Consider the following 98948-nt stretch of genomic DNA (forward strand, 5'->3'; position numbering starts at 1 on the left):
ACCAGAACCTAAACCAGAACCTAAACCAGAACCTAAACCAGAACCTAAACCAGAACCTAAACCAGAACCTAAACCAGAACCTAAACCAGAACCTAAACCTAAACCTCGTATTCAAAAGGAAGCGATAGCAGAAGCACAGCCGGTTAAGCCGTTACCAAGATCACAGCCTGTATCTAAGCAGCCCCCTCAGGCTGTCGATCAGGATCAAATGCGGAATCTTTATGTGACGCAATTGCTGAAACATATTGAGCAGTTTAAAAATTATCCCTTGCCGGCAAGAAAGCGAAATATTGAGGGGCAAGTAAAGGTCAGTTTTAGTTTGTCAGCGAGTGGCATTCTTAGTGGCCTCCAGGTTACGGGTGGTCATGCGCTTCTCAACAAGGCGACACAACGAGCCCTAGAGCGGGCACTGCCATTGCCGCCATCACAAGTACCAGTAGAGTGGCCGATTCAGGTTAGCTTCTATTTGAAATATTCACTCTCGATGTAAGTTGGATACGAAAGAAATTGATGTGGCAGTTTAATGGTCAGCGTTTATCAAGGATCTACTGTATATGAGAAACCTGCGGAAAGTACTGGTGGTGATTATTATCTCCTGTTTTCTGTTCTCAGTTGGATGGGTTTATGCAAATGACCCCAGGCACTATGACCTCTTGGGTACCGAAAGGTCTTTCGATGAGTTTCGTGGCAAGTGGTTGTTGGTGAATTATTGGGCAACGTGGTGTGTTCCCTGCTTGGAGGAGATCCCGGAACTCAATAAATTGCATACTGAGCATTTTGATACTGATGCCGTGGTTGTCGGTATCAATATGGAGGGTTTTGATTCAGCTGCATTGCAGCTCTTCATTGAAGAACAGAAGATCATTTACCCTGTCTGGACTGCCATGCCCTCCGATCAAACCGCCTTTGGTTCCTTGTCTGGAATGCCCACCTCTTATCTAGTTTCGCCAGAGGGTGAGGTGGTTGCAAAACATGTTGGTGTGCTCACTGCTCAGATGGTCGAGCGGTTTATTGCACGGTAAATGATCTGATTGAGTTTGGCTGGGGGTATCTGTTGCTGAGCGAGTGAAGAGGCGTCATCTAGACTTGTATTAGCGTTAAGGGTATTCCAACGAGGTGATTGGTACGCCTTGGATTCCCTTTTCTGACCGAAGTGTTACCTATCTTTCCGGTATAAAGTGTGACCTATGTGCTCGGTACACACCATTGAAAAGTGGCGCGCCCGACAGGATTCGAACCTGTGACCCCTGCCTTCGGAGGGCAGTACTCTATCCATCTGAGCTACGGGCGCTGAGGGCGTGATTATATAAGAAGAGTTGTCTGAAAGGCCACCTCCGCTTGCATCTTGGGGTATATTTTTCAGGCCTGCCGATATAGCCTTTGTGTTTGTCGTTAGTATTCCCTTCACACGATGGTAGGGATGAATCTGGTGCTTTCGAATACTCAATGAGGAAATTACGCGTGAAACTTAATGACAGCCTGCTGTTACGACAGGAGAATTATATTAATGGCGAGTGGGTCGCTTCCTCTGATGGTGCGACGCTCTGTGTGACCAACCCCGCGACGGGGGAGCAGATTGCCACTGTTCCATCATTGAACGTGGAGGATGTGCGAAACGCCATCGCTTTGGCAGAAGAGGCCTGGGTTCTCTGGCGGGAGTATTCGGCAAAAGAGCGCTCTGTACTGTTACGTCAGTGGTTCGATCTGATTATTGATCATCAAGATGACCTGGCAATGCTGATTACCACCGAACAGGGCAAGCCACTGGCTGAGGCACGAGGTGAGGTGCTGTACGCCGCCTCGTTTATCGAGTGGTTTGCTGAGGAAGCCAAGCGCGTCTACGGTGATGTGATTCCCCATTCTGCCCGTGGTAAACGGATCATGGTGCTGCGCCAGCCGATCGGTGTAACGGCGGCGATTACCCCTTGGAATTTCCCCGCAGCGATGATCACGCGCAAGTGCGCGCCTGCCCTGGCTGCCGGCTGTCCAATGATCGTTAAGCCGGCCGATCAAACGCCCTTGACAGCATTGGCGTTGGCGGAACTTGCCTCACGCGCAGGTATTCCTAAAGGTGTGTTCAATGTCGTTACGGGTGAGGCCTCTGTTATTGGGCCTGAGCTCACTTCCAACCCGATTATACGCAAGCTCAGTTTTACCGGCTCAACACCGGTCGGGAAATTGTTGATGGCACAGTGTGCCTCCACCGTAAAAAAGCTGTCGCTGGAGCTTGGCGGTAATGCGCCCTTTATCGTATTTGATGATGCGGATCTGGATGCGGCCGTTCAGGGGGCCATGCTGAGCAAGTATCGGAACTCAGGGCAGACTTGTGTCTGTGCCAACCGGTTTTTGGTCCAAGCGGGGATTTACGATCGATTCGCAGAGCGGTTGGCGCAGGAGGCGACCAAGCTGAAGGTTGGACAGGGTACGGAGGCGGATGTTCAGCAGGGACCTCTGATTGATGAACGGGCTCTGGCCAAGGTTGAATCGCATATCTCGGATGCCCTTGGTAAGGGGGCTTCGGTGGTGGTTGGTGGGGCACGCCATGCCCTGGGGGGGACTTTTTACCAGCCGACGGTCCTGACGGGTGTGACTGAAGATATGTTTGTTGCGGCAGAAGAGACCTTTGGGCCGGTTGCGCCACTGATTCGTTTTGATACGGAAGCGGAGGCGCTGGCCATTGCCAACAATACCCGCTCCGGGTTGGCTGCCTATCTCTATAGTCGGGACATGGCGCGAATATGGCGTGTCTCGGAGGGCCTGGAGTACGGCATCGTGGGTGTTAATGAAGGGATTATCTCCACGGAAGTGGCCCCGTTTGGCGGAGTGAAGGAGTCTGGCCTTGGCCGGGAAGGCTCACGCTATGGTATTGATGAGTACTTGGAGATGAAATACATCTGTCTGGGTGGAATCGATAATTGATGGAATGGCGTGTGATGCCTGGCTTATCCAGCAGGCCATTTGGCCCATTCGTATAGTGGTATAAAGGGGTTTCAGTCGATCTTTAGAGCGGTTGTCGTTATACTGCGGCCAATATTGACCATTGGGGGCAAATGTCGACACGTTATCCCCCCTTTTGACCCAGATGTATGAGGAGTTTGACAGTGAGCCATAAAGTTGTTTCTCAGATCAAGCAGATGGCGGTTGCCGGAATGGCCGCTCTCGTAATCAGCGGCCCCGTTTTGGCAAATGAGCGTGCCGAGGTGATCGAGCGAATCAAACCTGTAGGGCAAGTGGCCGTTGAAGGCCAGGCCCAGTCTGCGGCACCGGCTACAGCGGTAGCGGCGGCAGCACCGGCGGCTGCGCCTGCTGCACCCGCAGATCCAGGCGCTGCGCTTTACGCGGCCAAAGGGTGTAACGCCTGTCATGGTGCTGAGGGACGTACTCCGATCATGCCCAGTTATCCCAAGGTCGCTTCCTTGCCAGAACCTTACATCGTCAATCAGCTGAAGGACATCAAGAGTGGTGCTCGCAGCAATGGTCAAAGTGCTGCTATGAAAGGGATTATGGCGGCAGTATCTGATGAAGATATGAAAGTCATTGCTGCTTGGTTGAGTGCCTTGCCGCGTGCAGCGGCTGCAACGCCAGCCGCCCCAGTCGCTGCGGCCCCTGCGGCTGCGCCAGCCCCGGCAGCAGCACCCGCTGCTCCAGCCGCGGATCCAGGCGCTGCACTTTATACCTCCAAGGGGTGCTCTGCCTGTCACGGTGCAGAAGGCAAGGCGCCGATTATGACGACCTATCCGAAGGTGGCTGCCCTGTCGGAGCCTTACCTTATTAATCAGATGAAAGATATCAAGAGTGGGGCGCGTAATAACGGTCAGACCGCCGCTATGAAGGGTTTGATGGCCACGGTATCTGAAGAGGATATGAAGGCGATTGCTGGCTGGTTGAGTAAACTGCCCCGCTAACGCGTTACTGTGTAATGAGACAAAAAGGGCATGCTGCGGCATGCCCTTTTTTATGCGAAACCAACCGCTTATTTACCCAGCATGGCACGCATGTTGGCCAGATGGGCATTGCCTCTGTCCTGTTTCTCCTCTTTGGATAAGACATCGCTTTGGCGTCCTTCCCATTTCAGATCCTCTTCTGGTAGCTCGGCAAGAAAGCGGCTGGGCTCACAGGCAATGATCTCTCCAAAGCGCTTGCGCTTCTGCGCGAAGCTGATGGTCAGTGTTCGTTGTGCTCGGGTAATGCCAACATAGGCGAGTCGGCGCTCCTCTTCAATATTGTCTTCCTCAATACTGCTCTTGTGGGGCAGCAGCTCCTCTTCAACACCGACCAGAAAAACATGGGGGAACTCCAATCCCTTGGAGGCATGCAGGGTCATCAGGTGTACCTGGTCATTACCACTCTCGTCGTCTTGGCGTTCTAAGATATCCTGCAGGGCGAGGTGGCTGACCATCTCGCTCAGGCTCTCGCCGACGCGATCTCCTTTGTGCAGTTGCTCCAGCCACTGAACCAGCTCCAGGACGTTCTCCCAACGTCGTTCGGCCACCTTGTCGCTGGAGGCCTTCTCGTAAAGCCAATCTTCATATTGCAGCTCTTTTAGCATGTCCCGCACCGTCTGAACCGGGTGGTCCTCTTCTGCGCGGCGTTGGAAATGATCTATCCAGCGGGCAAACTCCTGGAGTCGTTCCAGGGGGCGCTTGGCGAGTTGCTGTTCCAGTCCCAATTCGTTACAGGCCGTGAGCAGGCTGATGTCGCGTTCAGTGGCGTAGGTTCCGAGCTTTTCCATGGTGGTGGCACCCACTTCGCGACGTGGGGTGTTGACGATCCTAAGGAAGGCCGCATCATCATCCGGGTTGGCCAGCAGCCTGAGATAGGCCATGACATCTTTGATTTCTGCGCGACTGAAGAATGAGGTACCGCCACTCAGGAAATAGGGGATGTTGTGCTGTCGCAGGGCCGATTCAAACAGCTTGGCCTGATGGTTGCCGCGATAGAGAATGGCATAGTCGCCATGGGCTGCACCGGATGTAAATTTATGGTGAATGATCTCTGAAACCACCTTTTCCGCTTCATGAAGCTCATTTTTACAGCTCATGATACGAATCATCTCCCCCGGTCCAAGATCACACCAGAGTCGCTTTTCAAACACATGGGGATTGTTGGCAATCAGGGTATTGGCGGCCTTGAGTATGCGTCCTGATGAGCGGTAGTTTTGTTCCAGCTTGACGACTTTAAGGCGCGGGAAGTCCTCTTTTAATCGAATCAGGTTTTCCGGTCTGGCGCCGCGCCAGGCATAAATCGACTGATCGTCATCACCCACAACGGTCAAGGCTTCCCGGACGCCGACTAATTGTCTGACCAGTTCGTACTGACTGAGATTGGTATCCTGGTACTCATCCACCAGCAGATGGCGTATCCGGTTCTGCCAGTTTTCCAGGGTTTCTGGCGAATCACGAAACAGCCTCACGGGCAGCAGTATGAGGTCATCAAAATCGACCGCATTAAATGCCCGCAGTGAACGTTGATAGTGGGCGTAAAGCAGTGCGGTGCGCTGATCCAGATCACTCTCGGCAGAAGCGAGTGCCTGCTCGGGTGAAAGCATGTCATTTTTCCATTCGGAAATTCGCCATTGATAGCTGGAAGCGACTTCATCATCCCCTTTGCCCTTGCGTAACAACTCCTTCATAAGTCCCTCTGCATCTTGGGCATCGAAAATACTGAAGCCCGCTTTTAACCCCAGCAGTTTATGCTCCCGGCGAATGATGTTGAGGCCCAGGGTATGGAAAGTAGAGATGCTGAGGCCTTTGCTTTTTTTCCCCTTCAGCAACTCTGCAACGCGCTCTTTCATCTCTCTGGCCGCCTTGTTGGTGAAGGTGACAGCTGTGATATGGCGTGGGTCGAGGCCGATTGTCTCAATCAGGTAAGCGATCTTGCGGGTAATGACGCGCGTCTTTCCAGACCCTGCGCCGGCTAACACCAGTAGCGGGGAGTTTGTATGTCGTGCAGCCTCTTGCTGACTACTATTCAGGTCAGACATATCAATGAATCAAAAACAGGATAGAATCTAGTTAAGGGTGTGGTGAGCCGAGCAGGTCTCTCTACCACCATTATGCGGAAAAGATGAGGGATAGACCAGATGTCGAAGCATAAAGATTACAGTGAGCGTCCTCGGCAGAGCCAGCTTTCCAGGGAGTCTTGGAAGGTGTTTCAGATCATGGCTGAATTTGTCGAGGGTTTTGAGCAGCTTTCGGGTATCTGGCCGGCGGTGAGTATCTTTGGGTCGGCGCGGGAAAAGGCGGGTACTGTTGACTATATCAAGGCCGAGCAGATTGCCTATTTGCTCTCAGAGAGTGGCTTTGCCGTGGTGAGTGGTGGAGGCCCGGGTATTATGGAAGCGGCCAATAAGGGAGGGCACCGGGGACGGGCGCCCAGTATCGGCCTTAATATTGAACTACCCAGAGAGCAGACGCCGAATAGCTATCAGGATATATCACTCAATTTCAGGCACTTTTTTTCCCGCAAGGTCATGTTCGTCAAATACGCCTCAGCCTATGTGGTGATGCCGGGTGGTTTCGGCACACTGGATGAGTTGGCAGAGATACTAACGCTGATCCAGACCGGCAAAACCCGCCGTATCCCGGTTATTTTGGTGAATGGTGAATTTTGGGGTGGTTTATTGGGTTGGATGCGGGAGACGATGTGCAAGGCGGGGACTATTTCTGCCCATGATCTTGACCTCATAGAGGTGTGTGAGGAGCCTCAAGAGGTGGTAGATGCGATTTTTGCACACTACGAATCGCGCAGTTTTGAGCCTTCACTCTCGGAGCGGGAAATTCTATTGGAACTGTAATATGATTCCAGTTCCGACCGGTCTGATAGTTTATAGTGTCGTGGCGCAAACACTTTTGCCCCCGGGACGCTACTATTAAGTAAAGGGAATCGCATGTTGTAGGTTGGGCGTCGGTTTATCCTCCATGGATGTGCTCCTCAGGATTGAATCTTGATCTCGGAATAGTCCGGCCTCATCTGGTATCTAATAAGTCTTATATGTCCAGAGTTAAGGAATAGAAACAATGAAAAGAACATTACTCGCCACCCTGCTTTTGCTGGTGCTACCATTTGGTGCGGTCGCAGAAGAGCCTGCCCCTCTGCCTGCGCCGCCGGAGTTGCCGCCTCAGGTAGAGAGTGGTGAAGTGCTGGAACCTGAAGTGACCATTATCGAGAGCGATAAGGGTACTGTTCAGGAGTATCGTATCAACGGTCGCCTCTATATGGTCAAGATCACGCCTGTGGCGGGCCCTCCCTACTATCTACTTGATAATGATGGTGACGGTACATTGGATGTACGCCAGGAAGCTCATCCGGGAAAAATAGCTATACCCCAGTGGGTGTTGTTTAGCTGGTGAGGTGACCTATTTTTCAGCAGGGTCTTTGGCATGTGAGTTGCCGTGGTAAGAAAGGTTGTCATCAAACTGTAATGAAGCAACGGTGTAATATTCACTTCACACACTAAAGCTGATTAATTACAGAAGGCAGAGTAATTTACCATGGCGACAAAAATTCTGGTCGTTGAAGATGAGTCCGCGGTTCGCGAGATGATCCACTTTGTACTGGAGCAATCCGGGTATGATGTGCTCTGCGCCGAGAGCGTTGAAGAGGCAAAATCTGCGCTTGCTGATGCACCACCCGATCTTATCCTGATGGACTGGATGCTACCCGGTATCAGTGGTGTTGAGTATACCCGCGAATTGAAACAGGATTCGGTCACCCGTGACATTCCTGTCATCATGCTCACCGCCAGAGGTGAGGAGGATGATAAGGTGCGGGGGTTGGAGTGTGGCGCGGAAGATTACGTCACAAAGCCCTTTTCTCCGAAGGAGTTGGTGGCACGTATTAAGGTGATACTGCGGCGTGTGGCGCCACATGCCACTGAAGAAGCGGTGCAGGCGGGGGAGATGCGGCTGGATCCCGTCTCCTACCGTGTCACCATGAGCGATCAACCGATCGAGTTGGGGCCTACCGAGTTTAAACTGCTGCATTTTTTCATGACCCATCGGGAGAAAGTCTATAGCCGCTCCCGTCTGCTTGATAAAGTCTGGGGCACGAATGTCTATATTGAGGAGCGTACGGTAGATGTGCATATACGCCGCCTGCGCCAGGCATTGGAGCCGTTTGAAATGGATGGTCTGATTCAGACTGTTCGTGGTGCTGGCTACAGATTTTCGGAGCAGGTCTCTGCTCGATGAATCTCCCGGAGGCCTGGAGGAGTGAGTTGGTTGGTGTTGGGTTTGTTACCCTTCTGCTCATTCCTCTCGGCTTGGGAACCGGCCATCTGATCCCATTTCTTTGGGGTGGATTGACCCTCTATCTTGTCTGGCACTTCTATCAGTTGATTCGATTTACCCGCTGGCTGACTAAGCCCAAAGTTCATCCCCGGCCTCATGCAGTGGGTGTTTGGCGTCCACTTTTGCAGCGCATTGATCAATTGTCCGGTAGAGGCCAGAAACGCAAGCGTAAACTTAATCGCATGCTAACGGGCTTTTTGGAGTCTACGGGGGCGCTGCCAGACGCTACCGTAGTGTTGAATGATCAAGGCTGTCTGGACTGGTGGAATAGTGCCGCGTCGGAGTTTCTTGGGCTGGATAGAAAACAGCACAAGGGTGTCTTGATTGATGATCTGATTACTGATTCGGTGTTTCTCAGCTATCTGCATGCGGGCCACTACAGTCGTCCACTGCATATGCCTGCACCGGTCAATGACAACATCAGTCTTGAGGTACGGATTGTCCCCTACGGCAAAGGTAAGCGCCTGCTTCAGGCGCGCGACATTACCCGCCTGCATCAGTTGGAAATTGTTCGACGGGACTTTGTGGCCAATGTATCCCATGAAATACGTACCCCGCTAACAGTGGTGCATGGTTATGTCGAGACCATGCAGGAGAGTGACACCTTTCAAGGACCCTGGAAGCGAATCATTGAGCAAATGCGAACCCAAACTTTGCGTATGCAGCGCATCGTGGAAGACCTGCTACTACTCTCTCGTTTGGAGACGCGTAGCAGTAATGAAGGACAGGGTATTGTGGGTGTCTACCCCATGCTGCGGGGCGTGCTGGAAGGGGCTCGGCAGCTCAGCGGGGACAGAGGGCACGAGATCCTTTTGGATGCGGATGAGCGCCTTCGTTTAGTGGGAAATAGCCATGAGTTGGAGAGTGCTTTTACTAACCTCGTCTATAACGCGGTTCGTTACACACCGGAACAGGGCCGGATTGAGATGCGCTGGTGGCTCTCGGGGAGTGGTCCCTGTTTTTCGGTGACCGACAGTGGTATCGGCATTTCACCCGAGCACCTCCCCCGGTTGACGGAGCGCTTCTATCGTGTGGATGTGGGTCGATCGCGGGAGAGTGGCGGTACCGGGCTCGGCTTGGCGATCGTCAAACATGTGCTCACCCGCCATGATGCCCGTTTGGTGGTCGAGAGCGAGCCGGGTAAGGGCAGTATATTCACTTGCCGGTTTCCCCACTCCCGTGTGGCCTCTTGATTTCTCCGCTGGCCTCGATTAACTGTCATAAATATGTAACATAAATCCAAGATTCCTGTAACAAAGCAAACCGATAATTTCCTCCAGGTTAACAACGCCAATTTATTTAATGACCTGGAGGTCAAAGTGATCAAAAATCGTATCGTCCTGGCTGCTGCGCTGACTGCCGCGGCAGTCTCTACCGTAAATGCCGCTTCGCGCGACTACATCTCAGTCGTGGGATCCTCCACTGTTTATCCTTTTGCAACGGTTGTTGCTGAAAACTTTGGTAAAACAACGGCTTTTAAGACGCCAAAGATTGAATCTACCGGTTCGGGTGGTGGTCTCAAACTGTTTTGCGCCGGAGTTGGTGTTGAGCATCCTGATATCACCAACGCTTCACGTCGTATCAAAAGTTCCGAAGTTGAGAAGTGTGCCAGCAATGGTGTAATGGATATCGTTGAAGTGAAAGTCGGTTATGACGGTATCGTTATGGCCAATGCCAAATCCGCAGAACAGATCAAGCTGACTCGTCGTGATGTGTTCCTGGCACTGGCCAAGCAGGTTCCGAACCCCAAGGGCGGTGAGGATCTGGTCGAAAACCCCTATAAAACCTGGAAGCAGGTGAATGCAGCACTGCCTGATATGGACATTGAAGTCTTGGGTCCACCGCCGACCTCTGGCACCCGTGATGCCTTTGTTGAGCTGGCTATGGAAGGGGGTTGTAAGACGTTTGATTTCATCAAGGCGATGAAAAAGAAAGATAAAAAGGCCTACAAAGGCATCTGTCACACGATTCGTGAAGACGGTGCCTTCATCGAAGCAGGTGAAAATGACAACCTGATCGTGCAGAAACTGGAGAGCAACCCCAAGGCAATAGGGATCTTCGGCTTCAGCTTCCTGGATCAGAACTCGGATAAGGTACAGGGCTCTTCGGTTGACGGTATAGCCCCAACCTTCGAAGCGATCGCTGATGGCTCCTATCCTGTATCGCGCCCCCTCTACTTCTATGTGAAGAAGGCCCATGTCGGCAAGATCCCGGGCATTCAGGAGTACTTGGCTGAGTTCACCAGTGACAAAGCGTGGGGCGATGAGGGTTACCTGGTTGATAAAGGCATGATTCCAATGCCGAATCAGGAGCGCAATCAGTTTGCGGCCGATGTGAAAGGTTTGAATGTTCTTAAGCTGACTAAATAAGCTTTCACACTAACTGTCCCTGCTCAGGTTATGGTTCAAGTGAGCAGGGAGGCAAAGCCCTCTCCCGGTCTGCCGATGAGGGCGTTGCCGTTCTTAAGTCTGGAAGATTAGTTGCTGACGTATTATGACTAACACACTCCTGATCCTCATACTGTTAGGCCTGATGGCACTTGCCTACCATCTGGGTGTTCGCCGATCCCAGAAGTTGGTGGGTGGGCCTGGCGGGGTGCGTGGATTACACTCTTTGCCCTCCTACTATGGCTTCTTTACCGCGCTGTGGTGCGGCCTGCCCGCGTTGATCATGCTGCTGTTGTGGGTTTCATTGCAGGGTAGTGTGATTCGGGACTTGATCGTTTCTGATCTGCCTGAGGCTGTTCGTAACTTGCCAGAGGCGCGGTTAGGTTTGGTGATCAATGACATCCAGAATCTGGCGCAAGGAAATATTGTCTCGGGTGAAGTAAGTCCTGAGATGGCGCAGGCCGCGGAACATTACAAAAGCCTGCTGCGGACCAGCTATGCTGCATCATTTGTTGTTATTCTGAGTCTTGCCATCGCCGGACTCTCACTTGGCTGGCGATTGATCTCCCCCCAGTTTCGCGCTCGCAACCGGGTTGAATCGGTACTCAAGTGGTTGCTGATTGGATGCTCTACTATCGCCATATTCACCACACTGGGTATTGTACTTTCTGTGCTCTTTGAATCGATCCGTTTCTTTGGACAGATTCCTATTACAGAGTTTCTGTTTGGGCTTGAGTGGAGTCCACAGATGGCGATCCGAGAGGATCAGGTCGGCTCCTCGGGTGCCTTTGGCGTCATTCCGCTATTTGTGGGTACGCTGCTGATCGCGCTGATTGCCATGTTGGTTGCAGTACCCATCGGTCTCATGTCGGCTATCTATCTGTCGGAATATGCCGGCAGTCATTTTCGTGCCTACGCCAAACCGCTGTTGGAAATCCTCGCGGGTATCCCCACGGTTGTTTACGGTTTTTTTGCCGCGCTGACCGTGGCGCCTTTCATTCGGGACAACGGTGAACTTCTGGGTCTGGATGTTTCATCCGAGAGCGCCCTGGCCGCGGGATTGGTGATGGGGATCATGATTATCCCATTCATCTCATCACTGTCAGATGATGTGATCAATGCAGTACCTCAGACCATGCGTGATGCCTCGCTCGGCATCGGTGCTACCCATTCTGAGACCGTTAAAAAAGTGATTCTCCCTGCTGCCCTGCCGGGGATTGTTGGTGGCATATTGCTGGCGGTTTCCCGCGCAATTGGTGAGACCATGATCGTGGTAATGGCGGCAGGGCTCTCAGCCAATCTCACCGTCAATCCATTGCAGAGTGTCACCACAGTCACCGTTCAGATCGTTACGCTGCTGGTGGGTGACCAAGAGTTTGACAGTCCCAAGACACTGGCGGCCTTCGCGCTCGGACTGTTGCTGTTTTTAGTGACATTGATTCTTAACGTCGTTGCCCTGCGTGTGGTCAGGAAGTATCGAGAAGCCTATGAGTAAGTCGGAACAACAGCAGGCACGCACGATTGACCGTGTGAATACCACACTTGCCCAACGCTATGGCCGGGAGAGACGTTTCCGTCGATTTGGATTTTTTGCTGTCGTGTTGGGATTGGCATTTGTTGGCGTCATGTTCTTGAGCATTATTGGCAAAGGTTACAGCGCCTTTCAGCAGACCCGAATCCTGTTGGATATCGAGTTCACCGAATCAGTGATTGATCCATCGGGTGAACGTGACCCTGCGGTACTCTCGTCGGCAAACTATTCTGCGCTGATAAAAAATTCACTGCGGGCGTTATACCCTGAGGTGAAAGATCGCAAAGAGAAGCGTGAGCTATACGGAATTGTTAGCAACGGTGCGGCATTGATACTGCGTGCAAAAGTAATGGCAGATCCCACTCTGCTGGGCAGTCAGGCACAATTATGGTTGCCCGCTGATGATGATATCGACATGTTGGTCAAGGGCTATATAGATCGTACCGTTGTTCAATCGGAGCGTCGCGTAAAAGACAATGTGATTGCATGGATCGAGAAGCTGGAATCAGAGCAAAAAATCGGTAAATTTTTTAATACCACCTTCCTGACCGGTGGCGATTCCCGTGAGCCTGAATTGGCCGGTATCGGTGGTGCGGTGATGGGGTCGCTCTATACCTTGATCGTTACCCTGCTATTGTCATTTCCCATTGGTGTGGCGGCGGCGGTTTATCTTGAAGAGTTTGCCCCGCGTAATCGCTGGACCGATCTGGTTGAAGTGAATATCAATAACCTTGCTGCCGTACCGTCGATTGTGTTCGGTCTGCTGGGTTTGGCTGTTTTTATTAACTTCTTTGGATTGCCTCGTTCTGCACCCTTGGTGGGCGGTATGGTGCTGACCCTGATGACATTGCCCACCATCATTATTGCCAGTCGTGCTGCACTCAAAGCCGTACCGCCTTCCATACGTGAGGCCGCATTAGGTGTCGGCGCTTCAAAGATGCAGACGGTGTTCCATCATGTATTGCCGCTCTCCATGCCGGGTATGCTTACTGGAACCATCATTGGTATGGCGCAGGCCTTGGGCGAGACAGCACCTCTGCTGATGATCGGTATGGTGGCCTTTATCGTGGATATTCCGGGGAGTGCCATGGACCCGGCTACCGTATTGCCCGTACAGATTTTTCTCTGGGCAGATAGCCCAGAGCGCGCCTTTTTGGAAAAGACCTCTGCGGCCATCATGGTGCTTTTGGGTTTCCTTATTGTGATGAATGTGCTTGCCGTCATTTTACGTAAACGCTTTGAACGGCGTTGGTGATCATAACCTGATCTGAGTGGTTGGCAGAATTTTTACTGTATGACAAATAAAAGAATAGAGTCGATACCTGAATGCAAAACAGGAGTAATGAAATGTTAAGTGTAACGCCCAATACAGCTGGTGTTGTGACCCTTCCCAAAGGTTTAGTAGGGGCGGGCTTCGCGCCGGTTGCTGATGAGTCCCGTGCTATCAATGGAACCGTCGGCGATATCACTGCGGTAGATCCACGTATGACTGCCCGTAACGTCAATGTCTATTACGGTGACAAACTGGCGATCAATGATGTCAGCCTGGATATTGGCAAGAATGAAGTGATCGCCATGATCGGACCATCCGGCTGTGGTAAGTCGACTTTTTTGCGTTGCCTGAATCGCATGAACGATACGATCGATATCTGCCGTGTCGAAGGTGAGATCAAACTGGACGAGCAGAATATCTATGACAGCTCACTGGATGTTGTGCCTTTACGTGCCCAGGTTGGCATGGTCTTCCAGAAACCTAATCCGTTTCCAAAGTCTATCTACGATAACGTGGCCTATGGCCCACGCATTCATGGGCTGACCAGCAGCAAATCTGAGCTTGACGATATTGTTGAAGAGTCACTGTTGAAGGCCGGGCTCTGGGATGAGGTGAAAGATCGACTGGCCGAAACAGGAACAGGCCTCTCTGGTGGTCAGCAACAGCGCCTCTGTATTGCCCGCACTATAGCGGTTGCTCCGGAAGTGATCTTGATGGATGAGCCCTGTTCGGCGCTTGATCCCATTGCGACAGCGCGCGTTGAAGAGTTGATTGATGAACTGCGTGAACAGTTCACTATCGCGATTGTAACTCACTCTATGCAGCAGGCCGCTCGCGTGTCACAACGTACCGCCTATTTCCACTTGGGACAGCTGGTTGAAGTGGGCAAGACGGATGATATTTTTACCAACCCTCGTCATGGATTGACGGAGGATTACATCACCGGACGTTTTGGATAAGGTATGAATAAAATGACCGACGGCCACATCGTCAGTAGCTACAACAAAGATCTGAATCATCTTCACCAGTTGGTTATTGAAATCAAGGATCTGGCTTGCAAGCAGATTCTTGAAGCCGCCCAATCACTGATTGAAGAAGATGTAGAGACTGCCAACAAGGTAATTCTGGGTGATCGGGCTATCGATGAGCTGGACATTAAGGCCGATGAAGAGATTATTCGGCTGATTGCAAAACGCCAGCCCGTTGCTCGCGATCTGCGTGAAATCATGACCATCGCCAAGGTGGTGAGTGATCTGGAACGGATTGGTGATCAGGCGCGTCGACTTGCCCACCTCACGATTCGTTTCTACGATGGAGATGCTAACCCACCTAATCATCATCTATTGGATGACCTGATCAAGATGACTGGCTTTGTCAACCTGATGGTTGAAGATGCCGTTAGTGCATTCGATGAACTGGATCTGACAATGGCGCTGGATGTGATCCGCCGTGATGGCGCCGTGAGTGATGATTTCCGCTCAGCCCTGAGGCGCCTGTCCACTTATATTATGGAAGATTCACGCAGTGTCGGGCACATGGTTGATGTGGTGCTGGGATTACGCGCCCTGGAGCGTATTGGTGGTCATGCCAAGAACATCAGCCGGCATGTGGTGTTTCTTGTAAAGGGCAAGGATGTCCGGCACGAAACGCTGGAACAGGTAGAAGCGGAGATTGCTTCAAGGCACTAATTATCGCCAATATCCTTTGTCCTCTCGGAAAGGTTCTGCTAGCTTTGTTGTAATTGCGATTCAGCTTGGCTGCTGAACTTTGCATTTTTACTGCGACGAGAGGAGAGTGCCTGTGACACATGCTATTCGCATCCATCAGTATGGTGGGCCCGAAGTACTCAGCTGGGATGAAGTGGACGTGGGTGAGCCTGCTTCTGGTGAAGTGAAGCTACGGCATACTGCCATTGGGCTCAACTTTATCGATGTCTATCAGCGCACGGGGCTTTATCCGGTAGGTGATTTTCCTCAGGCCCTGGGTATGGAGGCGGCCGGGATTGTTGTGGCGGTCGGCGAGGGTGTTCCTGACCTCTCTCCAGGCGACCGGGTTGCGTATGCGATGGTGTTGGGGGCTTACACTACCGAGCGGCTGATTGATGCGGATAAACTCGTCAAGCTGCCCGACAGCATTGATGATGAAACCGCTGCTGCCATGATGCTTCAGGGTATGACCGCCCGCTATCTTCTAAAAAATTCCTATCCGGTAAGATCTGGCGACGTAGTGCTGTTGATGGCCGCTGCAGGTGGTGTCGGGACGCTCCTGAGTCAATGGGCGCGTCATCTGGGTGTTACCGTGATTGGTTGTGTTGGATCAGAAGAGAAGGCGAAGCTGGCACAAGCTCAAGGCTGTCATCATACGATTCTCTACCAGGAAGAAGATGTGGCCGCCAGGGTGCGAGACATCACCGGTGGTGAAGGTGTGGCGGCCGTTTATGATTCAGTCGGCCAGGCAACCTTAATGGCATCGCTCGATTCATTACGTCCCACGGGTACATTGGTCAGCTTTGGCAGTGCGTCCGGACCGATTACGGACTTCAATATTGGCTTGTTGGCGCAAAAAGGATCGCTTTATATACAGCGGCCGACCTTAGGAACCTATATTCGCAATAGGGCCTTATTGATTGAGTCCGCCAAGGATCTGATGGGCGTGGTTGCCCAAGGCGCAGTCAAGGTACAGATTGGTCAACGTTATTCACTTGCTGATACAGCCCAGGCGCATCAGGATCTAGAGGCGCGACAGACCACGGGTGCAACGGTGTTGTTACCCTGATTGATGATCCCCGTTTCGTAAACTACTGCGGAGTACAAGATAGCCGACAATGCCCGAAGCGAGTGAGCCGATGATAATTCCAAGGCGCTCGTCAAAAATCAGGTTGACGTCGGTTTCTTCAAAGGCCAATGAGCCGATAAACAGACTCATGGTGAAGCCAATGCCACAGAGGGCGGCAGTACCATAGAGGGATTGCCAAGAGATTCCTTTTGGTAGACGCGTCAGGTTGAGTTTGATAGCGAGCCAACAAAATCCAAATACGCCAATCTGTTTCCCCAGGAACAGACCGAGTGCGATGCCCAGTGGCACGCTGTGGAGCATCTGCTCCAGCCCCACACCGGTAAAATTGATCCCGGCATTGGCAAATGCAAAAACCGGTAATATCCAGAATGCCACCACCGAATGCAGGTCATGCTCAATCTCTTTTAATGGCGAGTGATCTGGGTTGTTCTTCGAGTGCATGGGAATGAATAAGGCCAGGATAACGCCGGCCAATGTCGCATGGACGCCTGACTTAAGCATGGCGGTCCACATGATGATACCAACAAAGATATACAGGCTTTTCGATTCGACTTTTCGATAGTTTAAAAAGCCCAGCAGCGGTATGCAAATCGCCACGACGATTAATGATGAAAATGAGATCTTTGCAGTGTAGAAAATGGCGATGATCAGTATGGCGCCGATATCATCAAAGATCGCCAGCGATGTCAGGAAAATCTTAATAGTGGTCGGTACTCTGGAGCCAAGCAGCATCAACACACCCAGGGCGAAGGCAATATCGGTCGCTGCCGGGATGGCCCAACCTGCCATCGCCCTGCTGTTGTCAAAATTGAAGATGGCATAGACCAGAGCAGGTATAGCCATGCCCCCTAACGCACCAAATCCGGGTAGTACAATATTTCTTTTGTCCGCGAGCTCGCCTTCAACCAGTTCGCGTTTTAGTTCCAGCCCAACAAGAAAAAAGAATACCGCCATAAGGCCGTCGTTGATCCACAGCAACAAGGGTTTTGCAATCTGTAGTGCGCCTATGCGGACCTCAACCGGTGTATCTAGGATCAGGGAATAGTAGGGCTGCAGCGGCGTATTGGCGCAGGCAATGGCTAGCAGGGCCGCTAGCATCAGGATAATGCCGCTGGAAGATTCCAGTTTAAAAAATGTAGTAATAAAAGAGGGTTGTTCTTGATTCATGCTTGTTCTTTATGGCGTGTTTGGTATAACAGTATACGACATACATCACCGCCTGGCGTTTCCTTTATGTTGCCCAGTGAATTATGTCATAGTGAATTCAACTGTCGTAGTGGTTTTGTGAGGCCCAGAGATTAGCTTTTCTTTGGGCGTTTCTTATCCTTTCGCTGTGCCCGCTTTATCGCCTTTTCCGCTTGTATGCGCAAGGTTTCTTCCTGCTCTTTGCTCATCATGGCGGGAGTTTCAAGTGTGATTCGCCCAAGGTTGCCAGAGCGCAGTTCGGTCAGCAACAACTTGCTTACCTTATCCATGTCGACACCACCGCCACCGCGTAGACAGCCCCGTTTTTTTCCAACAGCCTCTAACAGCTCATAATCTGTAGCGGGAAGTGTGTTCAGTTGATAGCGCTTCAAGAGTGCTTCGGGATAGGCTTTGAGAAGATACTCGGCCGTGAAGAGGGCAACGTCATCATTTTGCATGGCTGTCTCTTTAATCGCCCCGGTGGCTGCCAACCGGTAACCGCTGTTACGATTTTCGATGTTCGGCCATAACACGCCAGGTGTGTCAGAGAGTACAATGCCATCGCCGAGGTTGATGCGCTGTTGGTGTTTGGTTATGGCCGGCTCATTACCTGTTTTTGCAATGACACGCTTTGCCAGGATATTGATCAAAGTGGATTTGCCCACATTAGGTATGCCCACGATCAGGGCATGAATGCCTTTCAGGCTTTTTGCCTTGGCCGGGAACATGCTGCGGCAGAGTTCAGTCAATTGCTTGAGTGAGGCGGGTTGTTCGCTTGAGATGGCCAGACTTCTAACGCTCTGTTCCTGTTCCAGGTAGGCCTGCCACTGCGCTGTCAGAGTGGGGTCGGCGAGGTCACTTTTGCTCAGCACTTTAATGCAGGGCTTATCACCGCGTAGTGTGGCGAGCATCGGATTAGTGCTGCTATAGGGGATGCGCGCATCCAATACCTCAATGATGACATCGACCTGCGGCAGGGTCTCTTTAATCTGCTTACTGGCCTTGTGCATGTGGCCTGGATACCACTGGATTTGCATGGATTCCCCTGGTGAAGAGCGTTTGGGCGATCAGTAAAAGTGCTATGGTGGGGATTATACCGGAGATTAGGTTGCTATTGGGACAGCATCTGATGCTGTCCCGTTTACATGGCGTTTACTCGTCTTAATTAACCGCGCTCCAGGAGTTGTTCTGGCTTGAAGCCCAGAATCAGGGCACCCCAGTGTTTACCGTTGATATAGAGCGGGAAGGAGAGGTCATTCAGCACCTCACCGGTATCCCTGATGTAGGTCTGCAGCAGGAAAGGCTCGGTATTGGCCGCGCGGCGTATTTCTGCACGGTTAGTATTGTAAATCTTCAGATGGCGGCTGTTAACGTTGTCGGTCTCAAAGTCGCCGGTCATCGGCTTTGACAGGTGACTATGGTGTGCGGGAAGGTAACCGTTTTTGTCTACTGGTACAGCATAGATAAAGTCAGGCCGTTCTTTAACGAAGGTATCGATAAGTGGCTGGATGACCGGCTCATAGGCACTGCCGTATGAGATGGTGTACTTCTGTGGATTGGTATTGGGCACGGCCTTGTAGTTAGTATCAAACAGGTTTACACCACGACCGGCCATCTCATTGAGTACCTGTTGTATTTGTCCAGCCCACCCGCGTGCGGTTTGGATCATATTTTCAAATCCGCCGTGCCCAATGATAAATCGAGAGAGCAGTTCTTGGGTTTGCTCTGTGGCCACTTCAAGCTCTTCTGAATATTGTTGGGAATCATCCATGTCGGCTTTGATGCTTTTACTCAAATCGGCAATGGCGCTGACATTACGATGGGACTCTTTGTTGGTAATCGACAACTCTTCGATAGCCGCGCTGATTTCGATCAGCTGGGCATTCACTGTGTCGAAATCATTCACCATCTTCTGGAATTGCATAGAGGTATCATTGATCGCCTCTTGGGTTTGCTCAGTGTACTGCTGGATCTCTAAGGTACCCTTTTTGGTATTTTCTACCAGGTTGGACATCTCACTGATGTTTTTACTGATCTCGCCGGTGGCGCTGTTCACTTTATGGGAGAGATTGCGTACTTCATCGGCCACTACGGCAAATCCCCGGCCATTTTCCCCGGCGCGTGCGGCTTCAATGGCGGCGTTTAATGCAAGCAGATTGGTCTGATCAGAGAACTCCTGAACCATGGTGAGGATGGTGCGGATATTTTCGGAGTTTTTGCTCAGCAGGTTAACTGTTTCATTGAACCCGCTGAGTAGTTTGCTGACAGCTGATACCTGCTCAGTAACCTTGGTCAGGCGTGATGAGGAGGCGTTGGCCTCCTCCAGGTTGGCGCTGTTTTGCTCAGAAATCGTGTTGGTATGCCGGGCGATCTCATCAATCGCACGGGTAGCTTCACTACTGGATTGGAATACCTGCTTGGCATTCATCTCCTGTTGATCGACGCGGTCGTGGGCGCTGTGAATCATTTTGTCAAGCTTGGTTGATCCGAGGGCTACGCTGACGGTACGGCGCCGTGTCTTATCAATGATATTGCGCAGGTTGTCCGCGAAGGCATTGTAGCTGCGTGCCATATCGGCAATTTCATCTTGTGTCGTGATAGGAAGAGTGGCTGAGATGTCGCCGTCCTTCTCGGTAATGCTGCGTAATATCCGGGTGATATCCTTGATCGGCCGCAGAAAAAGGTGACGCATGTAGAGCATGATCCCTATAGCTGCGATGAGGCTGATCAGTGTCAGGGCAACAATCAATGTTAGATGATCATCCAGCTTTAGGCTGAGCTGTTCAATCAATCCGGCGTCAGGTGAACGGGTTTTCAGTAGCGCTCGTGTGTCTTGAATGTGGCTGAAGACTAACCACAGGGAGAGCAACTGAAACAACACCAGGAAACCAATATTCCCCACAATTTTGCGCGTTAGGGTGAAGAAGAAGTGTTTCTCGATCTGCGTATAAAGGCTCATCGTTTGTCTCTGACTTAACATGATTGCAAAAAGGGATCAAAACCCCCGGTTCTCTTGTGCTAATCGTTCCTTCGTCATTGATCACTGATGCTGCTCGATCGTTTCATACTCCCTTTTATTCTGGCAGTTACCGCTTCAGGCTACTCTGGTTGTCGGGTAGATGGGACAATACTTTAGTAATTTAATGTAATTAATCGGTCGATTGCCGCATATAGGCGTTATTGTCCTCGTTACAATCCTATACGGACGATGTGGGTTGTCTATACTCTGAGAGGTAGGCTAGCACTATGGCATAACTCAATGGAGCGAGTTTATTTTTCGTGCATACACCCTGCGGGCGTATGGTCAAGTCCTGATCATGGTAGGCGATTAGGGGCTGTTGAGAGAGTGAGTAGATGAAGACTTCATCCGATGGTTGTGTACTGGATGCTGGTTCAAAGGCACTGGTTGCAGCGTTGGGCGAACGCGATAGGTATACCCAGTTTCACTCCAAGCGGGTCGCAGAATTTGCTCACCAGATTGGGGTGGCCTGTAATCTTGCTTCTGATGACCTGATCATACTCAATATCAGTGCCTACTTTCACGACATAGGAAAGATCGGCATTCCTGATAAGGTCCTGTTGAAGCCGGTACGTTTTACCCTGGATGACATGCAGGTCATGAAAAGCCACCCGGAAAAAGGTGAACGGATTGTTAAGGAGTTGGGCCTAAGATCGGGTGATTGTATTGCCTTGGCGGTCAGGCATCACCACGAACATTTTGATGGTGCGGGTTATCCTGATGGGCTACAAGGAGAGGCGATTCCCTTTATTTCTCGAATTATCTCGGTGGCTGATAGTTATGATGCCATGAGCAAGGCGCGACCCTATCATGCTGCGAGACCGGTCTTCGAGGTTATGGACATCATGCAGCGCGAATCTGGGACGAAGCTGGATGCTTATGTGGTGTCAAAGTTGTGTGCTTTGATCGAGGCCAGAGAGGGCTTCTTAAATTGATCAACGATACAGGTCACTCATGGCCCATTTAACCGACATCATGGGTGAAACAGGTTTAGGCGTTATTTTCATTGAATGTTATGTTAATCTTTTAATCGGCAGGAGGCTCAAAACCCAACACAATCAACAAGACCATTAAATACTACGACCATGATTGATGCACATATTCTTGAACAGATTCCCCTTTTCTCTGGTATGACCGGCGAAGATCTGGGGCAGGTAGCCCGACATGCAACGGAGGTGGCATGTGACAAAGGAAACTATCTGTTTCGCGAGGGGGACAAGGCCGACCATCTCTATGTCTTGCTGAGTGGCCTGGTGCAAATGACTGCTCAAGGACCCGAGGGGCAGCGGACTGTCATTGAAATCCTCTATCCGGGCGACTCTTTTATTCTGGCCGCAGTCATTACGCATAAGCGCTTTCTGATGTCTGCCGAAGTGGTCAAGTCAGCCCGAGTACTCAAAGTACCTGGGGATGAGCTGGTTGAACTGATTCGTCATGGAGGGGATTTTGGCCTTACTATGATGGCAACCCTCTCCACACAGTTTCGGTCGATGGTCCGTCAGGTAAAGAATCAGCGCCTCAGGACAACGGCTCAGCGCGTTGCTGCTTTTTTACTGGATTTGGCTTATGAGCAAGGTCGCGGTGAGAATCGGATTACCCTCCCTCATAGTAAAAAAATGCTAGCCGCTCTGCTGGGTATGTCCCAGGAGGGCTTGTCGCGTACCTTCACCGCATTAAAGGAGCAGGGTGTGGATATTGATCATAATCAGGTCCACATTGATTCCATCGTAAAACTGCGTAGATTCTGTGGTTTTAGTAACATGCTGGATGCAAGCGACCGTTTAAGTCGTAAGGATTGATCGCTTCTATATAAGGGGTCCAGTGGCCTGCCCTTATTTCCCCGTACTAGGCTAAAGAACCTTTGCATTGAGCCGATAGTTGGGTAATGACCTGATCGGTTCAGATTGTCGTGGTCGAAGATACCCCTGTTCCATGCTGTTAAGAGGTTGCTGTATGAATGTTTGCTCCAGGCGAACAGGGATGTTTAGCAAAGTTACCCGCTCTTTTTTCGTGCTCTTTCTATTCGGCTTGCTCTGGACAAATCTGTCTGCGTGGGCGGGTGCCCAATCAAAAATTCAGTTAACCGATGCAGAGCAAGCCTGGATGGCCACACATCCAGTTATTCGTGTTGGTCCCGATCCTGAATTCAGGCCAGTAGAGTTTTTTGATCAGGAGGGAGCTTATCAGGGGCTGGCGGCCGACTATATTTCCGCTGTTGCCGATCACTTGGGTCTGCATTTTGAGATTGTTCGTCTAGACAGCTGGGATGAAGTTGTTAGGCAGGCGAAGCGCCGTGATATTGATATGTGGAGTGCGGCCAGCGCTACACCACAGCGACTCGAGTATATGAGTTTTACCCAGCCGATGATTGAAGTGCCCGCCGTAATATTGGTCCGTAATCAGGTCAAGGAAGATCTGGAAATGAAAGATTTAAAGGGCATGAAAATAGCGGTTGTTTCTGGCTATGCGGCCCATGATTTTATTCTGGATCGCTATCCAGAGCTGATCCTTGATCCTGTCCCCGATTTGGAAACCGCCCTGCGAAAACTATCCTTTGGGATGGTCGATGCGATGGTGGGAAATCTTGCAACGGCCACCTACTACATGGAGCAGCAAGGTATAACCAATCTTCGGGTGGCAGGAAACTCAGGCTATTTCTATCGTTTGGCATTTGCTGTAAGAAATGACTGGCCTGAGTTACGCAGCATTCTCGATAAGGGTTTAAACAGTCTGAGCGCCGAAGATCGTAAGATAATATTCAGTCGGTGGATTCATTTGCAGTCTCAGGAGTGGAAGCCAACACTGCGGTTTTATCTGCTGTTATTTCTCCTCTTGCTATCGTTGAGTTTGATAGGCGGGTACTTGTGGAATCGCACCCTCAAGCGAGTTGTTGTGCAACGTACTCATCAATTAAAAAAGGAATTAGAGGGGCGTGAACGTACCGAGGTTGCACTCGCCATCAGAGACCGGGCTATCACTGCCGCAAGTAATGGGATAGCGATCTTGGATTCTCGGTGGCAGGGTAACGCCATTATCAACGTCAATCCGGCCTTTGAAGCGATGACAGGTTATACTGCCGATGAGTTATTAGGGCGCGCACTCCCTTTTTTCGATGGCAAGGATGAAGATGAAAATCAGGAGGCGATATCCCAATCGATCAGGGCAATTAAACAAGGTCATTCCTGCCAGGTTCAACTGCATTGCACGCGCAAAGATGGCAAGCGGTTTTGGTGTGAGTTATTTCTTTCTCCTGTGCACGATGCCGACGGCACACTGACCCACACGATTGCCACCATCAATGACATCACTCAACGTATTCGCAATGAATCGATGCTGCGACAAATCGCCATGGGTGTTTCGGCGGCTACGGGCAATAGTTTTTTTGATCAACTGGTAGCCCATTTGGCCGAGACATTGGATGTTAGCTATGTGCTGATAGGTCAGATAGCCTCAGAAGATGTTGATCAAATCAAGACGCTTTCTGTTTGGGCAAAAGGGCTGCCAGGTGAGAACTTTACCTATGATTTAGTCAACACCCCTTGCAGTGATGTGATACATGCCGGGGCCTGTGCTTTTCCTGGGAATATCCAGACACTGTTCCCGGATGATCATCTTTTGCAGGTGATGGAGGCCGAGAGTTATGTGGGATTGCCTCTTCACTCAACTCAGGGCCAGGTGTTGGGTGTCTTGGTGGTATTAGATATACGGCCACTGGCTAATCCGGATTTTATTCTCTCTATGCTGACGATATTTGCCTCAAGGGCTGCAGCAGAGCTTGAACGTCAGCATGCCGATATGGCACTGCGCAGTAGCGAAGAACACTACAGAGTACTGTTTGATTCATCCAATGATGGCATCCTCACTTTTGATAATAACCGTTTTATCAGTTGCAATGCCCGGATTGAAGAGATCTTTGGTTGTCCAAAAGATGAAATAATTGGCTATGGCCCGGAGAAGTTTTCCCCGCCAGTTCAACCGGATGGGTCTCTCTCCAATGAAAAGGCACATAACCATATCAGGGCGGCTTTGGCTGGGACTCCGCAAGTGTTTGAATGGTTGCATTTACAGTTGGATGGTACGCCTGTGTATACCGAAGTGAGTTTGAACCGAGTCTACAGTGAAGGCTCTTCTGCCTTAACTGCACGTATCCAAGATATTTCAGATCGCAAACGGCGCGATGAAGAGACACGGCTTGCGGCCAGTGTATTTAATGGAACTACAGAAGGCATTGTGATCACGGATGCGCGAGGTGTCATACTGCAAGTGAACAGTGCGTTTAGTGATATCACCGGATTTCAAGCCGACGAAGTGTTGGGTAAGACACCCAGGATTTTAAGATCTGACTACCACGATGATGATTTCTATACGGGTTTCTGGTCTGAGCTAACCACCACTGGATTCTGGCAAGGAGAGCTATGGAATCGCCGTAAGGATGGCGAGGCTCATCCCGTCTGGCAGAACATTTCTGCCATCAGGGATGATACGGGTGATATCGTTCAGTACATCAGCATTTTTTCAGATATTACGGATAAAAAACTCTCCGAACAACGTATAGAACACTTGGCGCATTATGATGTACTGACCGATCTTCCGAATCGCGTGCTGTTTAATGAACGCTGTGAGCATGCATTGATTAGGGCGCGACGTGAAGGGAAAGAGCTGGTTGTTATGTTCCTTGATCTGGATCGTTTTAAACATATCAATGACAGTCTTGGGCATCCGGTTGGGGATCGTTTGCTGCAACAAGTAGCGAAGCGATTAAACGCCTTGATTCGGGAAGAGGATACCGTTGCTCGGTTAGGGGGGGATGAATTTGTACTGATTCTGGAAGATGTGGTGGATACTAATATCATTGTCCCTGTTGCTGAAAAAATACTGGCCGCCTTCAATGAGCCCTTTGACCTGGAGGGTAGCCAGTTGCATGTCTCATCCAGTGTGGGTATCTCGATCTATCCGGCGGATGGGCAGGATGTGACGACACTGGTACGTAATGCCGATGCTGCGATGTACCGCGCCAAGGAGAGTGGTCGAAATAACTATCAGTTCTATACCCGTGAGATGACTGCTTCGGCTCGTGCACGGGTCTCCCTTGAGAGCCGTCTTCGCCAGGCAGTTGAGCAGCAGCAATTAGTGCTTCACTATCATCCGCAGTTTGACCTGAAGAGTGGCAAGCTGACGGGTGCAGAGGCCTTGGTACGATGGCAACATCCTGAGATGGGTCTGGTTCCTCCAGATAGCTTCATACCCTTGGCAGAGGAGACAGGATTGATTCTGCCGATCGGTGAATGGGTATTGCGAACAGCCTGTAATCAAGCGAGAAAGTGGCTGGATTCTGGCAGGCAATTTGGTGTCGTTGCAGTCAATATTTCAGGTAATCAGATTGAACGCGGCGATATTGTTGAGCTGGTCAGGCAAGTGCTTTGGGAGACCCATTTGCCCGCCCATCTACTTGAACTTGAAATCACTGAGAGCTTCATCATGAAGCATGCGAATGAGGCGCTCGATACCCTTTTGGCATTGCGAAATTTGGGCGTTTCTTTGGCAATTGATGATTTTGGTACAGGGTATTCGTCACTGAGTTATCTGAAGCAGATGCCCATCAACAAGCTGAAGATTGACCGGTCATTTGTCAGTGATGTTCCCAGTGGTAAGGCGGATACAGCCATTACACGTGCGGTAATTGCGTTAGGCAAGGGGCTCTCGCTGCGTGTCATTGCTGAGGGTGTTGAGAGTGAAGCGCAACGACAATTCCTTGAGGAAGAGGGTTGTCATGAGGCACAGGGTTTTCTCTATACCCAACCCATTCCTGCTGAAGCGTTTCAGGCGATGATGGATCAGTTGCAGATTAGTTCAGCTCAATTCAACAGACAATGATATTGCTTAGGCTGGCTCTTTGATCTCATGGATAGGCAGCTCTATGGTGAACAGCGTCCCTTTATTCGGTTCAGAGGTGAAGTAGATTTCGCCGCCATGCTTTTTCGTCACAATATTGCGGGCTATTGAGAGTCCCTGGCCGGTGCCTTTCCCTACTTCTTTCGTAGTGAAGAAGGGTTCAAATATTTTGTCCTGCAAGTCGCCGGGGATTCCAGCACCATTGTCGCTGATCTGTATTTGTATTTTGTCCTCCCGCTGAGTCGTTTTGATGGTGATTTTACCGCCGTCATGTGGCTTTGCCTCTTCGATCGCGTGACTGGCATTCACCAAAAGATTGAGAAACACTTGATTCATCTCTCCTGGCTGACAGCTGACATGCGGCAGTGTCGGGTCAAACGCTGTGTTTACTGTGGCAACATCTTTCCATTGACTGCGCGAGATGGTCAGGGTGTTCTCCAGCATGTGATTAATATCGATGATCGATTTACTGCCTTCACCAGGATGGGAGAACTCTTTCATGGCAAGCACGATGCGTGAAATATCCGAAATGCCGGTGATAGACTGATTGATGGCGGCAGGGACTTCACTCAAGAGGTAGTCGAGGTCAATGGACTCACTTTTTTCTCGGATCTGGTCACATGCCGATTTCAGTGCGCTGTCTGGGTTTACCCGTTCCACCAGCGACAGGCAATCTCCCAGTAAGTCACGCAGATCTCTTTGTGCTTCATGCAGGAATTTCAGATTGTCCCAGACGTATTGTGAGGGTGTGTTGATTTCATGTGCAATACCACCTGCCAGCTGGCCTATCGCTTCCAGTTTCTGGGCCTGATTCAGTTCGCGCTCGAGTTCAGCCTGAATCGATTGAGCTTCTTTGAGATTGGAAATGTCATATATCCAGGAGAAGAACGAGGGCTCATTCTGGTACGTAGTGGGATAAAGTGATATCAGCGCGGCAAACTCGTCTCCATTTTTACGCTTGAACATGATCTCACTGTTGCTGACTTTTTTATGCGCCTGAACCTCTTTCAATATCTTGTCCCGATCTTCCTGGTTGGCGTAGAGGTTGCGGGCACTGAAACCAATCATTTCCCGTACTGGCATACCATACATCTCGGCCAAACGGGTATTCAAAAAGGATATCTTTCCATCGCTGTGTCGTGATATGCCAAAACCGGCTGGACTGGCTTCGATGATGCTCTTGAGGAAGGCCTCATAGCGCACTTTTTCCGTAATGTCGGTGTAGGTGGTGACAAAGCCGCCGCTGGACATGGGGCTACCATCAATCTGAATGACGGTGCCATCCGGACGTTCGCGCTGAAAACTATGGGGGGTAAACTGTTTTGCCAGGGCAACCCGTTCACTCACCTGCTGCTCTATATCACCTTCCCCGTACTCACCGCGCTTGGCATTGTAGCGAAACAGCTCGGCCACATTGGTGCCGACATGTACCAGCTCGGTTGGAAAATCGAGCAACGCTCTGAATCGATCATTGAAGAACACGAGGTCAAGATTTTCATCACAGACGCTGAGCCCTTGTACTAAATGCCCAAAGGCATCCCTTGCTACGTTGACTAGATAGGTCACATCATCTTGCTCATCTTCAGGTATGGCGTTATCCACTGTGCTGCTCCGTAATAGCTCAGGCTTTTTTGTGGCGCGTCCCTATCTGACATGCCTCCATATGCATGCGCCAATAACCATGCTTGGCATTTTATTTCTAGTGTAGATGGTTATTGTTTATGATGACGGCCGCTGAGCGTGGATCTTTAATCGCTGTTAACAGGAGGATGAATGGCTGAGTGTTTTGTCATGACCAACGGTATTCGCCTGCACTATCTTGATTATCAAGGGACGGGGCCGACCCTCCTGTTAATGCCGGGGCTGACGGCCAATGCCCACTCCTTCGACGGATTGGTTGCCGAGGGTGTCGCTGCTGCCGTTAGGTTGCTGGCAGTTGATCTGCGTGGGAGAGGCTTAAGTGATAAGCCGGCGATTGGATACACTCTGGCGGAACATGCCGCTGATATCCTCGGGCTTCTTGATCAGCTTGGTCTTGATCAGGTGATTCTGGGTGGTCATTCGTACGGTGGCCTACTGGGCATGTATATGGCGCACCGCTATCCAGAGCGGGTGGAGAAGCTAGTGGTCATTGATGCTGCGGCAGAGATGCATCCGGATACCCGGCGACTGATCCAGCCAGCCATAGACCGGCTGGGCAAGCCGGTGTCCTCCTGGGAAACCTATCTCGCGGCAGTGAAAGTGATGCCATTCTTTTATCATTGGTGGGATCCGACTATTGAAAGCTATTTTCGTGCAGATGTGGAGACACGGCCGGATGGCACGGTGATCTCCCGCTCTAAACCCGAAGCCATTGTGGAGGCGGTAGAACATGTCCTTGCTGAAGCGTGGCAGGATAAGCTTTCGCAGATTACTCAGCCAACGTTGCTGCTCAATGCTACGGGTGCCTATGGCTTGCCTGGGGCGCCACCCCTGTTGCCTCGGGAGCAGGCGATAGCCACGGTTGAAAAGTTGTCTAAGGGGCGCTATGCGGAGGTGGCGGGTAACCACATCACGATGCTCTATGGGCAAGGTGCCAAACAGATCGTCAAAGAAATAATCAAGTTCGTGGCAGATTAGACGCTAAAGTTCTCAACCGGTAGTGAATCCACCCCTAAGTGAGATCGCTTGAGTACCCAATTGTGCCGGCATGCAGCTCCTGGGTAGGGGTATTATTATTCTTTTTCATCGAAAAAATTTGTTATAACCGGCTCACTGGCCAGGTCCAGTATGAGGGGATGAGGATACTAATGAACACCAAAATAAAAGCAGTTGCACTCTTTTGGCTGGCAACGCTGATATGCCTGCCATTGGCCATGTCAAATGTGTTGGCGGCTGACATGGCTTCGCTGGTAAATACTGCAGGTATGCAACGCATGCTGACGCAGCGTATCACTAAAGATTACTTGTTTTTGGGCAGCCAGATTCGGGCGGGAAAGGCCGGTAGACAGATGAAAGGCAGTGTAGCACTGCTGCGCAGTAATCATGATGTGTTGAAGCAATCAGTCACCGACAGCAAAGTAAGCAGTCTGCTGGTTGAGGTTGATCCACTGCTGGAAAAGATGGAGAAAATTACCAAGGCCGCGTATGTAAAGTTTAGCGGTGCCACAATGCTTGAGCTGAGTGAATCGATGCTCGAACTCTATCAAGCGATTGTAGTTGAGCTTGAAGGCAAGCAGGCAGAGAAGACCGTGGCTGCGGTAAATACCGCGGGTAGGCAGCGTATGCTGTCGCAACGTATTGCCATGTTTTATGCAGCCCAGCAGGCCGGTTTTCAGAGTGATACCACCATTAATCAGATGAAGCAGTCTGTGGATGAGTTCGAGAGCGCACATAAAGCCCTTGAGGTAAACAGTCTGAATTCAGAAGAGATTAACCGAGAACTGCAGGGCGTGGAAAATGTCTGGAAGACGGTAAGGCCCTATTTTGCGGGGGATGCTGAAGAGAGCTTCCCGGTCACTATCTTTGTTACGACCGATGACATTATGAAACGGATGAATAAGGTCACCCTGCTCTATGTGAAAGCACATTGGGCAAGCAAGCCCAAGCAGTAATCTCTTAATCAAAACCTGATACACATAACACCTGCTTTGCCCTAACCGGCGGCAGGTGTTTTTATTTGTACACAATTTTAGTTCTGGCCAAATGTGGTGTGATTGGTACGTCTTGCGTTGTATTATTTTTTAATAGTCAGAAGCAAAGAGGTGTCCAGATGAAGATAGCCGTCTACGGCAGTGGAGGCGTCGGTGGTTATTTCGGCGGTCGATTGGCCAGCACAGGGCAGGATGTGGCCTTTATCGCCCGAGGCGATCATCTCAAGGCGATGCGTCAGAAGGGGCTGGCGGTTGAAAGTATCAATGGTGATTTCCATATGGCCTCGCCTACAGTGACCGATGATCCGCAAACCATTGGCCCGGTGGATGTGGTGCTGGTGGCCGTTAAGAGCTGGCAGGTGCCGGAGGTGGCTTTGGCAATGCGTCCACTGATGGGGCCGGATACTTTAGTCGTCTCTCTTTTGAACGGTGTTGAAGCAGTGGGTCAACTGAGCGCAGTGCTCGGACAGGATAGGGTGCTTGGTGGTGTGGCGAAGATTTTTAGTTTTATCGGCAAACCCGGCCTGATTCGTCACATCGGACATGAACCTACTCTGATGTTGGGAGAGCAGGGTGGCGGCTCAAGTAAGCGCCTCGATCGTCTTGCTGAATTATTAGAAATGGCGGGGGTTGTGGTGGAGTGCCCTGCCGCTATTATGGTTGAAATTTGGAAGAAATTTCTCTTCACCACGGGTTGGGGTGGGTTGGGTGCAATCAGTCGGGCCCCGATAGGCGTGTTGCGTGAAGAGCCGGCCACTCGATCAGTGATTCAGGCCTGTATGCTGGAAACGGAGGCAGTAGCTCGGGCTGCTGGTATTTCTTTACCGGCGGATATTATTGGGCGTACATGGGCTTTTATTAATGGTCTTGAACCAGCCGGAACCAGCTCTCTGCAGCGTGATATTGCGGCGGGTCGTCCATCTGAGCTTGATGCCTGGAACGGCGCGGTAGTGCGTATTGGCCAGCACTATGCTGTGGCCACGCCAACCCACGACCTGATCGTGAGTGCCTTGACGCCACTGGAGCGAAGGGCACGAGGTGAGCTAAACTTCTGATATATGATGTAAGTTGGCGTGTTTTTTAAGAATCGCCCTATAGCCAAAGCTATTATTTAAGTTAAGAATACGCGCCAGATTTATTTTTAGCCTGATATAGAGATGTAGAAATGGTATTCGCAGAATTTCGGCGCTTGTTTCAGCGCAATCGTACAACCAGTGCCCAGGATCGTAGGGTGAATAGGAGGGTTGTGCCAACAGAGGGCACTACGGTGCTCATTGTTGACGACTCTCGAACCGTTCGTCGGGTGATGGGTACGATGCTACGCCAGTCGGGCTATAAGACGCTTGAGGCTGAAGACGGCGCGCAAGGCATTGAGTTGGCACGGGCTCACAAACCCAATCTGATATTTATGGATGTCATGATGCCGGGCATGGATGGATTTCAGGCAACCCGAAAGCTGCAAACCCATGTGGATACCCAGGATATCCCGGTGATTATCATCAGCGGAAATAAGCAGGCCACTGTGCAAACCTGGGTAGAGAAGATAGGGGCCAGGGACTTTATGGCCAAACCCTTTGAGCGGGGGGAGTTCTTCCAGCGGCTGGAAAACGTTATCTACTAGTTTTAATTCCCACTTCCCATTTCTCCCAACTGGCTGTCCTGGTCTGGGGGTGAGAGAATGTTCCTCGTTCAGGGTAACCGATAAAAAAACACCATGGGGCCACTACACGGCATAAAGATTCTCGATCTCAGTCGAATACTGGCTGGTCCTTGGGCCACCCAAGTGTTAGCCGATTATGGCGCCGAAGTCTGGAAGATTGAGCGCCCCGGCGTAGGGGATGATACCCGGCATTGGGGCCCTCCCTTTCTCAAGGATGGGGAGGGGGCGGATACGGCTGAGTCGGCCTACTTTTTGTCAGCCAATCGCGGTAAGCGTTCATTAGAACTGGATATCACTACGGATTCTGGGCAGGAAGCGATCTGCAAGCTTGTTATAGAGGCTGATATTCTGGTGGAGAACTATAAGGTTGGCGGGCTGAAGAAGTATGGTCTTGATTATGATTCGTTGGCCAAGATTAACCCTCGCCTGATCTATTGCTCTATCACCGGTTTTGGCCAAACAGGGCCCGATGCGGAATTGGCCGGATATGATGCCATGATCCAGGCCCGGGGTGGTTTGATGAGTATTACGGGTGAGAAGGATGGCCTGCCCGGTGCGGGCCCGCAGAAGGTTGGGGTCGCGGTTGCCGATCTCATGGCGGGCATGTATGCCGTCAGTGCCATGCTTGCGGCCCTGCACCATAGGGAGAAGAGTGGCCAGGGTCAGCAGATCGATATCGGCTTGCTGGATACGCAAGTCGCCTGGCTGGCCAATCAGAACATGAATTATCTCGTGGGAGGAGAGGTACCCGTGCGACAGGGTACGGCCCATCCCAATATCGTACCCTATCAGGCATTACCTACCCAGGATGGCTTTCTCATGTTGGCGGTCGGGAATGATCGTCAGTTTGCCGCCTGTTGTCAGGTCCTGGGTGAGTCATCACTTGCGCAAGATTCCCGCTTTACAACCAATCGACTGCGGGTTGAGTACCGTGAGGTGCTAATCCCCTTGCTGGAAAAGGCCTTTAAGACCCGCTCAACAGCTGAGTGGTCACGGATGCTGGGTGCTGTAAAGGTGCCCTGCGGTCCTATCAATACCTTACATGAGGTGTTTCAGGATGAGCAGATTCAGTTTCGGGGTATGCGGTTGAATCTGCCTCATCCTATTGCAGGCACTGTCCCGCAAGTGGCGAATCCGGTGAAATTTTCAGCGACGCCCATCGAATATCTGCTCGCCCCTCCTCTCCTGGGAGCGGATACTGAGAGGGTGCTGGAGCGTATTCAAAAGAAAAAACATTAACGGAGAAGTGTTGCCTCAGGCTTGCGCTGTATGGGTGGCCGAAAGGCTAATGTGCAGTCATTGCGGGCGACGGAGAAGAGCTTGTGCTGTGAATGTTTGAACATCAGTCCTATTTCATGCGGTGTGGTATGCGTGATGAGGGCCTTTATCAGCCAAGGCTCGCGCGCGATGGTGACTGAAAGCTCTACTTCCATGCCGCTTGGCAGAGTCAGGCCATAGGTCTCCAGTAGCGCGCCCTCGGGGGTCAGGCTGCCCAATGTGGCTGCGAAGCTACGCCCATGATAGTTGATCTGGGCGGGATACATTGTGTTGATATGGAACGATTGTGTATGGCTCATGTTTATGCCCTTGTTTTTGTCTCTAGTCTATTTAGAGCGGCAGGCTACAGGAGCTAAATGTCAGCCAGGTTTCATTCCGATGAAAGTTTCATTGCAAATCACTGGGTGAATCGACCGTAGTAGGTCATTCTGAGAGTGCGGCCATTAACTTGCGCAGGGCTTGGCCGCGGTGACTCAGCGCATTTTTCTGCTCGGGTGTCAGTTCGGCAGAACTGCAACCATGTTCGGGGACCAGGAACAGAGGGTCATAGCCAAAGCCATTTGCACCCTGCTCCGCATGAAGGATGCGTCCCTCCCAAGTTCCCTGACAGATAATGGGTGTTGGGTCATCGGCATGGCGTAGATAGACCAGGACGCATTGGAAGCGGGCTGTTCTAGCGTCGTCTTCTACGTCCTTTAGGTCAGCCAGTAGCTTCTCGTTGTTTGCCTGGTCATCGCAGGCGGGGCCGGCAAATCGGGCAGAGTAGATGCCAGGAGCCCCCTTCAGTGCATCGACTTCGATGCCAGAGTCATCGGCAATGGCTGGAAGGCCGCTGTGTCGGGCGGCATTTCTTGCCTTCAGGATGGCATTCTCGACGAAAGTCAGTCCGGTCTCTTCTGCCTCTGGGGTATCAAACTCGCTTTGCGGTATGACTTGAATCTGCTGTTGAGCCAGCAGTTGATTGATCTCTCGAACTTTTCCGGCATTGCCGCTGGCCAGTACGATCTTTTCACCACGATGACTCTGAGACATGACACACTTTCCTGCGAGTTAATTTCAAGCCTGAATTCTACCTCGAATCACGGCTTTATGGGAAAGCGGGTTCAGGCTGTGTACAATCGGGCGGTTTTTTGTGTAAAGAAGGTGTGATCAATGCTTGAAGTCTCGGGGCTGGCCTGCGTGCGGGGCGACCGAAAACTATTTTCTGATCTCAGCTTTTCCCTTGCGGCAGGGGAGCTGCTGCATTTGCACGGTCATAATGGCAGTGGCAAGACCACCCTGATGCGTACTTTGTGTGGTCTGATCAAGGAGAGTGACGGCGAGATCCGCTGGAACGGTGAGTCGATCCACCGTTTGGGAGAGGAGTATACCCAGGATGTGGTCTATATTGGCCATAAAAATGGTATCAAGGATGACCTGACAGGCGTGGAGAATCTGCGTGTCTGCAGTGCCTTGGATGGCTATCCTATCAAAGAGCGTCAGGCGTGGGATGCCTTGGAGAAGATGGGCCTCAGAGGGCACGAGGATCTCCCCAGTCGCGTGCTTTCTCAAGGACAGAAACGGCGTGTTGCCTTGGCGCGTCTACTGGTCAATCAATCGAAACTCTGGATATTGGACGAGCCCTTTACCGCGCTTGATGTGGCGGCAGTCGATTTTTTGCAGTCGATTATCCGTACCCATATTGAAGCGGGTGGCATGGTGATCCTGACGACTCACCAGGAAGTAAATATCACCAAAGAGCAGGTGAAAGAGTTGCAACTCGGTTGGAAGGAGGCGGGTCATGTTTAACGCCTTCAGAACGCTGGTAGGTCGCGATCTATTATTGGCCATGCGGCGGCGATCAGATCTATTCACAACACTGTTTTTTTTCGTGATTGTAGTCAGTCTGTTTCCCCTGGGTATTGGGCCTGAACTGAATACACTGCGCCTGATTGCGCCAGGCGTGTTCTGGGTGGCGGCGCTGTTAGCCTCTATGCTGGCCCTTGAACGCCTGTTTGCCATTGATTATGAAGACGGCGCCCTGGAGCAGATGCTGCTGGCTCCCCAGCCGCTTTTCGTTCTGGTACTGGCCAAGGTGACAGCGCACTGGCTGGTTACTGGGCTTCCGCTGGTTTTGATGGCCCCCCTGCTGGGTTTGCAATATGACATGGCCAATGATGCCTTGTTGGCCATGGTGATATCACTGCTCTTGGGAACGCCAGCGTTGAGCTTGATCGGCGCTATTGGTGCTGCGCTAACGCTGGGACTAAGGGGAGGAGGGGTGCTGGTTTCATTGCTCGTGCTGCCGCTCTATATCCCCGTGCTGATCTTTGGTTCTGGTTCGGTTGAGGCGACAGCTTCTGGACTGGGTGGGCAAGGGCATCTCCTCATGTTGGGTGCCATTCTGATATTATCACTGCTGTTTGCGCCTTTGGCGGCCTCAGCCGCATTGCGGATTTCTGCCGAATAAATGAGAATTAAAGGCGTTGCTTTTGATCTTTGTTTTGTTTTTGGTCAATGCCGGTTAGCGCCAGAGTTCGGTATAAAGGTAGCTCGTTGTAATAATTTCACACTATCGGGAACCAAACCCTGTTTCTATCATCAAACCACGGACAAAGCAGGCCTCACTCAATCCTAATGAATGCTCGATTATTAAACTGGTTTAAATTCTCATCACCGGCCACTTTTTATCCACTGGCGGGGCGTTTGGTTCCAATCTTTACACTTATCGCAGTGGCGCTGATTGGTGTGGGGCTCTATATGAGCTTTTTCGTGGCGCCAACGGATTATAAACAAGGCGAAGGCTACCGGATTATCTTTGTCCATGTGCCGGCCGCCTGGATGTCCATGTTTATCTACCTGATCATGGCCTTCTGGGCTGGATTGGGCCTGGTGTTCAATACCCGCCTTTCCGGCATGATGACGCGCGCGTTGGCGCCAACCGGTGCAATCTTTGCCTTTCTGGCGCTCTGGACCGGGGCTTTCTGGGGTAAGCCGATGTGGGGGACCTGGTGGGTCTGGGATGCCCGACTCACTTCTGAGCTCATACTCCTGTTCCTCTACTTGGGATATCTGGCGTTGCAGGGTGCGATTGATGATACTCGCCGCGCCGATCGTGCCGGTGCGCTTCTGGTGCTGGTGGGCGTGATTAATATACCCATCATCTACTACTCGGTGCAGTGGTGGAATACGCTACATCAAGGGGCCACCATTAGCATGGATAATGGTTCCAAGATGGGTGTTACCATGCTCTGGACCATGCTGATTATGGCCTTGGGTTTCTGGGCTTATACAATAGCTGTGGCGCTGGTCCGTGTACGTTCGATTATCCTGGAGCGTGAAGCCGATACCACCTGGGTCAGCGAGTTGGCGGAGGTGCGGAGATGAGCGTGGCAGAGTTCTTTGATATGGGAGGCTACGCCCTCTACGTGTGGGGCTCGTTTGGCGTCACCGCACTGTTTATGGTAATTGAACCGATCATGTTACGAGGTCATCGTCGAGCAGTATTGCAGCGAATCTCGCGCATTGTTCGGATGAAGGCCGAGGAGAAGGTATGAAGGCAAGACACAAACGACTTGGGTTTCTCGCGGCAGGGCTGGTTGGCCTTGGTGTGGCTGCTACATTGGTATTCAATGCATTGGATAGCAATCTCTCCTATTTTTTCTCGCCAACGGATGTCGTACAAAATAAGGCCCCTGCAGATCACGTCTATCGACTGGGTGGTATGGTTCAGCAAGGGAGTCTGGAGCGAGGCCAAGAGCTAACAGTGAAATTTTTAGTGACGGATACGGCGAACACCGTCAAGGTGGCCTATACCGGCATTCTGCCGGATCTGTTTGCTGAAGGCCAAGGCGTTATTGCCCAAGGTCGGATGGGGCCTGAAGGTGTTTTCGTTGCCGATGAAGTATTGGCAAAGCATGACGAGAACTATATGCCACCAGAGGTGGCCGATGCCTTGGATAAGGCCCACAAGGGGGCGCCCACAGGGGTGGCTAACAAATGATTCCTGAACTCGGGCATGTGGCTTTAATTCTGGCTTTATCGCTGGCCCTTATCCAGGCAACCCTGCCGATTATCGGTGCGCATAAAGGTATAGCCAGCTGGGTCGCGGTGGCTCGGCCGGCGGCTATGGGGCAGCTCTTTTTTATGCTGGTCTCTTATGGTTGCTTGACCTATGCGTTTTTGGTCCACGATTTCTCCGTCAGTTATGTGGCGCAGAACTCCAACACTCAATTGCCTACCCTCTATTTGATATCGGGTGTATGGGGTGCCCATGAAGGCTCGCTCTTGCTGTGGGCCTTGATGTTGTCCCTTTGGACAGGGGCTGTGGTGCTATTCAGTCGCAGTATGCCTGAGACGATGATCGCACGCGTGGTCGGGGTGATGGGTTTCATCAGTGTGGGTTTTTTGTTATTCATGCTGTTTACGTCCAATCCCTTCGACCGGTTGATCAATGCGCCTATTGAGGGTCGGGACCTTAATCCACTGTTGCAAGATCCTGGTTTGGCGATTCATCCCCCGATGCTTTACATGGGATACGTTGGCTTTTCGGTGGCGTTTGCCTTTGCCATTGCGGCGATGTTGGGTGGCCGACTGGATGCCGCATGGGCGCGTTGGTCGCGTCCCTGGACCAATGTCGCCTGGTCGTTTTTGACGCTGGGGATTGTATTAGGGAGCTGGTGGGCCTATTACGAACTGGGCTGGGGCGGCTGGTGGTTCTGGGATCCAGTGGAAAATGCCTCCTTTATGCCGTGGTTAGTAGGTACTGCACTGATTCACTCTTTAGCCGTGACGGAAAAGCGGGGAGCCTTCAAGGCGTGGACCGTATTGTTGGCGATCTTTGCCTTCTCCCTCAGTCTCCTGGGTACGTTCCTGGTACGCTCAGGCGTTCTAACCTCGGTACATGCCTTCGCTTCTGATCCATCGCGCGGTATCTTTATTCTGATCTTCCTGATCGTGGTCATCGGTGGCTCACTCTTGCTCTACTCCTGGCGCGCTTCGCAGATCCGCAGTAGCGTCAGTTTTAATCTGGTCTCCCGTGAAACGGGTTTGTTGCTGAATAATGTTATTTTGGTGGTGGCTGCCAGCAGCGTCCTGCTCGGGACACTCTATCCACTGGCTATTGATGCCTTGGGATTGGGCAAGATTTCCGTTGGACCTCCCTACTTCAACAGCGTATTTATTCCGCTGACGGCACCGCTTGCGGCATTGGTCGGTGTTGGTGCGCTGACGCGTTGGCGTCAGGATAGCGGGAAACGGCTGTTTGCCCGGCTGCAACTCTCGTTGCTGGTCAGTGTGGTGGCTGGTTTTGCACTGATGCTGTTTGCCCCCTTCTTTGCGTGGGGTGCAGTCATCGCCTTGATTTTGGCAATCTGGGTACTCATGAGCACGCTGCAGTGGCTGTTGGATAGAAAGACAGCGGGCCGCTCGCTGTTGCAGGCCATGGAGAATACGCCTCGTTCAGGCTGGGGCATGGTCTGTGGTCATTTGGGCATTGCGGTCTTTGTTGTGGGCGTTACCCTGACCTCAATCTATAGTGAGGAGAAGGATGTTCGTCTTGAGCCTGGACAGTCTTATTCCTTGGGTGGATATGACTTTATCTTCCATGGCGCCAAGAGGTCGCAGGGTCCGAATTATCAAGCGTTCCGTGCTGAAGTGGATATTGAGTTCCAGGGCAAACACATTGCCCATCTCAACCCAGAGAAGCGAAATTACAAGACCGGTATGCCAATGACTGAAGCGGGTATTGATGACGGGCTGTTCAGAGATCTTTTCGTTGCCCTGGGTGAGCCATTGGGCACGGATGGTGCCTGGAGCGTCCGGCTTTATCACAAGCCCTTTGTACGTTGGGTATGGCTTGGTGGGCTCTTTATGGCCCTTGGCGGTCTTTTGGCCGCCAGTGATCGTCGTTATTACCGGCTGAAAAAGAAGGCTAGTGAGACTGTTGGTGAAGCCGGGGTGAGTGCAGCATGAAGGCGCGATTTCTGATGCCGCTTGTGATCTTCCTGGGTTTGGCGGCGTTACTGGGCGTGGGGCTAACCCTTAATCCACGTGATGTTCCCTCTGTGCTGATTAATGAAAAGGCCCCGGCATTTGATCTGCCTGATCTGTTTGATCCGCAAAAACGGGTCAGTACGGAATCGATGAAGGGAAAGGTCTGGCTCCTGAATGTGTGGGGAACCTGGTGCCCGGAATGCTGGAAGGAACATGCGTTTCTTAATCAGCTATCAAAAAAAGAGGGTGTAACCCTTGTTGGCATCGATTGGCGCGATGAGCGGGAAGAGGCTAAGGCGTTCCTGGCTAAAAAAGGTAATCCCTTTGTGGCTGTTGGCTTCGATCCTGAGAGTGAGGCCATTATGGATTGGGGTGTCTATGGTGCACCGGAGACCTTTGTGATCGATAAACAGGGGATGATCCGCAAGAAGCATACAGGGCCCCTCTATCCGCAGATATGGGAGAGTGAATTCAAACCACTGCTTAAACAGCTAGAGGCTGAATCATGATCCGTGGATGGCTATTTGCGCTGCTGTTATTGCCGTTTTTCGCTCAGGCCGCTATTGAGACGGCCCAGTTTGATGACCCGGATAAAGAGGCGCGCTATAAGCAACTGATAGCCGAGCTGCGCTGCCTGGTCTGCCAGAACCAAAACTTGGCAGACTCCAATGCTGAGTTGGCTCAGGATATGCGTCGCAAGACCTATGACCTTGTTCAGGGCGGGGCGTCCAGTGAGGATGTGGTCGATTACATGGTGAAGCGCTATGGTGATTTTGTGCTTTACCGCCCACCCTTGCGAAGCGCCACACTGCTGCTCTGGGTAGGGCCTTTTGTCATCCTTGGCGGCGGCATTGTGATTCTGGTTGTTATAATACGGCGCAGATCGCAGCAGAAATCTAAAGCTACATTGAGTGACAGTGACCTTAAACGCGCCCGAACACTACTCGGCGAAGAAGACAATACCTGATGATACTTTTCTGGATACTTTTGGCGGCCATGGTTTTGGTCGGGCTTGCTTTTCTTGCGCCAGCACTGCTGCGTTCTACAGATCTTAAAGCATCTGATCGTGATCAGCAGAATGTGATGATCGGCCGGGAGCGTTTGGCAGAGTTGCAAGCCGACCATGCGGCGGGGATTTTATCTGAGGCTGAATATGAGCAGACCAAGGGTGAACTGGAACAGGCCCTTCTAATCGACCTGGAGGGGGGGGATGAGCCAGATTCGCCTCGTGAGTCAAGTCGTGGTGGCCGAGCCACTCTTTTGTTGTCAGCACTGTTTGTGGTGATAGCCACAGTAACAGTTTACCTCTATCTCGGATCGCCACAAATGGTTGACCCGGAGGCGATGCTGGCGCAACAACAATCCTCGGAGGAATTACCATCCGTTGAAGAGATGATGACTGCTCTGGTCGAACGGCTGAAGGAAAACCCTGAAGATGCCGAAGGGTGGTATCTGCTTGGCCGTACCTATATGGCGATGCAGGATTATCAGAAGGCGGCCTTTGCATTTGATAAGCTGAATCAGCTGGTGAGTGATCAGCCATCCATTATGCTGGCTTTGGCCGATGCCTTGGCCATGTCATCGGGAGGGGATATGCAGGGGCGCCCTGCTGATCTTATCCGTAAGGCGATTAAACTGGCCCCTGAAGATCAGACAGCCCTCTGGCTGGCGGGTATGGTTGAAGATCAATCAGGCAATTATCCTGTGGCCCTTAACCATTGGCGTCATTTGAAGACGCTCATTACCGATGATGAGGAATCACTTCAGCGGGTCGATATGTTGATCGCGGGGGCTGAACGGAAGCTATCGGCTTCGGGCCAAACGGATGCTATAGAGTCTGCCAAGGTGCCGGCATCCGTGGTTAAGGCGATTACAGCACGAATCTCTCTGGCCAGTGATTTGGCTGCCAAAGTGGATCCGGATGAGAGCCTGTTTATCTATGCGCGAGCTATGGAGGGTCCCAGAATGCCCTTGGCAGCGGTCCGCATGAAGGTACGGGATCTGCCTGCTACCGTGGAATTAAGTGACACCCAGGCGATGGTTCCAGGTATGAATCTCTCACGTTTCAAGCAGGTTGTGGTGGGGGCAAGGATTTCCAAGTCAGGCAATGCCATTGCGGCAAGCGGTGATCTGTTAGGTGAGGTCTCGCCTGTCGAAGTCGATGGTGATGCAGTGGTCGAACTGGTCATTAACTCAGTTTTACCCTGATTGTTACTGATAGCGCACAAAAAAGGCCTTGTCTGATCAGACAAGGCCTTTTTTAGCTTCAGCAGAAGGGTTGTATTTCTAGAGGCACTCGCCCTTGGAACCTGCCGCACAAACTCGACCATCGGTCCAGGTTGCGCCATCCAGCTTTGCGGCAATGAGGATGGCTCCTTCCAGATTGGCGCCGCGCAGGTTGGCACCACTTAAATCAGCATCCAGAAAATTTGCCCCTTTCAGGTTTGCCAGCATCATATTGGCGTTCTGAAGGTTTACCGCATGCAAAGTTGCATGTTCCAGATTACTCAACATCAGGTTGGCGCCTTGGAGGTTGGCCAGATGCAGCACGGCGCGGGAGAGGTTGGCGCCTTGCAAGTTGGCATTATCCAGTCGCATGGAGGCCATGGAGGCCTCGTGCATATCAACACCCGGGATCTGAGCGCCGATGCGAACGGCCCAGGAACACTGTGCTTCGGGCTCATATTTACAGGTGGTGTTCTTTATCCGCCCGGAAGTTTCGATATCACTGCGCCACGCATTCGCTTCAATGGCATAGCTGGATAGGAAAGCCACGGCTATGCCTAAAACCGGTTTTCGTAGATTGCGAGATAGCATGATCATTTCTCCGTATTCCTCTGCCTGATCTTCTCAGCGCAGCTATTAAAAATAGCTTTATTACTCACCAGTGATGTGAATAAAGTCATTAAAAATGCTAATGTTACCTAAATATTATTCTATCAGACTTGATCAAGATCTATAGCATGGAATATTTTTTGTGACGCCTGATAAGAATTTAATGAGTGTACCGTGCCTGGTATGTGATTTGACGGAAGTGAGATCGGACTAAAGTTCATTCTCATTTCGCCGATATGATTTGTATCCACACATAGAGCGGATTTATAGATTCACATGGATAAGCTAAAGAAATCATTGTTTATTAACTTGTTGGCGGCCCTGGTCGTGGGTATGGGTTTCGCCGTGATCATCAGCTTCATGACGACAGACAGCTCACTCGTGCCGTTGATGGGTGTCGCTTTCGTATCGGTTGCCGTCACCCTGTTGTTGGTTTATCTGTTGCAGATAAAGCCGATTTCGAAAGAGATTCGATTCATGCGGACTCTGGTTGATGCAAAAGGGCATTTGGACGCCGAGCAGGCTAAGCAGCTCTCCAGCCTCGAACAGGGCATGGGGGGTAAAGACTTCCAGGTGGTGGGTGATGCCGTTCATCAATACTACAGTTGCAGTGTTGGTGTAGTGGGTCGTAGCGGCAAGATCGCAATTGCGGGTGCTGAGGTTTCCTATGCCGCGGATGTGCTGAAGAAACGTATCGATGATCAGATTGAGCATATCCAGAAGATTACTGATGCAACAAGTAATATCTCCAATAATATTGAGCAGGCTGTTACCAATTCCGAAACGCTGAAAGAGCTATCACGCCAGACACGCCGCGCCAGCTATATTGGGCAGGAGGCTATTGGTGAGGCCGCCGAGCAGATGCGTAATACGGGTACGCACGCGCAACAAGCCGCCGAGTTGATTGCCAAACTCGAGGATCGGGCTGGGCAGATCTCCCAAATTACCAAGGTAATCAGTGAGATAGCGGATCAGACCAATCTTCTGGCGTTGAACGCGGCTATTGAAGCGGCGAGAGCGGGTGAGCAGGGGCGCGGTTTTGCTGTTGTCGCTGAAGAGGTGCGTAACCTGGCTACAAGAACCTCCAGTGCTACCACCGAAATTGGCCAAATGGTACAGCGGATCAATGAAGAGACCGGAAATGCCGGCAATACGATGCGCTCCTTGGTGGGCGAGGTAGAAGAGAGTCGGTCGCGCACTGAGAAAGTTGATACACAGCTGCTGGAGATTCTTGAGCACGCCAGGGAAGTTGAGCAGCGTGTTATAGCCGCAGCTGAGCGTTCAGAGCAAAATCGGGAACATCAGGGGCAGATTAATCAATCGCTAGAGGTCTTTAGCCAGAGCCTCAACAGTAGTTTTGAAAAGGTGGAGTCGGTTGCAGATCAGTCTCTGGCTCTTTCAGAGATGGCAGAATCGATCTATGAGCTGCTGGGTGATACTGGTCTTCAAGGTGAGCATGGTATTGCTTTTGATGAGGGGCGTGCAGCCGTTGAGGCTATTCAGAAGACTTTTGAGCAGGCGGTTGAAAAGGGTCAGCTGACCCTGAACCAGGTTTTTGATCGTGATTATAAGGCGATCCCAAATTCTAATCCTCCGAAATACAAAACCCAATTCGATGATTTCACCGATGCCCATTTTCCGGCAATTCAGGAACCCATTCTGTCACGGCATTCGTTTATGGCCTACGCGGGTGCTGTGGATAACAACGGATATTTTCCAACCCACAATAAACGTTTTTCGCAACCGATTACTGGAGACTATGCTAAGGATCTGCTGACTAATCGGACTAAACGGATCTTTAATGATCGTACCGGCGCCCGCTGTGGCTCCAATACGAAACCGTTCCTGCTACAAACCTACAAGCGTGATACCGGTGAGGTGATGCATGATTTGACCATACCCATCTATGTGTCGGGTCGTCATTGGGGTGGTTTCCGCATAGGCTATCAGTCCTCTGATCATTAATTTTCGGTAGGCGATAGTAATAACCATTAAACCCAGCCAAGGCTGGGTTTAATGGTTATTAATCAGATGTATTGTCCTGTTTGAGCTCATCCAGGTAGGTCTGGAGAATCAGATTGGCGGGTGCGCCACGGCGAGTGATGGCTGAGTAGTGGGTAATGTAAGACATATCACTGGCATGTAATGCGCGCATTTTTCCCTGCGAAACCCAGCGATCGGCGAAGTGCGTGGGTAAAAAACCGATGTAACAACCAGTCATGATGAGAAAAGCGATACCCTCCCTGTCAGTAGCCGTGGCACTGGCGTTGAGTATTTGATGCTGTGCCTTTATCGCGGCCGTCTGGGCATAGGCAGGAACCACGGCATCTTGCTTAGAGAGCGCGTTCATATCAGGCTGTGGCTGGTCAAACAGTGGGTGCGTCTGGCTGCAGTAGAGTTGGGATGTCTCGCCATAGAGCGGCAGGTAATCAAGTCCCGAGAGTGTACGGAGATCTGGCACTACACCTAGATGCAGGCGGCCATCCAGAACACCCAGTTCAATCTCATTGGGCGGCAGCATGCTGATATTGATGCGGACTTCAGGGCCCTTTTGCTTCAATCGGGTGAGGGCGTTGGTGATTCGCATATGATGCATGGTGACCAGATTATCGGTAATCCCGATATTAAATTCGCCCTTCAATTGGGCATGAATGGCATTCACTTGGGTCCTGAAACCCTCCAGAGAAACCAATAGTTGCAATAGCGCGTCATAGACTTGCGTCCCTTCCGGTGTCAGTGCGAATCCGGCCCGGCCCCGCTGGCAGAGCCGCAATCCTAACCGTTGTTCAAGATCTGACATGCTGATGCTAATCGCGGAGCGGCTGATATTAAGTTGAACTTCTGCGGCAGAAAACCCTCCGCACTCCACCACGGCCTTGAATATCCGCAGATGCCGGATCTCCATGTCAGTGATCTGACTACTCAGGGGGGGTGGTTGAGTCTTCATTGTTCAGGATCGCGCGCTAATTAGTTAAGTAATATTGTAACTAAAGATTAGTTAATTCAAATTTATTTAACTGAGTGAATGAGGCAGACTAAAATTTGTTGACAATCGCAGGAGCGAGGCAGGCCTTATGACCACATGTAAAACCGACCTGAGTGCAGGCCTGAGCCGAGAGGCGTTAGAGGCGCATTGGATGCCTTTTACTGGCAACAGGGAGTTCAAACAGAACCCTCGAATGGTGGTGGCTGCAGAGGGGAACTATTATCAGAGTGCTGATGGCAGGCAGATCCTGGATGGTCTTTCCGGACTCTGGTGTTGTGGCGCTGGGCATAACAGGAAAGAGATTGCCGAGGCCATTACCAAGCAGCTTGCTACTCTGGACTATTCACCGGGTTTTCAGTTTGGCCATCCCCTCTCTTTTGAGCTGGCCAATCGTCTCAAGGCGATGACACCCGAGGGGCTTGATTATGTCTTCTTCTCAAATTCGGGATCAGAGGCGGTTGAGACATCTCTGAAGATGGCTCGGGCCTACTGGCGATTAAAAGGTATGCCGACAAAGACCAAGTTGATTGGTCGGGTCAAGGGCTATCATGGCGTCAACTTTGGCGGCATCAGTCTGGGTGGCATTGGTCCCAATAGAAAACTGTTTGGTACTTTGCTCGATGCCGATCATCTGCCGCATACTTTGTTGTCAGAGAATGCCTTTAGCAAGGGGATGCCCGAGCAGGGTGCGGAGCTGGCGGATCAACTCGAAGAGTTGGTAGCGCTGCATGATGCCTCCAACATTGCGGCGGTGATTGTTGAGCCGTTCGCGGGATCTGCTGGAGTCATCGTGCCACCCAAGGGGTATCTGCAGCGTTTACGCGCTATCTGTGACAAGCATGACATCCTGCTGATCTTTGATGAGGTGATTACAGGTTTTGGGCGCACCGGTCACCTCTTCGGTTCTGATGCATTTGGTGTGATTCCCGATATCATGAATGTGGCTAAGGGGTTGACCAATGGTGTGATACCCATGGGGGCTACTATCGCCCGACATGATATCTACCAGACCTTTATGTCCCAGGGCGGCCCCGACTATATGGTGGAGTTTCCCCATGGGTATACCTACTCGGCCCATCCGGTTGCCTGTGCGGCGGGGCTTGCCGCGTTATCCCTGTTTGAGCGGGAACATCTTGCTGATAGCGCACGCGAGATGGCACCTTATTTTGAGTCAGGCCTGCATAGTCTGAAAGGGCATCCGCTGATTACTGATATCCGCAATTTTGGGCTGGCAGGTGCCTTGCAAATTGCGCCCTATCCTGGTGAGCCGGCACGACGTCCTTTTGAAATCGCCATGAAATGTTGGGAGCGCGGCGTCTATGTTCGCTATGGTGGGGATACGATTCAGTTAGGCCCTTCATTGGTTATTCAGAAGGATGAAATCGACCAGTTGGTGAATGTCTTGGGCGATGTAATGAGTGAGTCCTAGTCATGTTGGGAGCAACCCGGCTTGGCTAATTTTCTAAGCTAATAATTTGTGGCATTACCAGGAGTCTTCATGAACAGTGTTGGACACTTTATCAATGGTCGTACCATAGCGTCCGATGATCGTACAGAGTCGGTCTATAATCCGGCGACGGGAGAGGTTACCAAATCTGTTTCACTGGCATCGATCCGGACTGTTAAACAGGCTATTACTGCCGCTGAGGCTGCTTTCCCGGCTTGGCGGGATACGCCACCGCTTAAGCGGGCGCAGGTCATGTTCCGTTATAAACAGTTGCTGGAACAGCATGCTGATGAGATTTGCGGATTGATCACTGATGAACATGGCAAGGTGCTGGATGATGCCATGGGCGAACTGGTCCGTGGTATTGAAGTGGTTGAATATGCCTGTGGAGCACCCGAGTTACTAAAGGGAGAATTCTCCAAAGGAGTAGGGCCTGGAATTGACTCCTGGTCAGAATTTCAACCGCTCGGCGTGGTAGCGGGCATTACCCCGTTTAATTTCCCGGTGATGGTGCCGATGTGGATGTTTCCTCTTGCATTGGTTTGCGGAAATACCTTTATTCTTAAACCCTCTGAGCGGGACCCTTCCGCCCCCATGCGTATCGCAGAGCTGTTGCACCAAGCGGGTTTACCAGAGGGTGTATTCAATCTGGTGAATGGCGATAAGGAGGCCGTTGATTGCTTACTGACGGATCCTCGGGTCCAGGCCGTCAGCTTTGTCGGATCAACCCTGGTGGCGGAGTCCATTTACCGGACGGGCACAGCGGCAGGGAAGCGGGTGCAGGCGCTCGGTGGTGCGAAAAATCACGCCGTGGTGATGCCGGATGCCGACCTGGATAATGTTGTGAATGCTTTGATGGGGGCGGCCTACGGTTCCTGCGGTGAGCGCTGTATGGCGATCTCCGTGGTAGTTTGTATCGGCGATGAAGTGGCGGATGAGCTAGTTGCAAAACTGGCAGATCAATTGTTGCGATTAAAGATTCGCCCGGGGTGTGAGAGTGGCAGTGAAATGGGTCCCCTTGTCACCGAGCAACATCTGCAAAAGGTACGAAGTTATGTTAATCAAGGGGTAAGGGAAGGGGCTGAATTGGTCGTTGATGGGCGGAATCTGCAAGTTGACGGCCATGAAAAAGGTTTTTTCCTGGGCGGCTGTCTGTTTGATCGTGTGACACAGACGATGTCAATCTACCGGGAAGAGATCTTCGGGCCAGTGCTTTGTGTCGTCAGGGCAGAGAGCCTGCAGCAGGCGATGACGTTGATTAATGACCATGAATATGGAAATGGCACCTGCATCTTCACTCGGGATGGTGAGGCGGCGCGCTATTTTAGCGATCATATTCGTGTGGGCATGGTCGGGGTAAATGTGCCACTTCCTGTCCCTGTCGCTTACCACAGTTTTGGCGGTTGGAAGCGCTCACTGTTTGGTGATCTTTATGCCTACGGGCCGGATGCTATTCGCTTTTACACGCGGCGCAAGACCATCACCCAACGCTGGCCCTCAGCTACCCTCCGGGAGGGGAGTAAGTTCAGTTTTCCGACACACTGATTCAGCAGGTCAAAGACTCAACTAAAATTCAAAACATATCTAAATTCCCTTAAGAATTTACTAATGTGACCGCTAGAAACTGTGAACCGGCTCACATGGTCGTCGGTGCAGCACCCTGATTGTATTGGGTAGGTGAAGTTATTTCCGGGCAGGATGAACCCGATCTACAGGTAGCATAATAGGCTGCCTGAATGATTCCATATGAAAAAAATCCACTGGGATGAAGGGCTTAGTATTGGTGAGTCTGCTCTTGATGAGGAGCACCGGCAACTCATCGCACTACTGAATAGTCTTATTGATCTGATTGATGAATCGCCTGATCTTGAGCGGGTCCACCGAATTCTGGATGAGCTGGAGTCACAAGCCGCACGTCACAGTCGACATGAAGAGACATTCAGCGTCCATGCAGGTGCTGCGTTTAAGGAGGAGCAGCGTCGAGAGCACCACGAGTTCCGCAGCGCAATCATTGGGGCGCGCAGTCAGCTCAATCCCAAAGATCTTGAGAATTCACTCATTGATCTGACCGAGTCACTGGTCAGTCTGTTGATCAATCATATCATTGACCAGGACCTTGACCTTGCTCCTCTCCTGGCTGAGCGTGAGGTGAAAGAACACTCTCTCGCCGAATTCCTGGTGCGCCGATTCCAAAAGATATCCTTGGTGCGTGGACTTGAGATGCTGGTGTTTATCTCCCTGCTGCCCATGCTGGTTTTTGCCGGGATGATTATGTATGAAGCCTGGCAGGTCGCGGTACGAGCCAATGATGTGGCGCACTTGGCTTCATTCAGTGAACGCGTTGGTAATCTGGCCCACGAACTGCAAAAAGAGCGAGGCCTGAGTGCCGGCTATCTCACGAGCGATGATAAGGCTTATAGGGCGGCGCTAACGCTGCAGCGAAAATACAGTGACGATTCATTGGCCCAGCTTAGCAGGAGTGTCACTACGCAGAGACTGGAAAATAGGTTATCCACGATAGGTGATATGGCTGCTGTGGCAATGGTGCGAATGAAGCGATTGGAGGGGGTCCGTGAGAGGGTGGATCGCAACGGTTTGGCCCCGCAAGTGAGTTTTAATCTGTTTACTGAGTTGATCTCTGAATTGACGGGGCTGTCCAATCAAATCGCCAATGTTTCAAGGCATGAGGGCGCTTCTGAACTGTTTCAGGCCAATGCAATATTAATTCATCTCGGTGAAATGGCTGGCCAGGAACGCGCCGTCAATGCAGCAGCCTTCGGTCGCGGCAAGCTGACTCCCGCCGAGTATCGTCTTTTGGTAACGCTTACGTCAGAGCAGCAATCACTAAAGCGGCAGTTTAGAACCTTTGTGAATGAAGAGACCTGGCTGACATGGCAGCAATGGTTTAATTCCGACGTAATCACAGATTATCAGCGATTCAGTGACTATGCCTTGGAGCAGGGTAGCGACAGAGCGGCACTGTCGATCGACAGTTATACCTGGTTCAAGGCGGCGACCCAAAGGATAAATTTAATTAGGGATTTTCAACGAGAATTGATTAAGCAGCTGCTGAAAGAGATGAGCCGTCAACGGAGCCGGTCCACAGCTTTGTTTATGGCCACAGTTTTTGGTGGGGGGGCTATGGTGTTGTTTATCGGTTATATGGCACTTCAGCTTGCGCGCTCGATCAGACTGCCAATTGTCAGCCTTACGGAAGGTATGCGTGGACTCACTGAAGGAGATAAGACGGTGCGGATCCCCTTTTCCAGCAGACAGGATGAGTTGGGGGATATGGTGTCTGCTTATGAGACGTTTCGTCGTAAGTTGATCCGTTCTGATGTGCTGTCCATGGGGCAAGAGCTAAAGCCGCTCGCGACGAGTAGATATGCGTTGGCATTGAGACGTACAACAGAAAAGGGTGAAGAGTATAAGCGGCTTGCCAGTATTGATGCCCTAACGGGCGTTTCTAATCGAAGAGAGTTCATGGCGCTTGCCAAGAAAGAAGTGTCCCGATTGCAGCGGCACGAAGATCAGTTGTCCGTGCTGATATTGGATGTGGACTATTTCAAGCGGATTAACGACACCTATGGTCATTCAGAAGGGGACCGGGTGCTCAAGATTGTGGCGCAGTCGATAGCGGCCGCTTTACGAGAAGCAGATGTGCTCGGCCGTATCGGGGGCGAGGAGTTTGCGGTTTTGTTACCGTCGACCGATGAAACGGCGGCACAGGTCACAGCAGAGCGGATTCGCAGTGCCATTGAAGGGTTGCGTATACAGATAGGGGAGCAAGAGATTCAGATCACCATCAGTATTGGAGTGACTGAGTATCAAGTGACAGAGAGCCTTATCGATCCCGCTATGTTGAGGGCAGACAAGGCGCTTTATCAGGCAAAGCATGGAGGGCGAAACAGGATCTGTTTTGAGCGACCAGCCTAGGCCCCTTTTCTCATGAGGAGTGTCCCGGCCAAAAGCCAGGACACTCGTTTAGCGGCGGATTAACCTGTGCTAGGGATTGAGTGCCGACTGTTGTACGCTCATGATCTCCCGGATACCTTTGTCAGCCAGTGCCAGCATGTCGTTCAGCTCTTGCATATGGAAGGCATGTCCCTCGGCGGTTCCCTGGACTTCAATAAAGGCGCCCGCATCATTCATCACCACATTCATATCGGTCTCTGCCTGAGAATCCTCGGCGTAATCAAGATCGAGTACCGGAGTACCCTGGTAGATGCCGACAGAGACCGATGCCAGTTGACCGTGTATCGGGTCCTTTTTCAGGCGTCCTGACTGGGTGAGGTTGGTAATGGCGTCACAGAGTGCCACATAGGCCCCGGAGATTGAGGCGGTACGTGTGCCGCCATCGGCCTGAATGACATCGCAATCAAGTGTGATGGTGCGTTCACCCAAGGCAGTAAGGTCTGTTACAGCGCGTAGACTGCGGCCGATTAATCGTTGTATCTCCAGGGTGCGACCGCCCTGTTTTCCCCGGCTTGCCTCCCGCCCCATTCGGCTGTCTGTTGAACGGGGCAGCATGCCGTACTCGGCTGTCACCCAGCCTTTTCCGCTACCTTTCAGAAATGGGGGAACACGCTCCTCGACAGAAGCGGTGCAGATCACCTTCGTGTCTCCAAAACAGATCAGCACGGAACCCTCTGCGTGTTTGGTGAAGTTACGGGTGATCTGGATGGTGCGCATTTGATCTGGCGTTCTGCCGCTGGGTCTCATTATTTCTCCTGCTTGGTTTCGGTTTCAAAATTACTGATAGCATTCTGAAGTTCGGCAATCGCCTGGGCCAGATTGCTCTCTTCCTGGGTGGTCTTGGTATCAGATTGTTGGGGAGTGGTACGATCCTGATCGTCTTCCTGCATCTTGAGCGCGATCAGCGTGATGTTATCACTGTCTGGGAATGCCTTATGCGCCGCCTGCTCTGCCAGCGACTGGATCGCTTCTGCCAGTGGTAGATGGCTAAATAGCGCGTTCAAAATATCGGTCTCATTGATGCTGCCCCAAAGCCCATCACTGCACAGGAGCAGGATATCTCCCTTCTCAAGTATCTGCTTTCCCAGGGTGACATCGGGAGAGTTCAGTGATCCACCTAAACATCGCGTAACATAGTTGCGTTGCGGGTGGGCCTTTTGCTCTTTGGCGGTGATCACACCCTGCTGCTTTAGGCGCTCGACATAAGAGTGGTCGATGGTTTTTGAGAGTACCCTGCGTTCTCTCAACAGATAGAGCCGGCTATCTCCTGCATGTGCCCAATGCGCTACATTCTTCTGAACCAGGCAGGCCACTGCTGTAGTGCGTGGATCAATCGCGGGTTGCTGGTCGTAGCCGAAGGCAATAATATTTTCATGTGCCTTGTGCAGCAGGCGTGTCAGAAAACCGTTCGGATTGAGTATCGGGTGGGGTGTGCGATCAAAATAGTTACGGCAGGTGTCGACCAGTACCTGAGCCGCTGCTTCACCGCGTGGGTGTCCGCCCATACCGTCAGCGAGACCGAGAAGCACGGTGTCTCCATCACTGACCAGGATGCATCGATCCTGATTGATTTTTCGGTCACCTATCAGACTGCTATGAGCCGATTCTCCGGGTCTAATGCTCATTTCTGGTTATTCTCCGTGAAAAGGTTGTCCGCAGTTTCAAGTTTCGGTTGCTGATTGTTCTCAGGGCGACCCTGCTGTTGGGTAAGGGCATCCAGCATGATGCCGGCATTCTGCGGCCGCAGAAGGGGGTCAACCTCCATCGCCCAATCGATGACCTCGAGCAGAAATGCCGGATACTGTTTCTTGTAGAGACTGGCGATCGGTTTCATGGAATCTTTAGCGTGACGCTCGATCGCAGAGGGGGGTGGTTTACCCTCAATACAGGAACGCATTGTCGCGCCTATGGCATAAACATCACTCCAGGGGCCGACATAGCCAGAGGAATAGTACTGCTCAACCGGGGCAAATCCAGGTGTCACTACCTGGGAAGATTGGCGGCTGCGGGTCGTGGCAAACTGATGGACGGCGCCAAAATCGAGCAGCAGTGGATTACCGCCGGGTCTCAAATGAATGTTACTTGGCTTGATGTCCAGGTGCAGGTGGCCCTCTGAATGGATGAGATTCAGTGCATCGAGTACTGCCGGAAAGACCGTTAACAGGAAGGTGGTACTGAGTCCGCCATTGCGCTTTTTGACATAGCTGCCGAGATTTTTTCCATGTTCGTAGTCCATGACCAGGTAGGCGGTGTTATTGGCCAGAAAGAATGTGCGCACATTGACGATGTTGGGATGGCGCAGCATGGCCAGCGCCTTGGCCTCCTGGTAGAAGAGCTTGCGGCCATTATGGAATGCGTCGCGTTGAGCGTCTCCACTGATCTGCACTTCGCCTGAGCTGTCACGTACGGCGAGTTTCTTCGGCAGATACTCTTTGATCACTACGTGGTCCAGGCTATCTTCATCCTCGGCGAGGTAAATCAGGCTGAAACCGCCGCTACCGATCAGTTTAATGATCGAGTAGCAATCAATAACGACACCGGATGCTAAGCTGTCCCTGTTTTGTTCAGCGGATGAAGAAATGTTCTGCTCCAGATGCACTCTGTTTCAATGCGCATTATGATACACGTATCCCTATCAGTAGTGCCGCTTGGTTTTTTGTGAAACTGATAGATGCATATGCATTACTGCGATGTTTTTATGAATAATACGCAGTACTCTTCCAAGTATAAATAATAGGTGCGCTCATGATATGTAGTATGACCTCATTTTCAAGAAGGGAAAGCCGGGACGAGCAGGGTGAGCTGGTCTGTGAGCTGCGCTCAGTAAATCATCGTTATCTGGAGCTGTTTGTCCGTTTGCCTGAAGAGCTGCGTGCGCTGGAACCGCTGGTGAGAGAGCGGGTGGCAGCACGGCTGGGGCGCGGTAAAGTGGACTGTCTCTTTCGCTTTGTGCCATCAAAAACAGCGTCTGCCGGTGTTGCCGTTAATGAGCGCTTTGCACAACAGATCATTGATGCGGCAGGCGAGGTGGGACGATTGCTGCATGAGTCAGTACCTCCCCGTGCCATGGATATTCTCCGCTGGCCTGGTGTCCTGGAGACCGAAGAATTGGATCTGGGGCCTGTGCATAAAAGTGCGGCGGTGCTCCTTGAGCAGACCCTGGATGGGATGGTGGAGTCCAGGCAGCGCGAAGGCGGGCGATTGGCGGAGTTGATCGTTCAGCGTTGTGGCAGCATGCGGGAAGAGATCGCAAAGGTTAAAGTGCTGATGCCTCAGCTTCTAACCTCGCTGCGTGAGCGCTTGCGTAATCGTCTGGCTGAATTGACCGCTGAGTTAGATGAGGGGCGGATTGAGCAGGAGATGGTGTTGTTGACCCAGCGGCTGGATGTGGATGAGGAGATGGATCGTCTCCAGACTCATCTGGACGAGGTCGAGTCGGTCCTGACCCGTGATGAGCCGGTAGGGCGGCGGTTGGATTTCCTGATGCAGGAGTTGAATCGAGAGGCGAATACCCTGGCATCGAAATCCAATGACGTTGAGATGACTCGGGTCTCGGTCGAACTGAAAGTACTGATCGAGCAGATTCGAGAGCAAGTGCAGAATATCGAATAACAGTTTGTGTATTGATAACGCCTTCTGGCATTGGCCAGATGGCGCAGTCCAAGTTAATGGAACAAGTATGACTATAGGAACCCTGTTTATTGTGTCTGCTCCCTCGGGTGCAGGAAAGACCAGTTTGTTAAAGGCGCTCGTGGAGACTGAAGATCGGGTAAAGGTCTCGATCTCGCACACAACCCGACCAAAACGCCCGGGTGAGGTGGATGGCGTGGATTATCATTTTCTCGATACTGCAGCCTTCGAGCAGATGGTGGAAGCCGGCGCCTTTTTAGAGCACGCTGAGGTCTTTGGAAATTTTTATGGTACATCGGAAGCGGGTATCCGCGATCAGCTGGCTGCTGGGAATGATGTCATTCTGGAGATTGACTGGCAGGGAGCTCAGCAAGTGCGTAAGCGTATACCTGATACCGTATCGGTCTTTATCCTGCCACCCACCCCGGAAGCGCTTCGCCAGAGGCTTGGTAGTCGTGGTCAGGATAGTGAGGCTGTGATCAGTCGACGTTTGGCGGAGGCGCGGGAGGAGATGTCCCACTTTGCTGAGTATGATTTTATTGTCGTCAATGATCTGTTTGAACAGGCGTTGGGCGAGGTACGCTCAATCATTACCTCCAGGCGGCTGTCACAGGCCATCCAGGCAAAACGACTGCAGGGGCGTTTGCGTTCCCTTTTGGCCTAAAACGACTCGTGTCTGGGTAATATTGCTGTCGTCACCGCTGGTGCAGAATGCGCCGTTGATATATTATTAAAAGTTCCGGCTCAATATGGCTGGTTACAATTTTAATCATGCTCGTCCTGTGGCGGGTGGTTCGAACATCGGAGTGAATTGATCATGGCCCGCGTTACAGTAGAAGATTGCCTCGAACATGTGGATAACCGTTTTGACCTGGTATTGCTGGCAACCAAGCGTGCGCGTCAGTTGAGTCATGGTGTTGCGCCATTATTGGCTTGGGAAAATGATAAACCAACCGTAGTAGCGTTGCGTGAAATTGCAGCCGGGTTGGTTGATGATGATGTGGTTGCCCCAAAGGCTGATTCCGAAGTGGATATGTATGCATTGGATGACAGTTTTGGTAGTGGTGAATCGGCCGATGATCAGGCATTTGCCCGATAAAAGGACCTGTTGCAGCGAACCTTCAACGGCTATCCATAACCCGTACTTCACAGCGGCTGTGCCCGGTCAAATGGGTGCAGCCTGTCGCCCGATGATCAGATGACCCACACCAGCGGCGCACAAACCTCCGAGCAAAGTAACAAACCCCGCTTTCTTATTAGCGATCTCTGCGCCTATCTCGAATCTTATTTGAGTGTTGAGCATGTTCGTGAAGTCTATCGGTCTTACGTATTCAGTGCAGAGGCACATGAAGGGCAAAAACGCCTCAGCGGTGAGCCCTATATCTACCATCCCCTGGCGGTTGCCCGCATTCTGGCCGATATTCGGCTAGATCATCGTTGCATCATGGCCGCCATCATGCATGATGTGTTGGAGGATACCACGGTCACCAAGGCTCAATTGGCCGAGGAGTTTGGTGAAGAGGTGGCCGCGCTGGTTGATGGTGTGAGCAAGTTGAATCAGATTAACTTTCCCTCAAAGGCCGAGGCTCAAGCGGCTAGCTTCCGTAAAATGCTTCTGGCGATGACCCAGGATATCCGCATCATCCTGATCAAGTTGGCGGATCGTCTGCACAATATGCGTACCTTGGAGGTAATGCGGCCTGAGAAATGTCGCCGTATCGCCCGCGAGACGCTGGAGATCTATGCGCCAATTGCCCATCGCCTGGGTATCTATCGTCTGCGTACCGAACTGGAAGAGCTCTGTTTTGCCGCCTATTGGCCGATGCGGTATCGCGCCCTGAAGGAGGCGGTGAGTACGGCACGTGGCAATCGAAAAGAGGTGATGAGCAATATTGATGCGGCACTGGTCGGTCGGTTAGAGCAGGAAGGCATTGTCGGTGTAGTGCGTGGGCGTGAGAAGCATCTATACAGTATCTATACCAAGATGCGGGACAAGAAGCGTTCGTTCTCAGAAGTCGTTGATGTATATGCCTTTCGCATCATTGTTGATCGGCTGGATACCTGCTATCGGGTGCTGGGTGTTGTTCATAACCTCTATAAGCCTGTCCCGGGTCGATTCAAGGATTACATCGCCATTCCCAAGGCTAATGGCTATCAGTCGCTGCATACCTTGCTGTTTGGTCCTCACGGTTTGCCTATTGAGATACAGATTCGCACGGTAGAGATGGACCGGATGGCTGATTCGGGCATTGCCGCCCATTGGCTATACAAATCCAGCGAAAATCAGAGCGGAATGGCTCAGGCCGATGCCTCCAGCTGGTTGAAGAATCTACTGGAGTTGCAGAAAGATGCGGGTGACTCCATGGAATTCCTGGAACATGTCAAGGTGGACCTGTTCCCGGATGAGGTCTATGTCTTCACGCCGCGTGGGAAGATTATGGTGTTGGCCAAAGGGGCGACGGTCATCGATTTTGCCTATGCGGTGCATTCCGATGTTGGCAATCATACGGTGGCTGCGCGGGTCGATCGACACATGGTGCCGCTGCGTACCCGCCTCTATAGTGGGCAGACGGTTGAGGTGATCACATCCGAAACGGCCAATCCCAGTGCCGCCTGGCTCAATTTTGTTGTTACCGGAAAGGCGCGGGCCAATATTCGCGGCTATCTGAAGAATCTGCGGCATCAAGAAGCGATCACTTTAGGGCGCCGATTATTGAATAAAGAGCTGGCCCAGCACGAACTGAATATTGATCAAATCCCTCTTGAGAGTCTTGCTCAACTCCTCAAAGATTTTCACCTTACGACTAAGGATGCGCTGCTGGAAGAGATTGGTCTGGGCAACCGGATGCCATTTCTGGTGTCACGCCGATTGGTTGATTCTGCTATCGATCTACCAAAGGGGGAGGCGGTTGTTCCGAGTGCTGATTCAGCGCCACTGGCGATTACCGGCACTGAAGGTATGGTGGTACGTTTTGCCAAGTGTTGCCGTCCGCTGCCGGGAGATGAGATTGTGGCAATATTCAATCCCGGCAAGGGGATTGTTGTGCATCGCCATGAGTGCAGAAATCTGGGTGATTTCCGTAAGAGTGACAGTTGGTTGGATGTGAAATGGGAGGCAGAGCCGGCAGGTGACTTCACCACCGAGATCAAGGTGGATGTTGGTAACAAGCGAGGGGCATTGGCCTCGGTTGCCTCAGCAATCTCAGAGATGGGCTCCAATATCAAGAATGTGGTCATGGAGGAGCGTGATGGACTTACCTCTACGCTTCACTTTATTGTAGCGGTGGATAGCCGCAAACATCTGGCCAATATCATGCGTCGGCTGCGCTTGTTGAATACGGTATTGCGTATTTATCGGGTCGGTTAAAGGCAACTTATTCAGAGTACAGCAGATGGACCGAGAGATTATTCGCACTGACCAAGCACCCCAGGCCATAGGTACTTATTCCCAGGCCGTCAAAGTAGGGGCGACTGTCTATCTCTCAGGTCAGATTCCGCTGGTACCTGAGACCATGGAGATGGTTGAGGGGGATATTGAAGCGCAGATACGACGGGTGTTTGATAACTTGTTAGCGGTTGCCCGTGCGGCGGGTGGTGATCTGAGTAATGTGGTGAAACTGAATGTGTTCCTCACGGATCTGGCGCATTTCCCGGTTGTTAACAGCGTTATGGCAGACTATTTCAGTCAGCCCTATCCTGCCCGCGCAGCGATAGGTGTGGCGGCTCTGCCCAAGGGTGCGCAGGTGGAAATGGATGCGGTGATGGCGCTCTAACGTGCTTCTCCCTGGACAGTGACCGTCACGGATCGACGCTGTTTCCCGGTCCTGTGCTCCCATAGATAGATCCCTTGCCAGGTTCCTCTGGCGCAAAGTCCCTGAGTGACAGGCAACGTCAGATCCATATTGGTTAGGATGGCGCGGATATGTGCGGGCATATCATCCGGCCCTTCCATGCTGTGCTCATAGATAGGATCGCCATCAGGGATCAATCGACTCATGAATGTTTCCAGGTCTCGGCGTACGGCGGGGTCTGCATTTTCACATAATGTCAGTGATGCACTGGTGTGGTGTGTAAACACATGGCAGATACCAACCTCAATGCCGGAGTCCTTTACGATCTGTTCGACTTCACGCGTAATGTTATAGGTGCCGCGGCCGTTGCACTGGATCTGTAACTGAGCCTGATGAATCATTTTTATACTTCTCTGGTTAACTACGGATATCGCCAATCTTGTTGCGTACCGATTCCACCTTGCCTTTAAGTCGGTTGCTTTTACCCTTACGAATATCCAGCTTCAGTGATGAATAGACGCGATCGCAATCTGCCTGATCCAGTATGTTATAGGCTGATTCGACCAGGGTCATGGCCTGTGACAGGCTTTCAGTCTCAATGATGGTTCCCATTGGGGTGAGTTGGTAGTCAGCACCGCTCTCATGAATCATTTTGATGATTTGACTGACGTACTCACTGACACTCTCCCCTTTATCTGTTGGGAACATGGCGAACTCAAGTAGTACAGACATAGAGGTGACTCCTTAATTTGTTCTCTATACGTTTTCTATCCAGGGAATTCTGGTAATATTATCACGCCACAGCCACTCACTGATCTGAATATGGATGCGAAAGGTAATAGTCTAACGCCAACGGGCAAGCGAGCCGAGAGCCTGAGTCTGGATAAGATGCCGGTTAATGCCCTCAAAGGCGTTGGGCCACGCAATGCGGAAAAGCTGGCCAAGATCGGTATTAACAGTGTTCAGGATATCCTGTTTCATCTGCCGTTTCGGTATCAGGACCGCACCCGGGTTGTGCCAATCGGTTCGCTCCGTCCCGGTGACAGCGTGGTGATCGAGGGTGAGATTGAGTTGGCCGATATCCGTTTTGGCCGACGCCGTTCGCTGCTGGTGAGATTAGCTGATGGGACCGGTAGCCTTATTCTGCGGTTCTTTCATTTCTCCACTGTTCAAAAGGCAGCGCTGGTAAGGGGAAATCGACTGTGCTGTTATGGTGAGGTGCGTAATGGGCCGAGCTGTTATGAAATGGTGCATCCCGAGTATCAGCTCATAACCGAAGGCGCTGATACCGGTGTTGAGGATGCATTGACACCGGTTTATCCATCGACGGATGGGATGCATCAGTTAAGTTGGCGGGGTATGGCAGCGCGCGCAATGGTGCTGCTTGATGCCCACCCGGAGTCGTTACCCGAGTGGCTACCCGATGAGCTGTTACAGCGTTTTCGATTGCCTGATCTGGTGGCTGCCCTTACTTATCTGCATCGGCCACCACCTGATGCCCCCCGGGAAAACCTACTGGCAGGCACGCATCCGGCACAGCAGCGTCTCGCGTTTGAGGAGTTAATGGCTCATCAACTCAGCCTGCGTGAAACCCGTGGCCGACAAAAAAGACTCATGGCAACAGTATTGCAGCCTACGGGTGTATTGACGGAGTCGCTACTATCCCAATTGGCCTTTCGTCTGACGGCAGCCCAACAGCGGGTGCTGGGTGAGATTTCGGATGATCTCGCGCTGGATCATCCGATGTTGCGTCTGGTTCAGGGTGATGTGGGTTCGGGGAAAACAGTAGTGGCGGCACTGGCTGCGCTTCAATCTATCGAGGCGGGATATCAAGTCGCCCTCATGGCGCCGACTGAACTGCTTGCCGAGCAGCATCTGCGCGTATTCAAACAGTGGTTTGAGCCGCTTGGGCTAGAGGTTTCATGGCTCACGGGTCGGCATAAAGGTCGGGTGCGCGAACAGCTGCTGGGTGATCTTGCAGAAGGGCGGTCACCGATTGTGGTTGGTACTCATGCGCTGTTTCAGTCTGATGTGGTTTTTGAAAAACTGGGACTGATCATTATTGATGAGCAGCACCGGTTTGGTGTGCACCAGAGGATGGCGCTACGTAATAAGGGTGCCAACGAAAAAGTACCTCACCAATTGATCATGACGGCTACGCCGATCCCGCGGACACTGGCTATGACAGCGTACGCTGATCTGGATCTGTCGATTATTGATGAGTTGCCACCGGGACGTGCACCGGTGGCCACTGTGGTGATCCCGGATAGTCGTCGGGCCGATGTGGTTGAGCGGGTGCGCAGTGCCTGTCTTGATGGGCGACAAGCCTATTGGGTTTGCACCTTGATTGAAGAGTCCGAGGCATTGCAATGTCAGGCGGCTGAAGAGTCCCGAATCACCCTGCAGGAAGTCTTACCAGAACTGCGAATTGGACTGGTGCATGGGCGGTTGAAGGCGGCGGAGAAAGAGGCGGTCATGGCGGCCTTTAAACAGGGTGAGTTGGATCTTCTTGTGGCTACCACGGTCATTGAAGTGGGTGTGGATGTGCCAAAGGCGAGCCTGATGATTATTGAGAATCCTGAGCGACTGGGTTTGGCGCAGTTGCATCAACTGCGTGGTCGTGTCGGGCGTGGTGCGGTAGAGAGTCACTGTGTCCTGATGTATCACCCGCCCTTGTCCCAGAATGCCCAACAGCGCTTGGGTGTCCTGCGTGAGACTAATGACGGTTTTGTCATTGCACAGAAAGATCTGGAGTTGCGTGGACCAGGTGAGGTGCTGGGCACCCGGCAGACGGGAGAGATGCAGTTTCGGATTGCAGATCTTCTGCGTGATCAATCACTGTTGGATGAAGTCCAGGAGGCAGCTCAATTGCTGCTTGAGCATTACCCTGAGCGGGTAGAGCCTTTAGTGCGACGTTGGATTGGTGATAGGCAGCATTATATCAACGCCTGAAACGGGTGGCCCTCGGTGCCCTCCAATTGTAGGAGAAAAGCGCTGTGAAATCGGAGATAATGCTCGCTTTGCAGTAACGGGGTCGGGTTATTTTTGATGGGTTTACAGGGCAAGCGAGAGCCACACTGGGCGACATGGGGTCGGATGCGGCAACGTGATGTGCCTAGCGGGATTGAGCATTGGTTGCGTGACCGAGGATCGCTTACCGCGCGCCTTAAGTCTGTTTCTGGCAACCAATTCCGGGTTAATGTACTCAGTCAGGGGTGGGCAAGGCCACTCGATAGTGAGCGGCGGTTACTGGGGATGCGGCAGGGTAGCATTGCCATTGTTCGTGAGGTGGAGTTGGTCTGCGCTGGCGTCCCCTGGGTGTTTGCCCGTACCTTGATCCCGGTGCGAAGCTTGATCGGCCCCGCCAGGCGTCTAGCTAAGCTGGGTTCACGGCCCTTGGGTGAGGTACTGTTTGCAGACCCCTCTATGCAGCGTGGGGTGACCCAGATGGCACGATTGGTTCCTGGACATTGCCTGTTTACCTCGGCTACGCAACATCTGCCAGAGGCTAAGGTGATTTGGGGGCGGCGCACCCTGTTTCATCTGTCTAAAAAACCGTTACTGGTGAATGAGATTTTTTTACCCGATATTCCTGAGAGTCCTGCATGAATCACCCCGAATTTGAGATCAAGGAGGTCATGGCTCCCCGTACTTGGCAGCAACAGTTCGATGGCTATATTCGCTTGATACGGCTGGATAAACCGATCGGCATTTTACTGTTGCTCTGGCCGGCCCTCTGGGCGCTCTGGATGGCGGGTGCAGGACAACCGCGGTGGGGTGTGGTGCTGATCTTTATTCTGGGTGTTGCGCTGATGCGTTCGGCGGGATGTGCGATCAATGATTATGCCGATCGGCATTTTGATGGAGAGGTGGCGAGAACCTGTGGGCGGCCGCTGGCGACAGGTCTGGTTAGTCCAAAAGAGGCCCTATGGATTTTTGCCATACTCTGTTTGATCGCCTTTGGCTTGGTACTATTGCTCAATCAACAGACAGTTGTGATGTCATTTGTGGCAGTGTTACTGGCCGCGCTCTATCCCTTTATGAAGCGCTTTACCCACCTCCCACAGCTGGTGCTGGGGATGGCCTTTGGTTGGGCTGTACCCATGGCCTATATGGCACTGACAGAGGCGATACCGCTGATCGCCTGGGTATTGTATGTCGCGACAATCGTCTGGGCGCTGATCTACGATACAGAATATGCCATGGTAGATAGGGATGATGACCTGCGGATTGGGGTGAAATCGACCGCAATCCTGTTTGGCCGATATGATCGGTTGATCATTGGACTGTTGCAGTTGGTCATGATAGGACTGATGATTACAGTGGGTATACAGGTGGGGCTGGGTCTTTACTACTATCTCGGTTTAACAATCGCATCGCTGTTGTTTGTCAGGCAGCAGCAGCTGATTAGCAACAGAGAACCCGCTGCTTGCTTCACCGCTTTTCTGAACAACAATTGTGTCGGTATGATGATATTTTTTGGATTGCTGTTGGATTATTTTATCGGCTGAGGCAGATGAAGTGACCCGGTGGATTGACCACCGGGCCGTGGTATTGTCAGCTTAATGGGCCTGAGATTTTCGCTCGTTCCATTTGGCCGCTTCGTCATCCCAGTCGTCGGTACGGACGTAGGGGTTAGTGCGCGGTTGTGAGATCATCTCTGGTTCGATCTCAAGATCAAGGCCTTCAAGGAAGTTGATCAGACCGATGCGTTCAATCATCTCGCCTGTACGCTCATGTTCCAGCGCGTTCTCAGCGAAGAAGTCGAGGATTCCGGTACTCAGTTCTTCAAGCCACTCAAAATCCTCATCGGTTTCAAGCTTATGGAATGGTACGATCACTGTGCCCATCAGATCGCCGATCTTCAATGTACGCTTGCCACCCACCAGGATACTGACGCCTTTATCTTCACCAGGAGAGAGTGCCTTGGTCATGACGTTAATGCAGTGCATGCAACGCACACAGTTGTGATTGTCCACCTCTAGGGTGTCGTCGTCATTGAGTGACAGAGCCTGAGTAGGGCAGCGGGTGATGACGTTGTCGATGACATACTTCCGCCCCTTTTTGGCGACATAGTTCTGTACTTCGACCTGATCAACCTTCATCGCATCTCGCCAGGTGCCGATCATTGCCACGTCGGCGCGCTGAATGGAGTTCATGCAGTCGTTGGCACACCCTGAGGCCTTAAATTTCAGCTTGTAGGGGAGTGCGGGGCGATGCATGTCATCCAGGTTGGCATTGACGCAGGTGCGCATGGCGCGTGCTTCGTCATAGCAGGATTGTTCGCAGCGTGCAGCACCGACACAGGACATACCGGTACGAACCGCAGGGCCCGCGCCACCCATGTCAAAACCGGCCTTGTTAATCTCATCAAACGCCTTCTGTACATTCTCAGTGGTACAGCCCTGGAACATGATGTCACCGGACTGCCCATGAAAGGCGATCAGACCGGAGCCATATTTTTCCCAGATATCGCATAGGGTCCGAATGGTCTTGCTATCATAGTGCATGCCGGGTGGTGGCATGATGCGCAGCGTGTGAAACTCGGCGGCATCAGGAAACAGGGGTTTGTTGTTGGCATCTTTCAGTTCTGTGAAGCGGGGGATGACACCGCCACCATAACCAATGACACCGACTGTGCCACCCTTCCAATAGCCTTTGCGTGTCTCATATGAGGTCTCAAGCTGACCCAGCAGGTCGACCATCATGTTGTTGTCTTTTGCCAGGCGCTTGAGCCCGGTTACAAAACTTGGCCAAGGGCCGCCCTCCAGCTGATCCAGCATCGGGGTATCATGCATCGGTTTTGTCATACTTCACCTCCCAAAATCACCTACGCTACTTTATTTGTAAAGGGCAGCGCTTGCCCGTCCGGGCTGTCTGTATATTATGAGCCCCACCGTTAAATGTGGGTTCTGCTGTTAATCCAACAGCTTGACGATGATGATAGATCAAAAGAATACCAAGTAAACCACTTGGTAATTGGGGTAGGTAAAAAAATGCCCGGCGGGGAGCCGGGCGAAAATCTCTCTATGCACTGTTCAGAGAGAGGAGGATCTCTGCCTGGGCCGGTTAATGACCGTCACAGGACGTTGATAAGGTGTTGCCGCTAGCGTTACTTTTTGAAGGCTTCGCCGGCTACTGCAGACACTTTGCTGTTGAAGGTGTTGATGCCATTCTCCAGCCAGCTGCGGTACTCGTTACTGGCCTGACTGGCCAGATCGACGGCTTCACGGCCTTTAACAGCCATGTTCTCGCTCAATGCTTTACCCAGTGCGGCCTGGTTTTCCAGTACAGTCTTGATATCCTGTGGGTTGCCGTTGGCTGCGATCTGGTCTATACCTGCATCAACAAACAATCCAAATGCATCCATCTGTTTTTCAACCAATTTCTCCCAGGTGCGGAGGTTGATTTCAGCCAGCGAACGGATGTTTTCGTAACCGTTAATGCCAAAGTCTTTGATCAGTTCCAGATTTGCTTTTGGGTCGTTCATTGCGTCTTCTCTGCGAATTGTGCGTTGCAACAATATTGCGGTGCAGCATATTGCTTTTGTTGGGGGGTGTCAATAGGTCAACGAAAAAAATTGTGCGGCGCGTCATTATACAGATAAACAGACACGCCCCTCGGGAGGAGGGATTAGGAGGAGGCTGCGGGGTATCTACTCTTCTTTCTTTCTATTGCTGGCGCTTGCCATGCCAGCCGCCTTAAAGAAGCTGGTCTGCATATCTGACCAGATTTTCATGTTCTGTTCAGCCATGCTGGTCATGGCCTTCATGGGGTCCCCGCTGACGGTATTATTCAGCTGTTCCTGCTGTTGCACGAACATTGTAAGACTCTCTTCCAGGTAACGGGCCAAAATGCCTTGGACAGTACCGCCGTAGAATCGGATGATTTGTGAAAGCATCTTGGCACTGAACAGCGGTTCGCCACCGGACTCTTCGTCCAGCATGATCTGTAACAGGATGGAGCGGGTGAGGTCTTCGTTGGTATTGGTGTCTACAACCTGGAAATCACTCCCTTTCATCACCAATTCGCGTATATCACTGAGGGTAATATAACGACTCAGCTCTGTATCATAGAGGCGGCGATTGGGGTACTTTTTTATAATTCTGGTGTTGGACATGTAGCCAGATCCTCAGTATTAAATTCCATCTGCCCCTATAGTTTACCCGTGAAATTTACGAAAGGGAAAACTCTTTGGTCGTGTGGTTGTTGTCGCGTGGGGTAAATACTGTATGGATCGATAAAACTGTGAACAGTTTTGGATTGGAAAAACCAATCTGGCGGTCAATACCCACTTAGAATATTGACCGCCATGACTCGGTGTATCGGGTACTAATCGCGCTCTACGGCCAGCGCCACACCCATGCCACCCCCAATACAGAGCGTGGCGAGACCTTTTTTGGCGTCCCGCTTGGTCATTTCATGGATCAGTGAGACCAAAACACGCGCACCGGAGGCGCCAATCGGATGGCCCAGTGCAATAGCGCCACCATTAACATTGATCTTCTCAAGATCCCATCCCATCTCTTTATTGACGGACATCGCTTGTGCTGCAAAGGCCTCATTGGCCTCGACCAGATCCAGATCACCGACACTCCAGCCTGCCTTCTTGAGGCATTTGGTTGATGCAGGGATCGGGCCTGTACCCATGATGGCGGGATCGACGCCGCTGGCAGCAAAGGCCTTGAGGCGGACCATCGGTGTCAGACCCAGTTCCAGTGCCTTGCTCTCTTTCATGACGATAACAGCGGCAGCGCCGTCATTCAGGCCGGATGCGTTGCCTGCGGTAACGGTACCTTCACGATTAAAGGCGGGGCGCAAATTACCCAGCTTTTCTGCCGTGGTGCCATGGCGTGGGAATTCGTCGCTACTAAACAGGACGGGGTCACCTTTTCTCTGAGGAATCTCGACAGGAATGATCTCATCCTGGAAGCGGTTAGCCTTCTGCGCGGCTTCCGCTTTTTGTTGTGAGGCGGCGGCGAATTGATCTTGGGCTTCGCGGCTGAAGTCAAACTGGGTGGCGATATTTTCTGCAGTCACACCCATGTGGTACTGATTGAAGGCATCCCAGAGACCATCAACAATCATGCTGTCTTTCAGTTTCCAGTCACCCATCATCTGCCCTTTGCGGGAACCGGGAACGACGTGGGGAGACAGGCTCATGTTTTCCTGGCCACCCGCGATAACAATATCGGCATCGCCGCAGGCTACGGCTTGCATCGCCAGATGAACGGCCTTCAGGCCACTGCCGCATACCTTGTTGATTGTCATGGCAGGGACATCTTGAGGCAGTCCGGCACCCAGCGTGGCTTGCCGTGCAGGATTTTGACCGCAACCTGCTGTCAGGACTTGACCCAGGATCACCTCATCGATCTGATCAGGAGAAAGCTTGGTCTTTTCCAGAAGGCCTGCAATGACCTTGGCGCCCAATTCGCTGGCGGGTATGCCGGCTAGGGTGCCGGAAAAGCTGCCGATGGCAGTTCGACCTGCCGCTACGATTACGATGTTATCACTCATGCGTATCACCTTCTGCTGTCATGGATGGGTGCTCAGTAGCGGTACTATATGGCTACGGCTTGTCCCATAGAAAATACGCCGCAAGGCGTCCTCAATATTACATAATATATTTCATTCGGTGGTCAGTGTAATGCAAAATGCTGCACTGCACCACAGTAGTTTGCATGCTAGTATGCAACTCATTTTTATTAGCACAGGGCTAGGAATCGATGGGGGAGCAGGATTTCTTGGGGGCCGAATGGCTGGCGGCACAGCGCGACTTTTGGGAACACTGGTCTGCTCAGACTAAGGCGTCGAATGAGCGGCAAACGGACAATCCCTGGGAGGCTGCGTTAGATCAGTGGTGGAAAAGCGTAGCGCCCGCCGCGCCTGAACTGATGCAGGAGCTCCTGGGAAAGACTGTGGCTCAGGCGAAACAGCTGTTCCAGATGGCTGAGCTGTTTGCACGACGTTCGGATGACGACGAATCGTTTGACTGGCAAACCGCCATTCAACAGACATTTGGTGATCTGCGGAGGATTATCGCGGGTATCACCGGCACCATGAATCCAGTGCCAGAGGATATGCTCAGTGAAGCCTCAATCGAAGATTCAGTCGCCTATCTGCAGCGTCTATTTACCTTTCCTGGATTAGGTCTTGGTCATCGAAGTCAGGCCCAGCAAAGGGAGATGATCGCCCGTTTGATTGACTATCAGAAGGCCCGCATGGACTATGAGCGCTTCTTTGTTGATCTGGGTAATCTTGCGGTCACCCGTCTCCAGGAAAAAGTGGCAGAGGTTGAATCTGGAGGCGGACGTATTGAATCCGCGAGGATGCTGTATGACCTCTGGGTGGAGGCGAGTGAAGCGGTCTATGCCGAGCAAGTGATGACCCCTGATTATGTCAGGCTTTATGGTGAACTGATCAATAGTCAGATGGCCGTGAAGCTGCAGATGCGCACGATGCTGGATGATAGTTTCACTGCTTTAGGGATGCCTACTACAAGGGATTTTCGTGCGCTGGAACAACGCGCCTACGATGATCGAAAAGCGATTAAAGCGCTGCAGAAGGAAATGCGGCGCGGCAAGGTGAGCGTTAAGAAGAAGGCAGCAAAAAAGAGAGTGGCGCCTCGAAAACGCGCCGCTTCACGAGACCGCTAATATGGCCCCAATTGATATTAAGCCCGAACAACTGGCTGAAGAGGTGGAAGGTTACAGCCGCAAGCTACACGCAGGCGTTGAGCGTTTACTGGGTGTGGGAGAGATCGAGGCGGGTGTCTCTCCCAGAGAGGTGGTGTATCAGGAAGACAAGCTTACCCTTTATCGTTATCTTCCTGATCCAGAGTCTGCTGTGCAGAATAATGAAACACCCCTCTTGATTGTCTATGCGCTGGTCAATCGGCCCTATATGACAGACATTCAAGAAGACCGCTCTACCATCAAAAGTCTACTGGCGGCGGGGCAGGAAGTTTATCTAATAGATTGGGGCTATCCAGATAGTGTTGATCGCCTTCTGACACTGGATGATTATGTTAACGGCTACATTGATCGCTGTGTTGATCAGGTCTGCCAAAGAAATCAGGTTGATCAGCTGAATCTGCTGGGTATCTGCCAGGGTGGCGCCTTGAGTCTTTGCTATACCGCGTTACATCAGGCCAAGGTAAGGAATCTGATCACCATGGTGACGCCGGTCGATTTTCAGACGCAGGATAATATGCTCAGTGCCTGGGTACAGCATCTCGACGTGGATCTCTTGGTCGAGACACAGGGCAATATTCCAGGGGAGTTTCTCAATTGGACCTTTCTGGCGTTGAAGCCCTTCACCTTGGGCGGGCAAAAATACGTCCATCTTCTGGATTCACTAGATGATGACGAACGCGCCAAAAATTTTCTGCGTATGGAGAAGTGGATATTTGACAGCCCGGACCAGGCCGGCGAGGCGTTCCGCCAGTTTATTAAGCAGTTCTATCAGCAGAATGCGCTCATCAAGGGGAAGGTAGATCTAGGTGGAAGACGGGTTAATCTGAAGAAAATCACTTGTCCTGTGTTGAATATTTACGGAGAACAGGATCATCTGGTGCCTCCGCGGGCGTCAATGGCATTAAAAGGGCGTATAGGCGGGAGCGATTACACTGAAGTGGCCTTCCCCGGCGGTCATATCGGGGTCTATGTCAGTGGCAAGGCTCAGGCACTGATCCCGCCAACCATAGGTGATTGGCTGAATCAGCGCTGATTATCTAGACCATCTTTCTCAGTTCATACTCCAGGATTCCCTCGGCGCCGGCCGCCACTAGACGGGGAATGAGGTTACGCACCTCGCCGACGTTAACGACCGTCTCTATGGCCAGCCACTCTTGATCGAACAGGTGGCTGACGGTGGGTGCGTGCAGACTTGGAAGCATCCCGACAATCTGTTCCAGCTGTTCTGAAGGGACATTCATTTTCAGGGCGACTTTCTGCCGGGCCGTGAGTGCGGCTTTCAGGAGCGTGGCGATCTGCTCTATTTTTTCGCGTTTCCAGGGGTCCTGCATGGCGGCCTTGTTGGCGATCAGCCGAGTCTCGGTGTGTAGGATATCGCAAACGATACGCAGGCCATGGGCGCGAATGGTGCTGCCAGTTTCGGTAATTTCGACCACCGCATCCACCAAGCCCTCAACAACCTTGGCCTCGGTGGCGCCCCAGGAGAACTCCACTTGGGCATTAATACCGCGCTCAGCCAGATAGCGTTTGGTGAAAGAGACCAATTCAGTGGAGATCTTTTTACCTTCCAGATCTTCAATGCGTTGAATAGGTGAATCCTTTGGTACTACTAGCACCCAACGGCAGGGTTGGTCTGAACTTTTTGAGTAGACCAGTTCGCTGATCTCTTCGACCTCTGTTTCCGATTCCGTCTCAAGAATCCAGTCGTGACCGGTAAGGCCCAGGTCGATGGTGCCGTTGGCGACGTAGGGGGCCATCTCCTGTGAGCGCACCAGGGCACAACTGATATCGGCGTCATCGATTGAGGGAAAATAGTTGCGGGATCGTGGGCTGATATTCCATCCGGCCTGTTTGAACAGGGAGAGTGTAGCGCTCTCAAGGCTGCCCTTGGGTATACCGAGTTTCAGTTGTGACATAGGACTCTTTCTTGTTCAGAAATAAAATGTGGGGGGATTTTAGCTGCATACCGGGGCGAATTTCCATTTGATCTGGATTATTGCCCGGATTAGTTGCCAAAATGCATGGCTCTACTTGGCATTGCCAGGGGTGAACTTGAGGCGATGACACATAACCGACCAGGGATACCGATTAAGTATCCCTAATCTTGAAGTCGTTGTGGTGAGGGCTATTTATTGTCGCGCAGGTACTGATAAATTTGATCCTTCATCAAGGCACGTCTCTTTTTCAGCTCTTCCATCTCCAGGTCATCAATGGGCTGATTCAACTCTTCAAGATTACGAATCTCGGTATCCAGCGCATCGTGTTGATCCATCAAGCTGGCAAATTGAGGGTCACTCTCGTGCAGGTTCTTTATGGTCTCCTCCAGATTGGGAAATTCGTGGAGGATATCGTGCATTTCTCCAAGCATGATGCTATTCCTTTTGGTTGATGTAAAAAGGGGTGCTGTATCAGCACTTTTTAATCTTTCATCTCCAATTATAGGGAACGAATGTGGCCTAGCCATGACTCAAGGCAATTGAATGGGTTGACCGGCCAGATTCGTGCCTAAGGTGTTCGGGCTAATGCCCAGACGTCAACCCGTTCAATGCCGGACCGTTTCAACAGCCGTGCTAATTCGGTGACCGTACTGCCCGTCGTTACCACATCATCCACGAGCGCTATATGTCGTGCTTCAATTGGATGCCTCAGGCTGAAGGCCCCACGGATATTCTTTTTGCGCTGCTGTTTTTTTAACCCGGCTTGGGGTGGATTGTCGATAATCCGCTCACAGCTGTACTGATCGATAGGAATGTCGAATTGCCTTCCAAGCAGTTTGGCCAGTTCAAGGGCTTGGTTATACCCACGTTCACGCAGTCGTGTGGCATGCAGCGGTACAGGGATTAAGAATTCAGGTCTGTCTGGAGTCGAGTCCACGTGAGCCAGCCAAAGTTGGCTAAGAAGGCGTCCCAGGGGGAGATTTGACGCAAATTTAAACTGCCCAATCAGGTGATCCAAGGGTTCTGCATAGCGAAAAGGAATCAGGCTGTGATCAATGGAGGGGTTTGTCGACAGGCAGTGTCCGCAGAGACCGTTTTGCTGGTCGGGGAGTGGAAGGGCGCAACAGGTACAGCAGTAGTGATTCAAGGGGATATCTTGATGACATCCTTGGCAGAGCTGGCCGTCTGAAGGGGCATCACATAACGGGCAGTGTGCTTGAAAAAGCCTATCCAGTATATTATTTATACAGTTGTTAACCATGCGATTCCATTATGGTTGACGAGCGACCTTGCTCAGGTATCATAGCGGGCGTTTATGAGGAGCCCGGCTCCTTTCCATTATCTACAAATTCTGTCATTTCGGACAGTGCATGAGGCATACAGATTATGAGCGAATCGAAGTCGAGACACGACTGGAGCCTGGATGAGATTGAATCTCTGTTCAATTTGCCCTTCAACGATCTGTTGTTTCAGGCGCAAACAGTACACCGTCAGCGCTTTGATCCCAACAAGGTACAGGTAAGTACGCTGTTGAGTGTCAAGACCGGTGCCTGCTCTGAGGATTGTGGCTACTGTTCACAAAGTGCCAAAAATGCCACGGATTTGGAAAAAGAGAAGCTGCTGCCACTGGAAGAGGTGAAAAGGGCGGCAACCGATGCCAAGCAGAAAGGCGCGACACGATTCTGCATGGGTGCGGCCTGGCGTAATCCCACGGACAAGAACCTGGAGCGGGTTGTGGAGATGATCAGGGCCGTTCACGATATGGGCATGGAAACCTGTGTGACCCTCGGCATGTTGACTGAATCGCAGGCGCAGAGCCTCAAAGAGGCTGGGCTGGATTACTACAATCATAATCTTGATACGTCACCAGAGTTCTATGGCAATGTGGTGACCACCCGAACCTACCAGGATCGCCTGGACACACTTGCCCGGGTACGTGATCGGGGCATTAATGTCTGCAGTGGGGGCATCCTGGGTATGGGCGAGTCACGCCGTGACCGAGCTTCCATGCTGCGTGAACTCTCCAATCTGCCAAAACACCCCGAGTCGGTACCGATTAACATGCTGGTACAGGTGGAAGGTACGCCGCTCTATGGTGTTGAGGAGCTGGATCCGTTTGAATTTATCCGGACCATCGCCGTTACCCGAATCCTGATGCCGCAATCCTATGTGCGCCTCTCTGCCGGCCGTACCGAGATGAGCGATGAGATGCAGGCGCTCTGTTTTATGGCCGGTGCCAACTCCATGTTCTATGGCGAGCGTCTGTTGACTACAGAGAATCCCAACGCTGACGCCGATCGCCAGCTGTTTGATCGTCTCGGACTGAATTTTGAGACGTCACATGAATTACAGGCGACCGAAAAAGAGTGTGACAGCAAAAGGAAGGTACGCATGGAGATTGAGTTTGGCTGATTGACAAGGCTTTTTTGGGCTACACAAGGGCCCTATCCCGTCTCCATGAAGAGCGCCAGACCAATAGACGAACAATGAAATCACTGCAACAAGAACTGGATCGGCGTCGGGCCGAACACCTCTATCGACGCAGGCGGGTGCTCGGTTCGCCGCAGGGTCCGTTGTTGCAGGTGGATGGTGTTGAGTTGCTCAGTTTTTGCAGTAATGACTATCTTGGGCTGGCGAATCACCCTGAAGTGATCAGCGCCATGCAGCGGGGTGCCCAGCAGTATGGGGCAGGAAGTGGATCTGCCCATCTCGTATCGGGGCACAGTGCGGCGCATCATGCGCTGGAAGAGGAGTTGGCCGAGTTCACCCGCCGACCCCGAGCGCTGCTTTATTCAACCGGCTACATGGCGAATCAGGGGGTCATCACTGCCCTGCTTGGGCGGGGTGACACGATCTATCAGGATCGTCTGAATCACGCCTCGCTGATTGATGGCGGGCTGCTCTCCCGCGCCAGTCTGAAGCGTTATCCGCATAATGATATGGCTACACTCGCGAATCAGATGGACGCTCAGACGGGTGGTGAGTCTCTGGTTGCGGTCGATGGTGTCTTCAGTATGGATGGCGATTTGGCGCCACTGCCGGCGTTGGCAGCGCTCTGTAAAAAACAGGCGGCCTGGCTACTCGTAGATGATGCGCATGGCTTGGGCGTGTTGGGTCAGGATGGATGTGGCAGTGTGGATCATTTTGGTTTGGGGCTTGATGAAGTACCGATTTTGATGGGTACTCTGGGCAAGGCGTTCGGCACCTTTGGTGCCTTTGTTGCTGGATCTGATGAGTTGATCGAGACCCTGATCCAGCAATCACGTAGCTATATCTATACCACCGCGCTCCCACCAGCTGTCGCCGAAGCGACGCGTGCCAGTTTGATATTAGTGCAACAGGAGTCCTGGCGACGTGAGCATCTACAACAACTGATTCAGCGGTTTCGTGAAGGTGCGGAACAGTTGGGCCTCTCTTTGATGGCCTCTGAAACCGCTATTCAACCCCTGTTGGCGGGTACCGCTGAGCGGGCCATGAGCTGGAGTCGTGCACTGGAAGAAGAAGGTCTGTTGGTCACGGCGATTAGACCTCCGACGGTTCCTGAGGGGAGTGCGCGACTCAGAGTGACCCTCTCTGCCAGCCATACCTTTGAACAGGTCGATCGACTGCTGGATGGGCTGGGACGCCTTGATCAAGGTGCGCCCTCTTGAAATTATATAGCGTGACAACCGGGAGTGGCCCCAACCTGGTGCTGTTGCATGGCTGGGGGATGAACGCCGCCGTGTGGAGTCCAGTGGTTGAATCACTTGCCCGTCACTATCGCATCACGCTTATCGAAATGCCAGGTCATGGTGAGAGTGAGTACGACCCCAATCAACCAGATTTGGATGGTTGGGTGAATGCCTGCCTGTCAGTGGCACCAGAGCGGGCCGTATGGATTGGCTGGTCGCTGGGAGGGCAATTGGCCCAACGCGCCGCTGTACTAGACCCCGATCGTATCGAGAAATTGGTGCTGGTTACGTCCAGTCCCAAGTTTGTGGTGGGTGATGATTGGCCGCATGCGATGGCGCTCGCCACACTCAAACTGTTTGCCAAGGCGCTAAGTCGGGATCATCACCAGACATTGGAGCGTTTTCTCTCGCTACAGGTGCAGGGTGATGACGCGGCTCGGGAGACCTTGCGTCTGCTACGGCAGGATATCGCCCTGCGACCGGAGGCCGATCCCCTAGCGTTGGAGCACGGACTAGACCTGCTATTGACTGTCGATCTTCGTGAGGGATTGACCGCTATCCAGTGTCCGATGCTGTGGTTGTTTGGTGAGCGTGACACGCTGGTGCCGGCTGATCTGTGTGATGAGATCGAAAGGATACTGCCAGCGTCTGAAATCCTCATATTACAGGGCTGTGCCCATGCGCCGTTTTTGTCCCACCCGCAGCAGTGCCTCCGGGCGCTGAATCATTTCCTCGGATCGAATAATGCCTGACCAGAGATTCACCATCGATAAACGACAGGCCCGACTTGCCTTTTCCAGGGCCGCTGAACAGTATGACCAGGTAGCGGTGCTGCAACGGGAGATCGGTCAACGGATGCTGGATCGTTTGGCGCTGGTGCGTCTGCAGCCGGAGGTGATTCTGGATGTGGGTGCCGGTACCGGAGTCGCGACAGCCGCCCTGGCCAGTCGTTATCGCAAATCCAGGATTCTGGCATTGGATTTTGCCTTTCCGATGTTGTTGCAGACCCGCAAGCGGGGAAGTTGGCTACGCAAACCGCGCTGTATCTGTGGTGACCTGGAACTGCTGCCACTGGCCGATCAGAGTGTTGACCTGATCTACTCCAATGCGGCAATACAGTGGAGCAATGATCTGGACAGCACCTTTGGCGAGTTTCGCCGGGTGCTGCGTCCGGGTGGTTTGTTGATGTTTACCACCTTCGGCCCGGATACGCTGAAGGAGCTGCGGGCGGCCTGGGCGGCGGTGGATGAGGGTTCCCATGTCAGCAACTTTATCGACATGCACGATGTGGGTGATGCCCTGCTGCGTGCCGGGCTGGCCGATCCGGTGATGGATGTGGATCGGATGACGCTCACCTATGAGCGGGTCACAGGCCTGATGCGGGATCTGAAGGTTCTGGGTGCGCACAACGTCAACAGTGATCGGCAACGGGGCTTGACAGGTAAGGGACGTATCCAGGCGATGCAGTCAGCCTATGAAATGTTTCGCACGGATCAGGGTGTACTGCCTGCCAGTTATGAAGTGGTCTACGGCCATGCCTGGGCACCAGAGGCCGGTCATAGATCTAATGCCCCCTCGGTCTCTCTTGATCAGATTACCCATTCACTGGGCCACACTGGCAAGGTCAGTTGAGTCTAAATGAGCAGAGGCTATTTCATCACCGGAACGGATACCGACAGCGGCAAAACAGTGGTTACACTGGGGCTGATGCAGTTACTGCAGGATCGTGGTTATCGTGTTGCAGGTATGAAACCAGTAGCGGCGGGTGCGGAACAAACGGTCCAAGGCTGGCGCAACAGTGATGCCTTGCAACTACAGGCCCAGTCCACAGGGCTGTTAGATTATGCCACGCTGAACCCTTACCTGTTTGAGCCGCCGATTGCCCCCCACCTTGCCGCCAGGCAGGCCGGTATTGCTATCGATTTTTCCAGGATCAGGCAATGTTTCGATGAATTGGCAGATCAGGTTGATTGGGTCGTAGTGGAAGGTGCCGGAGGATGGCGTGTACCATTGGGAGAAGAGGGGGCCGTCGCAGAGCTGGCGGTGTCACTGGAATTGCCTGTGATATTGGTCGTCGGACTCAAACTGGGCTGTATCAATCACGCCCTGCTGAGTGTCGAATCGATTGTTACTTCCGGGGCCAATTTGATCGGCTGGATTGGCAGTCAGGTGGATTCGGAAATGCGCTTTGTTGAGGGCAATGTGGAGACATTGAAAAAGAGCATAACCGCCCCCTGCCTTGGGATTGTTCCGCATCTGGAGCCTTCCTCTGTTAGTACGGCTTACCGGTTTCTTCAACTGCCCTAGCTATTCCATAGAAAGCCCAACCGATCCCATTTAAGGTCTTTTATTCCGCAAAGACCTGATGACTCTTTCGGTCCCTGTGATAGACTCAAAGCAAGCTGGATTGTTGGATAGCTCCTTCAGGGAAACAAGGGAGGTCACTTGGGACGTATTCTGGTTGTAGAGGATGACCTGCTCATGGGGCAGGATATCAGCCTCAAACTGCAGCAGTTAGGCTATGAAGTTGTGGCCGTTGTCGCCACATCCGAGGCGGCTCTGACAGTCGCGCGTGACAAGCAGCCTGATCTCATCCTGATGGATATCGTCCTGGAGGGTGAGGTCGATGGCATTGAGACGGCGGCCCGAATTCGCCAGACCAATAATATTCCCATCATCTACCTGACCGCCTACGATGACGAAGAGTTCATCAGGCGGGCCTGTATCACAGAACCCTATGGCTATGTACTAAAGCCCTACACGGCCCGTGAACTGCACGCGGTTGTATCCATATCCCTCTACAAAGCTCAGACAGAGAAGATGCTGCATCGGGCGGCACAACGCTCCGCCACTCTGGCAAGCATGAGCGATCCGGTAATTACAGTTGATCGATCAGGGTGTGTACAGATGTGTAACAAGGCAGCGGAACAGCTGCTGCAATTGTCGGATCAGGAGATGTTGGGTCAACCTGTTGATACGCTGTGCAAGCTGCAGTGGAACGGTCGTGGCGGTAATGTAATACAAGGTCTTATCGAGTCGGTATTCAGTATAAAGGAACCCTTGCTGATTGAGCAGGATCTGGTCTTGCGGCGCCAGGCACCGCCACGCATCCCGGTTAGTTTACGGATCAGTGAGATACTCGATACCCCGGAGGCAGTAGGTGGGGCGGTTCTGTTGCTGCAGGATATCTCTGGACGGGCGGCCATGCAGGAGGAGTTGAATCTGGTTGCCCAGGTGTTTAAATCGAGCTCTGAAGGTATCCTGATTACTGATCCGCAGCCACGTATCCTGCGTGTTAATGATGCCTATCTGAAGATCTCTGGCTACGCCCGGGACGAGGTGATTGGAAAGGATCCCAGTATCCTCTCATCGGGTTATCACGATGATGAGTTTTATCGAACACTCTGGCAAGAACTTTTTGAGACTGGTAGCTGGTCGGGTGAGATTTGGAATCGAAGAAAGGGCGGTGAGATTTTTCCTGAGCTGCTGAATATTACCGCGGTCCGCAATGAAAACGGAATAACGACGCATTATGTCGGCATATTCACCGATATAAGTAGCAGCAAACATATGCAGGAACAGCTGAACTATCTCACCCTGTTCGATTCGCTGACTGGGCTGGCTAACCGAAACCTGTTTCAGGAACGCACCTCAATAGCCATTGACCGCGCCAAGGGTTCTGGTGGTTCACTGGCTCTGCTGATGGTGGATATCGATAATTTCAATACCATCAACGAGGTGTCAGGCCACGCCTTCGGTGATCAGCTGTTAATGGAATTTTCCAAACGGATAGCGGATCTGGTCAAGGATGAGGCGCTACTGTCACGGTTTGGCGGAGATATCTTCGCTCTGGTGATCGAGGATAGTGGCGACGGGATACCCGTTACGGAATTGGCCCAGACCCTGCTGGATGTCCTTTCAGTGCCCTTTTATGCTGAAGGTAAATCCGTTCAGTTGACCGCCAGCATCGGCATCAGTGCCTATCCCGGCGATGGTGATGATGTTTACGAACTGCTGAAATGTGTTGATAACGCGTTGCATCATGCCAAGCGGGCCGGCAAGAACAGCTACCGTTTCTTCGATAAGCAGATGTATGACAATGCCTTGATCGCACGGCGAATTGAGCAGGGGTTGCGCTGCAGTATCGAACGTCAGGAGTTACAGCTGCACTATCAGCCACAGATTGATATTGGCAGTGGCAAGGTAAGAGGCTGTGAGGCCTTGGTCCGCTGGTACCCCAAAGGGGTGGAACAGATACTTCCAGGACAGTTCATCCCGATCGCAGAAGAGACGGGTCAGATCGTGGCGATTGGCAAGTGGATTTTACGCGAGGCCTGTGAGCAGTACAGGCGCTGGGTATCAGAAGGATGTGCGCCGAGTTATGTAGCGGTCAATGTGTCAGCCAGACAGTTCAAAGACCCGGAGTTTGTCGAGGTCGTCAGGGGAATTATTGAAGAGACCGGCATGCTGCCCGATACCCTGATGCTGGAGGTGACCGAGAGTGTGGCGATGGAGCAGGGTGAGGGGGCTATTGGGAAGCTGGGTGAATTGAAGCAATTAGGAATAAAACTCTCTCTGGATGATTTTGGGACGGGCTATTCGGCCCTCTCCAGCCTGCAGCGTTATCCGTTTGATACCCTGAAGATAGATCGATCTTTTATTGTCCAGAGTCAGTCCGGTGATCAGGGTGCTGTAATGCTTGAGGCTATTATCAGAATGAGCGATGGCCTGAATCTTGAGGCCATAGCAGAAGGCGTTGAAGACGAGAGTCAGTTGCTCTTTTTGCGCGCTCTGGGCTGTACCCTGGTTCAAGGATTCTACTACAGCCGGCCTATCCCTGGTGATCAGTTAGGGGTGCTCGTTACGGCGGGTTTTAAACCACTTGATGGGGATAAGTGAGCACCAGTCACTACATGTCAATACGACGCCAACAGAACTGGGTGCTTTGGCTCATTCTGTTAAGCGGGGTAACCCTCACAGTAATTGCATTCAGGTTTTCGATCTCGTGGGAGAATCGCTCACAGCAGCTTATTTTTCAGCATCGTGTGGATGGTATTGTTGCCACCCTGAATAAAGAGCTGGCAATTAATATTGAAGTACTGCTCAGCCTGAATTCCCTGTTTCAGTCCTCCCAGCATGTTGATCGGGGGGAGTTCGAAATCTACACCAAGTCAAAGCTTGCCCGATTCGACACGATCCAGGCCTTGGAGTGGGTACCCAGGGTCAGTGATGATGAGAGGATGGGGCATGAGCAACAAGCGCGAAATGAAGGTTTAGAAAACTACGTCATTACTCAGGGTTCCCGTGCCGGGACCATGGTGGCTGCGGATAAACGGGCTGAATATTACCCGGTCTACTATGTGGAGCCACTTAGCGGAAATGAGATTGTCATTGGATTTGACCTCGCATCAAATTCATCCCGTAAGGCTGTTATGCAAGAGGCGGCAGCGCGTGGTGAGGTGCGGGCCACGACAGGCATTCAACTGCTTCAGGGCGACTTGGGAATCATGATTGCCGTACCCCTGTTTAGTCAGGATGAGGCAAGGCAACTGCTTGGTTTTAATCTGGGCGTTTATCGCATCGCACGCATAGTCAGCAAGGTATTTGAGTTGTCCTATATCGATCCCGCTGAATTCCACATGAAGATCTGGGATAGCAGCACCGTCTCGGGTAGCCCTGCATTACTCTATTCCAATGCTGATGAAAGCCAGGAGTCAGCGACGCGAACGTATACTGCATCGCTTGCAGTTGCGGGGCGAACCTGGCGCATTGAACTCACCCCAACAGACCAATTCATCGCTGAAGGCGGGATGGCTGGACCCTGGGTCATTCTTGTGGCGGGACTGTTGCTGAGTCTTCTGCTCACACAATATGTGCGCGTCCTGCGTTATCGCGAGGCCAAGGTGAGGTATCTGGTGGAGCAGCGCACTCAGGAACTGGCATTGAGTGAGCGAACCACCAATACGATTGTGGATTCAGCAGTCACAGCGGTCATTACCATTGATAAGCACGGCTCGGTTCGGCGTTTTAACCCGGCTGCGGAGAAGATATTTGGCTACGCTAGTGATGAGGTGGTTGGAAACAATGTGAAGATGCTTATGCCAGAGCCCTACCAGTCCGAACATGACCGCTATCTACAGAACTACCAACAGACGGGAGATGCCAAGATTATAGGAATACCCCGCGAGGTGAGTGGCCTGCGCAAAGATGGTGCAGTGTTTCCTATGCTGTTATCAGTCGGTGAGGCCCGGGTCGAGAGTGATCCGATCTATGTGGGCACGGTATTGGATATCACGCTACAAAAAGAGGCAGAACACGCCTTGATACATGCCAAGAACCTTGCAGAACGATCTAACCGGCAGAAATCCGAGTTCCTGAATATGATGAGCCATGAACTGCGTACGCCACTCACGGTGATTCTGGGCTACCTGCCGTTATTGAAAAAGGCCGAGGCCTTGCCTCCCTCCGAGACGGTAGCGGCCATTGCGGCGGATATGGATGCATCAGGCCAGCATCTGTTGGCCCTGATCAACGACCTGTTAGATCTCTCCAAGATCGAGGCGGGTAGCATGCGGTTGCATCGAGAGATGATCTCAGCCAGAGAGGTGACAGACTCAGTGATGAGCAAATTAGCGCCAGCGGCTGAAAAGAAAGGGCTGGAGCTGGTCAATCGGACGGTTGATGAGTTGATGTATGCCGATCCTCTGCGGCTGCAGCAGATTCTGATCAATCTTATTGGCAATGCAATCAAGTTTACCCAGCACGGTACTATCCAGGTAGAGGCGGAATTGATAGCAGGGTTTGTCCAGATGACCGTCGCTGATACAGGTAGCGGGATTGCAGCAGAGGATCTGCCGGTTATCTTTGACAAATTCAGCCAGATTGACAGTTCCAGTACGCGAAGCCTGGGTGGATCTGGGCTTGGACTGGCCATTACCAGGCAACTGGTTCAGCTGCATGGTGGCGAGATCAGCGTGACAAGCCAACTCGGCAAAGGCAGTCAGTTTATTTTTACTATTCCTGTTAGCGGAGGAGCCGGATAGTGGCAAAAATATTGTTGGTAGAGGATGACCCGATGATCAGTCGCATGCTGAGTTTGCGTCTGGGGATGAAAGGTCACGATGTTGATCTGGCAGAAAATGGCAAGATCGGGATGGAGAAGGCGTTGGCCTCTGAATACGATATAGTTTTGATGGATATGCACATGCCAGTGATGGATGGACATCAAGCGACCAGTGCTTTACGTGATGCGGGTTACAGCGGATTGATTGTGGCGGTTACTGCCTCGGTGATGAGCCAGGAGAGTGAGGCGGCGATCAAATCTGGCTGCGACAGTTATATTAACAAACCGGTGTCAGAAAACTTTGAGCAGGAAGTGCAGGAGAAGCTTGATGGGAAACTGTAACGGATCCGATGATGGCTGATCAAGCCTCCATCCTGGAGCAGCTTGAGGCAGTATCCCGTGCCTTTAAGACGCAACTGCCCGAGCGTGGCAGGGAGATTGAACGTCAGTGGTCAGCCGTCAGAAAACAGCCTGATGATCTGGATCTTCTGGAGGGACTGTATCGTCTCACTCATAACCTGGCTGGTGCCGGAGGCACTTTTGGCTTTAGCCAGATTACCGATGTCGCTCGCGAGGTAACTGAGCCGCTCAGGATCACGCTGAAGGAGCGCAAGGTTGGTTTGTCAGATGCGGAGCAAGCCTCGCTGGATGCGCGCGTAAAACTTCTAACAGAGCTCTGTATCCATCCAACACTCGATACGGAAGCGAATATCCCTCCAGCCAAGCCGCTGTTTCCGGAGTTGCCCGCTACTCTGCACTCCCTGACCAAGCTGGTCTACCTGTTAAGTGAATGTACTGAGGATGTTTCAGGATTGGTGGAGAATCTACAGAATCTTGGCGCGCGGGTAGGCCTGTTTGAGTCAGTAAAGTCACTTGGCAATGCCATTCTGGAAACACCACCTGCCGCAGTATTAGTGAATTCGCCAGCTGATGAAGAGTTGTTAACTTTTGACCTGCCCGAAACCGTGATCAGGCCGCCCATGATCATGTTGTCTGAGTCAGATGATTTTGATTCCAGGTTGTCGGCTGTCCGTGCCGGCATGGAGGGGTTTTTCGTTAAGCCGATTGATGCGTCTGCAGTACTTAATCTGGTCGATTCTCTCAGGCCCCGTGAGGAGGCATCGCCGTTTCGGGTATTGATTGTTGATGATGATCAGAGTCAGGCTGAGTATGCCTCGATCGTACTGGAACAGGCGGGCATTACCACCCGGGTTATTCATGATCCTACAGAAGTGCTGGAGCAGCTGGCAGAATTTAATCCGGAGCTGCTGCTGTTTGATGTCTACATGCCGCAGTGCAGTGGCATTGAGTTGGCAAAGATCGTTCGGCAAATGGACAACTATGTCGGTGTGCCGATAATATTTCTGTCAGTTGAACGTGAGCGCATACGCCAACTGGAAGCACTGCAAACCGGTGCCGATGATTTTCTCACCAAACCGATACGACCCAAGGAGCTGGTCTCTTCAGTTATGATCAGGGCCTGGCGTGCGCGAACCCTACGCTGGCTGATGGTAAGAGATAGCCTTACTGGACTGTTCAATCATGCCGTCATCATGGAGCGACTGAATAACAGTTTCGCATTGGCTCAGCGTCAGAACAGTCACTTAAGTGTTGCCATGATCGATCTCGACCACTTCAAGCGAATCAATGATAACTATGGCCACAGTACCGGTGACAGGGTGTTGATCGGTTTTTCACGCTTGCTGCGCGAACGTCTGCGCGAGAGTGATGTGGTCGGACGCTATGGGGGCGAGGAGTTCCTCGTGGTCTTGCCCGATACTACACTCGAGCATGCAGAGCTGGTTATTGAAGCGGTAAGGACGGCCTTTGCAAAGACAAGCTTTACGGCTAATGGAGCGCTCTTTTCGGTCACACTGAGTGCTGGTATTGCCGGTTTTCCACGGTCTGGCTCAGCATCGGGTCTGTTGGATGCGGCCGATATCGCCCTCTATAAAGCCAAAGAGCAGGGGCGCAACCGTACCATTACGGCGGCACCCCAGCCATAAAGTCAGAGTGACTTTAGCGCCTGGATAATTTCAGCAGGCTCCATTCTTTTGGTGTAATCCGCGTTGACAAAGCCGTAGGCAATCTGTCCGTCAGTTCTAACAACGTAGGTAGCGGGTAGGGGAAGCTCAAAACTAGCGTCACCATTACAGGCCGGTAGATCAATACCAAATCCTGCATAGATAGTGCGGATTGTTTCAGGCAGGGAGAATACAAGCCCAAACTGACGCGAGACGCGATTTCCCACATCACTCAGAATTTCAAATCCGGGTGTATGCCGTTCTCCCATTTCATAGGTCTTTTCAGGCATTTCTGGAGCAATGGCAATCAGGCTGGCACCAAGCGCCTCAATCTCTGGGAGCACGGCTTTTAAGGCGCGAATTTCCAGGTTGCAATAGGGGCACCAACCTCCACGGTAAATACTCAGAACAACGGGGCCATGGCTGAGCGCGTTTGCTAGACTGACCTCATTCCCTTGTGCGTTCGGTAAGCAGAAGTCAGGTACCTGATCTCCCCGGCCTAATGCCCGGTTCTCAATACCGGACGCCTTAAGGTCTGCTGTCGCCTGGCCCATGGTCTGGATGGTCTCTGGACTGGCCTTGTTGCTGGTGGTCTTTTTTTGCTCATCGAGTTGCTGCTGAAGTCCCATGTTTCATTCCTCGCTATAGGGTGGCGGCGCATGTGCCATATTATTGAGTAATCATTCAATAACTGCTTGTTGAATGATTACTCAATAACTTGTTAAAGTAAAGCTATGGCGAGACCTGTTGAATTTAATCGTGAAGCGGTGTTGGAAAAGTCGATTCGAGTTTTCTGGCGCTACGGCTATGCCAGTACCTCAATCCAGCGGCTTGGAACGGACATGTCGCTCCATCCGGGTAGTCTTTATGGTGCCTTCAAAAGCAAACGCCAACTCTTTCTTGAGGCATTGCAGCTCTATTTTGAACAGAGCAGCCAACAGCTGGGTCAGCAGTTAAATTCAGACAAAGGACCTCTTGACGGTATCAAACGATTTTTTTACCGATTAGTCGATCAGATGCTGGATGAAACCCGTATCAAGGGATGTCTGATGATTAATACCGCAACCGAGCTGGCGGATGAGGGCGAGGATGAGGAAATCAGGCAACGGCTGGATCAGATGTTTAAAAGCCATGAGCAGCAGTTTTATCAGGCATTATTAAATGCCCAGTCCTGTGGCGAACTCACAAAAGAGAAGGATGCGGCTGAGCTCGCCCGCTTTCTGTTGGTCGGTGTGCGGGGTTTACGTGTTTACAGTCAGACCCGTCCTACACGCCTCGAATTCGAGAGTGTAGTCCGACAGCTACTCTCCGTTTTAACCTCAGAACCGGATAGCCATCTGTCACGGTGAATTACCTCGCCCATCTGTTCCTTGCACCCAATGACCCACAACAGCAGCTCGGAGGTCTGATTGCGGACTTTACCCGTGGGCGCTTGGAGACCTTGGCCGAACACTACTCCGAGGGTGTTATTCAGGGCATTGCTCTGCATCGGCAGATTGATCGGTTTACCGACGAACATCGTTGGGTTATCCAGAGTAAGGTACGCTTTTCAAAGGAGTACCGCCGCTATTCTGGGATAATCCTTGATATACTTTATGATCATTTTTTGAGCTGTTACTGGACAGTGTACAGTGAACTCGACCGGGCCGGGTTAATCCAAGAATTTTACCGGTTGTTGATTCAGGAACAGGTTTGTTTGCCACCCAGGTTAAAAACACTTATTCCACGCATTGTGGATGAGGATTGGCTGGGTTCGTATCATGACCTTGATCTACTTGGGCAGGTATACCAACGCATGTCAGCAAGACTACAAAGAACCAATCCCCTGGGTGATGCCATTGTTGAGGTACGTCGGCTCTATCCGCAGTTGTCTGATGATTTCAAACGGTTCTTTCCAGAACTGGTCACTTTTTCGCAACAGCAGCAGAGGGTACTGAGCCAAACATGATTCCGCTAAGAGTGGCTGAGATACTTGATAGCTACGGACTGGATGCGTTGGAGTTCGAGCCGGGTAGTACACCTACTTCTGAATTAGCCGCGGCACGTATCGGTGTGGCTGTTGGGCAGATTGCCAAATCGATGCTGTTCAAGGGAAAAAATGGTCTCTTCTACCTGGCGGTTTGTCCCGGTGACTTGCGTGTTTGTAGCAAGAAAATGAAAAAGGTAACAGGCACCAAGGTGCGGATGGCGCGAGAAGAGGAGACAGAGATGATGACCGGCTATAGGCCCGGCGGTGTCTGTCCGTTTGGCGTGTCGGAGGCGGAGATATTAATCGATATCGGTTTGGCCGATTATGCCACTATCTATCCGGCGGCCGGTACAGATGCATCCGGTGTGCCTGTGACATTTGAGTTGCTGAAGCAGATTACCGGTGCTCGACCGGTTGATGTCATGGAGCGCTGACGCGCTGCTATCTTTTTGTGAACCAGGAGTTGCGGCGTATCGATATAACCGTGATAGCATTAGGCTAATAAATTGATCAAGCAGGAATAGGATGCCTTTCATCTGCGGCAATCGGGTGTTGGCTGAATAATAATATCTGTAGATATCGCCAGGAGTTTACTCAAATGGATGGTCAGGGTGCTTGAGCCGGGGAGAACAAAGCCTATGAAATCAGGACGCCTGGTAGCGCGAAAGCCATTTCGTCTCCCTTTGGCTATTTTATCTATTCTCTTTTATACATCCGCTAATGCCTCATGGTCTCCTGAGCTGATAACCACCAAGGAACGCAGTTATCGCCTTCCTTCTGAGGAGATACGCCTCTATATCCCACCGGAAGTGCCGCTGGAAGTGCTGCAAAGCCTGAGTCTTGAGTTGGATGATATTGACGTAACCGCTTTGGTCGGACGTGATGGGGATTTTGCCCTCTTTGTTCCAGTGCAGCCGCTGAGTTATGGGCAGCACCGTCTGCGCCTGGTGGAGAATGCAACGGATGGTTCGATTCTGGAACGGGGATTCTGGACGCTGGAAGTTCGGAAATCTGAAAGCTTCAGAGAAGCGGACCTGAATATCGCCACCTCAATCGAACTCTCCAAGCGAATCGGTGAAAAGAATATGACCGCACTGCCTTCGCGTCGGACCCAGGGAACCGGCAGTGCCGCAATTCAGGGTCGACTTGCTGATGGAGATTGGCAATCGGGACTCAATTTACCCCTGTTCTATAACTCCAATACCGATGGGCGTGAAGTCGAGGTGGGTGAGTTCCTGTTAGATTGGCAACGTAAATCACTGAGTGCCAAAGTTGGCCATCACCCGATTGCACCCGACAGTCTGGTGATGTCCGGGTTTAATCGCCGAGGTGTTTCGGCGACATACGCCTCCTCTCTGTACGCTACCAGTGTGACTGGCTTTAGTATGCGGGGCAGTCAGATTTCCGGGTTTGAGCAAGGTATGGGGGTAGGCGACAGCACTGATCAGGTACAGGGTGGGGTGGTGACGGCTTACCCAATAAATCGGGCGGATGCCGGTATGGCGCTCTCGGCCATCTATCTTGCTGGCGAAGCACCCGACACGGGGTTGGGTGTTGCAGGTGATCCTTTTTCCAGTGGTGGTGATGCCTGGAGTATCGGGGCCGATGGCTCATGGCTGGATAGACGGATCAGACTGCGTGGCGAGTATGCCAGCACAGCCTATGATTTTGATGGCTCCGGTGGCTATGGCTCCGAAAAGGACAGTGGCTATAGCCTGCTGATGACTTATAAACCCTGGCTGCAAAAACAGATTGGAGATAATTATCTGGATTGGAATATGGGTGCGGAATATAAACAGATCGGCACCTACTTCAAGAGTGTCGCCAATCCGGGGGCGACCGCTGATCGAAAGATGGGGCGGCTATTCAGTGATATCAGCTGGGGCGGCCTGGGTGTACAGGCTCAGTTGGCTCAAGAGACGGATAATGTGGCAGATCTGGTAACACTGCCGCGTCTGCGTTCCCGGCTTGCGGGAGTTAGCACATCCTACACCCCAACCCCGGAGTATAACGCGGCAGGTGAGTGGGTAACCGGTTGGCTGGGCCATCCCAGCTATTCACTGTATGGCAATCTGCAAACTGCTGAAACAGTGTCCCGTGCCTCGCTCGATCCCAATACTTTTGTAGATACCCAGACCCGAATTCTAGGTGCAACCGCCAATTTCAGTCACGAAGAGTGGAGTTGGAGCATTAACTATACCTGGACACGTCTTTATGATGACTCTGTTCAGGCAGGTACTGCCACCACGAATGAGTCCAGGAGTCGCGCAACTGGACTCGATTTTATGTTCAACCTCACACCCAATTATACCTTGTCTCCCCATTTTTCCTGGGATGAGACCCGCTATCTCGATCTGGGTTACACCGATAAGGCGCTGCTATGGGGTGTCAGCCTGGATGCGCGCTTTATCCCTGATCGCCTTACCGGCCGTTTTGACTACAGCATGAACCGTTCCTGGGTTACCAACGACACATCAGATAACACTACCGATCAGTTCTCGGCCAATCTGACCTGGATTGCCGTCAGGCAAAACCCGTCTCGGCCGGGTATCTCATTCACCCTGAGCGGTGATTATAGGGACTACAACGACTCGATCGTGAGCGGGAATGATAACGAGGGCTATCAGCTGTTTCTGAGAACCCTGATCGGTTGGTCGGGATCTTATTGATGGAGTCAGGTATGCGATCCACTCTACAACACACATACGTCCAGTTGCTGCTTGGGGCAATCGTATGGCTATTCTTTACCGGTACTGCTCAGGCTGCAGCAGTCGGAGCGACAGCGACGGTTTCGCCCAGTCGGGTGACACTGGGACGAACTAGTCCGGTAGTCGTTACTTGGCGGATCGAGACCAACAGTGTCTCCGCTGGTAACAGAGTTGTCTCTCCGCAAGGTGCATTCTGGAGCAGTTTTGGCGGAGACGTTCTGCTGGGGACAGTGGCAAAAAGCCTGTCTAAGAATGTTGGAAACACCGGGTCAGGCAATAATTTTACCAATCTCACTGAAGTGGTTTCAGTGCCTGCTTCTGTTATCTACAAGGCACAAAAACTCGGCTTGAGCAGCTTTGTTTATGTGCGTGGGCACAATGATATTGAGATACCGTCAGATGTTGAGGATACCTTTATTACCTTGACCATCACGGGTGGCGGGGCCGCTGGTTTTGCTGTGAACCGACAGGAGACGGAGTTTGATGACGGCTCTGCTGTCAGGCGGCTATTGAGAAATGAACCGATGTATGCTGTTACGCGGCTCAATTACAGTGGCTCAGGCATGCTCAAAGGCGTTTGGGAGCTGGCAACACCCGCTACCACCTATGGTGAGCTGGTTTATCGCAGGCTGAGTAATGTCCGGCAATTTTTCGGCGCCAGTGGTCAGGCATCACTCCAAAGTCCGCCACTGGAGACCGGGCAGCCGGGACGCTATATGGTTCGCTTTCGGATCGAGGAGCCAGTCACCGGATTCAGTGATTACGCTATCGAATATTATGTGGCCCAGGAGGCTGCAGCGATTGAGCCGCTACCACCCATCACGCTGGTACTGACGATGCCGCTGCATGGTGCCTACCTGCATGCTGACACGCGTTTCTCCTGGCAGCCTGTGGCCGATGCCCAGGCCTATCAGTTTGAGATATACAGTCAACCAGCAACGGATAGTTTCCCCGAAGGCGTTGCAAAAGCAGGTGAATTTGAATCAGATAGACACCCCAATACCTTGACGGGCGGGCCGGTTTCCGGGGCCTTGGTGCCCGCTTCTCAGACCCAGCTGGCGTTATCTGCAATCAGTCAGGAGCACTTGATTTCAGCGCAAAACTATTGGTGGCGTGTGTTGGCGATAGGTCGTGATGGCAGGGTCGTTTCCCAGAGCCCCGTGCGAGAAATTCGCTTGCCATGATGGGTCTTTTATCGCAATACCTCCTTTTCTGATGTCATGAGACAACACCCTTGCTGACAGAGGATCATGACCTGCTGAAGAGGGTGTCGGATGGCGATGAGCAGGCCATGCATAGCCTCTATCAGCGCTATGAGCCCTCTGTATATCGGTTTGCCATGAAGCGACTTGGCAATAGTTTTGATGCGGCAGATATACTGAATGACGTCATGTTGCAGGTGTGGCGTTCTGCCAACACATTCCAGGGTCGCTCAAAAATTTCAACCTGGATACTAGGTATCGCCCATCACAAAGTGATTGATCGTCTACGCCAGCGTGGAAAGGTCGAAGTTCAGGAGCTTGATCCGCAAATGGCTGATAAGAATGACGTCGGTGTGGTTCGGGCGTTATCTGCGGCACAGGAGTTGGAACAGCTGGCATTTTGTATGGAGCGTCTGAAGGATGGGCATCGTCAGGTGATTCATCTCGCCTTCTTTGAATCACTCTCGTATCCTGATATCGCACAGATACTCGATTGTCCCGAGGGTACGGTAAAGACCCGTATGTTCCATGCACGTAAACAGATCCAGTCTTGTCTTAGAAAACATTTTTTGCTAGACCCCGGTTAATATTTTTTAAACCTTCATGTGAAAGTGTTCGACTCATACAGAAAACAGTCGAACTTTAACTACAGGTTGAATCAATGCCCAACACGGCTGACAAGCAAAACCCCGCTGAGCTAATCCCTTGGTACCTGAATGGTACCTTGTCGCCGGAAGAGCGTGTGCGAGTGGAACACTATTTGGCACAAGGGGGGGAAGCCGCAAAGGCTGAATTGGAACTGCAGCGCCTGATACAAAGTCAGGCATCTGAGCAGGATGGTAGTTTAACGCCGGGAGAGTTTGGCTGGAAACGGTTACAGCGGGATTTGCACCGAGATGCAGAAAAGAAAAAAGTCCTAATGTGCCGATCCGACTGGTTACGACCGGCCATGGCAGCGGCTATAGCGGTGATCGTGATTCAGGCTGTGTTGCTGAATTCACACTGGTCACCATCTCAGATGGAAAGCCTGCAGCCACTGTCGGGGACGGTTGCTGCAAGAGGTTTCATGCAGATAAGGTTTCAGCCTGACACAACCGCGCTACAGATCAGCAAACTGCTACAGGAGATAGATGCCGTGGTTGTGAATGGTCCTAGTGCGGCCGGACTTTATCGAATAGGTTTGCTGGATGATTCAATCGCCAATAGAAAACGCGTCATGCAAAAACTGCAATTTGCCAAAGGTATCATTGAGCATGTGGCAGAAGAGCAATAATCACAACTCTCCGTTCATTTTGCTTGCACTGCTGTGGGGGTATCAGACTGGCTACGCGGCAGAGATTGGGTCTGTAGTAAGTAGTACACTCCAAAACCAATCATCGGCTCAGTTACAGCCACAGTATCAAGTTCAGCCGCAAGTGATGGAGATTGCTGTCCCGGTTATAACCGGTGCGATACCTTCGGGCTGTGTTAATCCTGGTGATCCAGTGCAGATTATGGGGCGTAATTTTCCTCCCCAAGGTAGCGCCGGTTTGGCGCTTGGTGGCAATGGTCAGCACTTGGATGCGACTATAAAAAGCTGGAGTACGACGCGGATAGAGATTGTCTTGCCACTGTCAGGACTGCAATCCGGCAAGACCTATTATTTTGGCGTGGAGAGGCCGGATCATAGTCGCTGGCTCAGCAATATCAGTCAGTCACTGATAATGTGTAAACTGCCTATACCAACCCACTCAAGCAGTTCCACTGCTCTCTCCAGACAGCCAATGCAGAGTAGTGGTAGCCGCTCTGGATTCGCCGCTACATCACAAGGCAATGACATCCCTCCTGCAGCATCCGATGATGTGGTGCCGCCGACAGTTTTACCCTCCCCAGGTAGTGCGCAGCGTTTCACGTCATCCGGTGGATCACTTATGAGTGGCGGTTTACCGCCGCCCCCTGAAGCACCAGAGTTGGTTGCGGAGATTGAGGAGAGCGGCGTCGAGCCGGGAGAAATTCTGATGCTTAGCGCGAATATGGATGAAGCGCGAATACTTGCCCAACAGGTGGCAAATTACGGGATACGCCCGATACGCCGGCAGCAATTGGCAGGAGTGGGTTTGGTGATCAGCACCTTTCGGCTATCGCGTGACGATCGTATAAGCAGGCGATTACAGCAGATACGGGAGGCACTCCCCGATATCTGGAGTGAGGCGAATCATCGTTATGAACTCATGGCAGATCGGGGAACGACTAATCTGGCAGCACAGCAGCAGATTGCTTGGCGTGCGGCGTCAGGTTGTGGCAAAGGTATTCGCATTGGGATGATCGATGCTGCAGTCGAACCAAACCATGATGCTTTGCAAGGACAATCAATTATCAAGCGCAGTTTTATTACGTCGGGTATCCTCAGTGCTTCCGCAGAGCATGGAACGTCCATCGCCATACAGCTTACGGGTGCACCAGGTAGTCATTTCCCCGGATTGTTACCCGAGGCGACCCTTTATGTGGCGGAGGTATTTCGACAAGAGGGAGACGGTCGTATCCAGACCACTACCGAGTGGGTCATTCGGGCCTTGGACTGGTTGGTTCAGCAGCAGGTCAATGTAATCAATATGAGCCTAGGCGGACCACGCAATTTGCTGCTGGAAAAGGTGTTAGAGCGGGTGATGTCGACAGGGATATCCGTGGTTGCAGCGGCGGGTAATCGGGGGGCTTCTGCGCCTCCTGTATACCCTGCTGCGCAGCAGGGTGTCATTGCCGTCACGGCGATCGATCAGGCGCGACGCATTTATTCGCAGGCCAATCAGGGGGACTATATTGATTATTCTGCGCCGGGGGTGGATGTGCGCCTCGCTCGCCTGGATGGTAGCGTTGTTTACCGGTCCGGTACCTCTTTTGCGACCCCCTTTGTTACCGCGTTGATTGCAAATACTCAACAAACTTCAAAAGAGCCTGATCACGGATTGGCTTATCTGACACAACAGGTGATTGATCTTGGTGTGGCCGGTAAAGATTCCGTGTTTGGCTGGGGCTTGGTTCAGGCGTCCAGTGCGTGTCCTTCTCAATAGAGTTGATTTAGCGGATCTATAGTGCACTCTTTAGTGTTTTTGGATCGAAAGAGGCGATTATATTTCAGGAATTCTGTCCATTTGCTGCCTCTGCAGCAAAATGTTGGTTCAGGAGGTGGTAAAAATTCCGCGAATCTCCTATTCTTCAGGACCCTTTTTGTACCATTAGAGCCACATAATGTTCCAAGACAGCCTGACAAATACCAATCTTGCCGCAGAGCGGGTACTGATATCTCCCGTTGATCTAAAGCGTCATTTACCCCTCTCTCCGGAAGGCGAGCGGCATGTGATCGAGGCAAGACAGACCATCAAACGGATATTTAACCGGGAAGATCATCGTCTGCTGGTCGTTACCGGCCCCTGTTCCATTCATGATGTTGAGGCCGCCAAAGATTATGCCCACCGTCTGAAGAAACTCCATGACGAGCTGGGCGACACCCTCTATATCGTCATGCGGATCTATTTTGAGAAACCCAGAACCACCGTAGGGTGGAAGGGTTTGATCAATGATCCACGCATGGATGACAGTTTCCATATTGAAGAGGGCCTGCATAAGGCACGTGAACTGCTGGTCTGGCTGGCAGAGCTCGGTTTGCCTGTAGCAACGGAGGCGCTTGATCCGGTCAGCCCTCAGTATCTGGGTGACCTGTTTGCCTGGGCGGCCATTGGTGCGCGGACTACTGAATCTCAGACCCATCGTGAAATGGCCTCGGGCCTTTCCATGCCTGTTGGCTTCAAAAACGGTACGGATGGCGGACTGGCTGTGGCGATCAACGCCCTAGAGTCAGTAGCCAATCCACACAGCTTTTTGGGTATCAACCAGAAAGGCCAAGTAACGGTGATTCAGACTAAAGGCAATGTCTGCGGTCATGTCATCCTACGCGGTGGTAATGGTGGTCCGAATTATGATTCGGTGAATGTGGCGCTCTGCGAAGAGGCGTTACGCAAGGCCAAGCTGCCAGAAAATATCATGATTGACTGCAGTCACGGCAACTCCAGCAAGAAGCCCGAGTTGCAACCGCTGGTGGCTGAGAACGTGATTAATCAAGTGTTGGAAGGGAATAAATCAATCACGGGTCTGATGTTGGAGAGCAATATTGAGTTTGGTAATCAATCTATCCCGGAAGATCTCAGTCAGTTGAAATACGGTGTGTCAGTCACGGATGCCTGTATCGATTGGGAGGCCACGGAGAAGTTGCTGTTGAGTATGACGGCGAAACTCAAAGAAGCACTGCCTGCGCGTATTCAGAAATAGTCCGTGTTTCTGTGTGCAGGTGTCGGAGTCGCCAGCGGGCGACTCCGACACCTGCAAGACGCGTAGGGTGGGCACGTCTTTTGTGCCCACGCTGTCCCTCCGCGTGGGCACAAAAAGTGTACCCACCCTACCAGGCTTTTAAGATGTCGGAGTCACCACCAGTGGACTCCGAAACCTATTGTGCCGAGATATTCGAAAGACCACTCGGCACAATCTGAAAAAATACCGGGCGAAAAAAAAGGCCGCAAGGAGGTTGCGGCCATAATCCAAAAGGAGGAGTTGGTCAGTGGTGGATGGCGCTACTTCGATACTGCATTTGGTCACCACCCCCGACCATGGGATGCATTAAACCACTGCTCTGAGTCATTACGCATTGCGAATTCGCAACCCCAAAAAAACTTTTTCAGTCCAGGACGCTCGTAATACTATTTGCCCATCTTCTGGGTGATCGCCAGGGCCATCTCCAGTGCCTGCTCATAGTTCAGGCGCGGATCGACCTGAGTCTTGTAGGCGCGTTTCAGACCCTCTTCATCCAGTCCGCGGGCACCACCGATACACTCCGTCACGTCGTCGCCGGTCAGCTCAAAGTGGACGCCGCCCAGAATACTGCCTTCACTCTGGTGGATTTCTATCGATTGCTCCAGTTCCGAGAGGATATTGTCAAAGCGCCGAGTTTTGTAGCCACTGCTAGTAGATTCGGTATTGCCATGCATGGGATCACTCACCCAGCAGACGTTGCCGCCCGTGCGTTTAACCGCCTGAATCAGACCGGGCAACTCCTTGGCGATCTTGCCTGCACCAAAGCGATGTATGAAGAGTAGTTTTCCGGCTTGATTCTCTGGGTTCAGTCGCTCAACCAACTCCTGAATCCACTGTTCCGACATACCGGGGCCTACCTTTACACCAACCGGGTTCTGGATGCCGCTGAAGTACTCGATGTGGGCGTCGGTGGTTGCCGCAGTCCGGAAACCAATCCAGGGTAGATGGGTGGTCAGGTTGTAATAGCCTGATCGATTGGGGACCTGGCGGGTGAGCGATTGTTCATAATGAAGGTGCAACCCCTCATGGCTGGTGAAAAACTGCACTCGGCTCAAGTCATTATTTTTCGCGCTACCCAGGGTTTCCATGAATTTTAGGGAGTTCGAGAGATCATTCACCACCCGATGATAGAGATCGGCCAGGGGTGAGTGACTGACGAAATCAAGATCCCAGTTTTCCGGGTGGTGTAGATCGGCAAAGCCACAATCAGAGAGGGCACGAATAAAATTGAGCGTCATGGCTGCCCGGCCATAGCCGCGCAGAAGACGCACAGGGTCGGGCACCCGTGCCTCCTCGGTAAACTCAGGACCATTGATCAGATCACCCCGATAGCTGGGTAGAGTGACCCCATCCACGGTCTCCATATCAGCCGAGCGCGGTTTGGCATACTGCCCCGCAATTCGCCCGACCCGGATCACCGGTTTGTTCAGGCCGTGAATCAGCAACAGGCTCATCTGCAGCAGGATTTTCAGTTTATTGGTAACAATCTGCGCATTACAGTCACTGAAGTTTTCCGCACAATCTCCGCCTTGCAGCAAAAAGGCTTCACCTCTGGAGGCGGCGGCGAGTTGGCTTTTCAGTGACTCAATCTCCCATGAGGTGACCAGCGGGGGCAGCAGTGAGAGTTGTTCCAGGGTGGCGTCGAGAGCGGCCTGTGAAGGGTAGTTTGCCTGTTGAAGTGCAGGCTTTTGCTGCCAGGATTTGGGGTGCCATGGGTTCATGAAGTGACTCGGTATTCAGGTAAATAGGGTTGAGGTTTGTAGGTATATTCCTTAGATAGAGGCATCAGGATAACGGATATGTTGGCTCTTGGGGAGGTCGAGGAGCCGTCCGGCATGGGTATACCCGCCGGACGGTTATACAATTAATCCATTAGCTGAGTAATTAATGCTCGGCAGATGCCTTGCGCCCTAACTCAAACGCCTTGTCGTTGATCTCTACAAGTTCGGGTTTGCGTCCCCGAAAACGATCCAGTATCTCGTTTTTCAACACTTCAGCCGGAAAGGGCAACAACTCGGAAATGGCCCCCAACATGACGGTATTAACCAGTTTGAAGTTACCCAGCTCGCGGGCTATAGCGCCGGCATCGAAGGCATGATACTCAATTCCGGTCGCGGCAATTTCGCCGATCGGGTCTTCGGGGTAATCATAGAGCCCGAGGCTGACCACGGGTGGCTCCTGGCGGGTGGTGTTGATCATAGCTACACCCGTTGGTCTCAGGTGACTGATCCAGCGAAGGGCCTCTGCAGGTTCGAAACCCACCAGTATGTCGGCCTCACCCGGGGGGATGGCAGGAGACAGCACTTGGGCGCCAAAGCGGACATGGGAGGTGACGACGCCACCGCGTTGCGCCATACCGGCTACCTCGGTCTTTTTTACATCGAAACCCTGGGAGAGTGCGGTCTGTGAAAGGACCTCCGCAGCGGTCATGACGCCTTGGCCACCGATACCGGCGACCAGGATGTTGGTAATCTTATTTTCGTTCACAATAAGTTCTCAGCTATGGATCGTTGGGTTCAGTTAAACCTGATTTACTGCCGTATGTAATCGGCCAGGGGCAGGATGGCGTCTGGCCCGCAGGTCTTGGGACATAGATCGCAGCCGGTACAGGCGCCGCTCTCGATCTTGACGAAGGCCAGCTCTTTTTCTGAGCCATTGGGTTTAATGACCGTCTCTCTGCGTGTGACAAGGATGGCCGGGCAGCCAATGTCCAGACAGTTTCCACAGCCGGTACACTTATCATCATCCACGGTAAAGGCCGGTTGCGCCCCATAGAAATCAATCAATACACAGGGTTGATTAGTGATGATCACAGAGGGTTCGGGAATTTTCACCTCGTCCCGCAATGCAGTGAACAGAGAGGGTAGTTCATAAGGATTGACCTCATGAATACGCTCCGGTTTAACACCCAGCGCTTCACACAGTTTGCGGAAGTCGATTTTCATTGCATCCTGGCCATGAATATCGCGACCACTGGCAGGATTGTCCTGGCCTCCCGTCATACCCACGGCGCGGTTGTCCAGCAGGAGGATCGTGACATTGCCCTTGTTGTAAGTAATGTCGAGCAGTCCCTGCATGCCCATATGCATGAAGGTCGAGTCGCCGATCACGGCGATGATCTTCTTGTCCTTGTCTGCTTCAACGCGTCCTTTATCCAACCCGTGGGCGATGCCCATGGAGGCACCCATGCAGATGGTGGTGTCCAGGGCATTCCAGGGGTGACCGGCTCCTAGGGTGTAGCAGCCGATATCACCAGAGATGGTGGTGTTACGGATCTTCGACAGACAGTAGTAGATACCCAGATGGGGACAGGCAACACACATGGTGGGGGGCCTGGGGAAAACGTCAATACCCGTAGCCGGATCGATGCGCGCTACAGGTGGTTTGATTTCGATAGGTGTCTTGGTCGGGGCCACCTCAGGCGCTTCTTCACCGAGGAGCTTACTGATGGCAGGCCGCAGCACGTTGGGCGAGAGCTCGCCAATACGGGGTAGTATCTCTTTACCCAAAAGCTCAATTCCAGCTGCCTTGAGTTCGGTCTCCAGGATGGGCTCAACCTCTTCCGCGATTACCAATTGATCGACCTGTGTCGCCAGTTCACGAATCTTGGCAAAGGGTACTGGGTAGCTCAAACCAAGCTTGATAACAGCGGCGTTTGGATAGGCCTCTTTTACATGCATGTAGGTTGGACCAGAGGTGATAAAGCCGATGCGGCTGTCACTGCCCTCCTCGATCACATTCAGGTCGCACACCTCACTATAACGCTGCATTTCGGCTTCACGTTCAAACATCATTGGCAGACGTTTCTTGGCAATGCCGGGTGTCATAATGTAGCGGCCGGGATCCTTTACAAAACCCTCTGCTTTGGAAAAGGACGTGCGGTTACCAAAGGTTACGACGCCCTTTACATGGCAGATCCGGGTAGTAAGGCGCAGTATGACCGGCGTGTTGAACTGCTCTGAGATTTCAAAGGCCCGTTTGGTGTAGTCAAAGGCCTCTTGGGCATCTGCCGGTTCAAGTACGGGTACATGGGCAAAGCGGCCCCAGAAGCGTGAGTCTTGCTCATTCTGTGAAGATGAAAGGCCCACGTCATCGGCAACGGCAATCACCAGGCCGGCCCCAACGCCTGCCAGGGTCTGACTCATCAGGGCGTCTGAGGCGACATTCAAGCCCACGTGTTTCATGGCGCAAAGCGACCGACTGCCGGCCAGTGAGGCGCCAATCGCTACTTCCAGCGAGACCTTCTCGTTGATGGACCACTCGGAGTACATGTCTGGGAGCTGTGAGGCGTACTCCAGAATTTCAGTGGATGGGGTACCCGGATAGGCGGCAGCTACATTACAGCCGGCCTCCCAGGCGCCACGGGCTACCGCTTCATTACCCGACATAAAACGCCGATGGTTTTCGGCCAAGGGGGGGACTGCACTCACAATGATCACCTCTGATTACTTGAAACAACAGGGGCTGTCACCAGCCCCTGGAAATATAACTACCCTATATAAATCAAAAAACTCTCTAAGGGGTCAGAGTCAATTCATCAACGAAAAGCCATGGTTGCTAATGAACTCATGCGGATTGACTCCGACCCCTTTCGGTTATTTCTTGCGGTGGTCGATAACCCGCACCGCCTTGCCCTCTGAGCGTGGGACTTCGCCTACATCTTTAATGACCACCTTACAGGAGACCCCGATAAAGTCCTTGATGTCACGCACCACCTTGGCCGCTGTACGATCCCTGGCCTCCTGTGGCTGTTCCATCAGGGGAGGGCTGCCCTCTACATTGACTACCATGGTGTCCATGCTGCCTTCACGGAACAGTTCGATCTGATAGAAGGGCGAAAGGGTTTCGCTCTGCATCAGAACGGCTTCGACCTGGGTTGGGTAGACGTTGACACCGCGAATAATCAACATGTCATCACTGCGGCCGGTTATTCTCTGCATGCGCACATGGGTGCGGCCGCATTTGCAGGGCGCTTTATCCAGTACCGAGATATCACGCGTGCGGTAGCGGATGATGGGGAAGGCCTCTTTAGTCAGGGAGGTGAATACTATCTCTCCCTCTTCTCCGTAGGGCACCGGTTTGCCTGTATTGGTGTCGACACACTCTACCAAGAAATGATCTTCCCAGATGTGCAGGCCGTTTTTCGCCTCGATACATTCATTGCCAACACCGGGCCCCATTACCTCCGAAAGACCATAGATATCGACACAATCGATTCCCAGACGGGACTCCAACTCATAGCGCATCTCTTCGGTCCAGGGTTCCGCGCCATGGATGCCGACCTTGAGGGAAAGCTTTCGAATATTGATACCCATCTCATCGGCCGCTTCGGCCAAATTCAATGCGTAGGAGGGTGTGCAGCTTATGGCGGTAGGGGCAAAGTCTTTTAACAGCATGAGCTGCTTCTGAGTCTGTCCGCCAGACATCGGTGTGACCATCACGCCGAGTTCTTCACCACCGTAGTGCAGCCCCAGACCGCCGGTAAACAGGCCATAGCCATAGGCGTTGTGTAGTCGATCACCGGGATGCAGGCCAGAGGCAGCAAGACAACGGGCAACCAATTGGGCCCAAGTACGAATATCTCGCTTGGTATAACCGACCACAGTGGGCTTTCCTGTTGTGCCAGAGGAGGCGTGCACCCGTACCACCTGCTCGGTAGGGACCGCGAACAGGCCAAAGGGATAGTTTTCCCGCAGGTGCTCTTTTTTGGTATAGGGGAGATGGCGGACGTCACTGAGTTGCTGGATGTGTTCGGGTTTGACCCCCAGTTCATCCATGGCATTCCGATAGAATTTAACCGTGTGGTAACAGCGCTCCACCGTGGTTTTCAGGCGTTTGAGCTGGAGTGCCTCCAGCTCTTCTCTGGGCATGGTCTCAAAATCGGAATGTAGGATCATCACTTAACTCCCGGGATCAGCTTTGTTTTTCATCCACTCCGTCACCTTGTCTGAGCGACGGAAAACGGTGCCGGTAAACAGACCCACAAGACGCCCTTCGCTTGTTTTGACCTCTATAGTATAGAGGCCGGTGCGTCTTGTTGAGTTTTCTTCTCGGGCTTCCGCAATGAGCTGGTCCCCTTCACGGCTTGAGCCCGGGAAGCTGAGTGTTGTTGACAGGGCCAGAGAGGTGGTGCCATGAGAGTTGGATGCAGCGGCAAAGGCAAAATCAGCCAGGGTAAAGGTGACACCGCCCTGGGTAACCTTCACGGCATTCAACATGTCTGGACGAACGATCAGCGATGCACGAGCGTAGCCCGGTTTGATCGATTCCAGTTTGATGTCCAGCAGGCGAGCAAATTTGTCCTCTTGCTCCATCCAGCGGCCAATCGCTTCGGCTTGTAGTTCTGTTTCTGTCGTCATAAAAACCCTATTCTAAACGCGGGACCAGGGATGACCAAGTCCTTTCTGTTGCATGGGATACAGTTTCCAGAGAAACCGTATGTGTGGGTACATTATTGTTCTGCCAGTCGTTCCGACAGTAGCTGGTAACCGTCCTGACGCAACTGCTCATCTACAGCCACGGGGTTATCCGCGGTATAGCGCACAATGGCAACGCGTTGTGGGCTATCCATATGGGAGACGGGAGAGACGACGGTGGCGATATAGCCGCCGGCATCGTTGATCTTGTGCAGCAAGCCGGCGAGGGCGCGGGCCTTGTTGGGCAGGCTGACCGCGATGCGGGTGGTCTTCTCCAACCCACAGCCCATGATATCGAGGAAGAAGTCGAGGATGTCGGTCTCACTGACCACGCCGACCAG

The 98948-nt window shown here is 52.1% G+C and carries 91 protein-coding genes and 1 tRNA gene; 63 read left to right on the forward strand and 29 right to left on the reverse strand.

The window, feature by feature from the left end; genetic code table 11:
• Positions 1-490: TonB family protein (locus tag FHP88_RS19180; protein WP_186297720.1), on the forward strand; the 490-nt coding region annotated here is incomplete at its 5' end.
• A 64-nt stretch (positions 491-554) separates the two neighbouring features.
• Positions 555-1022, forward strand: a complete 468-nt coding sequence (locus FHP88_RS13365; RefSeq protein WP_144359591.1) for a TlpA disulfide reductase family protein — start codon at positions 555-557, stop codon at positions 1020-1022.
• 192 nt (positions 1023-1214) lie between these two features.
• Here FHP88_RS13365 and FHP88_RS13370 read toward each other — a convergent pair.
• Positions 1215-1291 (reverse strand) — tRNA-Arg (locus FHP88_RS13370).
• A 170-nt stretch (positions 1292-1461) separates the two neighbouring features.
• On the opposite strand from FHP88_RS13370, the gene FHP88_RS13375 reads away from it, so the two are divergent.
• Positions 1462-2919 carry an NAD-dependent succinate-semialdehyde dehydrogenase gene (locus tag FHP88_RS13375; protein ID WP_303776460.1) on the forward strand — a complete coding sequence of 486 codons (1458 nt, stop codon included), beginning with the start codon at positions 1462-1464 and terminating at the stop codon, positions 2917-2919.
• Between the two features lie 182 nt (positions 2920-3101).
• Positions 3102-3905, forward strand: coding sequence for a c-type cytochrome (locus FHP88_RS19375; RefSeq protein ID WP_260843307.1), 804 nt, complete (start codon positions 3102-3104; stop codon positions 3903-3905).
• A gap of 68 nt (positions 3906-3973) precedes the next feature.
• Here the strand turns inward: FHP88_RS19375 and rep are convergent, their stop codons facing one another.
• A complete protein-coding gene (gene rep, locus FHP88_RS13385) occupies positions 3974-5983 on the reverse strand; it encodes a DNA helicase Rep (protein WP_144359593.1) in 2010 nt (669 codons plus the stop codon).
• A gap of 99 nt (positions 5984-6082) precedes the next feature.
• On the opposite strand from rep, the gene FHP88_RS13390 reads away from it, so the two are divergent.
• The 10 genes from FHP88_RS13390 (at position 6083) to FHP88_RS13435 (ending at position 16257) form a co-directional block, all read left to right on the forward strand.
• Positions 6083-6796, forward strand: coding sequence for a TIGR00730 family Rossman fold protein (locus FHP88_RS13390; RefSeq protein WP_144359594.1), 714 nt, complete (start codon positions 6083-6085; stop codon positions 6794-6796).
• A 223-nt stretch (positions 6797-7019) separates the two neighbouring features.
• Complete coding sequence (locus FHP88_RS13395) at positions 7020-7352, forward strand: DUF2782 domain-containing protein (protein ID WP_144359595.1); 333 nt, start codon at positions 7020-7022, stop codon at positions 7350-7352.
• A 141-nt stretch (positions 7353-7493) separates the two neighbouring features.
• Positions 7494-8192 (forward strand): phosphate regulon transcriptional regulator PhoB, encoded by a 699-nt coding sequence (phoB, locus tag FHP88_RS13400; protein ID WP_144359596.1) that lies wholly within the window; start codon positions 7494-7496, stop codon positions 8190-8192.
• The gene (phoR, locus tag FHP88_RS13405; RefSeq protein WP_144359597.1) at positions 8189-9484 is read left to right on the forward strand and encodes a phosphate regulon sensor histidine kinase PhoR; all 1296 of its coding nucleotides are present in this window, start codon (positions 8189-8191) and stop codon (positions 9482-9484) included. Before phoB ends, phoR begins: the two co-directional genes overlap by 4 nt.
• A 129-nt stretch (positions 9485-9613) precedes the next feature.
• The gene (locus FHP88_RS13410) at positions 9614-10660 is read left to right on the forward strand and encodes a PstS family phosphate ABC transporter substrate-binding protein (protein ID WP_144359674.1); all 1047 of its coding nucleotides are present in this window, start codon (positions 9614-9616) and stop codon (positions 10658-10660) included.
• 124 nt (positions 10661-10784) lie between these two features.
• On the forward strand, positions 10785-12173 hold the full coding sequence (gene pstC / locus FHP88_RS13415) for a phosphate ABC transporter permease subunit PstC (protein WP_144359598.1): 1389 nt from the start codon (positions 10785-10787) through the stop codon (positions 12171-12173).
• Positions 12166-13464 (forward strand): phosphate ABC transporter permease PstA, encoded by a 1299-nt coding sequence (pstA, locus tag FHP88_RS13420; RefSeq protein WP_144359599.1) that lies wholly within the window; start codon positions 12166-12168, stop codon positions 13462-13464. The genes pstC and pstA overlap by 8 nt, the downstream gene beginning before the upstream one ends.
• 230 nt (positions 13465-13694) lie before the next feature.
• Positions 13695-14441: a phosphate ABC transporter ATP-binding protein PstB gene (gene pstB / locus FHP88_RS13425; RefSeq protein WP_335341533.1), complete on the forward strand. Its 747-nt coding sequence runs from the start codon at positions 13695-13697 to the stop codon at positions 14439-14441.
• A 3-nt stretch (positions 14442-14444) separates the two neighbouring features.
• Complete coding sequence (gene phoU / locus FHP88_RS13430) at positions 14445-15170, forward strand: phosphate signaling complex protein PhoU (RefSeq protein ID WP_144359601.1); 726 nt, start codon at positions 14445-14447, stop codon at positions 15168-15170.
• A gap of 112 nt (positions 15171-15282) precedes the next feature.
• Positions 15283-16257, forward strand: a complete 975-nt coding sequence (locus FHP88_RS13435) for a quinone oxidoreductase family protein (protein ID WP_144359602.1) — start codon at positions 15283-15285, stop codon at positions 16255-16257.
• Here the strand turns inward: FHP88_RS13435 and nhaA are convergent.
• The 3 genes from nhaA to FHP88_RS13450 all read right to left on the reverse strand — a co-directional run bounded on the left by nhaA (position 16249) and on the right by FHP88_RS13450 (position 20422).
• Entirely contained in the window at positions 16249-17445 is a 1197-nt protein-coding gene (gene nhaA / locus FHP88_RS13440; RefSeq protein ID WP_144359603.1) for a Na+/H+ antiporter NhaA, read from the reverse strand. The genes FHP88_RS13435 and nhaA overlap by 9 nt on opposite strands.
• Positions 17446-17576: 131 nt before the next feature.
• A complete protein-coding gene (ylqF, locus tag FHP88_RS13445; RefSeq protein ID WP_144359604.1) occupies positions 17577-18500 on the reverse strand; it encodes a ribosome biogenesis GTPase YlqF in 924 nt (307 codons plus the stop codon).
• 128 nt (positions 18501-18628) lie between these two features.
• Positions 18629-20422, reverse strand: coding sequence for a methyl-accepting chemotaxis protein (locus FHP88_RS13450; protein ID WP_144359605.1), 1794 nt, complete (start codon positions 20420-20422; stop codon positions 18629-18631).
• 395 nt (positions 20423-20817) lie between these two features.
• Here FHP88_RS13450 and FHP88_RS13455 point away from each other — a divergent pair, with 395 nt between their 5' ends.
• From FHP88_RS13455 to FHP88_RS13465, 3 genes are all read left to right on the forward strand, one after another.
• On the forward strand, positions 20818-21417 hold the full coding sequence (locus tag FHP88_RS13455) for an HD-GYP domain-containing protein (protein ID WP_144359606.1): 600 nt from the start codon (positions 20818-20820) through the stop codon (positions 21415-21417).
• A gap of 150 nt (positions 21418-21567) precedes the next feature.
• Entirely contained in the window at positions 21568-22281 is a 714-nt protein-coding gene (locus FHP88_RS13460; protein ID WP_144359607.1) for a cyclic nucleotide-binding domain-containing protein, read from the forward strand.
• A 181-nt stretch (positions 22282-22462) separates the two neighbouring features.
• A complete protein-coding gene (locus FHP88_RS13465; RefSeq protein ID WP_186297721.1) occupies positions 22463-26356 on the forward strand; it encodes an EAL domain-containing protein in 3894 nt (1297 codons plus the stop codon).
• Between the two features lie 6 nt (positions 26357-26362).
• Here the strand turns inward: FHP88_RS13465 and FHP88_RS13470 are convergent, their stop codons facing one another.
• On the reverse strand, positions 26363-27976 hold the full coding sequence (locus tag FHP88_RS13470; protein WP_144359609.1) for a PAS-domain containing protein: 1614 nt from the start codon (positions 27974-27976) through the stop codon (positions 26363-26365).
• Between the two features lie 171 nt (positions 27977-28147).
• Between FHP88_RS13470 and FHP88_RS13475 the strand changes: the two genes are divergently transcribed.
• The 5 genes from FHP88_RS13475 (at position 28148) to FHP88_RS13495 (ending at position 32905) form a co-directional block, all read left to right on the forward strand.
• Complete coding sequence (locus FHP88_RS13475) at positions 28148-28993, forward strand: alpha/beta fold hydrolase (RefSeq protein WP_144359610.1); 846 nt, start codon at positions 28148-28150, stop codon at positions 28991-28993.
• 170 nt (positions 28994-29163) lie between these two features.
• Positions 29164-29967, forward strand: a complete 804-nt coding sequence (locus FHP88_RS13480) for a type IV pili methyl-accepting chemotaxis transducer N-terminal domain-containing protein (RefSeq protein ID WP_186297722.1) — start codon at positions 29164-29166, stop codon at positions 29965-29967.
• A 158-nt stretch (positions 29968-30125) separates the two neighbouring features.
• On the forward strand, positions 30126-31061 hold the full coding sequence (locus FHP88_RS13485) for a 2-dehydropantoate 2-reductase (protein ID WP_144359612.1): 936 nt from the start codon (positions 30126-30128) through the stop codon (positions 31059-31061).
• 110 nt (positions 31062-31171) lie between these two features.
• Positions 31172-31627 carry a response regulator gene (locus FHP88_RS13490; protein ID WP_144359613.1) on the forward strand — a complete coding sequence of 152 codons (456 nt, stop codon included), beginning with the start codon at positions 31172-31174 and terminating at the stop codon, positions 31625-31627.
• A gap of 93 nt (positions 31628-31720) precedes the next feature.
• Complete coding sequence (locus tag FHP88_RS13495) at positions 31721-32905, forward strand: CaiB/BaiF CoA transferase family protein (protein ID WP_144359614.1); 1185 nt, start codon at positions 31721-31723, stop codon at positions 32903-32905.
• On the opposite strand, the gene FHP88_RS13500 is transcribed toward FHP88_RS13495, so the two are convergent.
• Positions 32902-33243 (reverse strand): hypothetical protein, encoded by a 342-nt coding sequence (locus FHP88_RS13500; protein ID WP_144359615.1) that lies wholly within the window; start codon positions 33241-33243, stop codon positions 32902-32904. The two genes, FHP88_RS13495 and FHP88_RS13500, sit on opposite strands and share 4 nt — an antisense overlap.
• A gap of 124 nt (positions 33244-33367) precedes the next feature.
• On the reverse strand, positions 33368-33976 hold the full coding sequence (locus tag FHP88_RS13505) for an XTP/dITP diphosphatase (RefSeq protein ID WP_144359616.1): 609 nt from the start codon (positions 33974-33976) through the stop codon (positions 33368-33370).
• A 120-nt stretch (positions 33977-34096) separates the two neighbouring features.
• Between FHP88_RS13505 and ccmA the strand changes: the two genes are divergently transcribed.
• From ccmA to ccmI, 9 genes are all read left to right on the forward strand, one after another.
• Entirely contained in the window at positions 34097-34732 is a 636-nt protein-coding gene (ccmA, locus tag FHP88_RS13510; RefSeq protein WP_144359617.1) for a cytochrome c biogenesis heme-transporting ATPase CcmA, read from the forward strand.
• Positions 34725-35393 (forward strand): heme exporter protein CcmB, encoded by a 669-nt coding sequence (ccmB, locus tag FHP88_RS13515; protein ID WP_144359618.1) that lies wholly within the window; start codon positions 34725-34727, stop codon positions 35391-35393. The genes ccmA and ccmB overlap by 8 nt, the downstream gene beginning before the upstream one ends.
• 167 nt (positions 35394-35560) lie before the next feature.
• On the forward strand, positions 35561-36310 hold the full coding sequence (locus FHP88_RS13520) for a heme ABC transporter permease (RefSeq protein ID WP_144359619.1): 750 nt from the start codon (positions 35561-35563) through the stop codon (positions 36308-36310).
• The gene (gene ccmD / locus FHP88_RS13525) at positions 36307-36480 is read left to right on the forward strand and encodes a heme exporter protein CcmD (RefSeq protein WP_144359620.1); all 174 of its coding nucleotides are present in this window, start codon (positions 36307-36309) and stop codon (positions 36478-36480) included. The genes FHP88_RS13520 and ccmD overlap by 4 nt, the downstream gene beginning before the upstream one ends.
• Positions 36477-36926: a cytochrome c maturation protein CcmE gene (gene ccmE, locus FHP88_RS13530; protein ID WP_144359621.1), complete on the forward strand. Its 450-nt coding sequence runs from the start codon at positions 36477-36479 to the stop codon at positions 36924-36926. Before ccmD ends, ccmE begins: the two co-directional genes overlap by 4 nt.
• Positions 36923-38896, forward strand: a complete 1974-nt coding sequence (locus FHP88_RS13535; protein ID WP_144359622.1) for a heme lyase CcmF/NrfE family subunit — start codon at positions 36923-36925, stop codon at positions 38894-38896. Before ccmE ends, FHP88_RS13535 begins: the two co-directional genes overlap by 4 nt.
• Positions 38893-39426 (forward strand): DsbE family thiol:disulfide interchange protein, encoded by a 534-nt coding sequence (locus tag FHP88_RS13540; protein ID WP_144359623.1) that lies wholly within the window; start codon positions 38893-38895, stop codon positions 39424-39426. Before FHP88_RS13535 ends, FHP88_RS13540 begins: the two co-directional genes overlap by 4 nt.
• Positions 39423-39884, forward strand: a complete 462-nt coding sequence (locus tag FHP88_RS13545; protein ID WP_144359624.1) for a cytochrome c-type biogenesis protein — start codon at positions 39423-39425, stop codon at positions 39882-39884. Before FHP88_RS13540 ends, FHP88_RS13545 begins: the two co-directional genes overlap by 4 nt.
• Positions 39884-41125: a c-type cytochrome biogenesis protein CcmI gene (gene ccmI, locus FHP88_RS13550; protein WP_144359625.1), complete on the forward strand. Its 1242-nt coding sequence runs from the start codon at positions 39884-39886 to the stop codon at positions 41123-41125. The genes FHP88_RS13545 and ccmI overlap by 1 nt, the downstream gene beginning before the upstream one ends.
• 78 nt (positions 41126-41203) lie before the next feature.
• Here the strand turns inward: ccmI and FHP88_RS13555 are convergent, their stop codons facing one another.
• Complete coding sequence (locus FHP88_RS13555; RefSeq protein ID WP_186297723.1) at positions 41204-41734, reverse strand: pentapeptide repeat-containing protein; 531 nt, start codon at positions 41732-41734, stop codon at positions 41204-41206.
• A gap of 294 nt (positions 41735-42028) precedes the next feature.
• Between FHP88_RS13555 and FHP88_RS13560 the strand changes: the two genes are divergently transcribed.
• The gene (locus FHP88_RS13560; RefSeq protein WP_144359627.1) at positions 42029-43717 is read left to right on the forward strand and encodes a methyl-accepting chemotaxis protein; all 1689 of its coding nucleotides are present in this window, start codon (positions 42029-42031) and stop codon (positions 43715-43717) included.
• A 58-nt stretch (positions 43718-43775) separates the two neighbouring features.
• Here the strand turns inward: FHP88_RS13560 and FHP88_RS13565 are convergent, their stop codons facing one another.
• Positions 43776-44699 (reverse strand): LysR family transcriptional regulator, encoded by a 924-nt coding sequence (locus FHP88_RS13565; RefSeq protein ID WP_144359628.1) that lies wholly within the window; start codon positions 44697-44699, stop codon positions 43776-43778.
• A gap of 127 nt (positions 44700-44826) precedes the next feature.
• On the opposite strand from FHP88_RS13565, the gene FHP88_RS13570 reads away from it, so the two are divergent.
• The 3 genes from FHP88_RS13570 to FHP88_RS13580 all read left to right on the forward strand — a co-directional run bounded on the left by FHP88_RS13570 (position 44827) and on the right by FHP88_RS13580 (position 50121).
• The gene (locus tag FHP88_RS13570; RefSeq protein WP_144359629.1) at positions 44827-46167 is read left to right on the forward strand and encodes an aspartate aminotransferase family protein; all 1341 of its coding nucleotides are present in this window, start codon (positions 44827-44829) and stop codon (positions 46165-46167) included.
• 69 nt (positions 46168-46236) lie between these two features.
• A complete protein-coding gene (locus FHP88_RS13575) occupies positions 46237-47730 on the forward strand; it encodes a CoA-acylating methylmalonate-semialdehyde dehydrogenase (RefSeq protein ID WP_144359630.1) in 1494 nt (497 codons plus the stop codon).
• Positions 47731-47931: 201 nt separating this feature from the next.
• Entirely contained in the window at positions 47932-50121 is a 2190-nt protein-coding gene (locus tag FHP88_RS13580; protein WP_144359631.1) for a diguanylate cyclase, read from the forward strand.
• Positions 50122-50190: 69 nt separating this feature from the next.
• On the opposite strand, the gene rph is transcribed toward FHP88_RS13580, so the two are convergent.
• Genes rph through FHP88_RS13595 form a run of 3 tightly spaced genes read right to left on the reverse strand, consistent with a single transcriptional unit; the run spans position 50191 to position 52759 of the window.
• Positions 50191-50907 carry a ribonuclease PH gene (gene rph, locus FHP88_RS13585; RefSeq protein WP_144359632.1) on the reverse strand — a complete coding sequence of 239 codons (717 nt, stop codon included), beginning with the start codon at positions 50905-50907 and terminating at the stop codon, positions 50191-50193.
• The gene (locus tag FHP88_RS13590) at positions 50907-51785 is read right to left on the reverse strand and encodes a PP2C family protein-serine/threonine phosphatase (RefSeq protein ID WP_144359633.1); all 879 of its coding nucleotides are present in this window, start codon (positions 51783-51785) and stop codon (positions 50907-50909) included. The genes rph and FHP88_RS13590 overlap by 1 nt, the downstream gene beginning before the upstream one ends.
• On the reverse strand, positions 51782-52759 hold the full coding sequence (locus tag FHP88_RS13595) for a serine/threonine protein kinase (RefSeq protein ID WP_260843310.1): 978 nt from the start codon (positions 52757-52759) through the stop codon (positions 51782-51784). The genes FHP88_RS13590 and FHP88_RS13595 overlap by 4 nt, the downstream gene beginning before the upstream one ends.
• A gap of 158 nt (positions 52760-52917) precedes the next feature.
• Here FHP88_RS13595 and FHP88_RS13600 point away from each other — a divergent pair, with 158 nt between their 5' ends.
• From FHP88_RS13600 to FHP88_RS13620, 5 genes are all read left to right on the forward strand, one after another.
• Positions 52918-53772, forward strand: a complete 855-nt coding sequence (locus tag FHP88_RS13600; protein ID WP_260843311.1) for a YicC/YloC family endoribonuclease — start codon at positions 52918-52920, stop codon at positions 53770-53772.
• A gap of 67 nt (positions 53773-53839) precedes the next feature.
• Positions 53840-54454 (forward strand): guanylate kinase, encoded by a 615-nt coding sequence (gene gmk / locus FHP88_RS13605; protein WP_144359635.1) that lies wholly within the window; start codon positions 53840-53842, stop codon positions 54452-54454.
• A 153-nt stretch (positions 54455-54607) separates the two neighbouring features.
• Positions 54608-54889, forward strand: coding sequence for a DNA-directed RNA polymerase subunit omega (gene rpoZ / locus FHP88_RS13610; protein WP_144359636.1), 282 nt, complete (start codon positions 54608-54610; stop codon positions 54887-54889).
• 99 nt (positions 54890-54988) lie between these two features.
• Positions 54989-57157 (forward strand): bifunctional GTP diphosphokinase/guanosine-3',5'-bis pyrophosphate 3'-pyrophosphohydrolase, encoded by a 2169-nt coding sequence (spoT, locus tag FHP88_RS13615; protein WP_144359637.1) that lies wholly within the window; start codon positions 54989-54991, stop codon positions 57155-57157.
• Positions 57158-57182: 25 nt separating this feature from the next.
• Positions 57183-57563 carry a RidA family protein gene (locus FHP88_RS13620; protein ID WP_144359638.1) on the forward strand — a complete coding sequence of 127 codons (381 nt, stop codon included), beginning with the start codon at positions 57183-57185 and terminating at the stop codon, positions 57561-57563.
• Here FHP88_RS13620 and FHP88_RS13625 read toward each other — a convergent pair.
• The gene (locus tag FHP88_RS13625; protein WP_144359639.1) at positions 57560-57982 is read right to left on the reverse strand and encodes a secondary thiamine-phosphate synthase enzyme YjbQ; all 423 of its coding nucleotides are present in this window, start codon (positions 57980-57982) and stop codon (positions 57560-57562) included. The two genes, FHP88_RS13620 and FHP88_RS13625, sit on opposite strands and share 4 nt — an antisense overlap.
• Positions 57983-57998: 16 nt before the next feature.
• A complete protein-coding gene (locus FHP88_RS13630; RefSeq protein ID WP_144359640.1) occupies positions 57999-58313 on the reverse strand; it encodes an MTH1187 family thiamine-binding protein in 315 nt (104 codons plus the stop codon).
• Positions 58314-58403: 90 nt separating this feature from the next.
• Between FHP88_RS13630 and recG the strand changes: the two genes are divergently transcribed.
• The 3 genes from recG (at position 58404) to ubiA (ending at position 62092) form a co-directional block, all read left to right on the forward strand.
• On the forward strand, positions 58404-60533 hold the full coding sequence (gene recG, locus FHP88_RS13635) for an ATP-dependent DNA helicase RecG (protein WP_144359641.1): 2130 nt from the start codon (positions 58404-58406) through the stop codon (positions 60531-60533).
• 96 nt (positions 60534-60629) lie between these two features.
• A complete protein-coding gene (locus FHP88_RS13640; RefSeq protein ID WP_144359642.1) occupies positions 60630-61190 on the forward strand; it encodes a chorismate--pyruvate lyase family protein in 561 nt (186 codons plus the stop codon).
• A complete protein-coding gene (ubiA, locus tag FHP88_RS13645; RefSeq protein WP_144359643.1) occupies positions 61187-62092 on the forward strand; it encodes a 4-hydroxybenzoate octaprenyltransferase in 906 nt (301 codons plus the stop codon). The genes FHP88_RS13640 and ubiA overlap by 4 nt, the downstream gene beginning before the upstream one ends.
• 51 nt (positions 62093-62143) lie before the next feature.
• Here ubiA and dsrA read toward each other — a convergent pair whose 3' ends face one another.
• The 4 genes from dsrA to FHP88_RS13665 form a co-directional block, all read right to left on the reverse strand.
• Positions 62144-63391: a dissimilatory-type sulfite reductase subunit alpha gene (gene dsrA, locus FHP88_RS13650; protein ID WP_144359644.1), complete on the reverse strand. Its 1248-nt coding sequence runs from the start codon at positions 63389-63391 to the stop codon at positions 62144-62146.
• A gap of 302 nt (positions 63392-63693) precedes the next feature.
• Positions 63694-64071, reverse strand: a complete 378-nt coding sequence (locus tag FHP88_RS13655) for a phasin family protein (RefSeq protein WP_144359645.1) — start codon at positions 64069-64071, stop codon at positions 63694-63696.
• 165 nt (positions 64072-64236) lie between these two features.
• Complete coding sequence (phaR, locus tag FHP88_RS13660; RefSeq protein WP_144359646.1) at positions 64237-64701, reverse strand: polyhydroxyalkanoate synthesis repressor PhaR; 465 nt, start codon at positions 64699-64701, stop codon at positions 64237-64239.
• Between the two features lie 212 nt (positions 64702-64913).
• Positions 64914-66098, reverse strand: coding sequence for an acetyl-CoA C-acetyltransferase (locus FHP88_RS13665; RefSeq protein ID WP_144359647.1), 1185 nt, complete (start codon positions 66096-66098; stop codon positions 64914-64916).
• 209 nt (positions 66099-66307) lie between these two features.
• Between FHP88_RS13665 and FHP88_RS13670 the strand changes: the two genes are divergently transcribed.
• Positions 66308-67237, forward strand: a complete 930-nt coding sequence (locus FHP88_RS13670; protein WP_144359648.1) for a poly(R)-hydroxyalkanoic acid synthase subunit PhaE — start codon at positions 66308-66310, stop codon at positions 67235-67237.
• A 1-nt stretch (position 67238) separates the two neighbouring features.
• A complete protein-coding gene (locus tag FHP88_RS13675; protein ID WP_144359649.1) occupies positions 67239-68309 on the forward strand; it encodes a class III poly(R)-hydroxyalkanoic acid synthase subunit PhaC in 1071 nt (356 codons plus the stop codon).
• 4 nt (positions 68310-68313) lie between these two features.
• On the opposite strand, the gene hisG is transcribed toward FHP88_RS13675, so the two are convergent.
• The 3 genes from hisG to FHP88_RS13690 form a co-directional block, all read right to left on the reverse strand.
• Positions 68314-69192: an ATP phosphoribosyltransferase gene (gene hisG, locus FHP88_RS13680; RefSeq protein ID WP_144359650.1), complete on the reverse strand. Its 879-nt coding sequence runs from the start codon at positions 69190-69192 to the stop codon at positions 68314-68316.
• 209 nt (positions 69193-69401) lie between these two features.
• Positions 69402-69644 (reverse strand): YdcH family protein, encoded by a 243-nt coding sequence (locus FHP88_RS13685; RefSeq protein WP_144359651.1) that lies wholly within the window; start codon positions 69642-69644, stop codon positions 69402-69404.
• A 137-nt stretch (positions 69645-69781) separates the two neighbouring features.
• Complete coding sequence (locus FHP88_RS13690) at positions 69782-70474, reverse strand: ComF family protein (RefSeq protein ID WP_144359652.1); 693 nt, start codon at positions 70472-70474, stop codon at positions 69782-69784.
• 125 nt (positions 70475-70599) lie between these two features.
• On the opposite strand from FHP88_RS13690, the gene bioB reads away from it, so the two are divergent.
• The 9 genes from bioB to FHP88_RS13735 all read left to right on the forward strand — a co-directional run bounded on the left by bioB (position 70600) and on the right by FHP88_RS13735 (position 81953).
• The gene (gene bioB, locus FHP88_RS13695; RefSeq protein ID WP_144359653.1) at positions 70600-71625 is read left to right on the forward strand and encodes a biotin synthase BioB; all 1026 of its coding nucleotides are present in this window, start codon (positions 70600-70602) and stop codon (positions 71623-71625) included.
• 74 nt (positions 71626-71699) lie between these two features.
• The gene (bioF, locus tag FHP88_RS13700; protein WP_144359654.1) at positions 71700-72863 is read left to right on the forward strand and encodes an 8-amino-7-oxononanoate synthase; all 1164 of its coding nucleotides are present in this window, start codon (positions 71700-71702) and stop codon (positions 72861-72863) included.
• The gene (bioH, locus tag FHP88_RS13705) at positions 72860-73636 is read left to right on the forward strand and encodes a pimeloyl-ACP methyl ester esterase BioH (RefSeq protein ID WP_260843314.1); all 777 of its coding nucleotides are present in this window, start codon (positions 72860-72862) and stop codon (positions 73634-73636) included. The genes bioF and bioH overlap by 4 nt, the downstream gene beginning before the upstream one ends.
• Positions 73629-74516, forward strand: coding sequence for a malonyl-ACP O-methyltransferase BioC (gene bioC / locus FHP88_RS13710; RefSeq protein ID WP_144359655.1), 888 nt, complete (start codon positions 73629-73631; stop codon positions 74514-74516). The genes bioH and bioC overlap by 8 nt, the downstream gene beginning before the upstream one ends.
• Positions 74517-74522: 6 nt before the next feature.
• Entirely contained in the window at positions 74523-75191 is a 669-nt protein-coding gene (gene bioD / locus FHP88_RS13715; protein WP_144359656.1) for a dethiobiotin synthase, read from the forward strand.
• A gap of 138 nt (positions 75192-75329) precedes the next feature.
• Positions 75330-77783 carry an EAL domain-containing protein gene (locus FHP88_RS13720; protein WP_144359657.1) on the forward strand — a complete coding sequence of 818 codons (2454 nt, stop codon included), beginning with the start codon at positions 75330-75332 and terminating at the stop codon, positions 77781-77783.
• A 14-nt stretch (positions 77784-77797) separates the two neighbouring features.
• Entirely contained in the window at positions 77798-79927 is a 2130-nt protein-coding gene (locus tag FHP88_RS13725) for a CHASE domain-containing protein (RefSeq protein WP_144359658.1), read from the forward strand.
• Positions 79927-80289, forward strand: coding sequence for a response regulator (locus FHP88_RS13730; protein WP_144359659.1), 363 nt, complete (start codon positions 79927-79929; stop codon positions 80287-80289). The genes FHP88_RS13725 and FHP88_RS13730 overlap by 1 nt, the downstream gene beginning before the upstream one ends.
• An 11-nt stretch (positions 80290-80300) precedes the next feature.
• Entirely contained in the window at positions 80301-81953 is a 1653-nt protein-coding gene (locus FHP88_RS13735; protein ID WP_186297725.1) for a diguanylate cyclase, read from the forward strand.
• A 2-nt stretch (positions 81954-81955) separates the two neighbouring features.
• Here FHP88_RS13735 and FHP88_RS13740 read toward each other — a convergent pair whose 3' ends face one another.
• On the reverse strand, positions 81956-82600 hold the full coding sequence (locus FHP88_RS13740; protein ID WP_144359661.1) for a peroxiredoxin-like family protein: 645 nt from the start codon (positions 82598-82600) through the stop codon (positions 81956-81958).
• 105 nt (positions 82601-82705) lie between these two features.
• On the opposite strand from FHP88_RS13740, the gene FHP88_RS13745 reads away from it, so the two are divergent.
• The 9 genes from FHP88_RS13745 to FHP88_RS13785 all read left to right on the forward strand — a co-directional run bounded on the left by FHP88_RS13745 (position 82706) and on the right by FHP88_RS13785 (position 92152).
• Positions 82706-83320: a TetR/AcrR family transcriptional regulator gene (locus FHP88_RS13745; RefSeq protein ID WP_144359662.1), complete on the forward strand. Its 615-nt coding sequence runs from the start codon at positions 82706-82708 to the stop codon at positions 83318-83320.
• Positions 83317-83919: an ACP phosphodiesterase gene (locus tag FHP88_RS13750; protein ID WP_144359663.1), complete on the forward strand. Its 603-nt coding sequence runs from the start codon at positions 83317-83319 to the stop codon at positions 83917-83919. Before FHP88_RS13745 ends, FHP88_RS13750 begins: the two co-directional genes overlap by 4 nt.
• Entirely contained in the window at positions 83916-84374 is a 459-nt protein-coding gene (locus FHP88_RS13755) for a YbaK/EbsC family protein (RefSeq protein WP_144359664.1), read from the forward strand. The genes FHP88_RS13750 and FHP88_RS13755 overlap by 4 nt, the downstream gene beginning before the upstream one ends.
• A gap of 204 nt (positions 84375-84578) precedes the next feature.
• Positions 84579-86609 (forward strand): hypothetical protein, encoded by a 2031-nt coding sequence (locus tag FHP88_RS13760; protein WP_144359665.1) that lies wholly within the window; start codon positions 84579-84581, stop codon positions 86607-86609.
• A gap of 11 nt (positions 86610-86620) precedes the next feature.
• A complete protein-coding gene (locus tag FHP88_RS13765; protein WP_144359666.1) occupies positions 86621-87832 on the forward strand; it encodes a hypothetical protein in 1212 nt (403 codons plus the stop codon).
• Between the two features lie 50 nt (positions 87833-87882).
• Complete coding sequence (locus FHP88_RS13770) at positions 87883-88437, forward strand: RNA polymerase sigma factor (protein ID WP_144359667.1); 555 nt, start codon at positions 87883-87885, stop codon at positions 88435-88437.
• Between the two features lie 74 nt (positions 88438-88511).
• Positions 88512-89123, forward strand: a complete 612-nt coding sequence (locus FHP88_RS13775; RefSeq protein ID WP_144359668.1) for a zf-HC2 domain-containing protein — start codon at positions 88512-88514, stop codon at positions 89121-89123.
• The gene (locus tag FHP88_RS13780) at positions 89104-90897 is read left to right on the forward strand and encodes a S8 family serine peptidase (protein ID WP_186297726.1); all 1794 of its coding nucleotides are present in this window, start codon (positions 89104-89106) and stop codon (positions 90895-90897) included. The genes FHP88_RS13775 and FHP88_RS13780 overlap by 20 nt, the downstream gene beginning before the upstream one ends.
• 178 nt (positions 90898-91075) lie before the next feature.
• Positions 91076-92152, forward strand: a complete 1077-nt coding sequence (locus FHP88_RS13785; protein WP_144359670.1) for a 3-deoxy-7-phosphoheptulonate synthase — start codon at positions 91076-91078, stop codon at positions 92150-92152.
• 425 nt (positions 92153-92577) lie between these two features.
• Here FHP88_RS13785 and FHP88_RS13790 read toward each other — a convergent pair whose 3' ends face one another.
• From FHP88_RS13790 to FHP88_RS19185, 6 genes are all read right to left on the reverse strand, one after another.
• The gene (locus FHP88_RS13790; protein WP_144359671.1) at positions 92578-93912 is read right to left on the reverse strand and encodes a class II 3-deoxy-7-phosphoheptulonate synthase; all 1335 of its coding nucleotides are present in this window, start codon (positions 93910-93912) and stop codon (positions 92578-92580) included.
• A gap of 163 nt (positions 93913-94075) precedes the next feature.
• Positions 94076-94678, reverse strand: a complete 603-nt coding sequence (locus FHP88_RS13795) for an indolepyruvate oxidoreductase subunit beta (protein WP_186297727.1) — start codon at positions 94676-94678, stop codon at positions 94076-94078.
• 44 nt (positions 94679-94722) lie between these two features.
• Positions 94723-96621, reverse strand: a complete 1899-nt coding sequence (locus FHP88_RS13800; protein WP_335341531.1) for a thiamine pyrophosphate-dependent enzyme — start codon at positions 96619-96621, stop codon at positions 94723-94725.
• Between the two features lie 165 nt (positions 96622-96786).
• Positions 96787-98088 (reverse strand): phenylacetate--CoA ligase family protein, encoded by a 1302-nt coding sequence (locus FHP88_RS13805; RefSeq protein WP_144359672.1) that lies wholly within the window; start codon positions 98086-98088, stop codon positions 96787-96789.
• A 3-nt stretch (positions 98089-98091) separates the two neighbouring features.
• Positions 98092-98550, reverse strand: a complete 459-nt coding sequence (locus FHP88_RS13810) for a hotdog fold thioesterase (RefSeq protein WP_144359673.1) — start codon at positions 98548-98550, stop codon at positions 98092-98094.
• A 92-nt stretch (positions 98551-98642) separates the two neighbouring features.
• Positions 98643-98948: hypothetical protein (locus FHP88_RS19185; RefSeq protein ID WP_335341532.1), on the reverse strand; the 306-nt coding region annotated here is incomplete at its 5' end.

It is taken from the genome of Sedimenticola selenatireducens (genome assembly GCF_007625115.1).
Classification (GTDB): domain Bacteria; phylum Pseudomonadota; class Gammaproteobacteria; order Chromatiales; family Chromatiaceae; genus Sedimenticola; species Sedimenticola selenatireducens_A.

What these genes read in the sequence shown, in the direction of transcription:
- bioF (WP_144359654.1), top strand. Translation starts at nt 71,700, where the DNA reads ATGAAATCACTGCAACAAGAACTGGATCGGCGTCGGGCCGAACACCTC.
- recG (WP_144359641.1), top strand. Translation starts at nt 58,404, where the DNA reads ATGGATGCGAAAGGTAATAGTCTAACGCCAACGGGCAAGCGAGCCGAG.
- rph (WP_144359632.1), bottom strand. Translation starts at nt 50,907, where the DNA reads ATGAGACCCAGCGGCAGAACGCCAGATCAAATGCGCACCATCCAGATC.
- FHP88_RS13630 (WP_144359640.1), bottom strand. Translation starts at nt 58,313, where the DNA reads ATGTCTGTACTACTTGAGTTCGCCATGTTCCCAACAGATAAAGGGGAG.
- ccmD (WP_144359620.1), top strand. Translation starts at nt 36,307, where the DNA reads ATGAGCGTGGCAGAGTTCTTTGATATGGGAGGCTACGCCCTCTACGTG.
- FHP88_RS13365 (WP_144359591.1), top strand. Translation starts at nt 555, where the DNA reads ATGAGAAACCTGCGGAAAGTACTGGTGGTGATTATTATCTCCTGTTTT.
- FHP88_RS13625 (WP_144359639.1), bottom strand. Translation starts at nt 57,982, where the DNA reads ATGATTCATCAGGCTCAGTTACAGATCCAGTGCAACGGCCGCGGCACC.
- FHP88_RS13810 (WP_144359673.1), bottom strand. Translation starts at nt 98,550, where the DNA reads ATGACGACAGAAACAGAACTACAAGCCGAAGCGATTGGCCGCTGGATG.
- ubiA (WP_144359643.1), top strand. Translation starts at nt 61,187, where the DNA reads ATGAATCACCCCGAATTTGAGATCAAGGAGGTCATGGCTCCCCGTACT.
- FHP88_RS13520 (WP_144359619.1), top strand. Translation starts at nt 35,561, where the DNA reads ATGAATGCTCGATTATTAAACTGGTTTAAATTCTCATCACCGGCCACT.
- ccmE (WP_144359621.1), top strand. Translation starts at nt 36,477, where the DNA reads ATGAAGGCAAGACACAAACGACTTGGGTTTCTCGCGGCAGGGCTGGTT.
- FHP88_RS13495 (WP_144359614.1), top strand. Translation starts at nt 31,721, where the DNA reads ATGGGGCCACTACACGGCATAAAGATTCTCGATCTCAGTCGAATACTG.
- FHP88_RS13455 (WP_144359606.1), top strand. Translation starts at nt 20,818, where the DNA reads ATGAAGACTTCATCCGATGGTTGTGTACTGGATGCTGGTTCAAAGGCA.
- FHP88_RS13600 (WP_260843311.1), top strand. Translation starts at nt 52,918, where the DNA reads ATGACCTCATTTTCAAGAAGGGAAAGCCGGGACGAGCAGGGTGAGCTG.
- FHP88_RS13535 (WP_144359622.1), top strand. Translation starts at nt 36,923, where the DNA reads ATGATTCCTGAACTCGGGCATGTGGCTTTAATTCTGGCTTTATCGCTG.
- FHP88_RS13555 (WP_186297723.1), bottom strand. Translation starts at nt 41,734, where the DNA reads ATGCTATCTCGCAATCTACGAAAACCGGTTTTAGGCATAGCCGTGGCT.
- FHP88_RS13485 (WP_144359612.1), top strand. Translation starts at nt 30,126, where the DNA reads ATGAAGATAGCCGTCTACGGCAGTGGAGGCGTCGGTGGTTATTTCGGC.
- FHP88_RS13500 (WP_144359615.1), bottom strand. Translation starts at nt 33,243, where the DNA reads ATGAGCCATACACAATCGTTCCATATCAACACAATGTATCCCGCCCAG.
- rep (WP_144359593.1), bottom strand. Translation starts at nt 5,983, where the DNA reads ATGTCTGACCTGAATAGTAGTCAGCAAGAGGCTGCACGACATACAAAC.
- pstB (WP_335341533.1), top strand. Translation starts at nt 13,695, where the DNA reads ATGACTGCCCGTAACGTCAATGTCTATTACGGTGACAAACTGGCGATC.
- FHP88_RS13760 (WP_144359665.1), top strand. Translation starts at nt 84,579, where the DNA reads ATGAAATCAGGACGCCTGGTAGCGCGAAAGCCATTTCGTCTCCCTTTG.
- ccmA (WP_144359617.1), top strand. Translation starts at nt 34,097, where the DNA reads ATGCTTGAAGTCTCGGGGCTGGCCTGCGTGCGGGGCGACCGAAAACTA.
- FHP88_RS13735 (WP_186297725.1), top strand. Translation starts at nt 80,301, where the DNA reads ATGGCTGATCAAGCCTCCATCCTGGAGCAGCTTGAGGCAGTATCCCGT.
- FHP88_RS13450 (WP_144359605.1), bottom strand. Translation starts at nt 20,422, where the DNA reads ATGAGCCTTTATACGCAGATCGAGAAACACTTCTTCTTCACCCTAACG.
- pstC (WP_144359598.1), top strand. Translation starts at nt 10,785, where the DNA reads ATGACTAACACACTCCTGATCCTCATACTGTTAGGCCTGATGGCACTT.
- ccmI (WP_144359625.1), top strand. Translation starts at nt 39,884, where the DNA reads ATGATACTTTTCTGGATACTTTTGGCGGCCATGGTTTTGGTCGGGCTT.
- FHP88_RS13665 (WP_144359647.1), bottom strand. Translation starts at nt 66,098, where the DNA reads ATGAGTGATAACATCGTAATCGTAGCGGCAGGTCGAACTGCCATCGGC.
- FHP88_RS13505 (WP_144359616.1), bottom strand. Translation starts at nt 33,976, where the DNA reads ATGTCTCAGAGTCATCGTGGTGAAAAGATCGTACTGGCCAGCGGCAAT.
- FHP88_RS13765 (WP_144359666.1), top strand. Translation starts at nt 86,621, where the DNA reads ATGCGATCCACTCTACAACACACATACGTCCAGTTGCTGCTTGGGGCA.
- FHP88_RS13675 (WP_144359649.1), top strand. Translation starts at nt 67,239, where the DNA reads ATGGCCCCAATTGATATTAAGCCCGAACAACTGGCTGAAGAGGTGGAA.
- FHP88_RS13540 (WP_144359623.1), top strand. Translation starts at nt 38,893, where the DNA reads ATGAAGGCGCGATTTCTGATGCCGCTTGTGATCTTCCTGGGTTTGGCG.
- phaR (WP_144359646.1), bottom strand. Translation starts at nt 64,701, where the DNA reads ATGTCCAACACCAGAATTATAAAAAAGTACCCCAATCGCCGCCTCTAT.
- rpoZ (WP_144359636.1), top strand. Translation starts at nt 54,608, where the DNA reads ATGGCCCGCGTTACAGTAGAAGATTGCCTCGAACATGTGGATAACCGT.
- FHP88_RS13745 (WP_144359662.1), top strand. Translation starts at nt 82,706, where the DNA reads ATGGCGAGACCTGTTGAATTTAATCGTGAAGCGGTGTTGGAAAAGTCG.
- FHP88_RS13740 (WP_144359661.1), bottom strand. Translation starts at nt 82,600, where the DNA reads ATGGGACTTCAGCAGCAACTCGATGAGCAAAAAAAGACCACCAGCAAC.
- FHP88_RS13775 (WP_144359668.1), top strand. Translation starts at nt 88,512, where the DNA reads ATGCCCAACACGGCTGACAAGCAAAACCCCGCTGAGCTAATCCCTTGG.
- FHP88_RS13580 (WP_144359631.1), top strand. Translation starts at nt 47,932, where the DNA reads ATGAAAAAAATCCACTGGGATGAAGGGCTTAGTATTGGTGAGTCTGCT.
- FHP88_RS13565 (WP_144359628.1), bottom strand. Translation starts at nt 44,699, where the DNA reads ATGAAGACTCAACCACCCCCCCTGAGTAGTCAGATCACTGACATGGAG.
- FHP88_RS13480 (WP_186297722.1), top strand. Translation starts at nt 29,164, where the DNA reads ATGAACACCAAAATAAAAGCAGTTGCACTCTTTTGGCTGGCAACGCTG.
- FHP88_RS13655 (WP_144359645.1), bottom strand. Translation starts at nt 64,071, where the DNA reads ATGAACGACCCAAAAGCAAATCTGGAACTGATCAAAGACTTTGGCATT.
- FHP88_RS13690 (WP_144359652.1), bottom strand. Translation starts at nt 70,474, where the DNA reads ATGGTTAACAACTGTATAAATAATATACTGGATAGGCTTTTTCAAGCA.
- phoB (WP_144359596.1), top strand. Translation starts at nt 7,494, where the DNA reads ATGGCGACAAAAATTCTGGTCGTTGAAGATGAGTCCGCGGTTCGCGAG.
- gmk (WP_144359635.1), top strand. Translation starts at nt 53,840, where the DNA reads ATGACTATAGGAACCCTGTTTATTGTGTCTGCTCCCTCGGGTGCAGGA.
- FHP88_RS13570 (WP_144359629.1), top strand. Translation starts at nt 44,827, where the DNA reads ATGACCACATGTAAAACCGACCTGAGTGCAGGCCTGAGCCGAGAGGCG.
- FHP88_RS13685 (WP_144359651.1), bottom strand. Translation starts at nt 69,644, where the DNA reads ATGCTTGGAGAAATGCACGATATCCTCCACGAATTTCCCAATCTGGAG.
- FHP88_RS13490 (WP_144359613.1), top strand. Translation starts at nt 31,172, where the DNA reads ATGGTATTCGCAGAATTTCGGCGCTTGTTTCAGCGCAATCGTACAACC.
- FHP88_RS13755 (WP_144359664.1), top strand. Translation starts at nt 83,916, where the DNA reads ATGATTCCGCTAAGAGTGGCTGAGATACTTGATAGCTACGGACTGGAT.
- FHP88_RS13460 (WP_144359607.1), top strand. Translation starts at nt 21,568, where the DNA reads ATGATTGATGCACATATTCTTGAACAGATTCCCCTTTTCTCTGGTATG.
- pstA (WP_144359599.1), top strand. Translation starts at nt 12,166, where the DNA reads ATGAGTAAGTCGGAACAACAGCAGGCACGCACGATTGACCGTGTGAAT.
- ylqF (WP_144359604.1), bottom strand. Translation starts at nt 18,500, where the DNA reads ATGCAAATCCAGTGGTATCCAGGCCACATGCACAAGGCCAGTAAGCAG.
- FHP88_RS13395 (WP_144359595.1), top strand. Translation starts at nt 7,020, where the DNA reads ATGAAAAGAACATTACTCGCCACCCTGCTTTTGCTGGTGCTACCATTT.
- FHP88_RS13785 (WP_144359670.1), top strand. Translation starts at nt 91,076, where the DNA reads ATGTTCCAAGACAGCCTGACAAATACCAATCTTGCCGCAGAGCGGGTA.
- hisG (WP_144359650.1), bottom strand. Translation starts at nt 69,192, where the DNA reads ATGTCACAACTGAAACTCGGTATACCCAAGGGCAGCCTTGAGAGCGCT.
- FHP88_RS13545 (WP_144359624.1), top strand. Translation starts at nt 39,423, where the DNA reads ATGATCCGTGGATGGCTATTTGCGCTGCTGTTATTGCCGTTTTTCGCT.
- FHP88_RS13390 (WP_144359594.1), top strand. Translation starts at nt 6,083, where the DNA reads ATGTCGAAGCATAAAGATTACAGTGAGCGTCCTCGGCAGAGCCAGCTT.
- FHP88_RS13560 (WP_144359627.1), top strand. Translation starts at nt 42,029, where the DNA reads ATGGATAAGCTAAAGAAATCATTGTTTATTAACTTGTTGGCGGCCCTG.
- FHP88_RS13640 (WP_144359642.1), top strand. Translation starts at nt 60,630, where the DNA reads ATGGGTTTACAGGGCAAGCGAGAGCCACACTGGGCGACATGGGGTCGG.
- FHP88_RS13670 (WP_144359648.1), top strand. Translation starts at nt 66,308, where the DNA reads ATGGGGGAGCAGGATTTCTTGGGGGCCGAATGGCTGGCGGCACAGCGC.
- nhaA (WP_144359603.1), bottom strand. Translation starts at nt 17,445, where the DNA reads ATGAATCAAGAACAACCCTCTTTTATTACTACATTTTTTAAACTGGAA.
- FHP88_RS13620 (WP_144359638.1), top strand. Translation starts at nt 57,183, where the DNA reads ATGGACCGAGAGATTATTCGCACTGACCAAGCACCCCAGGCCATAGGT.
- FHP88_RS13780 (WP_186297726.1), top strand. Translation starts at nt 89,104, where the DNA reads ATGTGGCAGAAGAGCAATAATCACAACTCTCCGTTCATTTTGCTTGCA.
- FHP88_RS13725 (WP_144359658.1), top strand. Translation starts at nt 77,798, where the DNA reads ATGTCAATACGACGCCAACAGAACTGGGTGCTTTGGCTCATTCTGTTA.
- FHP88_RS13805 (WP_144359672.1), bottom strand. Translation starts at nt 98,088, where the DNA reads ATGATCCTACATTCCGATTTTGAGACCATGCCCAGAGAAGAGCTGGAG.
- spoT (WP_144359637.1), top strand. Translation starts at nt 54,989, where the DNA reads ATGACCCACACCAGCGGCGCACAAACCTCCGAGCAAAGTAACAAACCC.
- bioC (WP_144359655.1), top strand. Translation starts at nt 73,629, where the DNA reads ATGCCTGACCAGAGATTCACCATCGATAAACGACAGGCCCGACTTGCC.
- FHP88_RS13475 (WP_144359610.1), top strand. Translation starts at nt 28,148, where the DNA reads ATGGCTGAGTGTTTTGTCATGACCAACGGTATTCGCCTGCACTATCTT.
- FHP88_RS13575 (WP_144359630.1), top strand. Translation starts at nt 46,237, where the DNA reads ATGAACAGTGTTGGACACTTTATCAATGGTCGTACCATAGCGTCCGAT.
- FHP88_RS13590 (WP_144359633.1), bottom strand. Translation starts at nt 51,785, where the DNA reads ATGAGCATTAGACCCGGAGAATCGGCTCATAGCAGTCTGATAGGTGAC.
- FHP88_RS13790 (WP_144359671.1), bottom strand. Translation starts at nt 93,912, where the DNA reads ATGAACCCATGGCACCCCAAATCCTGGCAGCAAAAGCCTGCACTTCAA.
- bioD (WP_144359656.1), top strand. Translation starts at nt 74,523, where the DNA reads ATGAGCAGAGGCTATTTCATCACCGGAACGGATACCGACAGCGGCAAA.
- FHP88_RS13465 (WP_186297721.1), top strand. Translation starts at nt 22,463, where the DNA reads ATGTTTAGCAAAGTTACCCGCTCTTTTTTCGTGCTCTTTCTATTCGGC.
- ccmB (WP_144359618.1), top strand. Translation starts at nt 34,725, where the DNA reads ATGTTTAACGCCTTCAGAACGCTGGTAGGTCGCGATCTATTATTGGCC.
- phoU (WP_144359601.1), top strand. Translation starts at nt 14,445, where the DNA reads ATGAATAAAATGACCGACGGCCACATCGTCAGTAGCTACAACAAAGAT.
- phoR (WP_144359597.1), top strand. Translation starts at nt 8,189, where the DNA reads ATGAATCTCCCGGAGGCCTGGAGGAGTGAGTTGGTTGGTGTTGGGTTT.
- dsrA (WP_144359644.1), bottom strand. Translation starts at nt 63,391, where the DNA reads ATGACAAAACCGATGCATGATACCCCGATGCTGGATCAGCTGGAGGGC.
- bioB (WP_144359653.1), top strand. Translation starts at nt 70,600, where the DNA reads ATGAGCGAATCGAAGTCGAGACACGACTGGAGCCTGGATGAGATTGAA.